The sequence below is a fragment of the Klebsiella sp. KPN54798 genome (assembly GCF_021184225.1).
Lineage (GTDB): Bacteria > Pseudomonadota > Gammaproteobacteria > Enterobacterales > Enterobacteriaceae > Klebsiella > Klebsiella pneumoniae.
This window is the reverse complement of record NZ_CP089234.1, coordinates 1,313,250-1,426,264: the sequence shown is the minus strand read 5'-3', so window position 1 is coordinate 1,426,264 and position 113,015 is coordinate 1,313,250. Positions and strand designations below refer to the sequence as shown.

The 113,015-nt window shown below is 57.0% G+C and carries 108 protein-coding genes, 5 tRNA genes, 1 other RNA gene and 4 pseudogenes (2 of these 118 cut by a window edge); 42 read left to right on the top strand and 76 right to left on the bottom strand.

Annotated elements, in window-relative coordinates; genetic code table 11:
• Positions 1-951 carry the 5' portion of a glutamate--tRNA ligase gene (gene gltX, locus LPQ25_RS07080; protein WP_004145598.1) on the bottom strand. It extends 468 nt beyond the left edge of the window, so only the first 951 of its 1,419 coding nucleotides appear in the window; its start codon is at positions 949-951; its stop codon lies off the left edge, out of view.
• 258 nt (positions 952-1,209) lie between these two features.
• On the opposite strand from gltX, the gene LPQ25_RS07075 reads away from it, so the two are divergent.
• From LPQ25_RS07075 to LPQ25_RS07055, 5 genes are all read left to right on the top strand, one after another.
• Positions 1,210-1,285, top strand: a tRNA-Val gene (locus LPQ25_RS07075).
• 45 nt (positions 1,286-1,330) lie between these two features.
• Positions 1,331-1,406, top strand: a tRNA-Val gene (locus LPQ25_RS07070).
• Between the two features lie 46 nt (positions 1,407-1,452).
• A tRNA-Val gene (locus LPQ25_RS07065) sits at positions 1,453-1,528 on the top strand.
• A gap of 4 nt (positions 1,529-1,532) precedes the next feature.
• Positions 1,533-1,608 (top strand) — tRNA-Lys (locus tag LPQ25_RS07060).
• A gap of 22 nt (positions 1,609-1,630) precedes the next feature.
• Positions 1,631-1,766, top strand: a non-coding RNA gene (locus tag LPQ25_RS07055) — RtT sRNA.
• Between the two features lie 84 nt (positions 1,767-1,850).
• Here LPQ25_RS07055 and LPQ25_RS07050 read toward each other — a convergent pair.
• Complete coding sequence (locus tag LPQ25_RS07050) at positions 1,851-2,777, bottom strand: LysR family transcriptional regulator (RefSeq protein ID WP_002913438.1); 927 nt, start codon at positions 2,775-2,777, stop codon at positions 1,851-1,853.
• Between the two features lie 88 nt (positions 2,778-2,865).
• Between LPQ25_RS07050 and LPQ25_RS07045 the strand changes: the two are divergent.
• A pseudogene (locus LPQ25_RS07045) lies at positions 2,866-3,863 on the top strand (bile acid:sodium symporter family protein).
• Here LPQ25_RS07045 and LPQ25_RS07040 read toward each other — a convergent pair.
• From LPQ25_RS07040 to zipA, 3 genes are all read right to left on the bottom strand, one after another.
• On the bottom strand, positions 3,860-4,078 hold the full coding sequence (locus LPQ25_RS07040; protein ID WP_002913440.1) for a DUF3820 family protein: 219 nt from the start codon (positions 4,076-4,078) through the stop codon (positions 3,860-3,862). The pseudogene LPQ25_RS07045 and the gene LPQ25_RS07040 overlap by 4 nt on opposite strands.
• A 1-nt stretch (position 4,079) precedes the next feature.
• A complete protein-coding gene (gene ligA, locus LPQ25_RS07035) occupies positions 4,080-6,095 on the bottom strand; it encodes an NAD-dependent DNA ligase LigA (protein ID WP_014907142.1) in 2,016 nt (671 codons plus the stop codon).
• A 69-nt stretch (positions 6,096-6,164) separates the two neighbouring features.
• A complete protein-coding gene (zipA, locus tag LPQ25_RS07030) occupies positions 6,165-7,226 on the bottom strand; it encodes a cell division protein ZipA (protein ID WP_014907141.1) in 1,062 nt (353 codons plus the stop codon).
• 230 nt (positions 7,227-7,456) lie between these two features.
• On the opposite strand from zipA, the gene cysZ reads away from it, so the two are divergent.
• From cysZ to crr, 5 genes are all read left to right on the top strand, one after another.
• The gene (gene cysZ / locus LPQ25_RS07025; RefSeq protein WP_004174922.1) at positions 7,457-8,218 is read left to right on the top strand and encodes a sulfate transporter CysZ; all 762 of its coding nucleotides are present in this window, start codon (positions 7,457-7,459) and stop codon (positions 8,216-8,218) included.
• A 177-nt stretch (positions 8,219-8,395) separates the two neighbouring features.
• Positions 8,396-9,367, top strand: a complete 972-nt coding sequence (gene cysK / locus LPQ25_RS07020) for a cysteine synthase A (RefSeq protein WP_002913498.1) — start codon at positions 8,396-8,398, stop codon at positions 9,365-9,367.
• 380 nt (positions 9,368-9,747) lie between these two features.
• Positions 9,748-10,005, top strand: coding sequence for a phosphocarrier protein Hpr (gene ptsH, locus LPQ25_RS07015; protein ID WP_002913505.1), 258 nt, complete (start codon positions 9,748-9,750; stop codon positions 10,003-10,005).
• Between the two features lie 44 nt (positions 10,006-10,049).
• Positions 10,050-11,777 (top strand): phosphoenolpyruvate-protein phosphotransferase PtsI, encoded by a 1,728-nt coding sequence (ptsI, locus tag LPQ25_RS07010; protein ID WP_002913506.1) that lies wholly within the window; start codon positions 10,050-10,052, stop codon positions 11,775-11,777.
• A 42-nt stretch (positions 11,778-11,819) separates the two neighbouring features.
• Positions 11,820-12,329, top strand: a complete 510-nt coding sequence (gene crr / locus LPQ25_RS07005; protein ID WP_000522253.1) for a PTS glucose transporter subunit IIA — start codon at positions 11,820-11,822, stop codon at positions 12,327-12,329.
• Positions 12,330-12,369: 40 nt separating this feature from the next.
• Here the strand turns inward: crr and LPQ25_RS07000 are convergent, their stop codons facing one another.
• Entirely contained in the window at positions 12,370-12,609 is a 240-nt protein-coding gene (locus tag LPQ25_RS07000; protein WP_014907140.1) for a hypothetical protein, read from the bottom strand.
• Positions 12,606-13,472 carry a pyridoxine/pyridoxal/pyridoxamine kinase gene (pdxK, locus tag LPQ25_RS06995; RefSeq protein ID WP_014907139.1) on the bottom strand — a complete coding sequence of 289 codons (867 nt, stop codon included), beginning with the start codon at positions 13,470-13,472 and terminating at the stop codon, positions 12,606-12,608. The genes LPQ25_RS07000 and pdxK overlap by 4 nt, the downstream gene beginning before the upstream one ends.
• 82 nt (positions 13,473-13,554) lie before the next feature.
• On the opposite strand from pdxK, the gene ptsJ reads away from it, so the two are divergent.
• Both ptsJ and LPQ25_RS06985 read left to right on the top strand, forming a co-directional pair.
• Positions 13,555-14,853, top strand: a complete 1,299-nt coding sequence (gene ptsJ / locus LPQ25_RS06990) for a MocR-like B6 salvage transcription factor PtsJ (RefSeq protein WP_002913617.1) — start codon at positions 13,555-13,557, stop codon at positions 14,851-14,853.
• A gap of 140 nt (positions 14,854-14,993) precedes the next feature.
• Complete coding sequence (locus LPQ25_RS06985) at positions 14,994-15,389, top strand: YybH family protein (RefSeq protein WP_004174913.1); 396 nt, start codon at positions 14,994-14,996, stop codon at positions 15,387-15,389.
• Here LPQ25_RS06985 and cysM read toward each other — a convergent pair.
• The 5 genes from cysM to cysP all read right to left on the bottom strand — a co-directional run bounded on the left by cysM (position 15,386) and on the right by cysP (position 20,224).
• On the bottom strand, positions 15,386-16,297 hold the full coding sequence (gene cysM, locus LPQ25_RS06980; RefSeq protein WP_014907138.1) for a cysteine synthase CysM: 912 nt from the start codon (positions 16,295-16,297) through the stop codon (positions 15,386-15,388). The genes LPQ25_RS06985 and cysM overlap by 4 nt on opposite strands.
• A gap of 118 nt (positions 16,298-16,415) precedes the next feature.
• Entirely contained in the window at positions 16,416-17,510 is a 1,095-nt protein-coding gene (cysA, locus tag LPQ25_RS06975; protein ID WP_002913623.1) for a sulfate/thiosulfate ABC transporter ATP-binding protein CysA, read from the bottom strand.
• The gene (gene cysW, locus LPQ25_RS06970) at positions 17,500-18,375 is read right to left on the bottom strand and encodes a sulfate/thiosulfate ABC transporter permease CysW (protein ID WP_002913625.1); all 876 of its coding nucleotides are present in this window, start codon (positions 18,373-18,375) and stop codon (positions 17,500-17,502) included. Before cysW ends, cysA begins: the two co-directional genes overlap by 11 nt.
• On the bottom strand, positions 18,375-19,208 hold the full coding sequence (gene cysT, locus LPQ25_RS06965; RefSeq protein ID WP_002913626.1) for a sulfate/thiosulfate ABC transporter permease CysT: 834 nt from the start codon (positions 19,206-19,208) through the stop codon (positions 18,375-18,377). The genes cysW and cysT overlap by 1 nt, the downstream gene beginning before the upstream one ends.
• Positions 19,208-20,224 carry a thiosulfate/sulfate ABC transporter substrate-binding protein CysP gene (cysP, locus tag LPQ25_RS06960; RefSeq protein ID WP_002913628.1) on the bottom strand — a complete coding sequence of 339 codons (1,017 nt, stop codon included), beginning with the start codon at positions 20,222-20,224 and terminating at the stop codon, positions 19,208-19,210. Before cysP ends, cysT begins: the two co-directional genes overlap by 1 nt.
• 275 nt (positions 20,225-20,499) lie before the next feature.
• On the opposite strand from cysP, the gene LPQ25_RS27360 reads away from it, so the two are divergent.
• Complete coding sequence (locus LPQ25_RS27360; protein ID WP_349815751.1) at positions 20,500-20,709, top strand: DUF559 domain-containing protein; 210 nt, start codon at positions 20,500-20,502, stop codon at positions 20,707-20,709.
• A gap of 154 nt (positions 20,710-20,863) precedes the next feature.
• Here LPQ25_RS27360 and LPQ25_RS06950 read toward each other — a convergent pair whose 3' ends face one another.
• The 4 genes from LPQ25_RS06950 to LPQ25_RS06935 form a co-directional block, all read right to left on the bottom strand.
• Positions 20,864-21,763, bottom strand: a complete 900-nt coding sequence (locus LPQ25_RS06950; RefSeq protein WP_004145614.1) for a Dyp-type peroxidase — start codon at positions 21,761-21,763, stop codon at positions 20,864-20,866.
• A gap of 94 nt (positions 21,764-21,857) precedes the next feature.
• Positions 21,858-22,433, bottom strand: a complete 576-nt coding sequence (locus LPQ25_RS06945) for an RpoE-regulated lipoprotein (protein ID WP_014907137.1) — start codon at positions 22,431-22,433, stop codon at positions 21,858-21,860.
• Between the two features lie 61 nt (positions 22,434-22,494).
• Positions 22,495-22,944 carry a DUF2919 domain-containing protein gene (locus LPQ25_RS06940; RefSeq protein WP_002913635.1) on the bottom strand — a complete coding sequence of 150 codons (450 nt, stop codon included), beginning with the start codon at positions 22,942-22,944 and terminating at the stop codon, positions 22,495-22,497.
• On the bottom strand, positions 22,931-23,356 hold the full coding sequence (locus LPQ25_RS06935) for a GNAT family acetyltransferase (protein ID WP_002913637.1): 426 nt from the start codon (positions 23,354-23,356) through the stop codon (positions 22,931-22,933). The genes LPQ25_RS06940 and LPQ25_RS06935 overlap by 14 nt, the downstream gene beginning before the upstream one ends.
• Positions 23,357-23,567: 211 nt before the next feature.
• On the opposite strand from LPQ25_RS06935, the gene amiA reads away from it, so the two are divergent.
• Positions 23,568-24,440 (top strand): N-acetylmuramoyl-L-alanine amidase AmiA, encoded by an 873-nt coding sequence (gene amiA, locus LPQ25_RS06930; protein WP_002913639.1) that lies wholly within the window; start codon positions 23,568-23,570, stop codon positions 24,438-24,440.
• On the top strand, positions 24,440-25,339 hold the full coding sequence (gene hemF, locus LPQ25_RS06925; RefSeq protein WP_014907136.1) for an oxygen-dependent coproporphyrinogen oxidase: 900 nt from the start codon (positions 24,440-24,442) through the stop codon (positions 25,337-25,339). The genes amiA and hemF overlap by 1 nt, the downstream gene beginning before the upstream one ends.
• 43 nt (positions 25,340-25,382) lie before the next feature.
• Here the strand turns inward: hemF and eutR are convergent, their stop codons facing one another.
• The 18 genes from eutR to maeB all read right to left on the bottom strand — a co-directional run bounded on the left by eutR (position 25,383) and on the right by maeB (position 42,759).
• On the bottom strand, positions 25,383-26,435 hold the full coding sequence (gene eutR / locus LPQ25_RS06920) for an HTH-type transcriptional regulator EutR (RefSeq protein WP_002913642.1): 1,053 nt from the start codon (positions 26,433-26,435) through the stop codon (positions 25,383-25,385).
• Positions 26,436-26,480: 45 nt separating this feature from the next.
• Positions 26,481-26,966: an ethanolamine utilization microcompartment protein EutK gene (eutK, locus tag LPQ25_RS06915; protein WP_004213215.1), complete on the bottom strand. Its 486-nt coding sequence runs from the start codon at positions 26,964-26,966 to the stop codon at positions 26,481-26,483.
• An 11-nt stretch (positions 26,967-26,977) separates the two neighbouring features.
• Positions 26,978-27,637, bottom strand: coding sequence for an ethanolamine utilization microcompartment protein EutL (gene eutL / locus LPQ25_RS06910; protein WP_004174905.1), 660 nt, complete (start codon positions 27,635-27,637; stop codon positions 26,978-26,980).
• Between the two features lie 9 nt (positions 27,638-27,646).
• Positions 27,647-28,546 (bottom strand): ethanolamine ammonia-lyase subunit EutC, encoded by a 900-nt coding sequence (gene eutC, locus LPQ25_RS06905; RefSeq protein ID WP_004174901.1) that lies wholly within the window; start codon positions 28,544-28,546, stop codon positions 27,647-27,649.
• 20 nt (positions 28,547-28,566) lie between these two features.
• Positions 28,567-29,928: an ethanolamine ammonia-lyase subunit alpha gene (eutB, locus tag LPQ25_RS06900; RefSeq protein WP_004152001.1), complete on the bottom strand. Its 1,362-nt coding sequence runs from the start codon at positions 29,926-29,928 to the stop codon at positions 28,567-28,569.
• Between the two features lie 11 nt (positions 29,929-29,939).
• Positions 29,940-31,343, bottom strand: coding sequence for an ethanolamine ammonia-lyase reactivating factor EutA (gene eutA / locus LPQ25_RS06895; RefSeq protein ID WP_014907135.1), 1,404 nt, complete (start codon positions 31,341-31,343; stop codon positions 29,940-29,942).
• Positions 31,340-32,572, bottom strand: coding sequence for an ethanolamine utilization protein EutH (eutH, locus tag LPQ25_RS06890; RefSeq protein ID WP_004149260.1), 1,233 nt, complete (start codon positions 32,570-32,572; stop codon positions 31,340-31,342). The genes eutA and eutH overlap by 4 nt, the downstream gene beginning before the upstream one ends.
• 199 nt (positions 32,573-32,771) lie before the next feature.
• Positions 32,772-33,959 (bottom strand): ethanolamine utilization ethanol dehydrogenase EutG, encoded by a 1,188-nt coding sequence (gene eutG, locus LPQ25_RS06885; RefSeq protein ID WP_004185054.1) that lies wholly within the window; start codon positions 33,957-33,959, stop codon positions 32,772-32,774.
• A complete protein-coding gene (gene eutJ, locus LPQ25_RS06880) occupies positions 33,949-34,788 on the bottom strand; it encodes an ethanolamine utilization protein EutJ (RefSeq protein ID WP_014907133.1) in 840 nt (279 codons plus the stop codon). Before eutJ ends, eutG begins: the two co-directional genes overlap by 11 nt.
• A gap of 9 nt (positions 34,789-34,797) precedes the next feature.
• A complete protein-coding gene (locus LPQ25_RS06875) occupies positions 34,798-36,201 on the bottom strand; it encodes an aldehyde dehydrogenase family protein (protein WP_004152003.1) in 1,404 nt (467 codons plus the stop codon).
• An 11-nt stretch (positions 36,202-36,212) separates the two neighbouring features.
• Positions 36,213-36,500 (bottom strand): ethanolamine utilization microcompartment protein EutN, encoded by a 288-nt coding sequence (eutN, locus tag LPQ25_RS06870; RefSeq protein ID WP_002913719.1) that lies wholly within the window; start codon positions 36,498-36,500, stop codon positions 36,213-36,215.
• Between the two features lie 128 nt (positions 36,501-36,628).
• Positions 36,629-36,919, bottom strand: coding sequence for an ethanolamine utilization microcompartment protein EutM (eutM, locus tag LPQ25_RS06865; protein WP_000387720.1), 291 nt, complete (start codon positions 36,917-36,919; stop codon positions 36,629-36,631).
• Positions 36,920-36,957: 38 nt separating this feature from the next.
• On the bottom strand, positions 36,958-37,974 hold the full coding sequence (gene pta, locus LPQ25_RS06860; protein WP_004185055.1) for a phosphate acetyltransferase: 1,017 nt from the start codon (positions 37,972-37,974) through the stop codon (positions 36,958-36,960).
• Positions 37,964-38,770 carry an ethanolamine utilization cob(I)yrinic acid a,c-diamide adenosyltransferase EutT gene (gene eutT, locus LPQ25_RS06855; RefSeq protein ID WP_002913723.1) on the bottom strand — a complete coding sequence of 269 codons (807 nt, stop codon included), beginning with the start codon at positions 38,768-38,770 and terminating at the stop codon, positions 37,964-37,966. The genes pta and eutT overlap by 11 nt, the downstream gene beginning before the upstream one ends.
• A complete protein-coding gene (eutQ, locus tag LPQ25_RS06850; protein WP_002913725.1) occupies positions 38,767-39,456 on the bottom strand; it encodes an ethanolamine utilization acetate kinase EutQ in 690 nt (229 codons plus the stop codon). The genes eutT and eutQ overlap by 4 nt, the downstream gene beginning before the upstream one ends.
• Positions 39,434-39,913 carry an ethanolamine utilization acetate kinase EutP gene (gene eutP, locus LPQ25_RS06845; protein WP_014907132.1) on the bottom strand — a complete coding sequence of 160 codons (480 nt, stop codon included), beginning with the start codon at positions 39,911-39,913 and terminating at the stop codon, positions 39,434-39,436. The genes eutQ and eutP overlap by 23 nt, the downstream gene beginning before the upstream one ends.
• Before the next feature lie 12 nt (positions 39,914-39,925).
• Positions 39,926-40,261 carry an ethanolamine utilization microcompartment protein EutS gene (eutS, locus tag LPQ25_RS06840; protein ID WP_002913729.1) on the bottom strand — a complete coding sequence of 112 codons (336 nt, stop codon included), beginning with the start codon at positions 40,259-40,261 and terminating at the stop codon, positions 39,926-39,928.
• 218 nt (positions 40,262-40,479) lie between these two features.
• Positions 40,480-42,759 (bottom strand): NADP-dependent oxaloacetate-decarboxylating malate dehydrogenase, encoded by a 2,280-nt coding sequence (gene maeB / locus LPQ25_RS06835; RefSeq protein ID WP_002913731.1) that lies wholly within the window; start codon positions 42,757-42,759, stop codon positions 40,480-40,482.
• A gap of 294 nt (positions 42,760-43,053) precedes the next feature.
• Between maeB and tal the strand changes: the two genes are divergently transcribed.
• Together tal and tkt are read left to right on the top strand one after the other, a co-directional pair.
• Positions 43,054-44,010, top strand: a complete 957-nt coding sequence (gene tal, locus LPQ25_RS06830) for a transaldolase (RefSeq protein ID WP_004174884.1) — start codon at positions 43,054-43,056, stop codon at positions 44,008-44,010.
• Positions 44,011-44,026: 16 nt separating this feature from the next.
• Entirely contained in the window at positions 44,027-46,021 is a 1,995-nt protein-coding gene (gene tkt / locus LPQ25_RS06825; RefSeq protein WP_014907130.1) for a transketolase, read from the top strand.
• Here tkt and LPQ25_RS06820 read toward each other — a convergent pair.
• The 3 genes from LPQ25_RS06820 to aegA form a co-directional block, all read right to left on the bottom strand.
• Complete coding sequence (locus LPQ25_RS06820) at positions 46,011-47,057, bottom strand: DUF1176 domain-containing protein (protein ID WP_014907129.1); 1,047 nt, start codon at positions 47,055-47,057, stop codon at positions 46,011-46,013. The two genes, tkt and LPQ25_RS06820, sit on opposite strands and share 11 nt — an antisense overlap.
• A 63-nt stretch (positions 47,058-47,120) precedes the next feature.
• Complete coding sequence (gene nudK / locus LPQ25_RS06815; protein ID WP_002913754.1) at positions 47,121-47,717, bottom strand: GDP-mannose pyrophosphatase NudK; 597 nt, start codon at positions 47,715-47,717, stop codon at positions 47,121-47,123.
• 58 nt (positions 47,718-47,775) lie between these two features.
• Entirely contained in the window at positions 47,776-49,758 is a 1,983-nt protein-coding gene (aegA, locus tag LPQ25_RS06810) for a formate-dependent uric acid utilization protein AegA (RefSeq protein ID WP_014907128.1), read from the bottom strand.
• A gap of 372 nt (positions 49,759-50,130) precedes the next feature.
• Here aegA and acrD point away from each other — a divergent pair, with 372 nt between their 5' ends.
• Positions 50,131-53,244, top strand: coding sequence for a multidrug efflux RND transporter permease AcrD (gene acrD / locus LPQ25_RS06805; RefSeq protein WP_004174879.1), 3,114 nt, complete (start codon positions 50,131-50,133; stop codon positions 53,242-53,244).
• 127 nt (positions 53,245-53,371) lie between these two features.
• On the opposite strand, the gene ypfM is transcribed toward acrD, so the two are convergent.
• A complete protein-coding gene (ypfM, locus tag LPQ25_RS06800; RefSeq protein WP_100181659.1) occupies positions 53,372-53,431 on the bottom strand; it encodes a protein YpfM in 60 nt (19 codons plus the stop codon).
• 365 nt (positions 53,432-53,796) lie between these two features.
• On the opposite strand from ypfM, the gene LPQ25_RS06795 reads away from it, so the two are divergent.
• The 3 genes and pseudogenes from LPQ25_RS06795 to LPQ25_RS06785 all read left to right on the top strand — a co-directional run bounded on the left by LPQ25_RS06795 (position 53,797) and on the right by LPQ25_RS06785 (position 55,510).
• Entirely contained in the window at positions 53,797-54,150 is a 354-nt protein-coding gene (locus LPQ25_RS06795) for an ArsC family reductase (RefSeq protein WP_002913764.1), read from the top strand.
• A 3-nt stretch (positions 54,151-54,153) separates the two neighbouring features.
• The gene (dapE, locus tag LPQ25_RS06790; RefSeq protein WP_004890462.1) at positions 54,154-55,281 is read left to right on the top strand and encodes a succinyl-diaminopimelate desuccinylase; all 1,128 of its coding nucleotides are present in this window, start codon (positions 54,154-54,156) and stop codon (positions 55,279-55,281) included.
• A gap of 26 nt (positions 55,282-55,307) precedes the next feature.
• Positions 55,308-55,510 (top strand): annotated as a pseudogene (locus LPQ25_RS06785) (YpfN family protein).
• 48 nt (positions 55,511-55,558) lie between these two features.
• On the opposite strand, the gene ypfH reads toward LPQ25_RS06785, so the two are convergent.
• The 6 genes from ypfH to dapA form a co-directional block, all read right to left on the bottom strand.
• On the bottom strand, positions 55,559-56,254 hold the full coding sequence (gene ypfH, locus LPQ25_RS06780; RefSeq protein ID WP_002913770.1) for an esterase: 696 nt from the start codon (positions 56,252-56,254) through the stop codon (positions 55,559-55,561).
• Positions 56,255-56,330: 76 nt separating this feature from the next.
• The gene (locus tag LPQ25_RS06775; protein ID WP_015875080.1) at positions 56,331-58,334 is read right to left on the bottom strand and encodes a tRNA(Met) cytidine acetyltransferase TmcA; all 2,004 of its coding nucleotides are present in this window, start codon (positions 58,332-58,334) and stop codon (positions 56,331-56,333) included.
• A gap of 9 nt (positions 58,335-58,343) precedes the next feature.
• Positions 58,344-59,219, bottom strand: a complete 876-nt coding sequence (ypfJ, locus tag LPQ25_RS06770; protein WP_002913800.1) for a KPN_02809 family neutral zinc metallopeptidase — start codon at positions 59,217-59,219, stop codon at positions 58,344-58,346.
• A 119-nt stretch (positions 59,220-59,338) separates the two neighbouring features.
• Positions 59,339-60,052 carry a phosphoribosylaminoimidazolesuccinocarboxamide synthase gene (gene purC, locus LPQ25_RS06765; protein WP_002913801.1) on the bottom strand — a complete coding sequence of 238 codons (714 nt, stop codon included), beginning with the start codon at positions 60,050-60,052 and terminating at the stop codon, positions 59,339-59,341.
• A 216-nt stretch (positions 60,053-60,268) separates the two neighbouring features.
• The gene (bamC, locus tag LPQ25_RS06760; protein WP_014907126.1) at positions 60,269-61,303 is read right to left on the bottom strand and encodes an outer membrane protein assembly factor BamC; all 1,035 of its coding nucleotides are present in this window, start codon (positions 61,301-61,303) and stop codon (positions 60,269-60,271) included.
• A 16-nt stretch (positions 61,304-61,319) separates the two neighbouring features.
• Positions 61,320-62,198: a 4-hydroxy-tetrahydrodipicolinate synthase gene (gene dapA, locus LPQ25_RS06755; protein ID WP_002913803.1), complete on the bottom strand. Its 879-nt coding sequence runs from the start codon at positions 62,196-62,198 to the stop codon at positions 61,320-61,322.
• Between the two features lie 153 nt (positions 62,199-62,351).
• Here dapA and LPQ25_RS06750 point away from each other — a divergent pair, with 153 nt between their 5' ends.
• Together LPQ25_RS06750 and bcp are read left to right on the top strand one after the other, a co-directional pair.
• On the top strand, positions 62,352-62,918 hold the full coding sequence (locus tag LPQ25_RS06750) for a glycine cleavage system transcriptional repressor (protein WP_002913804.1): 567 nt from the start codon (positions 62,352-62,354) through the stop codon (positions 62,916-62,918).
• 3 nt (positions 62,919-62,921) lie between these two features.
• A complete protein-coding gene (gene bcp, locus LPQ25_RS06745) occupies positions 62,922-63,392 on the top strand; it encodes a thioredoxin-dependent thiol peroxidase (protein ID WP_002913805.1) in 471 nt (156 codons plus the stop codon).
• Between the two features lie 60 nt (positions 63,393-63,452).
• Here bcp and LPQ25_RS06740 read toward each other — a convergent pair.
• Both LPQ25_RS06740 and LPQ25_RS06735 read right to left on the bottom strand, forming a co-directional pair.
• Positions 63,453-64,513, bottom strand: a pseudogene (locus tag LPQ25_RS06740) (AI-2E family transporter).
• Between the two features lie 54 nt (positions 64,514-64,567).
• Positions 64,568-64,684: a hypothetical protein gene (locus LPQ25_RS06735; RefSeq protein WP_004221267.1), complete on the bottom strand. Its 117-nt coding sequence runs from the start codon at positions 64,682-64,684 to the stop codon at positions 64,568-64,570.
• A gap of 51 nt (positions 64,685-64,735) precedes the next feature.
• Here LPQ25_RS06735 and bepA point away from each other — a divergent pair, with 51 nt between their 5' ends.
• From bepA to LPQ25_RS06720, 3 genes are all read left to right on the top strand, one after another.
• Positions 64,736-66,199, top strand: a complete 1,464-nt coding sequence (gene bepA, locus LPQ25_RS06730) for a beta-barrel assembly-enhancing protease (RefSeq protein ID WP_002913807.1) — start codon at positions 64,736-64,738, stop codon at positions 66,197-66,199.
• Positions 66,200-66,208: 9 nt separating this feature from the next.
• Entirely contained in the window at positions 66,209-66,568 is a 360-nt protein-coding gene (arsC, locus tag LPQ25_RS06725; RefSeq protein ID WP_004174871.1) for an arsenate reductase (glutaredoxin), read from the top strand.
• Between the two features lie 128 nt (positions 66,569-66,696).
• The gene (locus LPQ25_RS06720; RefSeq protein WP_014907125.1) at positions 66,697-67,620 is read left to right on the top strand and encodes an Rpn family recombination-promoting nuclease/putative transposase; all 924 of its coding nucleotides are present in this window, start codon (positions 66,697-66,699) and stop codon (positions 67,618-67,620) included.
• Here LPQ25_RS06720 and LPQ25_RS06715 read toward each other — a convergent pair.
• From LPQ25_RS06715 to bglK, 5 genes are all read right to left on the bottom strand, one after another.
• The gene (locus LPQ25_RS06715; RefSeq protein WP_020947395.1) at positions 67,617-68,318 is read right to left on the bottom strand and encodes a DnaA inactivator Hda; all 702 of its coding nucleotides are present in this window, start codon (positions 68,316-68,318) and stop codon (positions 67,617-67,619) included. The two genes, LPQ25_RS06720 and LPQ25_RS06715, sit on opposite strands and share 4 nt — an antisense overlap.
• Before the next feature lie 98 nt (positions 68,319-68,416).
• A complete protein-coding gene (gene uraA, locus LPQ25_RS06710) occupies positions 68,417-69,703 on the bottom strand; it encodes a uracil permease (RefSeq protein ID WP_002913824.1) in 1,287 nt (428 codons plus the stop codon).
• 95 nt (positions 69,704-69,798) lie between these two features.
• A complete protein-coding gene (gene upp, locus LPQ25_RS06705; protein ID WP_002913827.1) occupies positions 69,799-70,425 on the bottom strand; it encodes a uracil phosphoribosyltransferase in 627 nt (208 codons plus the stop codon).
• Positions 70,426-70,642: 217 nt separating this feature from the next.
• Positions 70,643-72,076: a 6-phospho-beta-glucosidase gene (locus LPQ25_RS06700; protein WP_004174870.1), complete on the bottom strand. Its 1,434-nt coding sequence runs from the start codon at positions 72,074-72,076 to the stop codon at positions 70,643-70,645.
• Between the two features lie 9 nt (positions 72,077-72,085).
• Positions 72,086-72,979, bottom strand: a complete 894-nt coding sequence (gene bglK / locus LPQ25_RS06695) for a beta-glucoside kinase BglK (RefSeq protein WP_002913833.1) — start codon at positions 72,977-72,979, stop codon at positions 72,086-72,088.
• A gap of 263 nt (positions 72,980-73,242) precedes the next feature.
• Here bglK and purM point away from each other — a divergent pair, with 263 nt between their 5' ends.
• The 4 genes from purM (at position 73,243) to ppx (ending at position 78,695) form a co-directional block, all read left to right on the top strand.
• Complete coding sequence (gene purM / locus LPQ25_RS06690; protein ID WP_002913836.1) at positions 73,243-74,280, top strand: phosphoribosylformylglycinamidine cyclo-ligase; 1,038 nt, start codon at positions 73,243-73,245, stop codon at positions 74,278-74,280.
• Positions 74,277-74,918: a phosphoribosylglycinamide formyltransferase gene (gene purN / locus LPQ25_RS06685; RefSeq protein ID WP_004145656.1), complete on the top strand. Its 642-nt coding sequence runs from the start codon at positions 74,277-74,279 to the stop codon at positions 74,916-74,918. Before purM ends, purN begins: the two co-directional genes overlap by 4 nt.
• Before the next feature lie 180 nt (positions 74,919-75,098).
• Positions 75,099-77,159 (top strand): polyphosphate kinase 1, encoded by a 2,061-nt coding sequence (gene ppk1, locus LPQ25_RS06680; RefSeq protein ID WP_002913838.1) that lies wholly within the window; start codon positions 75,099-75,101, stop codon positions 77,157-77,159.
• A gap of 3 nt (positions 77,160-77,162) precedes the next feature.
• Complete coding sequence (gene ppx, locus LPQ25_RS06675; RefSeq protein ID WP_004149289.1) at positions 77,163-78,695, top strand: exopolyphosphatase; 1,533 nt, start codon at positions 77,163-77,165, stop codon at positions 78,693-78,695.
• Between the two features lie 53 nt (positions 78,696-78,748).
• Here the strand turns inward: ppx and LPQ25_RS06670 are convergent, their stop codons facing one another.
• The gene (locus LPQ25_RS06670) at positions 78,749-80,977 is read right to left on the bottom strand and encodes a sensor domain-containing phosphodiesterase (RefSeq protein WP_002913841.1); all 2,229 of its coding nucleotides are present in this window, start codon (positions 80,975-80,977) and stop codon (positions 78,749-78,751) included.
• 370 nt (positions 80,978-81,347) lie between these two features.
• On the opposite strand from LPQ25_RS06670, the gene LPQ25_RS06665 reads away from it, so the two are divergent.
• On the top strand, positions 81,348-81,521 hold the full coding sequence (locus LPQ25_RS06665) for a YfgG family protein (protein WP_004174861.1): 174 nt from the start codon (positions 81,348-81,350) through the stop codon (positions 81,519-81,521).
• Between the two features lie 96 nt (positions 81,522-81,617).
• Here LPQ25_RS06665 and LPQ25_RS06660 read toward each other — a convergent pair whose 3' ends face one another.
• Positions 81,618-82,529 carry a LysR family transcriptional regulator gene (locus LPQ25_RS06660; protein WP_004221278.1) on the bottom strand — a complete coding sequence of 304 codons (912 nt, stop codon included), beginning with the start codon at positions 82,527-82,529 and terminating at the stop codon, positions 81,618-81,620.
• Between the two features lie 73 nt (positions 82,530-82,602).
• On the opposite strand from LPQ25_RS06660, the gene LPQ25_RS06655 reads away from it, so the two are divergent.
• The 3 genes from LPQ25_RS06655 (at position 82,603) to LPQ25_RS06645 (ending at position 87,159) form a co-directional block, all read left to right on the top strand.
• Positions 82,603-83,835, top strand: coding sequence for an MFS transporter (locus tag LPQ25_RS06655; RefSeq protein WP_014907122.1), 1,233 nt, complete (start codon positions 82,603-82,605; stop codon positions 83,833-83,835).
• 293 nt (positions 83,836-84,128) lie between these two features.
• Positions 84,129-85,307 (top strand): anaerobic sulfatase maturase, encoded by a 1,179-nt coding sequence (locus LPQ25_RS06650; protein ID WP_014907121.1) that lies wholly within the window; start codon positions 84,129-84,131, stop codon positions 85,305-85,307.
• Positions 85,291-87,159, top strand: coding sequence for a sulfatase-like hydrolase/transferase (locus LPQ25_RS06645; RefSeq protein WP_009309501.1), 1,869 nt, complete (start codon positions 85,291-85,293; stop codon positions 87,157-87,159). The genes LPQ25_RS06650 and LPQ25_RS06645 overlap by 17 nt, the downstream gene beginning before the upstream one ends.
• A gap of 169 nt (positions 87,160-87,328) precedes the next feature.
• Here LPQ25_RS06645 and LPQ25_RS06640 read toward each other — a convergent pair whose 3' ends face one another.
• Genes LPQ25_RS06640 through LPQ25_RS06620 form a run of 5 tightly spaced genes read right to left on the bottom strand, consistent with a single transcriptional unit; the run spans position 87,329 to position 91,333 of the window.
• On the bottom strand, positions 87,329-87,829 hold the full coding sequence (locus LPQ25_RS06640) for a DUF2514 domain-containing protein (RefSeq protein WP_048336782.1): 501 nt from the start codon (positions 87,827-87,829) through the stop codon (positions 87,329-87,331).
• Positions 87,826-88,305 (bottom strand): TIGR02594 family protein, encoded by a 480-nt coding sequence (locus tag LPQ25_RS06635; RefSeq protein WP_071888828.1) that lies wholly within the window; start codon positions 88,303-88,305, stop codon positions 87,826-87,828. The genes LPQ25_RS06640 and LPQ25_RS06635 overlap by 4 nt, the downstream gene beginning before the upstream one ends.
• Entirely contained in the window at positions 88,302-88,598 is a 297-nt protein-coding gene (locus LPQ25_RS06630) for a phage holin family protein (protein ID WP_048336783.1), read from the bottom strand. The genes LPQ25_RS06635 and LPQ25_RS06630 overlap by 4 nt, the downstream gene beginning before the upstream one ends.
• Entirely contained in the window at positions 88,585-88,992 is a 408-nt protein-coding gene (locus LPQ25_RS06625) for a putative holin (RefSeq protein WP_048336784.1), read from the bottom strand. Before LPQ25_RS06625 ends, LPQ25_RS06630 begins: the two co-directional genes overlap by 14 nt.
• Before the next feature lie 7 nt (positions 88,993-88,999).
• Positions 89,000-91,333: an SGNH/GDSL hydrolase family protein gene (locus LPQ25_RS06620; RefSeq protein ID WP_048336785.1), complete on the bottom strand. Its 2,334-nt coding sequence runs from the start codon at positions 91,331-91,333 to the stop codon at positions 89,000-89,002.
• Positions 91,334-91,484: 151 nt separating this feature from the next.
• Between LPQ25_RS06620 and LPQ25_RS06615 the strand changes: the two genes are divergently transcribed.
• From LPQ25_RS06615 to LPQ25_RS27275, 4 genes and pseudogenes are all read left to right on the top strand, one after another.
• Complete coding sequence (locus LPQ25_RS06615; protein WP_009485391.1) at positions 91,485-91,781, top strand: hypothetical protein; 297 nt, start codon at positions 91,485-91,487, stop codon at positions 91,779-91,781.
• A 128-nt stretch (positions 91,782-91,909) separates the two neighbouring features.
• Complete coding sequence (locus tag LPQ25_RS06610; RefSeq protein WP_071587176.1) at positions 91,910-92,245, top strand: hypothetical protein; 336 nt, start codon at positions 91,910-91,912, stop codon at positions 92,243-92,245.
• Positions 92,169-92,712, top strand: a pseudogene (locus LPQ25_RS27280) (DUF2335 domain-containing protein). Before LPQ25_RS06610 ends, LPQ25_RS27280 begins: the two are co-directional and overlap by 77 nt.
• 91 nt (positions 92,713-92,803) lie before the next feature.
• A complete protein-coding gene (locus LPQ25_RS27275) occupies positions 92,804-92,956 on the top strand; it encodes a transmembrane anchored protein (protein ID WP_071888829.1) in 153 nt (50 codons plus the stop codon).
• A gap of 42 nt (positions 92,957-92,998) precedes the next feature.
• Here LPQ25_RS27275 and LPQ25_RS06600 read toward each other — a convergent pair whose 3' ends face one another.
• The 15 genes from LPQ25_RS06600 to LPQ25_RS06530 form a co-directional block, all read right to left on the bottom strand.
• Positions 92,999-93,295, bottom strand: coding sequence for a hypothetical protein (locus LPQ25_RS06600; RefSeq protein ID WP_048336786.1), 297 nt, complete (start codon positions 93,293-93,295; stop codon positions 92,999-93,001).
• 193 nt (positions 93,296-93,488) lie between these two features.
• Positions 93,489-95,963, bottom strand: a complete 2,475-nt coding sequence (locus tag LPQ25_RS06595; RefSeq protein ID WP_048336787.1) for a phage protein — start codon at positions 95,961-95,963, stop codon at positions 93,489-93,491.
• Positions 95,964-95,966: 3 nt separating this feature from the next.
• Positions 95,967-97,772 (bottom strand): hypothetical protein, encoded by a 1,806-nt coding sequence (locus LPQ25_RS06590; protein ID WP_048336788.1) that lies wholly within the window; start codon positions 97,770-97,772, stop codon positions 95,967-95,969.
• Positions 97,769-100,267, bottom strand: coding sequence for a bacteriophage protein (locus tag LPQ25_RS06585; protein WP_048336789.1), 2,499 nt, complete (start codon positions 100,265-100,267; stop codon positions 97,769-97,771). Before LPQ25_RS06585 ends, LPQ25_RS06590 begins: the two co-directional genes overlap by 4 nt.
• Before the next feature lie 12 nt (positions 100,268-100,279).
• Complete coding sequence (locus LPQ25_RS06580; RefSeq protein WP_004197440.1) at positions 100,280-100,777, bottom strand: hypothetical protein; 498 nt, start codon at positions 100,775-100,777, stop codon at positions 100,280-100,282.
• On the bottom strand, positions 100,770-101,240 hold the full coding sequence (locus LPQ25_RS06575; protein ID WP_048336790.1) for a hypothetical protein: 471 nt from the start codon (positions 101,238-101,240) through the stop codon (positions 100,770-100,772). The genes LPQ25_RS06580 and LPQ25_RS06575 overlap by 8 nt, the downstream gene beginning before the upstream one ends.
• A 1-nt stretch (position 101,241) precedes the next feature.
• Positions 101,242-103,719 (bottom strand): phage tail protein, encoded by a 2,478-nt coding sequence (locus tag LPQ25_RS06570; RefSeq protein ID WP_048336791.1) that lies wholly within the window; start codon positions 103,717-103,719, stop codon positions 101,242-101,244.
• The gene (locus LPQ25_RS06565) at positions 103,719-104,330 is read right to left on the bottom strand and encodes a phage connector family protein (RefSeq protein ID WP_004197381.1); all 612 of its coding nucleotides are present in this window, start codon (positions 104,328-104,330) and stop codon (positions 103,719-103,721) included. Before LPQ25_RS06565 ends, LPQ25_RS06570 begins: the two co-directional genes overlap by 1 nt.
• Positions 104,331-104,378: 48 nt before the next feature.
• Complete coding sequence (locus LPQ25_RS06560) at positions 104,379-104,657, bottom strand: hypothetical protein (protein ID WP_024622837.1); 279 nt, start codon at positions 104,655-104,657, stop codon at positions 104,379-104,381.
• Positions 104,650-105,042 carry a Bbp16 family capsid cement protein gene (locus tag LPQ25_RS06555; protein ID WP_004152466.1) on the bottom strand — a complete coding sequence of 131 codons (393 nt, stop codon included), beginning with the start codon at positions 105,040-105,042 and terminating at the stop codon, positions 104,650-104,652. The genes LPQ25_RS06560 and LPQ25_RS06555 overlap by 8 nt, the downstream gene beginning before the upstream one ends.
• Positions 105,043-105,052: 10 nt before the next feature.
• Positions 105,053-106,060, bottom strand: a complete 1,008-nt coding sequence (locus LPQ25_RS06550) for a major capsid protein (RefSeq protein WP_004197367.1) — start codon at positions 106,058-106,060, stop codon at positions 105,053-105,055.
• Between the two features lie 12 nt (positions 106,061-106,072).
• Positions 106,073-106,750: a peptidase gene (locus tag LPQ25_RS06545; RefSeq protein ID WP_176450166.1), complete on the bottom strand. Its 678-nt coding sequence runs from the start codon at positions 106,748-106,750 to the stop codon at positions 106,073-106,075.
• Between the two features lie 2 nt (positions 106,751-106,752).
• Complete coding sequence (locus LPQ25_RS06540; RefSeq protein WP_004152470.1) at positions 106,753-107,058, bottom strand: Bbp19 family protein; 306 nt, start codon at positions 107,056-107,058, stop codon at positions 106,753-106,755.
• A complete protein-coding gene (locus tag LPQ25_RS06535; RefSeq protein ID WP_004149313.1) occupies positions 107,055-108,734 on the bottom strand; it encodes a portal protein in 1,680 nt (559 codons plus the stop codon). The genes LPQ25_RS06540 and LPQ25_RS06535 overlap by 4 nt, the downstream gene beginning before the upstream one ends.
• Before the next feature lie 3 nt (positions 108,735-108,737).
• A complete protein-coding gene (locus LPQ25_RS06530) occupies positions 108,738-108,941 on the bottom strand; it encodes a hypothetical protein (protein WP_004152472.1) in 204 nt (67 codons plus the stop codon).
• A gap of 421 nt (positions 108,942-109,362) precedes the next feature.
• On the opposite strand from LPQ25_RS06530, the gene LPQ25_RS06525 reads away from it, so the two are divergent.
• From LPQ25_RS06525 to LPQ25_RS06515, 3 genes are all read left to right on the top strand, one after another.
• A tRNA-Arg gene (locus tag LPQ25_RS06525) sits at positions 109,363-109,439 on the top strand.
• 99 nt (positions 109,440-109,538) lie between these two features.
• Entirely contained in the window at positions 109,539-109,784 is a 246-nt protein-coding gene (locus LPQ25_RS06520) for a hypothetical protein (RefSeq protein WP_048336792.1), read from the top strand.
• Between the two features lie 177 nt (positions 109,785-109,961).
• Entirely contained in the window at positions 109,962-110,753 is a 792-nt protein-coding gene (locus tag LPQ25_RS06515; protein WP_053065702.1) for a coiled-coil domain-containing protein, read from the top strand.
• On the opposite strand, the gene LPQ25_RS06510 is transcribed toward LPQ25_RS06515, so the two are convergent.
• The 3 genes in view from LPQ25_RS06510 to LPQ25_RS06500 are tightly spaced (at most 57 nt apart) and all read right to left on the bottom strand, a layout consistent with a single transcriptional unit that may run on beyond the window.
• The gene (locus LPQ25_RS06510) at positions 110,750-112,225 is read right to left on the bottom strand and encodes a hypothetical protein (RefSeq protein WP_048336793.1); all 1,476 of its coding nucleotides are present in this window, start codon (positions 112,223-112,225) and stop codon (positions 110,750-110,752) included. The genes LPQ25_RS06515 and LPQ25_RS06510 overlap by 4 nt on opposite strands.
• The gene (locus LPQ25_RS06505) at positions 112,222-112,806 is read right to left on the bottom strand and encodes a terminase small subunit (protein ID WP_048336794.1); all 585 of its coding nucleotides are present in this window, start codon (positions 112,804-112,806) and stop codon (positions 112,222-112,224) included. Before LPQ25_RS06505 ends, LPQ25_RS06510 begins: the two co-directional genes overlap by 4 nt.
• Positions 112,807-112,863: 57 nt before the next feature.
• Positions 112,864-113,015, bottom strand: the 3' portion of a protein-coding gene (locus LPQ25_RS06500; RefSeq protein ID WP_048336844.1) for a S24/S26 family peptidase. The gene runs 178 nt beyond the window's last position; 152 of the gene's 330 nt are visible here — the last part of the coding sequence; its start codon lies beyond the right edge, outside the window; its stop codon occupies positions 112,864-112,866.

Sequence of the window (113,015 nt, the reverse complement as noted above, 5' to 3'; positions counted from 1 at the left end):
TTCCGCCGGCAGGGTATTGATATAGTGATGGTTTAACCACAGCAGTTTATCGGTGTTAAAGGCACTGGCGGATTTGCTCACCGCGCCCAGCGAGAAGAACTCAATCATCTCTTCGCGAGTGAAAATCTCCTGATCGCCATGAGACCAGCCCAGGCGCACCAGATAGTTGAGTAGCGCTTCCGGCAGGTAGCCGTCGTCGCGGTACTGCATCACGCTCACTGCGCCGTGGCGCTTGGAAAGTTTTTTACCGTCATCGCCGTTGATCATCGACACGTGCGCATAAACCGGCACCGGCGCATTCAGCGCTTTGAGGATATTGATCTGGCGCGGCGTGTTGTTGATATGATCTTCGCCGCGGATCACGTGAGTGATCGCCATATCCCAGTCATCTACCACCACGCAGAAGTTATAGGTCGGGGAACCATCGGTACGGCGAATGATCAGATCGTCCAGTTCCTGGTTGCTGAACTCGATAGGTCCGCGGATCTGATCGTCAAAAATAACCGAACCTTCCTGCGGGTTGGCGAAACGCACGACGCACGGCTCATCGTCAGCATGGTGCTCGTGGCTATGGCGGCAGCGGCCATCGTAACGCGGCTTCTCACCCTTCGCCATCTGCTCTTCGCGCAGCGCTTCCAGACGTTCTTTCGAGCAATAGCATTTGTAAGCGGTACCGGCTTCCAGCATCTCATCGATTACGTTGTTATAACGATCGAAACGTTTGGTCTGGAAATAGGGGCCTTCGTCCCATTGCAGATTCAGCCAGTTCATGCCATCCATGATGGCTTCAATTGCTTCCGGGGTGGAGCGTTCGAGATCGGTGTCTTCAATACGCAGCACAAACTCACCGCCGTGGTTACGGGCAAAAAGCCAGGAATAGAGAGCAGTACGCGCACCGCCAACGTGCAGATAGCCGGTTGGGCTTGGCGCGAAGCGAGTTTTGATTTTCATGAATTGGCCTTACGTTTAATAAAGATGCCGATAGCCGGCAATGTCCGGTGGAAATTATGGGTCAATATTCTAACACCGTGGGCTGATTCCTCAATGTTGTTCCCATCGGAACGTCACGGTTTGCCATTTTTGTTTATAAATCATGCTATGGCGCCGGTTTCGCGATCGCTTTGTTTAATTTTACGACGAACGAACGAATTCTTTAGAAAAGGCGTTGACTCATTTTCAACTCTCCCTATAATGCGACTCCACACAGCGGGGTGATTAGCTCAGCTGGGAGAGCACCTCCCTTACAAGGAGGGGGTCGGCGGTTCGATCCCGTCATCACCCACCACTACTTAACGTAGTCTCCGCCGTGTAGAACAGAAAATTGAGAAGTGGGTGATTAGCTCAGCTGGGAGAGCACCTCCCTTACAAGGAGGGGGTCGGCGGTTCGATCCCGTCATCACCCACCACTTTCTCGCCAGCTGGATTTTCTGTCAAAATGTGAAGTACAGAAGTGGGTGATTAGCTCAGCTGGGAGAGCACCTCCCTTACAAGGAGGGGGTCGGCGGTTCGATCCCGTCATCACCCACCACTTCGGGTCGTTAGCTCAGTTGGTAGAGCAGTTGACTTTTAATCAATTGGTCGCAGGTTCGAATCCTGCACGACCCACCAATGTAAAAAGGCGCCCTAAAGGCGCCTTTTTGCTTTGCGCCGAACTCAACGATTCGAACCTGCAGCAGGTTCGGGTCGAACGCAGTGAGACAACGGAGCCGCTTGCGGCGACGGCCCGAAGGGCGAGGCGAAGCCGAGTCATCCTGCACGACCCACCAATGTAAAAAGGCGCCCTAAAGGCGCCTTTTTGCTATGCGCGGAACATGGCCCTGCCACGAGTCCCTCCGCAGCAATCCCCCCTGTCAGCGCTGATATAGCGGATCTTCAACCCTGGCGGCGGTTAAATTCTCCCCTTCTTCACGCACAATTTCCCATAACGCCTGAGCGGCGGTCGACAGCGAGCGATTTTTCCTGCATGCCAGCATCAGCTGCCGCTCCATCACCGGAGTCAGCCGTTTCACCGTCAGATGGCTCCCCTGCGGTAACGGTAGCGCCAGCGCCGGCAGAACGCTGATGCCAATTCCCGATTCTACCATCGGAAACAGCGTTGCCGGGTGGCCAATCTCCTGGACGATGTTCGCCCGGATAGCCAGTCTGCTGAGGGCCGCATCGATCAGCGGGCGGCTGCCGGACGCATAATCCTGCAGGATTAGCCTTTCATCCTGCAGCGCCTGCCACGGCACTTCTGTCAGGCTGGCAAAAGGATGATCCTCCCGGCAGAGCAGCAAAAATGGTTCCGCCAGAACCACTTCACACTGAAGGTCTGCCGCCGGGCCCGGATCAATCACGATGCCAAAATCCACTTCCCCCTGGCGGATACTCTCCAGCACCCACTGCTGGGGCCGATCGTGCAGCACAAAATCGATATCGGGATAACGACGATTGCTGTGAGCAATACACTGCGGAATAAGGTGGGCGGAAATCGTCTGACTGGCGGCGACCTTGACGGTGCCGCTCAGCTGCTGGCCTACCCGCCCGGCGTCACGCAGGGTAATCGTCAACTCATCAAGCAAACGTTCCAGCCTGCCCGCCAGCTGCTGACCCGCCTCGGTGAGCACCACTTCGCGAGTAGTACGGTCGAGCAGACGGACGCCGGTCTGATGCTCCAGCTCCTTGACGCTATGGCTGACGGCCGACTGACTTAAGCCAATCATCTCCCCTGCCCGGCTGAAGCTTCTGGCCCGGGCGACGGTGACAAATACTTTTAACTGACGCAGAGAGTAATTCATCTTTTTTATTCATGAATAGATGCAATAAATCAATTTTATTTCTCAAATGAAAAAAAGCACAATAGCGCATCTCTTTTCAGGAGCGTTTATGAAACTTTTCCGTATTCTCGATCCGTTTACGGCAACGCTAATCACCGTTGTCCTGCTGGCCTCATTCTTCCCGGCCCGTGGCGCTTTCGTCCCCTTCTTTGAACATCTGACCACCGCCGCCATCGCGCTGCTGTTCTTTATGCATGGCGCTAAACTCTCCCGGGAGGCGATTATCGCCGGCGGCAGCCACTGGCGTTTGCATCTATGGGTGATGTGCAGCACCTTTATTCTCTTCCCGCTACTCGGGGTTCTGTTTGCCTGGTGGGCGCCGGTGAATGTCGATCCGATGCTCTACAGCGGCTTTATCTATCTGTGCATTCTGCCGGCCACCGTGCAATCCGCTATCGCCTTTACTTCGCTGGCCGGGGGCAACGTCGCGGCTGCGGTTTGCTCAGCCTCGGCCTCCAGCCTGCTGGGATCTTTGTTTCCCCGCTACTGGTGGGGGTCCTGATGAACCTTCACGGCGCAGGCGGCAGTCTGGAGCAGGTCGGTAAAATTATGCTGCAGCTGCTGCTGCCTTTCGTGCTCGGTCACTTATCGCGGCCGTGGATTGGCGACTGGGTGGCGAAGCATAAGAAGTGGATTGGTAAGACCGACCAGACCTCGATTCTGCTGGTGGTTTACTCCGCCTTTAGCGAGGCGGTGGTGAATGGCATCTGGCATAAAGTCGGTCTGGGATCGCTGCTGTTTATCGTGGTGGTCAGCCTGGTGCTGCTGGCCATCGTCATCGCGGTCAACGTCTTTGTCGCCCGCCGCTGCGGCTTTAACAAAGCCGATGAGATTACCATCGTCTTCTGCGGTTCGAAAAAGAGCCTGGCCAACGGCATTCCGATGGCCAATATTCTCTTCCCGACCTCCATCCTCGGCATCATGGTGCTGCCGTTGATGATCTTCCACCAAATCCAGCTGATGGTCTGCGCGGTGCTGGCGCGGCGCTACAAGCAGCAAACCGATGCGCGTCTCGCTGAGGAAAAGGCCAACGCGGCCAAAGCCTAACGCGCTTTCTTCAGGGGCTGGACCAGATCGCTCAGCCCCTCAGTTTTAATCAGCAGGGTCAACGCCATCAGCTCGCCAAGATGCCCGGCAGGGAATTGATCCTTACGCGCGAACCACAATAAATACTCTTCCGGGACATCGATTAAGCGACGTCCCTTGTATTTACCGAACGGCATTTCGGTATTGGCTATCTCGACCAGCTGCGCTTTATCCACGTTATTCTCCCAGCAGACGCATCATTTCGGCTTCGTCAATCACCTCGATGCCCAGCTCCTGCGCTTTCGCCAGCTTAGACCCCGCCGCTTCGCCGGCAATCACCAGGTCGGTTTTCTTCGACACGCTGCCTGCCACCTTCGCCCCCAGCGCCACCAGACGCTCTTTGGCGTCATCGCGCGACAGCTGGCTGAGGCTGCCGGTAAGGACCACGGTTTTGCCTGCAAACGGGCTATCAATCTCTTCCGCCTTCACCACCACCGGCGCAGGCCAGCGAACCCCCTCCGCCAGCAGTTGCGCAATGACATCGCGGTTGCTCTCTTCGGCAAAGAAGTTGAAGGTATGGGTAGCGACGACGATGCCGACATCAGGGACTTTCTGTAGCTCCTCAATGGTAGCCTGCTCAAGGGCTTCGAGAGTGCCGAAATGCGCCGCCAGGCCCGCCGCCGTCGCTTCTCCTACCTCGCGAATACCTAAGGCGTAGAGGAAACGTGCGAAGGTCGTCTCTTTGGCTTTCTCGAGGGCGTTGACTACGTTTTGCGCGGACTTCGGCCCCATCCGCTCCAGCCCGGTCAGTTTCCCCGCCGTCAGCCGGAACAGATCCGCCGGGGTATGGACGTACTCTTTCTCCACCAGCTGGTCGATGATCTTGTCGCCCATGCCGTCAACGTCGAGCGCGCGACGGGAGACGAAGTGCTTGAGCGACTCTTTGCGCTGCGCGCCGCAGATCAGGCCGCCCGTACAGCGGGCTACCGCCTCGCCTTCCACCCGTTCAACGTCTGACTGACATACAGGACAGTGGGTCGGGAAGACGACATCCCGGGCATCCGCCGGACGCTCGGAAAGCACCACGTTAACCACCTGCGGGATCACATCGCCTGCCCGGCGAATCACCACCTTGTCGCCGATTTTCAAGCCTAAGCGTTCAATTTCATCGGCATTATGCAGGGTGGCATTGCTCACCAACACGCCGGCAACATGGACCGGCTCCAGACGCGCCACCGGCGTAATCGCCCCGGTGCGGCCCACCTGGAACTCCACGTCCCGGACGAAGGTCATCTGCTCCTGTGCCGGGAACTTAAAGGCCACGGCCCAGCGCGGCGCGCGGGCGACGAAACCCAGCTGTTCCTGCAGCGCCAGCGAATCGACTTTGATCACCACGCCATCAATGTCAAAGCCCAGGTGGGGACGCTCTTCCTCGACTTTACGATAGTAAGTAAGCACTTCCTCGGGGGTATGGCACAGGGTGACGCGATCGCTCACCGGCAGCCCCCATGCTTTGAACTGCAGCAACCGAGCCGAGTGGCTGGCCGGCAGCTCGCCGCCCTCCAGCACGCCCACGCCGTAGCAGAAGAAAGTAAGCGGTCGCTTCGCAGTGATGCGCGGATCGAGCTGGCGCAGCGAACCCGCTGCCGCATTACGCGGGTTAGCAAACACTTTCCCGCCGGTGCGGCGAGCTTCCTCATTGATTTTTTCAAACCCGGCCTGCGGGAGGAACACTTCCCCACGTACCTCAAGGCGTGCAGGAATATTCTCGCCATGCAGCTTGAGGGGGATAGCGCGAATAGTTCGCACATTAGAGGTAATATCTTCGCCGGTGGTGCCGTCGCCGCGGGTTGCCGCCTGCACCAACACGCCGTTTTCATAGAGAATGCTCACCGCGAGGCCGTCGAGCTTAAGCTCGCAGCAGTAGGTAAGATGATCTGTGCTTTTCAGGCGATCCTGTACCCGCTTGTTGAAGGCGAGAAAGCTCTCTTCGTCAAACACGTTATCCAGCGACAGCATCGGCACTTCATGGCGGATCTGGCTAAAGGCGGTGAGTGGCGCCGCCCCCACCCTCTGAGTTGGCGAATCCGGGGTAATCAGCTCCGGGTGCTGGCTCTCCAGCTCGCGCAGCTTGCGCATCAGGCGGTCATATTCCGCATCCGGCACTTCCGGCGCGTCCATAACGTGGTACAGATATTCATGATGGCGAAGCGTGGTTCGCAGTTCAGTCAGTTGTTGTTCGATTGGTTCCATATCACACCATCAATGATAAAAAACCCCCGACAGGCGGGGGTTGAGAAGGAATTGAGTTAACGCGGAACGTCAGGCGTTCGCGTCTTTCACTTCGCGAATACGATCCTGGTATTCACGCAGTTTTTGCGGCGTCATCATGCGACGCTGATCGTCAAGCACCACGCCGCCCACTTCGTCAGCGATATACTGCGCAGACTGCAGCATCAGCTTGAAGTTCTGCAATTCATCGCCGTAAGAAGGGACCTGCATAAAGATAGTCACCCCAGGGGTCATCATATCCGCCATGCTGTCCGGATTGAAGGTTCCCGGTTTCACCATGTTGGCCAGACTGAACAACACCGGACCGCTGCCGTCCGGACTTAGGTGGCGGTGGAAAATATTCATTTCACCAAACTTAAAGCCGGCCTGCTGGATACTGTTGATCAGCACTTCACCGTTAAGCTGGGCGCCATGATGCGCGGCGACATTCATCACAATGACCGTCTCTTTGCGCTCTTTCGGCTGCGGCGCGGCGGGCTGCTGCGGCTCTACCGGCTGCGGTTCCGCGACGGCGGGCTGCGACGCGGCAACAGGCTGTGGCGCAGGCTGCTGCGGGGCGGCTGGCTGCGGCTGAGCGACGGTCGGCGTCACCGGTTGCGGCGCGACAGGCTGCTGCACAACAGGCTGCGGCTGGTGTTGCGGTTGTACGGGCGGCTGCGCAGGTTGCGGCTGTTGCCAGCCAGGCTGCGGAGCCGCATGCGGCGCAGGCTGTTGCTGCGGTGGAACCGGGGCCTGGCGCGGCGGCTGCGGCGGCTGGCGAACCGGTTCTTCAGGACGCCCAGGCTGCTGCATCTGGCGCTCGTAAGGCGGCTGGTACTGGTGCTGCGGCGCCTGACGAGGGGCTTCATGCTCCCCATGCGCGCCGTGCGGGGCGTGAGTCACCGGATGAACGCGGACTTCTCCTACGCCTTCAACATTATCATCAAAGTCGTCGTTTTCCGACTCATCGTCGCGCGACTTCATACGTTTCAGTGGGCGATCGCGAAACATCGAAGAACGTTCTTTACGGCTGGTCCAGAAACCATGTACCAGTAAAGCGATTATGGCGATCGCGCCAACAATGATTAATATCAGACGCAAATCCTGCATCATTATATTCTCTGTTGTTCTAACACCTTGCCACCACGGCAAACATTTACTCACTAAGAGTATTTGCCGATTACCTCAAGTGCAAGTGCGTCGGTCGCTTTCACCACATAAAGATGAACTAAATCGTGCTTTTTGCTGTTTTTTCGAACATTTCCTAACTGGTTATTGTCTGACGACCCGATAAAATAAGCGAGCATTCACACCGGATGTTAAAAAAGGAGCAATGCCTGGCTATGGTTTCATCATCCGCACCGACCCCGCGCAGCGGCGTTTATTATTTTTCGCAGGGCTGGAAACTCATCGGGCTGCCGGGCATACGGCGTTATGTCTTCCTGCCTTTACTGGTTAACGTGCTGCTGATGGGCGCTGCCTTCTGGTGGCTGTTTACCCGTCTCGGCAGCTGGATCCCCTCGCTGATGAGCCATGTGCCGGACTGGCTGCAGTGGCTAAACTACCTGCTGTGGCCGGTGGTAGTGCTCTCAATCCTGCTGGTGTTTGGCTACTTCTTTTCGACGATCGCCAACTGGATAGCCGCGCCGTTCAGCGGCCTGCTGGCGGAACAGCTGGAAGCGCGCCTGACCGGCGCTACCCCGCCGGACGTCGGCGTCTTTGGCATCATGAAAGATATTCCGCGGATTATGAAGCGTGAGTGGCAGAAGCTGGCCTGGTATCTGCCGCGCGCCATCGTGCTGTTGCTGCTCTACTTTATTCCCGGCGTTGGCCAGACGGTAGCCCCGGTACTCTGGTTCCTGTTCAGCGCATGGATGCTGGCGATTCAATACTGTGATTATCCCTTTGATAATCACAAGGTTCCCTTCAAAACCATGCGCGAAGCGCTGCGCAGTCGCAAAGTGATGAATATGCAGTTTGGGGCGCTCACCAGCCTGTTCACAATGATCCCGGTGTTAAACCTGGTGATCCTCCCGGTGGCTATCTGCGGCGCCACCGCCATGTGGGTCGATTGCTATCGCGATAGACACGCCAGCTGGAAATAGCGGTAACACCTTCACTTGGGGGGCGGCAAAGACCGCTCCCTTATATCGCGCTTATTCCTTCTTGCTTATCATTATTTCCCTTCCGCATATAGATATGCTAAATCCTTACTTCCGCATATTCTTTAAGCGGGTATGCTGATGCCGTACCCCCAAATTTCATACAGTTAAGGACGGGCCATGAGTAAGATTTTTGAAGACAACTCCCTGACTATCGGTCATACGCCGCTGGTACGACTGAACCGCATCGGTAATGGCCGTATCCTGGCAAAGGTAGAATCTCGTAACCCGAGCTTTAGCGTAAAATGCCGTATCGGCGCCAATATGATCTGGGATGCTGAAAAGCGCGGCGTTCTGAAACCTGGCGTGGAACTGGTCGAGCCGACCAGCGGCAACACCGGTATCGCCCTCGCCTACGTGGCGGCGGCCCGCGGCTACAAACTGACGCTAACCATGCCGGAAACCATGAGCATCGAGCGTCGTAAGCTGCTGAAAGCCCTGGGCGCCAACCTGGTGCTGACCGAAGGCGCCAAAGGCATGAAAGGCGCTATCCAGAAAGCGGAAGAGATTGTCGCCAGCAACCCGGAACAATTCCTGCTACTGCAGCAGTTCAGCAACCCGGCTAACCCGGAAATCCACGAGAAGACTACCGGCCCGGAAATCTGGGAAGATACCGATGGTCAGGTGGATGTGTTTATCTCCGGCGTAGGTACCGGCGGAACGCTGACCGGCGTCAGCCGCTATATCAAAAACACCAAAGGTAAAAAAGATCTGATCACCGTCGCCGTTGAACCGACCGATTCCCCGGTGATCGCCCAGGCGCTGGCGGGGGAAGAGCTCAAGCCGGGTCCGCACAAAATTCAGGGTATCGGCGCCGGCTTCATTCCTGGCAACTTGGATCTGAAGCTGGTCGACAAAGTGATCGGCATTACCAACGAGGAAGCTATCTCCACGGCGCGCCGCCTGATGGAAGAAGAAGGCATCCTGGCGGGTATCTCTTCCGGGGCCGCCGTTGCCGCCGCGCTGAAGCTGCAGGAAGATGAGGCCTTTACCAATAAGAATATTGTGGTTATCCTGCCTTCCTCAGGTGAGCGTTATTTAAGCACCGCGCTGTTCGCCGATCTCTTCACTGAGAAAGAGCTGCAACAGTAGTGCCAGCTTGTAAATAATGTGTAAAAAAGCACCTTTCCGGGTGCTTTTTTGTGGCACACGTCATAGTTTTACCCCTCCTGGCATTGATTCACCTCGTAGGGTCTGGTATTTAACCAGCACATTTATTTTGATGCGCGAAATTATTCAGAAGAGGATTTCCGCCAGCTGAATCGATTTTATGATTTGGTTCAAGTCTTCCTTTCGCGGCATAATGTTTAATGACGTGCTAGACGTCAATGGCCCGCAGGTCTTCGCAGCGCCAGGCGCTGCCGACGCCAAGGCCGGAAACGTAACGCCGGCGCTAACAATACAGGCTAAAGTCGAGTCGTTAGACTAGACTTTAGGTCCACAACACTAAACCTATAAGTTGGGGAAATATAATGTTCCAGCAAGAAGTTACCATTACCGCTCCGAACGGTCTGCACACCCGCCCTGCTGCTCAGTTTGTTAAAGAAGCTAAAGGCTTCACTTCTGAGATCACTGTAACCTCCAACGGCAAAAGCGCCAGCGCCAAAAGCCTGTTCAAACTGCAGACTCTGGGCCTGACCCAGGGCACCGTAGTGACCCTCTCCGCTGAAGGCGAAGATGAGCAGAAAGCTGTTGAGCATCTGGTTAAACTGATGGCTGAACTCGAGTAAGTTCACGGGTTCTTTTTCATATCAGTCACAAGTAAGGTAGGGTTATGATTTCAGGCATTTTAGCATCCCCGGGTATCGCCTTCGGCAAAGCATTGCTGCTGAAGGAAGATGAAATTGTCATCGACCGGAAGAAAATTTCTGCCGATAAGGTTGATCAGGAAGTCGAACGTTTCCTGAGCGGCCGCGCCAAGGCCTCCGCCCAGCTGGAGGTCATCAAAACCAAAGCTGGTGAAACTTTCGGTGAAGAAAAAGAAGCCATCTTCGAAGGGCATATTATGCTGCTGGAAGATGAGGAGCTTGAGCAGGAAATCATAGCCCTGATTAAAGATAAGCACATGACTGCCGACGCGGCAGCCAATGAAGTTATCGACGGTCAGGCCACTGCCCTGGAAGAGCTGGATGATGAATACCTGAAAGAACGTGCGGCTGACGTACGTGATATCGGTAAGCGCCTGCTGCGCAACATCCTTGGTCTGGCAATCATCGATCTGAGTGCGATTCAGGATGAAGTCATCCTCGTCGCCGCCGATCTGACCCCGTCTGAAACCGCACAGCTGAACCTGAAAAAAGTGCTGGGTTTCATCACCGATGCGGGCGGTCGTACCTCCCACACCTCTATCATGGCGCGTTCCCTGGAATTGCCGGCCATCGTGGGCACCGGCAGCATCACGGCGCAGGTGAAAAACGGCGACTATCTGATTCTCGACGCGGTGAACAACCAGGTTCTGATCAACCCGTCTAACGAGCAAATTGAAGCGCTGCGTAGTCTGCAGGCTCAGGTTGCGGAAGAAAAAGCCGAACTGGCGAAACTGAAAGATCTGCCGGCGATTACCCTCGACGGCCATCAGGTTGAAGTCTGCGCCAACATTGGTACCGTTCGCGATGTCGAAGGTGCTGAGCGCAACGGCGCCGAAGGCGTAGGTCTGTATCGTACCGAATTCCTGTTCATGGACCGTGACGCGCTGCCAACTGAAGAAGAACAGTTTGCGGCTTATAAAGCGGTGGCTGAGGCCTGTGGCTCTCAGGCCGTTATCGTCCGTACCATGGATATCGGCGGCGACAAAGAGCTGCCGTACATGAACTTCCCGAAAGAAGAGAACCCGTTCCTCGGCTGGCGTGCCGTGCGTATTGCGATGGATCGTAAAGAGATCCTGCGCGACCAGGTTCGCGCCATCCTGCGTGCCTCCGCTTTCGGTAAGCTGCGCATTATGTTCCCGATGATCATCTCTGTTGAAGAAGTGCGTGCGCTGAAGAAAGAGATCGAAATCTACAAACAGGAACTGCGTGACGAAGGTAAAGCATTTGACGAATCCATTGAGATCGGCGTGATGGTGGAAACACCGGCTGCGGCGACCATTGCTCGTCATCTGGCCAAAGAAGTTGATTTCTTTAGTATCGGCACCAATGATTTAACGCAATATACTCTGGCAGTTGACCGTGGTAATGATATGATTTCACATCTTTACCAGCCGATGTCACCGTCTGTACTGAATCTGATTAAGCAAGTTATTGATGCTTCTCACGCTGAAGGTAAATGGACTGGCATGTGCGGTGAGCTTGCGGGCGATGAACGTGCTACACTTCTGTTGCTGGGTATGGGGCTGGACGAATTCTCTATGAGCGCCATTTCCATCCCGCGCATCAAGAAGATTATTCGTAATACGAACTTCGAAGATGCGAAAGTATTAGCAGAGCAGGCTCTTGCTCAACCGACAACGGACGAGTTAATGACGCTGGTTAACAAGTTCATTGAAGAAAAAACAATCTGCTAATCCACGAGATGCGCGGCCCAAATTACTGCTTAGGAGAAGATCATGGGTTTGTTTGATAAATTGAAATCTCTGGTTTCTGATGACAAGAAAGACACCGGAACTATTGAGATTGTTGCTCCCCTCTCCGGTGAGATCGTCAACATTGAAGACGTGCCGGATGTGGTTTTTGCGGAAAAAATTGTGGGCGATGGGATTGCCATCAAACCGACTGGCAACAAAATGGTCGCGCCGGTAGACGGTACCATTGGTAAAATTTTCGAAACCAACCACGCGTTCTCTATTGAATCTGATAGCGGCATTGAGCTGTTCGTTCACTTCGGTATTGATACCGTTGAACTGAAAGGCGAAGGCTTCAAGCGTATCGCTGAAGAAGGTCAGCGCGTGAAAGTCGGCGATCCGGTTATCGAATTTGATCTGCCGCTGCTGGAAGAGAAAGCCAAGTCGACTCTGACGCCGGTGGTTATCTCCAACATGGACGAGATCAAAGAGCTGATCAAACTGTCCGGTAGCGTGACCGTGGGTGAAACCCCGGTAATTCGCATCAAGAAGTAATGCTTGCTGCATAAAAATGGCGCCGAAAGGCGCCATTTTTTTATACCGCGCAGGTTAGCGGTCGATAGCACTTCTCGCGGGACAAGACGCGCAATCCCTCCGGGGTGCTCTCCAGAATTCGCCGCTCGCTGTCAGCGACCAGCAGTTCGCACTGATATCCACCGGCCAGGCCGAACAGCGACCGCGCCACGCAGGCATCCTCCAGCGCCGCCTCACCTGTCGTATCAAAATGACCAACAATGCGTCCCTGCTGGCGGATCACTAACCGATAGCTTTTCATCTGCTTTGCTCCAGCGGCGGTAGGATCAATTCGTCACACCCCTGGGCGGCAGTCCAGTTCATCACCTCCAGCACGCGCTGGGCAGCAGCCTGCGTCGCTGCCCCCAGCGCCAGGCCGGAAAGCAACCCGCTCACCAGCTCCGCGCAGAACAGATCGCCGGTTCCTTTTAAGTCTGTCTCCACCCGCGGGTGAACCACCACTTCCACTGCATCGGCCGTCACCACCAGCACATTGATCCTCGAATCGGCCTCTCCCGGCGCGCTGGTGATCACCACCCATTTGAGGGTGTCCGACAGCAGGCTTCGCGCCGCGGCGACCGCCTCCTGCCGATCGCGACAGCGCTGGCCGCTCAGCGTCTCCAGTTCGAACAGATTGGGGGTGATCCCTTGCGCCAGCGGCAGCAGGTGCTGACGATAGGCGTCCGGGATCTCAGCCTTGACATAGATGCCGCTGTCGACATCGCCGATGACCGGATCCACGAGAATGCACAACCCGGGATGGCGGGCCCGTACGCGCGTCAGCCACTGCGCCAGGCGTTCGATTTGCACTGCGCTGCCCATATAGCCGGTGGTGACCGCACGCAGTTCGCGCAGCGCGTCGCGCTCCTCCAGCGCCTGCAGATACCCGACAAACCACTCTTCCGGAATAATGCCGCCATAGAACGTCTCATAATGGGGCGTATTACTGAACAGCACCGTCGGCACCGCCAGCACGCGCAGACCATGCTGTTTAATCGCCGGAACCGCGATGCTGTTGCCGACGCTGCCATAGACTACCTGCGACTGCACGGCGACGATATCCACTTCCGACGCCCGGCTTTTGTCGTGAAAGAGCACTGATTGTATATCATCCTGCTGGCCCATCTTTTCTCCCCCCGCTGGACAGCGGGTCACGCACTGATTATGATTCGTCCTATGCTAAATTCCATTTTGTCATAGGTCAATAATGTTAGCCGGAAAAACCGCCAGCGAAATCTTCGATAATATCCGCCATCTGGTGCAGAGCGGCGGGTTGCAGCCCGGAGAGGTTCTGCCGCCGGTACGTGAACTCGCCAGCCAGCTTGCAGTGAATCGCAACACTGTCGCCGCCGCCTATAAACGGCTGGTGACCTCCGGGCTGGCCGTCAGTCAGGGACGCAACGGTACAGCCATTAAAGCGCGGGACACACTGCCGGCGCTGGAGGGAGGTGACCCAACGACCCCGCTGAACGATATCTCCAGCGGCAATCCGGATCCAGCCAGACTGCCTGATTTACCCCGCTATCTGGGCCAGATTGCCCGCACGCCCCGCCTGTATGGCGATGCGCCCATTGAGCCGCGGCTTGGCCAATGGGCCGAGGCGTGGTTTGCCAGAGAGATAGCCGTTCCCTTTGCGGTGAATCTCGCCAGCGGGGCGATAGACGCCCTGGAGCGCCTGCTGTGCGCCCTGCTGCTCCCCGGCGACGGCGTTGTGGTGGAAGATCCCTGTTTTCTCAGCAGCATCAATATGGTGCGTTACGCCGGTTTTACCCCCTGCCCGGTGGCGGTGGATGCCGAAGGGATGGATCCTGACGGCCTGGAGGAGGCGTTACGCAACGGCGCACGGGCGGTGATCTTAACCCCGCGCGCGCATAATCCTACCGGCTGTAGCCTGACGGAAACCCGGGCGCATGCCCTGCGGGAGGTGCTAGCCCGCTATCCGCAGGTACTGGCGATTGTTGATGACCATTTTGCCCTGCTGTCGGCCACGCCATGGCACTCCCCTCTTCCTGCAAGCACCCAACGCTGGGCGCTGGTGCGCTCAATGTCAAAAACCCTCGGACCAGACCTGCGGCTGGCCTTTATCGCCAGCGATGCCGCTACTTCAGCGGCGCTGCGCCTGCGGCTTAACGCCGGCAGCCAGTGGGTCAGCCATCTGCTGCAGGACCTGACGCTGGCCTGCCTGACCGACGAGGCGTTTATCGCCTCGATGACGGAGACTCGTCGTCACTATCGCCAGCAGAATGAGAAACTGGCGGCGGCGCTGGCCCGGCACGGCTTCAGCCATGCTACGCCAGGGGATGGCCTCAATTTCTGGCTGCCGCTGCCAGCGGCGAGCCAGCCCTACGCCTTACGCCTGGCCCGCGCCGGCTGGCTGGTCCGGGAGGGAGAGGTGTTTGGCATCCGTACGCCCTCCCACGGGCTACGCCTGTCGCTGGGCCGTCTGAGTGACGCTGAGATTTCCCGCCTGGCGGCCGATATTGCGCAGGCCTTAGACGCCCCCTGACGCAGGCAGTCCACCGAACGTATCGGGGAGTGATGGCAGCTGCCGACAAATTAATGAAAAATAAACGACAGCAGGCTAGTCTTACCTGCATGCCCTGATCGCCGAGGCGGACAAATCGCTCACAACAAGGAGCACCAGAGATGCATCACGCTGACCCGGCACTGAAAGCGGTCATTGAAGCCTGCGATCGCGCTATCTCGCAGGAAGATTACGATACCCTGATGAGTTATTACGCAGAAGACGCCGCGCTGGTCGTCAAACCGGGCATGGTGGTCAGAGGGAAAGAGAATATCCGCAAAGCCTTTATCGCCATTGCCGACTATTTCCAGCACCGACTGGTGGTGACTCAAGGGAAAATGGAGGTTATTGAAGGCGGCGGCAATGCGCTGGTGATTATGGAGACCCGGCTGGATATCCCGACGGCGGACGGGATATCCCAGGTCACGCGACGCGCCACCTATGTCTTTCAGAAGCAGGGCGAACGCTGGCTGTGCACCGTCGATAACTCCTACGGCACCGACCTGCTTGATGATTAAATGCCCGCCCCCTGGCTAAAGTGTTCTTCGCCGAACACGCCGGTGGAAAGGTAACGATCGCCGCGATCGCAGACAATCGCCACCACCACCGCGCCAGGATTTTCGCGGGCTATGCGTAACGCGCCCGCTACCGCGCCGCCCGAACTGACGCCGCAGAAAATGCCTTCCCGCACCGCCAGCTGACGCATGGTGTTCTCGGCATCCTGCTGATGAATATCCAGCACCGTATCCACCAGCGAAGCGTTAAAGATCCCCGGCATATACTCTGCCGGCCAGCGGCGGATCCCGGGAATACTGCTCCCCTCTTCCGGCTGCAGGCCAACAATGGTCACCGGTTTACTCTGTTCACGCAGAAAACGTGACACGCCGGTAATGGTGCCAGTGGTCCCCATACTGGAGACAAAGTGGGTGATACGCCCCGCGGTCTGCTGCCAGATTTCCGGGCCGGTGGTGGTGTAGTGGGCGTAGGGGTTATCCGGGTTGTTAAACTGATCGAGCAGTTTGCCTTCGCCGCGCTGGGCCATCTCCAGAGCCAGGTCGCGGGCACCCTCCATCCCCTGCTCTTTGCTGACCAGGATAAGCTCGGCGCCGTAAGCGCGCATCGCGGCCCGACGCTCCTGGCTCATGTTGTCGGGCATCAGCAGCTTCATCCGGTAGCCTTTCAGCGCGGCGATCATCGCCAGCGCAATACCGGTGTTGCCGCTGGTCGCTTCGATCAGCACGTCTCCGGACTGAATTTCGCCGCGCTTTTCCGCTTCAACGATCATTGACAGCGCGGCGCGATCTTTCACCGAGCCGGCCGGATTATTGCCTTCGAGTTTGACCCAGACTTCGCTGCCGTTGTCCGGTCCCAGACGCTGAAGTTTGACCAGAGGGGTATTGCCGATGGTTTGTTCGAGTGTATTCACGATTTTTACTCAATAAAAAAGCCGGGCGGCGCTTCGCTTACCCGGCCTGGCAGACGCGTGATAATTCCAGACCGGGTAAGCAGAGCCTCACCCGGCAAAAGCACATGGATTTAAGCTATCAGGCCGACTCCGCCAGAGCAAGCTCGCCGCGCGGCTCGATACGCTCGGTACCGTTGTACAAACGCGCGTTTTGCAGCCCGACGAACAGCCGTTCGCCGCGGGACGGCGCCTCGTCGCCCGTTAACACCACGCTCAGCGGTTCGTCATACCACCCCAGAGGCTGGACGACTAATTGGGTGTAGTGCCCTTTCGGACTGGCCTCCAGGACCTGCACCGGCAGCGGCGAATCCAGGCTGGTCCGCCGGCTGATGTCCACTTCCCATGGGCGCAGGAACAGGTCCACTGGCCCCTGGTATGCCGGGGTATAGCCTAACGGCCAGCGGTGGGCGCCGACGTGGAACTGTCCACCGCGGATGACCCCCTGCAGGCGGTTCACTTCCCCCATAAACTCCAGCACGAAACGGGTAGACGGCTCACGCCATACGCGCTCCGGGGCATCGGCCTGTTCGATGTTGCCCTGGCTCATTACCACCACCCGGTCGGCAACTTCCATCGCCTCTTCCTGATCGTGGGTGACGAACACGCTGGTGAATTTCAGCTCTTCATGCAGCTGACGCAGCCAGCGGCGCAGCTCTTTACGCACCTGCGCATCCAGCGCACCGAAAGGTTCATCCAGCAGCAAAATTTGCGGCTCCACCGCCAGGGCGCGCGCCAGCGCCACGCGCTGCTTCTGGCCTCCGGACAGCTGCGCCGGATAGCGATCCGCCAGATGGGCCAGCTGCACCATCTCCAGCAGTTTGGTCACCTTGGCTTTAATCGCCGCCGCATTGGGGCGTTCGCGGCGCGGCAGCACGGTCAGGCCAAAGGCGATGTTATCGAACACCGTCATATGGCGGAACAGCGCATAGTGCTGGAAAACGAAGCCCACTTTACGGTCGCGAGCGTGCATCCGGCTGACGTCGGTACCGTGGAAGCGGATATGACCGCTGGTCTGATGCTCCAGACCGGCGATAATTCGCAGCAGGGTGGTTTTTCCGGAGCCCGAGGGCCCCAGCAGCGCAACCATTTGTCCGGAAGGGATATCCAACGAGATATCATTCAGCACCTGGGTGCGACCAAACGATTTCTTAATATTGGCAATCTCAATGCTCATGATTTCCCTCCTGTTGCGCGCGTTCTTTCTGATTGGCCAGACGCCATTGCAACATACTCTTTAAAAACAGGGTCAGAATAGCCATTAACGTCAGCAGGGCAGCGGCGGTAAACGAGCCGACGGTGTTGTAATCCTGCTCCAGTAGTTCAATTTGCAGCGGCAGCGACAGCGTTTCGCCGCGGATCGAGCCGGAAACCACCGACACCGCGCCAAATTCGCCGATGGCGCGGGCGTTGGTCAGCACCACGCCGTACAGCAGCGCCCAGCGAATATTGGGCAACGTCACCCGGCGGAACATCTGCCAACCGGACGCGCCCAGCAGCACCGCGGCCTCATCTTCATGACTGCCCTGACTCATCATCACCGGCACCAGCTCACGCACCACAAACGGACAGGTAACAAAGATGGTCGCCAGCACCATGCCCGGCCAGGCGAACATGATTTGCAGATTATGCGCGTCAAGCCAGCCGCCCAGCGGACCGTTAGAGCCGTAAAACAGCAGATACACCAGACCGGCCACCACCGGCGAGACGGCGAACGGGATATCCAGCAACGTCAGCAGCAGCTGGCGCCCCGGAAAGGTAAAACGTGTCACCAGCCAGGCCAGCAAGGTACCGAACACCAGGTTCACCGGTACGGTAATCAACGCAATCATCACCGTCAGCCAGATGGCATGCAGCATGTCCGGGTTCGCCAGGTTTTCCAGCACCGGCATCAATCCTTTGCTGAAGGCCTGGATAAAGATGTAGAGCATCGGCACCACAAGGATGAAGGCGGAGACCAGCATCCCGACGCCAATCAGAAACCATTTTCCCCAGTTGATACGGGGCGCGTCGTAGCGTTTCAATTGAGTAACTTCCGCCATTAGTGACCTACCACGCGTCGACCAAAGCGACTCTGCAGGGTATTGATGGAAAACAGCAGCAGCAGTGAGGCGGCCAGGATCACCGAGGCGATGGCGCTCGCCGCCGGATAGTCAAACTCCTGCAGACGAATAAAGATCATCAGCGACGTCACTTCCGTCTTCCACGCGATGTTACCGGCGATAAAAATCACCGCGCCGAATTCGCCGAGGCTGCGGGTAAACGACAGAGCAATGCCCGCCAGCAGCGCCGGCGACAGCTCCGGCAGCACTACCTTGCGGAAACTCTGCCAGCGCGTGGCGCCCAGCGTTTCCGCCGCTTCCTCATACTCGGGCCCCAACTCTTCCAGCACCGGCTGCACGGTGCGTACCACAAACGGGATGCTGGTGAAGGCCATCGCCACGGCGATACCGAGCCAGGTATAGGTGACTTTAATATCGAACTTCGCCAGCCATTCCCCGTAAATACCGTTCACCGAAAACAGCGAGGCCAGGGTCAGACCGGCTACCGCCGTCGGCAGCGCAAACGGCAGGTCCATTAAGGCATCCAGCAGCGTGCGGCCCGGAAAACGATAGCGGGTCAGGATCCAGGCCATCAGCAGACCAAAGACGCCGTTAAAAATCGAGGCCACAAACGCCGACAGCAGCGTCACCTTATAGGCGGCCACCACCTGCGGGTTGGTGATCACATCCCAGTACTGCGCCCAACTCATCTGCGCCAGCTGCATCACCAACGCGCTGAGCGGTAATAACAAAATCAGACAGACAAACAGCAGGCTGGTGCCAAGGCTCAGGGTAAAGCCCGGCAGCACGCGCTTGGACGACACAGCAAACATTACTTACGCCCCGCCGCCAGCAGTTTGTCCAGTTCGCCGCCGCTGGCGAAATGGGTTTTCATCACCTCAGGCCAGGAGCCAAACTTATCTTCCACGCGGAACAGCTCGGTCTGCGGGAATTTATCCTTCAGAGCATCCATCACTTTCGGGTTGTTTACCCGATAGTAGTAGTCGGTAATGATAGTTTGCGCCTGTGGCGTATAGAGCCAGTTCAGGTAGGCTTTCGCCGCCTTTTCCGTGCCATTGGCTTTGACGTTTTTATCGACCCAGGCTACCGGGAACTCCGCCAGAATGTTGGTTTTCGGGATAACCACTTCAAATCCCTGCGCCTCATACTGCTTGCGAATATTGTTCACTTCCGATTCGAAGCTAATCAGCACATCGCCGAGGCCGCGCTCGGCGAAGGTGGTGGTCGCTCCGCGCCCGCCGGTGTCAAAGACTTCGACGTTCTTGAGAAACTGAGTCATAAACTGTTCGGTTTTAGCTTTATCGCCGCCATCGGCTTTATCCGCCGCGCCCCATGCCGCCAGGTAGGTGTATCGGGCGTTACCCGAGGTTTTCGGGTTCGGGAAGATCAGCTTGACGTCAGAGCGAACCAGATCGTTCCAGTCATGAATGTTTTTCGGATTGCCTTTACGCACCAGGAAACCCATCGTCGAATAGAACGGTGAGCTGTTGTTCGGCAGACGGCTTTGCCAGTCGGCCGGGATCAGGTTGCCTTTGTCATGCAGGATCTGCACGTCCGTCACCTGGTTGTAGGTGACCACGTCCGCCTTCAGGCCCTGCAAAATAGCCAGTGCCTGCTTGGATGAACCGGCATGCGACTGCTTGATGGTCAGCTTGTCCCCGCCATTGTCTTTCGCCCACTGCTGCTCAAAAGGCGGGTTAAGGGCGGCAAACAGCTCGCGGGAGACATCATAGGAGCTGTTCAGCAGCTCCGTCGCCTGCGCCTGCGCCACCAGCAGCATGGAAGCCGCCAGCGCCAGATATCCTTTTTTCAGTGATTTAACGGCCATTGCGCACCCTTATCAACGTTGAACATTTTCTGATGATCATCATATTTATAACGGGTACGAAAGGAGTAACGGTTTTATATACCGTTTGGCGATTTGGAAGTCGAAAAGGGAATAAGCAACTGGCAAAGCATAGCTGAAAGCGGCTCGCAGATTAGACGGGTCATTGTGACAAACGGCAGCCAGGCGTGCACTGTGTTTATATGAAAAACATATAGATATTTGCTCGTCAGCTCAGACGTAGCTTAACGCCCGCAGAACGTCGACCAGGGTACTGACTGCGCAACCGCCGTTTTGCTAGCGACACGTTTCGCCGTCAGCACCCCGTTGGCCCCTATATTCTCGATTTCGCCTGCTGCGCAATACGGCTGGCGATTGGACTGGACGGCGGCCAACACGATGACGCCGCACCCGCTGGCAACAGAGCGAGGGATGGCGAGTTTTACGCTTCTGGAATAATAAGTTTGAAGAGCATGGTGATGCGGTGATGGAGGGGATACTTGAAGCGCCTGAGTCGCCGATGCCCTCACCCCTCCCCTCTGACTGAGGGAGAGGGAGTAAAAGAATCCGCACGCAGATCCCATAGCCGCACCTTACCGTCCCCTCTCCCCTTTGGGGAGAGGGTTAGGGGGAGGGGAAAAATTACAGCGCCTGGATACGCTCCAGCGACGGGGCGAAGTAATACCCGCCGGTCACCGGTTTGGTGAAGCGCAGCATCGCGTCGCGTTTACCGTCGGTATCGCCAAACATGCTCAGCAGCTGCTGCTCGATGTTATACAGGCGCGCGCAGTAGGCGCAGAAATAGAGGCCATGGGTGCCGCTGGCGGTGCCGTACGGCAGGCTCTGACGGACGATTTTCAACCCTTTGCCATCTTCTTTTAAGTCCACGCGGCTCAGGTGCGACGTGACCGGACGTTCATCGCCATCGATCTCTTCGTTAGCGTCTTTAGTACGGCCGATCATCATCTCCTGATCCGGCACGCTCATGCGGTTCAGCTGTTTGAGATTATGCTCCCAGCGCTGGACGAACACGTAGCTGCCGCCCGCATCCACGCCGTCTTTAATGACCGCCACTTCGCGGCGGGTTTCTTCCCCCGCCGGGTTTTCGGTGCCATCGACGAAGCCGCTGAGGTCACGCTCTTCCACCCAGCGGAAGCCGTGGATCTCTTCTTTCACGTCGATAGCGTCGCCAAAGGCGGCCAGCGCGGCCTGCGCCACCGAGAAGTTAACTTCATGACGGGCGGATAAAATATGAATCAGCAGGTCATACTGGGTGGACGGCGCCAGCCCTTTGCCATAGACCGGGAAATCTTTTAACTCATCCGCCCCTTCGCCGCCGCTCAGCTGACGCCAGACGTTATTGCCGAACGCCACCACCGCACCGAGTTTGGCGTCGGGGAATTTAGCCTGGAAGGTGGCCACGTTATCGACAAAAATTTTGCTCGCTTCGCGCAGGGCGTTAACGTCCCCTTTGAGATTGGCTTCAATCCAAATCGCCGCGCGGCAATGTTCCGGCAAAATGCCGCTCTGAACCTGAGACATCGCTCCTCCTGAAATGATGCAACCACAACGCTGTCGCGTTGCTAACGCGCCATTGTAACCGTTTTTCAGAGCTGTCGTGTCTCTTCAGATCAATTTAGCGACGCCAGATAATCTTGCTGACCTTCCAGTTTTTCAGCGTATCGTCGGAGGGCATCAGCTCGTCCGGACCGCTCCAGTGGCCAGTGAAGGCATAGCTGATATGCTGGCTCCCCTCGGCCTGACACTCGACGACCGCCCCGTTGTCATGGCTGCCTTTCTGGCAGTTGCCGAAGGCTTTGCTGTACAGGTCGCTAAACGGTGTGCCGATTTTCACGCCGCTGGCGGTTTTGATATCCGCATCACGCACGTCAATCCGGCTGATAGCACCGTTGTCGCCATTGATGGTCAGCGCCACGCTGTTGTTTTTCAGCGCTTCAAAGCAGTGGACGATATTGCCCTTATCGGTCTTCATTCCGCTGCGTAAACGGTAGTCGCTGCCCAGCGCATCGCTAATCGCCTGTTCATTGAGCGGCGTGGAAGCCGTCAGTTTACCCACTCCCTGCTCGGTCACCTCGGTGGAAGCGCCAAACCAGTTCCACGGATAGGCCGCCGACCAGTTGACTGCGCTCATCGTGGAGCAGCCGGTCAGCGCCAGCGGAAGCGCACAGAGCATTACACGTAGCGATTTCATATCTCAATCCTTTCTGAGTCATTCAACGCATGTTGGAGTTCACGATCGGCAAAAAGTGCCATTAAAAGGTGGTCTGGTGAAAACAGGCGCCCAGGCGACGGCTGGTTAACAGCCACCACAGGGCATAGCCATCCGCGACCAGCAGCGCAATGGTCAACGAGGAGGGAGATTCGCCGCTCAGCCATAGCATCGGCTGCCACAGCAACAGCAGCACTTGCGATAGCACCAGCAGCCAGCGCATCGCCCGCCACAGGCGCGGCAGGCGCTGACGATAGCCGCTAAGCAGAAAGGCCAGCACCGCCGGCACGCCTGGCAGTAAACCAAGCCAGAAGCGCTCGTGATCGGGATAGAACAGATTAAGAATCGCGTCGCCCTGCTGGCGCGATGCGCCGGCCATCAAAAACAGCACCCACGTGCGGGCCTGCAACAACAGCACGCACCAGAAAAGCAAAGGCAGGCGCAGACGGCCATGGGCATCAAAATCGGCGGGGATAAACTCAGTATTCTTCATCTTCGATCAGGCGCTTGCCCAGGGTCAGGACATCGGCGTACTCATAGCCCAACCGCTCGTACATTCCCTGCACCACATCATTGTCTTCACGGACCATAATGTTGATTTTCGGGCAGCCGCGGGCAATCAGCTTTTTCTCCAGACGGTTGAGCAGCGCGTTCGCGATACCCCGGCCGCGATATTCCGGATGGACGCCGAGATAATAGGCCGATCCGCGATGACCGTCATATCCGCCCATCACCGTGCCGACCACTTCGCCATTCACTTCCGCCACCAGAAACAGGCTGACGTCGTGATTCAGCTTGCGCTCAATATCCATCTCCGGATCGTTCCACGGGCGCAGCAGATCGCAGCGCTCCCACAGCGTCACAACCTCTTCGAAATCCTGCTGGCGAAAAACGCGAATCTCCATGGTATTCCCCACCATTGACGGTTAAAAACAGTGATTATGGCGCGAATATAACTGATAGCCAATATCAGGCGAAATCAGCGACAAAAAATGGCATAATATGACTTTGTCATGTATTGAAATGAAAAGTAAAACAATTCTTATTTTGAATGGTCGTAACGGCAAACGCGATACGATATAACATTGGACATCACTTGTTTACAATTCAGGCCGAATGAGCACTTTTAAACCCTTAAAAATACTTGCTTCGCGCCGTCAGGTGCTGAAAGCCGGGCTGGCTGCGATGACGCTGAGCGGCGTCGCCTCACAGGTCAGCGCAAAAGAACAGCCACTGAAAACGTCAAATGGACATAGCAAACCCGCCGCCAAAAAGGCCGGGGGTCGCCGGATTGTAATGTTAGATCCGGGCCACGGCGGCATCGATACCGGCGCTATCGGCCATAACGGCTCGAAAGAGAAGCATGTGGTGTTGGCGATCGCTAAGAACGTGCGCAGCATTTTGCGCAGCAACGGCATCGACGCCCGCCTGACCCGCACCGGGGATACCTTTATCCCGCTGTACGACCGCGTGGAGATCGCCCATCAGCACGGCGCCGATCTGTTTATGTCAATCCACGCCGATGGTTTTACCAACCCGAGCGCCGCCGGCGCCTCGGTGTTCGCCCTGTCAAACCGCGGCGCCAGTAGCGCCATGGCGAAATACCTCTCCGATCGCGAAAACCGCGCCGATGAGGTCGCCGGTAAGAAAGCGACGGATAAAGACCATCTGCTGCAGCAGGTACTGTTCGATCTGGTGCAGACCGACACCATCAAAAACAGCCTGACGCTGGGCTCGCATATCCTGAAAAAGATCAAGCCGGTACATAAGCTGCACAGCCGCAATACCGAGCAGGCGGCGTTCGTGGTGCTGAAGTCACCATCCATACCGTCCGTGCTGGTGGAAACCTCGTTTATCACCAACCCGAACGAGGAGAAACTGCTCGGCACCACCGCCTTCCGGCAGAAAATCGCCACCGCGATTGCCAACGGCATTATCAGCTATTTCCACTGGTTCGATAACCAGAAAGCCCATTCGAAGAGACGTTAATGAAACCCGATGCCGCGCAGGTAAAAACTTTTCTGCTCCAGCTCCAGGACAACCTCTGTCAGCAGCTGAGCGCCGTGGATGGCGCGCCGTTTATTGAAGATGCCTGGCAGCGGGAAGGCGGTGGCGGCGGACGCAGCCGGGTGCTGCGCGAAGGCCGGGTGTTCGAGCAGGCGGGGGTCAACTTTTCCCACGTCCATGGCGACGCCATGCCTGCCTCCGCCACCGCGCACCGCCCGGAGCTGGCCGGACGCAGTTTTGAAGCCATGGGCGTCTCGCTGGTGGTTCATCCGCTGAACCCCTACGTGCCCACCAGCCATGCCAACGTGCGGTTCTTTATTGCCGAAAAGCCTGGCGCCGACCCGGTGTGGTGGTTCGGCGGCGGCTTTGATTTAACCCCTTACTACGGCTTTGAAGAGGATGCCGTCCACTGGCATCGTACCGCCCGCGATCTGTGTCTGCCGTTCGGCGAGGAAGTCTATCCGCGTTATAAAAAATGGTGCGATGATTACTTCTATCTCAAGCACCGCCAGGAGCAGCGCGGCATCGGCGGTCTGTTCTTTGACGACCTGAACACCCCGGATTTTGACCACTGCTTCGCCTTTATGCAGGCGGTCGGGAACGGCTATGCTGACGCCTATTTACCTATCGTCGAACGCCGGAAAGCCACGCCGTACAGCGAACGCGAGCGCCACTTTCAACTCTACCGTCGCGGCCGCTATGTCGAGTTCAATCTGGTCTGGGACCGCGGCACCCTGTTCGGTCTGCAGACCGGCGGGCGTACGGAGTCGATTCTGATGTCGATGCCGCCGCTGGTGCGCTGGGAATATGATTATCAGCCCGAGCCCGGCAGCCCCGAGGCGGCGCTGAGCGAGTTTATTCAGGTGCGCGACTGGCTGTAACGGCCGGATGGCGGCTGGCCACCCGGTAGCGGAGTCTCTTCCCTCACACCCACTGGCGCAGGCGATGGTGCAGCGTCATCGACGGTTTCTCAGCAAACAGCTGCTGATAGTCGGTGGCGAACTGCCCCAAATGCCAGAATCCCCACTGCATGGCCGCCTCCTTGACCGTCTCGCGCTCTGACCAGGGGCTTATCAGCTCCCGACGCACGGCGTTCAGGCGGATCCGTTTGAGCCAGGCGTTAGGACCAATCCCCAGTATCGCATGGAAGGCGTTCTGCAAGGTGCGACGGCTGACGTACAGCTGCTGGCACAGATCGAGAACGGTTAACGGCTCCGCGCTGTTTTCCAGCACATATTCGCGCGCCTGCGCCAGCAGGCGGCGGTAGCTCTGGTGGCTGACGCTCTCTGCACTTACCATCGGCTGCGCTTCTTCCAGCATCGTGCCCATCGCCAGCAACAGATTATCCCGCAGGACTTTACGCACGGCCGGCTGATGAAGGGTATCCGGATGCTCGCTAAAGGTGGCCAGCGCCTGCTGGACAAACCCCCACAGCGCGGCCTTATGCGGCTCGCGGACCGCCAGCGCTGACTGGTTGCGTAGCATATGTAGCACCCGTTCCGGGTGGTGCAGGAAACTGGCGTGACGCGCAATCACCTCCTGCGAAATCACTACTCCGAGAATGGTGTAATCATCCGGCGTGCTGAGCTCGAACTCCGTACCGCCGGGACGGGTGGCGATTTCTGCCCGGCCCAGACACTGCGAGCCGATAAAACCTTGTTCACCCCGGGTCGCCGGAATGCCAAACCAGAAGGAGTTCGGCCAGACCAGGCAGGACTGGCGCAGCGCCAGCCCGGTATATTCGCGGAAGACCTGGATCTCATCGAGCAGGATTTCGGTAAATTCGCCGCGAAACTGCCCCGGATGCAGCTGATCGTAGATCTGTTGCCAGGCGGTAATGGTCAGGGCGTGCTCATACACATCGGTTGTGTGTCGTTGATGAATATTGTCAATTTCAACCTGAGGCGTCAGCCTGGTGTCTTCCGGCAACGCCTCGCAACAGAGATGGTGCAAATTTGCAGAACGACGCTTTTTCATAATCGTTAAAGCCGGGGGCAAGCCGCTCCCGGCACCTCCGACAGGTTATGGATTTTTGAGACGATAGCGGCTACTGCGTTTTCGTAGCGTCCCTGCGGAAAAGAGCTGCTCCAGCGCCTGGCGGGCCTTATCCAGCGGCCAGGCAAAATGCGCGGCGACCTCGCCGGCCGTCATGCCCTGACGAACTGAAGCCAGCAGCGTCAGTAAGGCTTCCGATGAAGCCGGGTCAGCAGGCGGCATGGGCGCTGGCGGCGGTGGCTGAAAACCGCCGATCAGCCGCTGGGTATCCTCTTCCGGGCGACCAATTTCCCGACGGCTGATCACGCAGCCGGTCCGCCGGGCAGCGGCGGACCCGGCATCCAGCGCGGCGCGGCAGGCCGCCAGGTCGCCCTCCACCACCAGCGTTAACCTGCCCGGGTCGAGCACTTCATGACTGAGCAGGCGCACATTGGCCGCCTTAAGCATGGCATCCGCAGCGTCTATAGCCGCGACCATGCCCTCCACTTCGAGCAATCCCAGCGCATTGATCATCGCTCCCTCCATTACGCACGCTGTACAGGATGACGGGCAATATCGAGAACGGCATCGGTAAAGGCATTGCAGGCGGCTTTACAGGCGGCCTGGCTTCCCGTCAAAAAGGCGGCCGAATAGTTGGTTTCCGATGGCGGCGGGACGTAGGTCACCAGCTGAACGTCGGCCGACTTCATCGCCGCATCGATACCAAACGTCGCCTCCAGCGGCGGCGCCACCAGATAAGCGATCGGATCGCCCAACGCGATGCCAGCGGCCGATGAAAGATAAGAGCCGGTACGCGACACCACGTGCGCCAGAAAGGCGGTATCTTGCGCGTCGTTAGCCCACTGGAATGCCGCCCCACCTTCAATATGCGCCATCATGGCATCCAGCCCGGCGCGAACTTCCGCCGGGTTCGGGCCGCCAAGCATGATCAGTACTTCGCCGGCGGTAGGCGACGGACCATGGGCCGCACCGGCGTAGAGGGAGCGGCCATAGACCACCTCCACCATCGCCTGCTTTGTCGCTTCGTCGGCGGCAATATACGTCACATCGTCAGAATCTGCCGTGATGAGTCCGAGGCTACGTATATGCGACGGTAATTTAAGCTCGCGCGCGAAACCGTCATTCACCGAGGCAATCACGCGCATCGCGGTGACCGAGGGTCGAATCAAATCTAATGCTGGCATGATGCCTCCTTAACGGCTCATGTTGATGCCGGAGGCTTTCTGCTCCAGCATGCGTTTGGCTAAATCCACGATCACCGCGGCGGCTTCTACCGGCGGGGTGCCGCCCTGGTGGATATTGGAGATACAGGTTCGGTCGGCCTCGACGGTGGTCGCCACCCGCGGGGAGTACACCGCGTAGCAGGAGAGGCTCTCCGACTGGCCGAGCCCCGGGCGCTCGCCAACCAGCAGGATCACCACCTTCGCGCCGAGGATCTCGCCGATCTGATCTTCAATCTTGACGCGGCCATAGCGCACGAAGAACGGCGTCCCGACCTTCAGACCCGCCTGTTTCAGGCCGGCAAGCAGCGGCGGCAGGATCTCTTCGTAGTTGGCGGTGATGGCATCCGTCGACAGGCCATCGGACACCACCACCTGCACATCCGGATCCATCACGCACTGCGCCTTCAGCGCATCAATCGCTTCCGGACTGAGGCGACGGCCCATATCCGGACGCGTCAGGTAGAGGTTCTTATCGCTAATCTCGGAACGCACTTCCAGCAGCCCCTGCGCTTTCACCCACGCTTCCGGCACCTCTTTGAGCACCGTGTCTTTCGAGCGCGAGTGATCGGCCAGGAAGCGCAGCAGCGCCTGAGTGCGCGGACGCGGGCCGGCGCGGCCGGTGCAAACGCGCGCCGCGGTACTGCGTTTTAGTTCGGTCAGTACTTCGGCGCGGTGCGGATGTTGTACGCCAATCCAGGCTTTCGCTTCCGCTGAGCCCAGGTCCAGCGCGCAGCTTTCCACCACCGCTTCGCTGGCGCAGGCGGCATGGCAGGCCGGCGTCGACGCTGCGGGGGCCTGCGGCTGCGACTGTGGTTGTCCCATTGACGCCATTACGCTGCGTACAATGTCTTCAATCTGTTTTTGATCCATGATGTGTCATCCCCGCGTCATCAGAAGAACAGTGACGGATCGCCCGCCCGTTTGGTCAGGCGACCATTTGCCATAATGCCCATCGTTTCCAGCCAGCGTTCAAACTCCGGCGACGGCCGCAGGCCCAGCAGCTGGCGCACGGTCGCGGTATCGTGGAAGGCGGTGGTCTGGTAGTTGAGCATGATGTCGTCGCCGAGCGGCATGCCCATGATGTAGTTGCAGCCTGCGGTCGCCAGCAGGATCATCAGGTTTTCGTTGAGATTCTGGTCGGCATCGGCATGGTTGGTATAGCAGCAGTCGCAGCCCATTGAGATGCCGCTCAGCTTGCCCATAAAGTGGTCTTCCAGTCCGGCGCGAATGATTTGCCGGTCGTTATAGAGATACTCCGGCCCGATAAAGCCCACCACGGTGTTGACGAGGAACGGATCGTAGTGCCGCGCCAGGCCATAGTTACGCGCTTCCATGGTCACCTGATCGGCGCCGAAGTTAGCGCCCGCGGAAAGCGCCGAGCCCTGCCCGGTTTCAAAGTAAAGACAGTTCTCCCCGGCGATGCGGTTAAACTCCGCCCCCACCGCCCGCGCTTCATCGAGCATCGCCAGCTCGACGCCGAACTCTTTAAGCCCTTTTTCACTGCCGCAGATGCTCTGGAAGATAAGCCCCCCCGGCGCGCCGCGGCGGATGGCTTCAATCTGGGTGGTGACGTGCGCCAGCACGCAGCCCTGGGTCGGGATGTTAAACTTGTCGATCACCCCGTACACCGTATCCAGCACCCGGCTCAGGTTCTCCACGTCGTCAGTGACCGGGTTGACGCCAATCACCGCGTCGCCCGCGCCGAAGGAGAGCCCTTCATAGATTTGCGCGGCAATACTCTGCACATCGTCGCGGGTATCGTTCGGCTGCAGGCGGCAGCTAAAGGTCCCCGGCAGACCGATGGTGGTATTGGCTTTTTTGATCACCGGCATTTTTTTACCGCCGTAGATCAGATCGGCGTTGGAGCAGATCTTGGCCACCGCAGCCACCACCTCGGAGGTCAGCCCTTTGCGGACAAAGGCGATATCGTCGCTGGTGACCTCGTCGTTGAGCACGTATTCCCGCAGGTCGCTGATGGTCCAGTGTTTAATCCGCTGATAGGCGGTTTCGTTCACGTCATCCTGGATCAGGCGCGTAACGCAGTCCTCCTCATACGGGATCACCGGGTTATTACGGATATCGGCCACCGTCATATCGGAGAGCACCTGCTTGGCGGCCACGCGCTGCTGCGAACTCTCCGCCGCTACCCCCGCCAGCACATCCCCCGAACGCAGTTCGTTGGCTTTCGCCAGCACCTCTTTTACATCCTTAAACTGATAAACATTGCCGAACAATGTGGTCTTTAGTTTCATAAGTCGTTCCCTCAGGAAGGAAATGCGAGTGATTTCACCGTCACCGGCACAACCGATCCGCCAAAAAGAGGCGTACCAATGTCGATATAGTCTCCCGCCCGGATGCTCACCTCATCGATGACCGCCAGCGGAAGGTGTGGAAGCTGTGGCCGCAGCAGCATGCCCAGCGCTTTGCCAAAATCCTGCTCGGCCACCAGCAGCAGCGGACGGGGATTGGGAAAGCGGGCGACAAACGCCAGCAGGGCGTCAATTACAGTCAGTAAGGTGGCGTAGCGCACCGGAAGTGAAGCGGGAAGCGCCAGCACGTAAGCGTCCGCCTCGGGGGCCAGATCGAGCTGCGTCAGCGCCTGGAGCCAGGCGTTCGGCAGATCGGCGGCATCCTGCGGGATAGCCACCGGCAGATTGCGCAGCGGCAATGGAACCCCCTCCAGCCAGATGGTGCTCCCGGACAGGGACAGGGTATGCGCCCCGGCGCCAATCACCGTGGCGCGCACGGTTTGCGTCGGAAACTGCACGTTCATCTCACGCAGGCGCGGATGCTCATGCAGGGCCGTGGCCAGCAGCGGCCCGATATCGGAAAAACAGAAAGGATCGGCGGGCTGATGGCGGTAGCACTCCCCCACTCCGCCGGAAAGGGTAATCACCTCCGGCTGAATACCCGCAGGCAGTACTTCGGTTTGCATCAGCCCCTGCGCCAGCGGTGAGAGGGTGCCGTCGATCACCTCGACGATCAGCTCCGCCATCCGGCGCGCCACCTGCGCCAGCTGCCCGGCGGTCAGCGCCAGGGCGTTAGTGCCGGCGCCAAACAGCGCATCGACAATCCGCTGCCCCGGCGGGTGCGCGTGGACCACGCGCCCCTGAGCGTCGGTTTCCAGCAGGCGGCCGCCGACGTTGAGGCAGGCGGTGGCGCTGACGTTTCCGGCGTCAAACAGGGCATAGTTCGAGGTACCGCCGCCAATATCGATATTGAGCACCCGGCACATCCGCTGCCGGGACAGGGTCTGCGCCCCGGCGCCGTGTCCGGCAATGACCGACTCCAGATGCGGCCCGGCGCTGGCGACGACAAAATCGCCCAGCGACTGCGAGAGCGCCATCACCGCCGGGCGGGCATTGCGGGTTTTCGCGCTTTCGCCGGTGATGATGATCGCCCCGGAATCCACCGCTTGTGGAGCGATCCCTGCGGCCCGGTACTGAGCCAGAATCAGCGCCTCAAGCTCGGCCTCTTTCAATTCTCCCTTTTTATCAACCGGCGTAAAGAAGACCGGGCTTTGCCAGCTAATGTCGCGTTTGATGAATTCATAACGCGGCACCTGGGAAACCGCCGCGCGGTTCACCAGCTCGAGGCGCGAGAAGATCACCTGCGTGGTGGTGGTGCCGATATCAATACCGACGCTCAACAGCTGGCGCGTGTTCACGAGTGCGCCTCCGCTTCGTTGTTGGCAGGCGCCGGTACGTTTTCATCTTTTGGCACCAGCAGCATCGCCACGCCAATCGCGGTAACGCCGCCGACCAGCTTGCCGACAATCATCGGAAAGATCATGGCGTTCATATTGGCCGCCGCAAAACCGAGATGGTCGCCGAGGGCGAACGCCGCTGACACCGAGAAGGCGCAGTTGATCACTTTCCCGCGGGTATCCATCTGCTTCATCATGCCGAACATCGGGATATTGTTCGCCAGGGTAGCGACCATGCCGCCGGCAGCCATATTGTTGATTTTTAGCAGATTACCAACGCGCATCAGCGGTTTTTCAAACCAGCGGGTCAGCAGGAGCACCATCGGGTAAGCGCCGAGCAGCACGCAGGAGATAGAGCCAATGACTTCGATGGCGCGCATCACCTCGCCGGGCTGGTCGCCAGGCGCCATAAAGATCGGATCGAGCCCCGGGATCAGCTCCCAGCCGAGCAGGAACTTGATCACCGCCGCCGCCAGGCCGATGGTGATCAGCGCCACGAGGAATTTGGCGAAGATCTGGAAGCCGTTGATCATTTTTTCCGGAATAAACTTCAGCCCCAGCGCCACCAGCACGGCGACGATGATCACCGGGATCATATTCATCAGGATCAGCGCGAAGGTAAACTCTACCGGCTGGCCGTTGATCTCCACCCCGGAATACATCGCCACCAGACCGCCGGCGATACAGCCGATGGGAATGGTGACAATGCCCGCCAGCACGCCGAGCGCCAGCCAGCGGCGATCGGTTGGTTCGATAATGCCGAGCGCCACCGGAATGGAGAACACAATGGTCGGCCCCATCATAGAGCCGAGGATCAGGCCTGAGTACATCCAGGCCGCCACGTCGCCGCCCGCGAGTTCTTTAGCGAGGAAGAAACCGCCCATGTCGCACGCCAGCAGCGTGCCGGCGAACATCGACGGGTTGGCGCCGAGCATCTCATACAGCGGAATAATCACCGGACCAAGCAGATGAGCCAGCACTGGCGCCAGGGCGGTCATCCCGACCATCGCCAGGCCCAGCGCGCCCATCGCCATAAACCCTTCTTCAAACTGACCGCCGGATCCCTCAATGCTTTTCCCCAGTTTGCCGAGAAAGCGCGCCGAGCCGCCGAACTGCGACAGGATCCTGTCCACGGCGGCAATCAGCATAAAGAACATCATGATGTACATGATGATTTCGTTAATTCCCATAGCCCTTACTCCCTGTCATTTATGATTTGTAGATACTGTGAATACCGGGACATTAGCCGCACTCAGGCGACTTTCCCGGGCCGCGGCGTGAACGCCTTACCCGGGCTACGGCATAGCAGACGGCTGTGATCCTGTAGCCCGGCTAAGCGCAGCGCGAGCCGGGAAAGCCACAGCCACACGCCTCCGGGAAAATCGGCATTTATTGCGCCGCCGCGTACAGCTCGATAATCTGCTCCCGGCTGGCGGTGCGTGGATTGGTGCGCAAACAGATGTCCTCCTGCGCCGCTTGCGCCCAGGCGGCGTAGTGCGCGGACGTCGCGCCAGCCTCCGTCAGCCGCATCGTCAGACCGACCTCGGCGATCAGCTCGCGCACGGCGGCGATAGCCTCGCGGTCATCGGTTTTCTTGCCGGTTAACGCCCGGCCGATCTGGCTGAAGCGCGCCCGGCGCACCATGCGGTTAAACTCCATCACCGTTGGCAGCAGCATGGCGTTGGCCAGACCGTGCGGAATATGCAGCGCCGCCCCCGGCTGATGCGCCATGGCATGGCATAGCCCCAGCCCGGCGCTGGAAAACGCCATCCCCGCCATGCAGGAAGCCAGCAGCATGTTCTCCCGCGCCGCCAGATCCTGACCGCAGCCCACCGCTTTCGGCAGCGCCTCGCCGATCATGGCTATCGCCCCCATCGCCAGACTGTCGGTAAACGGCGTGGCGTGGCGGGCGCTGTAGGCCTCGACGGCGTGGGTCAGCGCATCAATCCCGGTCATTGCCGTGATATGCGGCGGGACGCCTTCGGTCAGCGCGGCGTCGAGGATCGCCACATCCGGCATCAGCGAGGCATGCGCCAGCACCTGTTTGCGTCCACTCACCGCATCGATAATCACCGTTACATTGGTGGTTTCAGACCCGGTGCCAGCGGTGGTCGGCACCGCGATCAGCGGCAGACGTGGACGCAACTCGCTGTGCTCCGTCATCTCCCCCAGCGTCTGCTCAGGATTGGCGACCAGCAGCGCCACCGCCTTCGCCGCATCCAGTACCGATCCACCGCCAAAGGCCACCACGCCGTCGCAGCGCGCGTCCCGCAGCTGGGCGACGGCGGCGCAGACATCGGTGACGCAGGGTTCGCCGGCGGGACAGGGCCAGAGAGTCATAGCAATCCCTTTCATCGCCAGGCTACGCTCCAGCCCGGCGGTCATTCCCGCCTGATGGAGAAAACTGTCAACCATGACAAACAGATGCCTAAGGCCCCGGGACTGCGCTTGCGGACCGCAGGCCGCCAGCGCGCCGACGCCGTGCAGCGTCACCGGCGGAACGTTGAAGCTTTTCATTTGCTGAAGATTCAGCGTATCAAAGGCATGGAACAGCGCCGTCTGCAGTTCAGCTTGCATACATCCCCTCCGCTTTTTCCCTCCCGCTGTTGGCGATTGCCAGCGGGGTCATAAACAGGCTGTGCTGCGGCAAATGCACCGGTAATGCCGGGAAGCGCTGACGAAACAGCTCATGCACGCCCGGCTGCATACAGGCGCCGCCTGCCAGCCACAAATCGACAATCCCTTGTCCGGCAATATGTCGGGCGACAATTTCGGCCATCTTCTCGTACACCGGCTTAACCACCGGCCAGATCTCCCCGGCGTGGCTGCGCTTGTACTGCTCCGCCTCCTCAAGCCCGATGCCGCGATTCCCGGCCAGAGTCAGGGAGATATGGTGGCCGCCGGTGGCTTCATCCGCCGAATACGTCACCCTGCCCTGTTTAACGATGGCGATCCCGGTGGTGCCGCCGCCGATATCCACCACCCCGGCGTTATCGAGCTGCAGCAGATCCGCCACCGCGGTAGGCTCATCCAGCACATGACTGATCTCCAGCCCGGCGGACTCCAGGACATTGATCGAAATGCGCGGATCGGTGCCGGGCGGAAACGAGGTCGCCGCATGGGTGAAGCGGCAGCCCAGCTGCTGCTCGAGAGTCGCAAGATGTCGGCGCACGAGGGTGACGGCGCCGAAGAAGTCCCAGACGATGCCGTCGCGCACCACATCGGCCCAGTCAAGACATACCGCAACCGGCTGGCCATCGCGGTCGACCACCATCGACACCACGTCGCAGGTGCCCAAATCGATGCCCAGCCACAGCGGCGACTCGCTGGCGGCGGGCGCCTGGTTACACAGGGCAGCGGCTTTTTGCAGTCTCGGCGAAAGCCAGCGTTTTTCGTCGTGCGCCATGTTCATCCCTTATACGATTCGAAACGCATCCACCAGTACGCAGCGACGCAGACGAACGAAGGTCCGCGCGCTGGTCACCCCTTCCCCGGTTGGGGTGGTGATGGTCATGGTGGTCCAGCCCTCACCGCCCAGCCCAAGCCCGGCGATGCACGGCCCGTTTTTGACGAAGATGCTGGTGTCGATGGCATTCGCCATCTGGTTCATGTTGTCGATATTGCGCGAGTGCATCGCCGCCGTATGGTGGCAGCCACCTTCCAGTTGCACCGCCAGGGCGATGGCCTCTTCAACGTTCGCCACCCGCACCACCGGCAGCACCGGCATCATCAGTTCAGTCACCGCAAACGGATGGCTGGCGGGGGTTTCCACGAACAGCAGACGGGTTTGCGCCGGCACCTGCAGGCCAATCGCCGCGGCGATTTTGCCCGCGTCGCGACCGACCCAGTCGCGGCTGACCGTGCCTTTGCCGCGCTCGTCAATATTTTTCAGCAGCAGCGGCTGGAGCTGTTCGGCCTGCGCCGCCGTGAGTTTCACCGCCTGCTGGCCTTCCATCAGGCGCATCAGTTCGTCGGCAACGCTATCGACCACGATCAGTACCTTCTCGTCGGCGCAGATAATGTTGTTATCAAAAGAGGCGCCTTTGACGATCGCCTGCGCGGCGCGCGGTAGATCGGCAGTCTCATCCACCACCACCGGCGGGTTGCCGGCCCCGGCGGCGATCAGGCGTTTGTTGGTATGTTTGCGCGCCGCCTCGACCACCGCTTCGCCGCCGGTCACCACCAGCAGGCCGATGCCAGGGTACTTAAACAGCCGCTGGGCGGTGTCGATATCCGGGTTCGCCACGGTCACCAGCAGGTTGGCCGGGCCGCCGGCGGCCACTACCGCCTGGTTAAGCAGGGTAATTGCCCTTTGCGAGACCTTTTTCGCCGCCGGATGGGGGGCGAAGACCACGCTGTTGCCGGCGGCTATCAGGCTAATGGCGTTGTTGATCACCGTCGCCGCCGGATTGGTGGACGGCGTCACCGAGGCCACCACGCCCCAGGGCGCATTTTCAATCAGCGTCAGGCCGTTATCGCCGGTGAGCACCTGCGGAGTCAGACACTCCACGCCCGGCGTGCCGCGCGCCTGCGCCACGTTTTTGGCAAACTTATCTTCAACGCGTCCCATGCCGGTCTCCGTCACCGCAAGCTCCGCCAGTTCACGGGCATACTTTTCACCCGCCTCACGAATGGCCTGAATCACCTGCTGACGCATCGCCACCCGCTTTAATCCCTGCTGGGCCACCGTTGCCGCCGCGACAGCGTCATCCAGTGAGGCAAAAACGCCCATATCATGAACGGTGCCGGCAGGCTGGCTGCTGTCTTTCATTTTCAGCAGTACCGCTTTCACTACCTGTTCAATGTCCTGTTGATTCATGATTTTTCACCCTACTTATGGAAGAGCACCTGACCATCGGCCGCAGCCTCATCCACGATACCAATCACGCACAGATCGACCGGAGAGGCGCCGTGTGCGTGCGCCTGTCGCGCCGAGCTGCCGCTGACCAGCAGTACCCACTCTCCGCATCCCGCGCCGATGCTGTCGATGGCGACCGCACATTGCCCGTCGGGCTCGCCGCGGGCATTGAGCATCTCCACCATCAGCAGTTTGTCGTGGGCCAGACCTTCATGGCGTACGGTGCAGACCACATATCCGGTTACCACAGCCAGCTTCATGTCCGTCTCCGCGTGTGATGTGCAGGCCGGAAAAGCGCAACGCCATCCGGCATTCATGCCTTTTCATGGCCGGATAGCGACGCGCTGGCGTCTTATCCGGCCAGAACTTTCCGGCACCCCCTCCCCCGTTAGATGTTGCTGTCGCCCTTGAAGCTAATCGGGAAGACCTCTTCCAGATCGCCATGCGGACGCGGGATGACATGTACAGAGACCAGCTCACCGATACGCTGAGCCGCCGCCGCCCCGGCATCCGTCGCGGCTTTGCACGCCGCGACATCGCCGCGCACCATGGCGGTCACCAGGCCCCCGCCGATCTGTTTCACTCCCACCAGCTTGACGCGGGCCGCTTTGACCATGGCGTCGGAGGCCTCAATCAGTGCAACCAGGCCCCGGGTTTCAATCATTCCTAATGCTTCCATTGTGTTTTCCTCTCATAAGGGGTCCTGAAGGGGACCATTCATTCAACCAGCGTGGACGAGTCGGGGATCCGGCTTGCGTCCGTCTGGCGCGGTACCGACGCCACCAGCGCCAGTTCGATAATTTCCTCTACGCTACAGCCTCGCGAGAGGTCGTGAAGCGGGGCGGCCAGGCCCTGGATCAGCGGCCCGATGGCGCGATATCCGCCCAGCCGCTGGGCGATTTTGTAGCCGATGTTGCCCGCCTCCAGCGACGGGAAGACCAGCACATTGGCCCGGCCCTGCAGCGGGCTGCCGGGCGCTTTGTGCGCAGCGACGTCCGGTACAAAGGCGGCGTCAAACTGCAGCTCGCCATCGACCATCAGCTGCGGCGCCCGCTGACGCACGATCTCCGTGGCCTGCTGGACGTTAGCCACACAGGGATGCCGGGCGCTGCCGTGTGTCGAGAAGGACAGCATTGCCACCCGCGGCGCTTCGCCAGCGATCGCTTGCCAGGTCTCGGCGCTGGCAATCGCGATATCCGCCAGCTGCGCCGCGGTCGGCTGCGGCACCACGCTGCAGTCGGCAAACCCCAGCGGCTGGCCGGCATACTGCGGCAGCATCAGAAACAGCGAAGAGAGCGTTTTACACCCCGGCTGCAGGCCGATAAGGCGCAGACCAGCGCGCAGCACGCTGGCGGTTGACGAGAGATTTCCGGCGATACACACCTCGGCCTGCCCGGCGCTGACCATCGCCGCGGCGAACATCAGCGGGTCGGCCAGCTTGTCGACCGCGTCAGCGGGCGCTTTATCGCCGGCGCGCGCCTGCCAGGCGGCGGCAAACGCCTCGCGCATCGCCAGGTTGCTGTGCGGATCGATGACCTGCACCCCGGTCAGCGGCAGACGTTCGCCAAGGGCGAACTGCCGCAGCGCGAAGGGGCTGGCGACGAGGATCGGATGCGCCAGGCCCTGCTGCTGCAGATAATGCGCCGCCTTCAACACGCGGACGTCCAGCGCATCCGGGAACACCACCCTGGCGGGGGCGCGCAGCGCCAGTTTGCGACACTGGTCAATGATCATCTTCACCTCCCAGCTGCTGCAGTTGGCTGAGCGCCGGCGGCGCGTCCGTCACGCCCAGGATCATCATCACGTAGACCGCGCTGGAGAGGCGGTTGAGCGCCTGTAGAATATCGGCACGCTGGACCGCAAATTGCGGCGTAATAAACACCTGCGCCGCGGTCACCTCCGCCTCGCGCACTTTGCCGCGCAGCAAATTAAGCAGCGCGACATCGCGCCCATGGCGGGCCTCCGGCACCAGGTGATCGTGACCCAGGTAACGCAGCGGCTGATGGGACAGACGATGCAGCTGCGCCTCGCTGAATCCGGCTATCGACTGCGCCGCCAGCGGTTCCTCCAGCGCATCGGCGCGCATGATGTTGCCCAGCCGCGAACGGATATCCGTCAGCCACGGCTGCCAGGGCTCCGCCAGTTCAATTTGCAGCCACACCGTCAGGGCGATGGTGCTGTCCAGCACCGCGCGGAAGGCCAGCCGCGGATCGTTTTTCGCCACCAGGGTATCGGCCGTCAGATGAGTTAAGGTGTCCGGCTTTTTGCCCACCGGCTGGTGACAAAGCTCGCAGCAGGCCTGGGGCGGATGGTCGCTGCTGGTCAGGACATGCACCGGCTGCGGCGTCTGTTCGTCATCCTCGACAAACAGGCGCCCCTGGCGGTCGAGAAATTTGACCCGCAGATGCCGACTTTCCAGCAGTTCCCTCGCCGAGGGCGTCAGGCGGGCATCGGCAGGAAGATGGATTTCACCGCCTTCGCTGAGCGTATGATTCGCTCTGAGCCACGCTTCGGTAATGAAATCGTTCATAGCGATTGCCAGTTTGCCGGCCAGGCGACGTACAGGAAGCGCACCGTCGACGGGGTACCGAATTCGATGCTGGAGCCTTTCGGGATGAACATGACGTCCCCCGCTTTGGCGACCAGCGTTTCCCCCTGATGGCGCACATGCAGCTCGCCCTCCAGCACCATATCGATTTCGTCGTAGTTCAGCGTCCACGGGAAGAAGGCGTTCTCCCACTGCATAAATCCGGCCGCCATGCTGCTGCCATCCTGGTCAGTCACCAGGTCCGTTAAGCCAACGCAGTGCGGCTGGGCGCCGTCGAAGCGGCCAAACTTCACGCTGCTGCCGTCGATCACTTTGATGCCGCCTTTGCCGGTCACGGAGTCAAATCCCGGCTGCATCGCCTCCTGCTCCAGGGACTGCTTCTCCTTCATCACCTTTTCCATCAGCTGCGCCACCAGGCTTTCGGTAAACTGGCCTTCCGGCAGCTGCGCCAGGATGGTTTCGCGGATCCGCTGGCTTTCCGTTTTGTCGCTGTCCGCCGCTGTCGCCGCCGGCGCGGCGCCATCGTCTTCGGTGATAGTGAATCCCAGCAGCTCGGCGACTTCGCGCGCTTCCGGGGTGATAATGCTGGCGCGCAGAACTACTGACATCGCCTGTTCGCCGCGCGCGTGGGCGGCACGAATATCGTTAGCGGTAATGAGTTTCTTCACCTGGCCCTTCCTCCTTTTGGCTGAGCTCACTCAAGTAATTTTCCAGCGGCGCAACGCTTTGCGGATCGCAACCGTTGAGGGCGAAAACCGGCGCCTGAAACCCCATCCGGTCCAGCAGCTGCCGCACCGCGGCGACGTTGGCATCCGGCAGATCCGTTTTGCTGATCGCCACGATAAGGTGCTTTCGGCTGCCAATATCCAGCAACCCGGGTGGCAGGCGACTTTCGGTATCATTGGCCGCATGGACATAAATCAGGGTGTCCACATCCTGCAAGGTGGTAATTAAGGCGTGATACCAGCGCGGATGGCTGAAATATTCCCCGGGTGTATCGATGTCGCCACGATCGTTAAATTCCAGCGCCTGCGTTTTTCTGGCGAGGGAATAATTCCCCTGCAGGGCATTAAATAACGTGGTTTTTCCTGCACCGACGGCGCCGACAATGGCAATACGCTTCATGGTCGCTCTCAATTAACTTTTCGTTAATTCGCACAAGGTATAATTTAATAAGCGGCCTAATCCGCCGATGGTCTGCAGAAGCGCCTCTTCCACCGCGCCGACCGAGCCGTAGATCACCAGCGCGCCGCTAAACCGGTCGAGAAAACCGATGTGCACGTCGGCGGCCTTCATCGCCAGATCGCCGGCGATCATCGCCGTTTCTCCCGGCGTCAGCGTCATAATGCCGATCGCGCCGGATTCGGGTACGCCGATCTTTTTCGCCAGCTCCGCTCCCGGGTGGGCAATCAGATGCGCCAGTGTGACCTGTTTGCCTGGTACGAATTCCTGAATAATGCGTTCTTTATCCATGACTGATTGCCCCCTGAAATCTGTCCTCATGGTGACGACATTTCAGCGCGGCAAATAACAAATTTCGGCAAGTGGGGTTAAAAGGTGAAGTGGATCACTCAGGAGAGAAAATAATATTGCGGCGGAATTAAAAAGGCAGGCTCAGCGTTTTTTACTCACCGGCCTGCCTGATATTGCGCGCGGAAACGGATCCGCGCGTTAACGGGGGAAATAGAAAATTACAGCGGTTCGGTTTGCGCTTCAACAACCGCCAGCGCCACCATATTAACGATCCGGCGTACGGAGGCGATCGGCGTCAGAATATGCACCGGCTTCGCCACCCCCATCAGCACCGGCCCGACGGTCACCCCTTCCGAACTGGAGACGCGCAGCAGGTTATAGCTGATCCGGGCGGCTTCCATATTCGGCATCACCAGAATATTGGCCGCCCCCTTCAGCGGGCTGTCCGGCATGCGATCGTTGCGGATGCTTTCCACCAGCGCGGCGTCGCCATGCATTTCGCCATCGATCATCAGCTCCGGGGCGCGCGCCTTCACCAGCTCCAGGGTTTTACGCATTTTACTGGCTGACGGACAGTCGGCAGAGCCAAAGTTGGAGTGCGACAGCAACGCCACGCGCGGTTCAATACCAAAGCGTCGCACGCTTTCCGCCGCCATCAGGGTGATCTCCGCCAGCTCTTCCGGCGACGGATCGTGATTGACATAGGTATCGGCGATAAAGGTGTTGCCGCTCGGCAGCAGCAGCGCATTCATCGCCCCGGCGGTGCTGACGCCGTCGCGATAGCCAAACAGCGGCTGCACCACGCGGTAGTGATCGTGGTACTCGCCAATAGTCCCGCAGATCATCGCATCCGCTTCACCGCGATGAACCATGATGGCGCCAATCACCGTGGTGTTGCTAATCACCGCCCGCTGCGCCTGCTCCTGGGTAATGCCGCGGCGCTTCATCAGCTGGTAGTACTCGCTCCAGTACTCTTTAAACCGCGGGTCGGATTCATTATTGACGATCTCAAAGTCAACGCCGGCCTTGATCTGCAGGCCCAGCTTCTGGATGCGCATTTCAATCACGCTCGGGCGCCCCACCAGAATCGGTTTGGCCAGTCCCAGAGACACCAGCTCCTGGGTGGCGTGCAGCACCCGAGTCTCCTCCCCTTCCGCCAGCACCACGCGCTTCGGCTCTTTGCGCGCCTGAGAGAAGATAGGCTTCATAAACAGGTTGGTTTTATAGACGAACTCGCTCAGCTTCTCGATATAGGCGTCAAAATCAGCGATGGGGCGCGTTGCCACGCCGGAATCCATCGCCGCCTTCGCCACCGCAGGGGCTATCTTGACGATCAGCCGCGGGTCGAACGGTTTCGGAATGATGTACTCCGGACCAAAGCTTAAATCCTGATCGCCGTAGGCGGAGGCCACCACTTCGCTCTGCTCGGCATGGGCCAGCTCGGCAATCGCATGCACCGCCGCCAGCTTCATCTCTTCGTTGATCGCCGTCGCGCCGACGTCCAGCGCGCCGCGGAAGATGAACGGGAAGCAGAGCACGTTGTTGACCTGGTTAGGGTAGTCGGAGCGGCCGGTACAGATGATGGCGTCATCGCGGACCTGCTTCGCCAGCGGCGGCAGGATTTCCGGCTCCGGGTTGGCCAGGGCGAGGATCAGCGGCGCCCGCGCCATCTTCTTCACCATCTCCTGAGTCAGCACTTTCGGACCGGAGCAGCCGAGGAAAATGTCGGCGCCGTCGATCACGTCATCGAGGGTGCGTTTGCCGTCGTCTTCCACCGCATAGGCCGCTTTGGTTTCCGCCATGTTCGGCTCACGGTCTTTATAGATAACGCCTTTCGAATCGCAGACCACGATGTTGTGCTTTTGCATCCCCAGCGCCACCAGCAGATTCATACAGGCGATCGCCGCCGCGCCCGCGCCGGAGACCACCATCCGCACGTCGGACAGATTCTTCTCGACGACGCGCAGACCGTTGAGGATCGCCGCGGTGCTGATGATCGCCGTGCCGTGCTGATCGTCATGGAAGACCGGGATATTCATCCGCTCGCGCAGCTGCTGCTCGATGTAGAAACACTCCGGCGCTTTAATATCTTCCAGGTTGATACCGCCGAAGGTTGGTTCGAGGGCGGCGACGACGTTAATGAATTTGTCCGGATCCAGCTCATCGACTTCGATATCAAACACATCGATACCGGCAAATTTCTTAAACAGGACGCCTTTGCCCTCCATTACCGGCTTACCGGCCAGCGCGCCGATGTTGCCGAGCCCCAGCACCGCGGTGCCGTTGGAGACGACCGCCACCAGGTTGCCGCGGGCAGTGTATTTGTAGGCGGCCAGCGGATCTTTTTCGATTTCCAGGCAGGGGGCTGCGACGCCCGGCGAGTAGGCCAGCGCCAGATCGCGCTGGGTGGCGAGAGGTTTGGTCGGCGAGACCTGGATTTTTCCGGGAACCGGAAATTCGTGGAAGTCGAGGGCGCTCTGTTTTAACTGCTCATCCATTTTCTATTCCTTTCTTTCACGTATCGTTCGTAGGGGAAAAGCGTGATGACCATCCTGTCGTTCACCTTTCAGTGGCAGACAGTATCCCTCCTGGCGGGGCGATAAACTTTGAACACCGCCAAACTCTGGCCATCGTTATGATTTTGTTGTTATCAATTTATAGCGGTTATGTTACCCGGAATCGCCGCCAATAATAGCCCTGTCTGCTATGCTTTTTGGTTATGTACCTCATCAATGTTTATACCGTATACCGGCAAGCACTCATGTAACACCTTGTTCCAGGAGGACTTATCCATGAATCAGTTAGACAGCATCAAGCAGTTCACCACGGTGGTCGCCGACAGCGGAGACATCGAATCCATCCGCCACTACCATCCGGAAGACGCCACCACCAACCCCTCTCTGCTGCTGAAGGCCGCCGGCCTGGCGTCCTATAGCGGCCTCATCGACGACGCTATCGCCTGGGCCAAAAAACAGGGTGGCGGCCGCGAAGCGCAGGTGGCTCACGCCTGCGATAAGCTGGCGGTCAATTTTGGCGCGGAGATCCTCAAAAGCATTCCCGGGCGGGTCTCCACTGAGGTGGACGCCCGGCTCTCCTTCAACCGCGAGAAAAGTATCGAGAAGGCTCGCCACCTGGTGGCGCTGTATCAGGAGATGGGCATTGATAAGTCGCGGATCCTGATCAAGCTGGCATCCACCTGGGAGGGGATCCGCGCCGCGGAGGTGCTGGAGAAAGAGGGGATCCACTGCAACCTGACGCTGCTGTTTTCCTTCGCCCAGGCCCGGGCCTGCGCCGAGGCCGGGGTTTATCTCATCTCCCCGTTCGTTGGGCGTATTTATGACTGGTATCAGGCGCGCAAACCGCTGGAGCCTTACGTGGTGGAGGAAGATCCGGGGGTGAAATCGGTGCGCAATATCTATGACTATTTCAAACAGCATAAATACAACACCATCGTGATGGGCGCCAGCTTCCGCCGCACCGAGCAGATCCTGGCGCTGGTCGGCTGCGACCGGTTGACCATCGCCCCGCCTTTATTAAAAGAGCTGCAGGCCAGCGATACCCCGGTGGTGCGCAAACTGATCCCTGCCAGCCAGATCCTGCCGCGTCCGGTGCCGCTCAGTGAAGCGGAGTTCCGCTGGGAACATAATCAGGATCCGATGGCGGTCGAAAAGCTAGCGGAGGGGATCCGCCTGTTCGCCGTCGATCAGCGCAAACTGGAAGATCTGCTTGCCGCCAAACTGTCACTTTAGTCTCACGGAGAAAAATATGTCCCGAAGAGAGCTTGCCAACGCCATCCGCGCCCTGAGTATGGACGCCGTGCAGAAAGCCAACTCCGGCCATCCCGGTGCGCCGATGGGGATGGCTGATATTGCCGAAGTGCTGTGGAACGATTTTCTCAAGCACAATCCGCAGAACCCTGACTGGGTGGACCGCGACCGCTTTATCTTGTCCAACGGCCACGCGTCGATGCTGCTCTACAGTCTGCTGCACCTGACCGGCTACGATCTGCCGCTGTCTGAACTGAAGCAGTTCCGTCAGCTGCACTCTAAAACGCCCGGCCACCCGGAGCATGGCTATCCCCCTGGGGTGGAAACCACCACCGGCCCGCTGGGCCAGGGGCTGGCGAACGCCGTTGGGATGGCCATCGCCGAACGGACGCTGGCGGCGCAGTTTAATCGCCCCGGCCATGAGATCATTGACCATCACACCTGGGTGTTCATGGGCGATGGCTGTTTGATGGAGGGGATCTCCCATGAGGCCTGTTCGCTGGCCGGCACGCTCGGACTGGGCAAGCTGATCGGTTTTTACGATCACAACGGCATCTCCATCGACGGCAAAACCGAAGGCTGGTTTTCCGATGATACGGCGGAACGCTTCCGCGCCTATCACTGGCACGTCATAGGCGATATCGACGGCCACGATCCGCAGGCTATCAAACAGGCGATAACGGAAGCGCAGGCGGTGAAAGATAAACCGTCACTGATTATCTGCCGGACCATCATCGGCTTCGGTTCGCCCAACAAAGCCGGCTCAGAGGAGTCTCACGGGGCGGCGCTGGGCGAAAAAGAGGTAGCGCTGGCCCGCCAGCAGCTTGGCTGGAAATATCCTCCGTTCGAGATCCCGAAAGAGATCTACGCGGGCTGGGATGCGCGTCCGCGCGGGGAAAAAGCGGAGCACGCCTGGAACGAGAAATTCGCCGCCTACCAGCAGCAGTTCCCGGAGCTGGCCGCTGAGCTGACCCGACGTATGAATGGCGCCCTGCCGGAAGACTTTGCCGCGATCGCCCGCGACTACGTGGCGAAACTGCAGGCCGAGCCGGCGAAAATCGCCAGCCGCAAGGCTTCGCAAAACGCGCTGAACGCCTACGGCCCGCACCTCCCGGAACTGCTGGGCGGTTCTGCGGATCTTGCGCCGAGTAACCTGACCATCTGGTCTGGATCGACATCGATTAAAGAAGATCCTGCGGGCAATTATATCCACTACGGGGTGCGCGAGTTTGGCATGACCGCGGTGGCCAACGGCATTGCCCTGCACGGGGGCTTTATTCCTTATACCTCGACCTTCCTGATGTTTGTGGAGTACGCCCGCAACGCCGCGCGCATGGCAGCCCTGATGAAGGCCCGGCAGATCATGGTCTATACCCATGACTCGATCGGTCTTGGGGAAGACGGGCCGACGCACCAGGCGGTGGAACAGCTGGCCAGTCTGCGGCTGACGCCCAACTTCAGCACCTGGCGCCCCTGCGACCAGGTGGAGACCGCCGTCGCCTGGCAGGCGGCTATCGCGCGACAGGGCGGGCCGACGGCGCTGATCCTGTCGCGACAAAACCTGGCGCAGATGCCGCGTACCCCGGAACAGGTGCAGGATATCGCCCGGGGTGGCTACGTGCTTAAGGATGCCGGCGGCAAGCCCGACCTGATCCTCATCGCCACCGGCTCGGAAGTGGAGATCACCGTCCTGGCCGCGGAAAAACTGTTGGCCAAAGGGGTAAATGTGCGGGTCGTCTCGCTCCCTTCCACTGATGTGTTTGACGCCCAGGATGAGGCCTGGCGCGAATCCGTGCTGCCATCGGACGTCAGCGCCCGGGTGGCGGTCGAAGCCGGGATAGCGGACTACTGGTATAAATATGTCGGCTTAAAAGGCAAGATCGTCGGCATGACCGGCTATGGCGAATCCGCCCCGGCAGAGCAGTTGTTCCCGTTCTTTGGCTTTACGGTCGACCATATCGTCGCCACCGCCGAACAGGTGCTTAACGGGTGATCCACAGCGTGGGCCAGGCATCTGGCCCCTGCCAGTTGTCGCACGTCGGCTGCTGCGCGTAGCGGGAGAGGCTGAACCGCTGGCCGTCAAAACGCCAGCGGGTTTGGATCCCGCAATCGCCGGCCCCGCGGCCTTTATCCAGGGTCACCAGCTCATGGCGGCGGTCATCATAGCTGGCGTTGATCATCTCAATCTCACGCGGCGCCTCGCCCGGCGGCTGGAATGGCAACGTTAGCCGCACCTGACGGGCGACATAGGGGCGCTGGCGGGAGACCAGCCAGGCCAGCCAGACGGTGTTGTAGGCGCCGGATTCGCAGCTGGTCATCAGCAGCACTTTGTCATCCGTCAGCGCAGTAACGCGAATTTCACGGCGGAAGGGATCGAGGGAGCAGTGGCTGTTGGTCATCCGCTCATTACCGTAGTCCATCAGATCGTTGAGCTCCTCACGCCCCAGCGGCGACTGCGCCGTTTCCGCGCTCGCCACCGCGCGTAGCGCCGGCGCCGGCGGTACGCTGAGCGGCGGCTCTTCCCCTTTGCCGACCCAGGCCGTTTCGCTACCTACCCGCTTTTGCCGATCGTCGATAAAAAACAGAGCCGCTTTCAACCCCTGCAGGGAGATGGTCTGCAGGCCATTGGCCAGCGAGAGCGCTTTACCCTCCTGAACCTGCTGGAGAAACGCATCGATCGTCACGCTGTCGGCGGTTTTAATGAGCTTATCTTCAATGTGCCAGCGCTTGTCGGTCAGGGACAGCGGTTTACCATCCAGCAGCAGGCGCGGCGCTATCGGCGCGAGCGTCGCCACTGGATTGCCGGTGCCGCCCAGCTCGATACGCAGACTGGCGTCAGTGACTGCCCCAGCGCTGCGGCTGAGGGTCATCACCAGGCCATGATGCAGCCCCACGTTACGGGTGACGCAGAAATTTTGGTTGTTACAGGTGACCAGCCAGTCGTTGAAGCGCTGCTGCGTCGGTGCCGACCATGCCTGCGAGCAAGGCAGCACCGCCAGAAAAAGGAAAAAGATGACGCGAAAAAGCATGAACCGCCCGACCCCAGATAAACCCGACCACGGCGCCTATCCTGGACAACGGCAGCGGGTTACTCAATCGGATTTGTCAGAGTTCCCCGACATCAGGCCGGAGGTTTGCAGATATTGCAGCAGAATGACCGCCTTACCGTCGCGGATCTCCCCGTCAGCGACCATCTGCAGCGCCTGGCTAAAAGGCAGCTCCAGCACCTCGATGGCTTCATCATCCACCCCGCCGCCGCTGGTGGTTCGCTGCGCGTCGCTGTACTCGGCGATAAAGAAATGCACTACCTCGGTGACGCCCCCTGGCGACATAAACAGCTCAAACAGCTTTCTCACCTCGCCCACTTCGTAGCCGGTCTCTTCCACCGCCTCTTTACGAATGCAGGCTTCCGGCTCGTCGTTGTCCAGCAGCCCGGCGCAGGTTTCAATCAGCATGCCGTCATGATTGCCATTGACCCAGGTGGCGACACGGAACTGACGCACCAGGACCACCGTCTGCTTATGGCGGTTATACAGCAGCACGGTGGCGCCATTGCCGCGATCGTAGACCTCGCGCTTGTGGCGCACAACGCTGCCGTCCGCCCGCGTCAGCTCATAGGTCATATTGCGTAGTACGAACCAGTTCTCAGAGAGGATTTTATCTTTAATGACGTGAATATTGAGTGACATACCGACCCCACAGCGTAAAAGGACGCCCTCATACTACGCTGCGGAGCCGGGTTTGTCGTCAGTGAAGCGGCGTCGTTTTCCGCGCCAGATAGTCCAGGATCCCCTGCGCCGCGTGACGGCCTTCCGCCATCGCCGTCACTACAAGGTCTGCGCCGCGCACGGCATCGCCGCCGGCAAAGATCTTCTCCTGACTGGTCTGATAACGGTAACGGCTCTCCACTCCGGCTTTAATACGCCCCTGGCTGTCCAGCGCCACCCCCGCCGCCTCCAGCCAGGGCATGCGGTGCGGGTGGAAGCCAAAGGCCATGATCACCGCATCTGCCGGCATAACAAACTCGCTGCCGGGGATCGGCGTCGGACGGCGTCTTCCCCCGGCGTCCGGAGCGCCCAGCTCGGTGCGCAAAAAGCGAACCCCGTTAACCCGCCCGTTCTCGTCCAGCTCAAGCGTCACCGGCTGGACGTTAAACTCAAAGAGCGCCCCCTCTTCGCGGGCGTTTTTGACCTCTTTTTTCGAGCCCGGCATGTTGGCTTCATCTCGCCGATAGGCGCAGGTCACCTGGCGGGCGCCGTGGCGCAGCGCGGTGCGCACGCAGTCCATCGCCGTATCGCCGCCGCCCAGCACCACCACGTTCAGCCCGGCGGTGTTGACATAAGGCTCTTGCGCCGATGCCGCCAGCCCCATCACCTGTTTGGTGTTGGCGATGAGGAACGGCAGCGCATCGTAGACCCCGGGGGCCTCTTCGTTCGGCAGCCCCGCCTTCATGGAGCGATAGGTTCCGGCGCCGACGAACACCGCGTCATACTCGGCCAGCAGTGTCGCCATGGAGATATCTTTCCCCACCTCGCAATTGAGCTCAAAGCGGATACCCATCTCGCTGAAGATCGCCCGCCGCCGGGCCAATAGCGATTTATCCAGCTTGAACGCCGGAATGCCGAAGGTCAGCAGACCGCCAATCTCCGGATGACGGTCGAAGACCACCGGCTGGACGCCGTGGCGCACCAGCATATCGGCGCAGGCCAGCCCGGCCGGCCCGGCGCCGATAATCGCCACCCGCTTGCCGCTCGGCTTAACCTGCGAAAGGTCCGGACGCCAGCCGCTGGCCAGCGCCTGGTCGGAAATATAGCGCTCAATATTGCCGATGGTGACTGCCCCGCTTTCATCGCGCAGGGTGCAGGCGCCTTCACACAGCCGGCCCTGGGGACAGACGCGGCCGGTGATCTCCGGCAGGCAGTTGGTCTGATGGGAAAGCGCGACCGCGGCGGCGATATTCCCCGCTTTAACCAGCTCAATCCACTGCGGGATATGGTTATGCAGCGGGCAGGTCCATTCGCAAATACTGTGCTCCCCACACGTGAGACAGCGGGCGGCCTGCTGCTGCGCCTGCTGCGGGGTGAACGGCTGATAGATCTCCTCAAAGTGGCTCTTACGCACCTCCGCCGCCAGCTTATCCGGCTCCCCGCGCGGGGGCGTCATCGCCATTTGCCTGACCTTCGCGCCAGCATTGGGCTGGCTGCAGAGCGGCGTAGCGCGCTGCCACGGCTGCACCTCCTGGCATGCCGAGCGCAGTCGCCGCTGCTTCGCCAGGGTGATCAACGTCTCATCGTCGGCGAGGGTCAGCGCCTGCGCGGGACAGTTTTCCACACAGGCCGGCCCCGCCTCGCGGCCCTGGCATAGATCGCACTTGTGCGCGCTGGCTTTCACCAGGCCTGCGGCCTGCGGCGTCACCACCACCTGCATCACCCCGAACGGGCAGGCCACCATGCAGGATTTACAGCCAATGCATTTCTCCTGACGGACCTGAACGCTGTCGCCGGACTGGGCGATGGCGTCGTTGGGACAACTGCGGACGCAGGGGGCGTCCTCGCAGTGGCGGCAGGTGATGGCGTTACGCTGGCCCTCCGCTTTGATCACGGTGATACGTGGCAAAAAGCGCTGCGGGGTCAGCACGTGTTGCTCCTCGTTATGCGCCATCACGCAGGCCACTTCGCAGGCCTGGCAGCCGATGCACTTTCGGCTATCGCTCAAAATAAAGTGGTTCATGGCTTCCTTTTGTCTTCTTGGTGAATAACCCCTCAATGCGCATGCCTATTTATTACCCGACAAGATGACGCCGGAACAATGTCCAATTGCCCAGGATAAACTTTTTCTGGAGAGAATCCGTTTTGGATCAATTTTTTTGACTTAAATGAAATGAGGTTTCACACCGGCAAGGGATAATGCGCCGGTCTGCGGTGACGAAGCAGACTCGCTACCTGCTGGCAGGAAAGCTCGAGGTTTCTTTACGATACGGCAAAAGCAACATGATAAATTACACTATCTCCTTAATTTCTCCACGATTGCCGGAGAGGCTGGCGCTAAAGTGGCACAGGCTGTGCAATAACAAGAAAATGTGCATATGAGGTTTTTATTCTGATGGCGAATTTCTTTATCGATCGCCCCATTTTTGCATGGGTGCTGGCAATCCTGTTATGCCTGACGGGCACCCTTGCCATTTTGTCGCTGCCGGTTGAACAGTATCCCGACCTCGCCCCGCCGAATGTGCGGATCACCGCCAACTATCCCGGCGCCTCCGCGCAAACCCTAGAGAATACCGTCACTCAGGTTATCGAACAGAATATGACCGGCCTCGATAACCTGATGTATATGTCCTCCCAGAGCAGCGCCACCGGCCAGGCGACGATCACCCTCAGCTTTACCGCCGGTACCGACCCGGATGAAGCCGTGCAGCAGGTTCAGAACCAGCTACAGTCGGCGATGCGTAAGCTGCCGCAGGCGGTGCAAAACCAGGGGGTGACGGTGCGCAAGACCGGTGATACCAATATCCTGACGCTCGCCTTCGTCTCCACTGACGGCAGTATGGATAAACAAGATATCGCCGACTACGTCGCCAGTAACATCCAGGACCCGCTCAGCCGCGTCAACGGCGTGGGGGATATCGACGCCTACGGTTCGCAATACTCAATGCGCATCTGGCTCGACCCGGCGAAGCTCAACAGCTACCAGATGACCACCAAGGATGTTACCGACGCCATCAGTTCGCAGAACGCCCAGATTGCCGTCGGCCAGCTTGGCGGGACGCCTTCGGTCGATAAGCAAGCGCTGAACGCCACCATCAACTCGCAATCTCTGCTGCAAACCCCGGAGCAGTTCCGCAATATCACTCTGCGCGTCAATCAGGATGGTTCAGAGGTGACGCTGGGCGATGTCGCCACCGTCGAGATGGGGGCGGAGAAGTACGACTATCTTAGCCGCTACAACCGCCAGCCGGCCTCAGGCCTCGGGATCAAGCTGGCTTCCGGCGCCAACGAAATGGCCACCGCGGAGCGCGTGATCAATCGCCTCAATGAGCTGGCGCAGTTTTTCCCCCACGGTCTGGAATATAAGGTCGCCTACGAGACCACCTCCTTCGTGAAGGCTTCCATCACCGACGTGGTGAAAACCCTGCTGGAGGCGATCCTGCTGGTCTTCCTCGTGATGTATCTGTTCCTGCAGAACTTCCGCGCCACCCTGATCCCGACCATCGCCGTGCCGGTGGTGCTGATGGGCACTTTCGCGGTGCTGTATGCCTGTGGCTACAGCATCAACACCCTGACGATGTTCGCGATGGTGTTGGCGATCGGCCTGCTGGTGGATGACGCCATCGTGGTGGTGGAGAACGTCGAGCGCATCATGAGCGAGGAGGGCCTGTCGCCACGCGAGGCGACCCGCAAATCGATGGGACAAATTCAGGGCGCGCTGGTGGGGATCGCGATGGTGCTGTCGGCGGTATTTGTGCCGATGGCCTTCTTCGGCGGCACCACCGGCGCCATCTATCGCCAGTTCTCAATCACTATCGTCGCGGCGATGGTCCTCTCGGTGCTGGTGGCCATGATCCTCACCCCTGCCCTTTGCGCCACGCTGCTTAAGCCGGTTAAGCCAGGTGAATCCCATGAAAGAAAAGGCTTCTTCGGCTGGTTCAACCGCACCTTCAACCGCAGCGCCAGCCGCTACGAAACCTTCGTCGGCAAAATACTGCACCGCTCGCTGCGCTGGATGCTGATCTACGTCCTCCTGCTCGGCGGGATGGTGTTCCTGTTTCTGCATTTGCCGACCTCGTTCCTGCCGCTGGAGGATCGCGGGATGTTCACCACCTCGGTCCAGTTGCCGAGCGGCAGCACCCAGCAGCAGACGCTGAAGGTGGTGCAGAAGGCGGAAGATTACTTCCTCAATAACGAGAAGCAGAACGTTGAGTCGGTGTTCGCTACCGTTGGCTCCGGCCCCGGCGGCAATGGGCAGAACGTGGCCCGCATGTTCGTTCGTCTCAAAGACTGGGACCAGCGCGACCCGCAAACCGGCACCTCCTTTGCCATTATTGAACGCGCCACCAAAGCGTTTAATCAGATTAACGAAGCGCGGGTTATCGCCAGCAGCCCGCCGGCGATCAGCGGCCTCGGCAGTTCGGCAGGCTTCGATATGGAGCTGGAGGATCATGCCGGGAAGGGGCACGATGCGCTGATGGCGGCGCGCGATACGCTGCTTGAGCTGGCCGGGAAAAATCCGCTGTTGACCCGCGTCCGGCATAACGGGCTCGATGACAGTCCGCAGCTGCAGGTCGATATCGATCAGCGTAAAGCGCAGGCGCTTGGCGTCTCCATTGACGACATCAACGATACGCTGCAAACCGCGTGGGGGTCGAGCTACGTCAACGACTTTATGGATCGCGGCCGGGTAAAGAAAGTCTACGTCCAGGCGGCGGCGAAATACCGGATGCTGCCTGACGATATCAATCTTTGGTACGTGCGCAACAGCAGCGGCACGATGGTGCCATTCTCGGCCTTCGCCACCTCGCGCTGGGAGACCGGCTCGCCGCGGTTGGAGCGCTACAATGGCTACTCAGCGGTGGAGATCGTCGGTGAGGCGGCGCCGGGTATCAGTACCGGTACCGCGATGGACATGATGGAGAAGCTGGCCGCGCAGTTACCCACCGGCTTTGGCCTCGAATGGACCGCCATGTCCTACCAGGAACGCCTCTCTGGCGCTCAGGCGCCGGCCCTGTACGCGATTTCTCTGCTGGTGGTGTTCCTGTGCCTGGCGGCGCTGTACGAGAGCTGGTCGGTGCCGTTCTCGGTGATGCTGGTGGTGCCGCTGGGGGTGATTGGCGCCCTGCTGGCGACCTGGATGCGCGGTCTGGAGAATGACGTGTACTTCCAGGTGGGTCTGTTGACAGTGATCGGCCTGTCGGCGAAAAACGCCATTCTGATCGTCGAGTTCGCCAATGAGCTCAACGAGAAGGGCCAGGATCTGCTCAGCGCCACGCTGTCAGCTTGCCGTCAGCGCCTGCGCCCCATCCTGATGACCTCGCTGGCGTTCATCTTCGGCGTGCTGCCGATGGCGACCAGCACCGGCGCCGGTTCCGGCAGCCAGCATGCGGTCGGCACCGGAGTGATGGGCGGGATGATCTCCGCCACCGTGCTGGCGATCTTTTTCGTGCCGCTGTTCTTTGTGCTGGTGCGTCGCCGTTTTCCGCTAAAGGAGCGTCCGCAATAAACCGACGAGCTTCGGCGGCGAGGCGTAATAACAGAAAAGGCGACCACGGTGGTCGCCTTCTTTATGTGTTCAGAACCCTAGCGCGCTTATTTACTTCGCGTTATTCCCCTGCTCACATTGCGGAAATTTATTTACGAAGCATGCCTTCAATAAAGTCTTTCCAGTTCCCCAGTTCATGTTCAATCATAATAGCCTCTCTTATTATTATGGTCGATTCTATATAACTTCATTACCGATGGGAAGTTGTGCTCCCCTATTGCTCTGATTGTCTTATGGACCGCTGACAGAGATAAAACCTCTGGTTGTCGCTACTATGCCGCTTCGTATGTAAACATAATGTGACGTAGAGCAACCTCAGACAACATTTTTGCAATAATGTTAAAGCCCTCACATCATGCCCACAGGTGGCCAACATTTAACCACCCGATATATCGAATGAGATCCCCGGTAAAAAGTTATATTTATTCATCTGAATCACGTATTATTTCAGTAAGACTTATATATTCGGAAATATCTGAGTTAACCGCTTAATTGAATGTAAAAGGTTTATCTATGCTCACCATGTACGGAATTAAAAACTGCGATACCATTAAAAAAGCCCGCCGCTGGCTGGAAGCGCATCAGATTGAGTATCGCTTCCATGATTACCGCGCCGATGGCCTTGAGCGCGCGCAACTGGATACCTTTATTGCCGAGCTGGGCTGGCAGGCGCTGCTGAACACCCGTGGCACCACCTGGCGCAAACTCGACGAGTCGCTGCGCAATAGCATCGATAATGCCGACGCCGCTGCCGCATTGATGCTGGAAATGCCGGCAATTATCAAACGCCCATTGCTCTGCGCGCCCGGTCGTCCTATGCTGCTGGGTTTTAGTGAAGCAAGTTATCAGCAGTTTAACGAGGTATAGTCTATGTCTTGCCCGGTCATTGAGCTGGCTCAGCAGCTTATTCGCCGCCCTTCCCTTAGCCCCGATGATGCGGGATGCCAGGCGTTAATGATTGAACGCCTGCGTGCGATCGGCTTTACCATTGAACCGATGGATTTCGGCGATACGCAGAATTTCTGGGCCTGGCGCGGCCACGGCGAGACGCTGGCCTTCGCCGGCCACACCGACGTAGTCCCGGCAGGCGACGCCGACCGCTGGATCAATCCCCCGTTCGAACCGACCATCCGCGACGGGATGCTGTTTGGCCGCGGAGCGGCGGATATGAAAGGCTCGCTGGCGGCGATGGTGGTTGCCGCAGAGCGTTTTGTCGCGCAGTACCCGAACCACAGGGGCCGACTGGCGTTTTTGATCACCTCTGATGAAGAGGCCAGCGCCAAAAACGGCACCGTCAAAGTGGTGGAGACGCTGATGGCGCGTAACGAGCGTCTGGACTATTGTCTGGTCGGCGAACCTTCCAGTACCGAAGTGGTCGGCGATGTGGTGAAAAACGGCCGCCGCGGCTCGCTGACCTGCAACCTGACTATTCACGGCGTGCAGGGGCATGTCGCCTATCCGCACCTTGCCGATAACCCTGTCCACCGCGCGGCGCCGATGCTGGCGGAACTGGTCAATATCGAATGGGATAAAGGCAATGAGTTCTTCCCGCCGACCAGCATGCAGATCGCCAACGTGCAGTCCGGCACCGGCAGCAATAACGTGATCCCCGGCGATATGTTCGTCCAGTTCAACTTCCGCTTCAGTACGGAGCTGACGGACGAGATGATCAAATCCCGGGTGATCGCCCTGCTGGAAAAATACCAGCTGCGTTACAGCGTGGAGTGGTGGCTCTCCGGCCAGCCGTTCCTCACCGGACGGGGCAAGCTGGTGGATGCGGTCGTCAACGCGATTGAGCACTATAATGAGATCAAACCGCAGCTGTTAACCAACGGCGGCACCTCAGACGGACGGTTTATCGCGCGCATGGGGGCGCAGGTGGTTGAGCTGGGCCCCGTAAACGCAACGATTCACAAAATTAATGAATGTGTGAACGCCGCCGACCTGCAGCTGCTGGCGCGGATGTATCAACGCGTCATGGAACAGCTGGTCGCCTGACGAATTGACGTAAAGAGGAAGCGCGCATGGAATGGCTTATTAAACACTGGTGGATTCTGGTGCTGGTCTTTTTGGTGGGGTAATTATCAACGTGATTAAAGATCTGAATCGCGTTGACCACAAAAAATTCCTCAACAACAAACCCGATCTGCCGCCGCACCGTGATTTTAACGATAAATGGGACGATGACGACGACTGGCCGAAGCACGACCAGTCGAAGAAACCGTAAATTTGCCTTTATCGCGGTACCGCCCGCCTGTAACCCCGCTCTCCGGGGTTACAGCATTTCGATGATATCATCCCCTTTTGGCGTACTGCCGCTCAGCGCCTCATCAAAATAGTGCTTCGGCACGGTATAACGCAGACGCTCGATCGCCAACTGCATACTGCGATCGTCAATGGCATGCCCGAGATCGTCGACAATATCTAAGGTCACGTCGCCGCCCGCCTGCTGTAACGCCTCCTCGGCCGACACCGCCCACGCCAGGTCGATAACCCGATCTTCACCACCGTGGATCAGGTGAATGGTGGTGGCCGTCGTTGCCGTCTCCGGCAGCGTCGCATAGCGGCCATTAAAGGCGATGACCCGCGAAGCCAGATCCGGCGCCGCTTTGATACTCTCCAGCGACATAATCGCCCCCTGAGAGAAACCGATCAGCGCGGTGGCCAGTGGACTGACGCCGCTCTTTTCCTGCCAGTAGCGTACAATTTCAATAAAGGTCGGCATAATGGCGTCGATGCGCTGCTGACGATTCTCTTCCGTCACCCCCTGCAGTGAAAACCACTGCCGACCGTTGGGGCCGCAAGGTTCCACCCCGCCAATGCTGACGATCAGCGCATCAGGAAACTGCGGCGCGAACCAGCTGCCGATTTGCCCCATGGAGACCGGGTTATCCCCTACGCCATGAAACAGCAGCAACAGCTGTTGCGCAGGCGTCGCAGGACTTTGAACAATAAAATGATCGTGTTTCATGGCTGTCTCCTTAGTGTTTGCGGGCAGTGTACGCCGCTCGCCAGATATGACCATGCCATTTAACTGAATGAGTTAGTTAAAAAAATTGCAGATGCGCCACCTGCTGACGCAGCGCATCAGCGCGCGCTGCATCAAGGGAGCGCAAGGCGTCAGCGGCCTCCCGACGCCATCTCGCCTGCAAGGCTTTTCGCCCCGTCAGCTGCAGCACGGCGCAGAGTGCGGCCTCCTCTTTGCCCTGCAGTCGTCCCCGCAGGGCCGGCAACGGCATGTCGGCCTGCATCAGTAGGCGGTTGAGGCAACCCAGCGCCGCGGCCAGCGGGCGGTGGGCGAAGGCAAAGCTCGCCGCTTCCAGCCAGTCCTCATCACTAAGCATAGCGTCTGCGACGGCCGGCAGCGGCGCGGATTCCTCTCGCCACGGGCGAAGCCAGTATTCATCGCGCTGCAGCCGCTGCGCCTCCCGCTGCGCCAGCTGGCGCCCTGCCGCGGTCAACGGATAGAGGGCCATCGCCGTATAGCAGCCGCTGCTGGCCTCGCGATGGGTACCCAGCCGTACGAGGGTAAACCCGCAGCGTTGCCAGAAGCGCCACAGCTCAGCGGTATAGCCGAAGCTGACGGAGAGATAGTCATAGCCAGCGGCATCGGCGGCGATATCGGCGATCATCTTCCGCCCAAGGCCTTCCCGCTGGCGGGTGGGATGGACAGCGATCCGACTGACCCGCAGCCCGCGCAGCGTCGCCGCCAGGGGACTGCCGCCGTGCGCCGCCAGCGACTGGGCGACCAGATTCCCGCGCGGCCGGCGAAAACCCGCCCATACCGCCCGGCTCAGTTCGCGAGAAAGTCCCCCCTCGGCCACCAGCCACAGGGCGCCCGCTACCGCGCCGCCGGCGCGAGCGCAGCGGAAAGCCTGGCCCGGAGCATCCATCATGCGCCGCAGATCGAGCGGGGAAGTTCGGTAATGCGCCCCGGACAATAGCTGGTACATCGCCTCCGGTAGCGCTGGCTGCGTTTGCCAGCAGGACTGATTGACCGCCTCCAGGGCTAGCTCCCCCATCGGCGCGTCGCGAAATGCCTCATCGTTAAAGATAAGCAACTGACTGATGGCTGACTCCAGCGGACAGCCCGCCGCCCAGCGGATCGGGGCGCTCAGGGTGAACGATTGCAGATGGGGCAGACTGGCGCAAAATTTCAGCAGGAACCCGCGACCGGTGCCCTCGTACCCTTGCACCGTCGTGGTGAGTAGCGTGCGGGGAAAACGGCTCACCAGTTGCCGGAGAAGCGGAGCCGGGATAGCCGCGGCCTCATCGACTATCAGCCACGCCGCCTTTTCTTTCGACGCCAGCAGCGCATCGGGCGCCATAAAGCGCAACGTCTCCCCGGCAAAGCTGGCCAGCACCTCGACAGCGCTACGCGTTGGGGCGGTGACGATGGCCTCGCCCCCAAGCTGGCGCAGGAGCATACCCGCCAGCGCGGACTTCCCCCGTCCACGCTCCGCCGTCACCGCCGCGATACCGGGCGGCAGGCGTATCAGTTGCTCAAGGATTGCCGCCTGCTCGGCCTGCGGGCGGCCATCGGCGGGATGCCAGTCGGGACGCGGGGCGGCCAGCGGGAAACGTGGCCGGTCCGACTGCCGCCAGAGCAACACCTCCGGATCGGCGATAAACTGCCGACAGCAGCGGTGAACAAAGTTAGGGGTAACGATAGGGTCAGGCGTATCGCTCCAGCGCAGAGAGTCCTCATCCGCCCGGGTCGGCCAGTCGGCGAAGGGGGGCGTCAGCAGCACCAGCCAGCTTCCCGCCCGCAGCGTGCCGCTCAGGGCCGCCATGGCGGCCACATCAAACCCGCGCCGGGCATCGAAAAAGGCGTGCATCACTTCCCGCCCCAGCAGCGTTTTCAGCGCGCCAGGCGCCACGCAGGGCGCAGAACCCGGCTCGGGGCCAACCCACAGGCCATCGCCGCCGAGCCTCTCCCGTAGCGCCTGCGCCTGCTGCAGCGTCCAGCTCTCATCGCCGCTGAGCACCAGCAGGCGACGGATCCCCTCCCGCGCCATTTGCGCGGTGAGGTTAAGCAGCGCGTCCATCATGGGGGACGATTACAGCGCGCTGCCGAAGGTATTGCACTGCGCCGGATCGCCGCTATCGAAACCGCGTTTGAACCAGGTGTAGCGCTGTTTCGAGGTGCCGTGGGTAAAACTGTCCGGCACCACGCGTCCCTGGCTCTGCTGCTGTAGACGATCGTCGCCGATGGCCTCGGCGGCGTTCAGCGCCTCCTGCAGATCGCCAGTTTCCAGAATATCCTGCTGCTGCATATTATGACCCCAGACGCCGGCGAAGCAGTCTGCCTGCAGCTCCATCTTAACCGACAGGCGGTTGGCTTCGGCCTGCGTGGCATGCTGCTGTTGCTGGCGGACCTTCGGCTCAATGCCCAGCAGTTTTTGTACGTGATGACCCACTTCATGAGCAATGACGTACCCCTGGGCAAAGTCGCCGTCGGCGCCCAGTTTATTTTTCATCTCATCGTAGAATGACAGGTCGATATAGACCGTACTGTCGGCAGGACAATAGAAGGGGCCCATCACCGACTGACCGGTGCCGCAGCCGGTACGGGTCGCGCCGCGGTAGAGCACCAGCTTTGGCTGCGGGTACTGGCGGCCCATCTTTTCAAAGATCGGCCCCCAGGTATCTTCGGTGGTAGCCAGAATGACGGAAGTAAACTTCGCCGCTTCATCGTCTTTCGGACTGATGGAGCGCTGCGTGGAGGTCTGCTGCTGCGGCATCGGTTCGCCGGTCAACATGCCGGTCAAATCCACGCCGTAGTAGCCCGCCACCAGCACAATAATCAGCAGTACAATGCCGCCCTTCCCGCTCGGCAGACGGAAGCCGCCGCCCCCGCCGCCGCCAAACGGCGAGCCTGATTGTCCACGTCGATCTTCAACATTGTCGCTTTCGCGACGCCCTTGCCAGCGCATAAGCACCTCATTCCCTGTTATGTATCAATAGCAGAGATCGTAGGCGGTTCAGCGCAGGATTACCACAGGAAACAGCAAGAGACGCCAGAAGATGAGGCCATCTTCTGGCGGCGGGCGGGTTAGTCGAGCTTAACGCCCAGGCGGTGAGCCACTTCTTCGTAGGCTTCGATCAGGCCGCCAAGGCTCTGGCGGAAGCGGTCTTTGTCCATTTTATCGAGGGTGTTTTTATCCCACAGGCGGCTGCCGTCCGGCGAAAACTCGTCGCCCAGCACCACTTCGCCTTTGAACAGACCAAACTCCAGCTTAAAGTCCACCAGAATCAGACCGGCGTCATCGAACAGTTTTTTCAGCACGTCGTTGGCTTTGTAGGTCAGCTCGCGCATCCGCGCCAGATTCTCTTTACTCACCCAGCCGAAGGTTTCGCAGTAGGAGTCGTTGACCATCGGATCGTGCATAGCATCGTTTTTCAGGAACAGGTCGAACAGCGGCGGATTCAGCTCGATACCTTCTTCAATGCCTAAACGTTTTACCAGCGAGCCTGCCGCACGGTTACGCACCACGCACTCTACCGGCACCATATCCAGTTTTTTCACCAGACATTCGGTATCGGAGAGCAGCGCTTCCATCTGGGTAGGGATGCCCGCTTCTGCCAGTTTACTCATAATGAAATGGTTGAATTTGTTGTTCACCATGCCTTTACGATCGAACTGCTCGATGCGCGCGCCATCACCTGCTGACGTATCGTTACGGAATTCCAGTACCAGCAGGTCCGGATTATCGGTGCTGTATACTGTCTTCGCCTTACCACGATACAACTCAGCTTGCTTTTTCATCTTTCACTACTCCAGTGATATTGAGCCAAAAAATGACGTGTCGGTCTTACATAACATCCTGCAACGGGCGTTGGAGCGGATGCTGTACGCTTGCGGGGCGAACTGCAGTCAGGCGACTGGAGCAGCCTTAACGCGGCGATTTACAGAATTATATGGCCACGCACACGTTTGCGTCACTATACATGAAAAAGGGCCGGATTGCTCCAGCCCTTTTGATTACTTGTTAAATGCGGCCTGGAATACGGCTACCAGGGCGTCATTTTGCGACTGCGTCAGGGTGTGGCCTTTCGGGTCGATAAACTGCAGGCTACTGCGGTTATCGAGGTCGCCGACCTGCAGTTTGTAGTCGCCGGAGACCAGCTGCGGGTCACGTGCGCCCAGCTCCTGCCAGCTGCTGTCAGACAGCGGCTTATAGGTCAGCGCCATGCTGCCCTGAGAGCGCGTGCTGTCGGTCACTTTCATCCCCACTTTCTCGAGGGCGCCCGGCAGACGCTGCCACACCAGGTTAAACGGCGCGCGAACAACGAGCATCGGCAGGCCGGTATCGTCGGCGGCGCTCTGCACGTCGAAGGTGGCCCCCGCGCTGCGCTGTGCGGCGTTCTGGGCGCTGGTGGCATTCATGTCAAGGCCTTCCGAAATGACGTTCAGCATAGCGGTGCTGTAGCGCTGCAGAGACGCCGGATCGGCAACCGGTTTACCCGCCTGCTCCAGATTCACCAGCTTAACGACCACCGCTTGCTGATAACCCTGCGGTTTGACGGAGATTTGATAACGACCGCGATACTGCTGATCTTCATCAAGACGGTTCCACTCAACCCAGTCGGTGTTCAGCGTCTGGCTCGCATCATCGCGCTTGGCGATAACGTAGTTCTTCGCCTGAAGAATACTGGTGACCTGTGCCCACAGCGAACCGCTGCGGCCGTTCTCGACCATCAGCATCGCGGTATCGCCGTTAAACTGGGTCCGCGCACCGCTCACCAGCGCCAGCGGCTGCGCCGGCGGACGAATGTCCAGCGCTTTACCGACCGCGCCGGTGCTGTTAGCCACCGGAATATTGTAATCACCCACCTGAATCGGCAGGATCATCCCCGCCGGCGCGTGAAGTTCGCTCAACGGTGATGCCTGTAAATAGGCCTCATCACCGCTCACCTGACGCTTATAGCGTGAGTCAGAACTACAGGCCGCGAGGAGTAGAACCAGCGAAACACCCGCAACCTTCGCCAGGCGCGACTTCTGTACTGAGTAAGCCATCAAATCTCCCTAAACTTTACAGCAAACCGGCATGCTTCAGCGCGGCAGTGACGGCTTCACGACCATGATCGGTGATAGGCGTCATCGGCAAGCGCAGCGTATCGGTCGCCACAAGACCCAACGCCTTGCATCCCCATTTCACCGGGATAGGATTGGGTTCGACAAATAATTTTGTATGCAGTGGCATCAGACGCTGGTTAATCGCACGAGCTTCGGCAAATTGACCCGCCAGCGCCAGACGGCACATGTCGGCCATTTCGCGCGCCGCCACGTTGGCCGTAACAGAAATCACGCCTACGCCGCCGAGCTGCATGAAGTCCATACCGGTCGCATCGTCACCGCTCAGCAGAATAAAGTCGTCTGAAACCAGCTCTTTGATCTGGTGAACGCGACTTAAGTTCCCTGTTGCTTCCTTAATACCGACAATATTTTTAATTTCCGCCAGACGGCCAACGGTTTCCGGCAGCATATCGCAACCGGTACGGGACGGCACATTATACAGAATTTGCGGCAGGTCAGTATGCTCGGCGATAGCTTTAAAGTGCTGGAACAGGCCTTCCTGGGTCGGACGGTTATAATAAGGAGTGACCGTCAGGCAGCCAACAACACCGCTATCGTTAAAACGTTTGGTCAGGCTAATCGCCTCTGCGGTTGCATTGGCTCCCGTTCCAGCGATAACCGGAATACGCCCGTCGGCCAGCTCCAGCGTCATCATCACCACGTCGCCATGCTCTTCATGGCTCAGCGTTGCGGATTCACCGGTAGTCCCTACCGAAACGATCGCCGAGGTTCCGTTGGCGACATGGTAATCAATCAGTTTTTTCAGGCTTGTCCGGCAGACATTACCGTTTTCATCCATCGGCGTGACAAGCGCTACAATACTTCCCGTGAACATGGGCCATCCTCAGAGCAGAAGTGCGACAAGATTCTCAATGTTACGTTTGGAGCTGTAATAAAAGCAAGAGACCCGACGCCATCAGGGATGTTGTATGGCGGTTTTTTTTATGCTTTCCTAATGTTACCTCACCTTTTTAAAGGAAGAACAGGTTTGACAGCCTCATTACAACACTATCTGGTTATTACCGCCCTGGGGGCTGACCGTCCCGGCATCGTGAATACGATCACTCGCCACGTCAGCAGCTGCGGTTGTAATATCGAAGACAGCCGGCTGGCCATGCTCGGTGATGAGTTTACGTTTATCATGCTGCTTTCCGGGTCGTGGAATGCGATTAACCTGATCGAATCAACTCTGCCGCTGAAAGGCGCGGAGCTGGAGCTGTTGATCGTGATGAAACGCACCACTGCGCGCCCGCCGCAGGCCATGCCAAACACCGTTTGGGTCCAGGTTGAGGTGCCGGACTCACCGCATATCATCGAGCGCTTTACTGCCCTGTGCGATACATGGAATATGAATATTGCGGAGCTGGTGTCCCGCACGCAGCCGGGAGACGGCGATTCCGCGCAGCTTTTTATCCAGATAACTGCCCACAGTCCTGCGACGCAAAATGCAGCAAATATCGAACAAGCGTTCAAAGCCCTATGTACAGAACTGAACGCACAAGGCAGTATTAACATCGTTAATTATTCACAGCATGATGAACAGGATGGAGTTTAACCCATGACCCCACTGAAAGCCGGTGATATCGCACCGAAATTTAGCTTACCGGACCAGGACGGCGAGGAAGTAAATTTAACCGACTTCCAGGGACAACGTGTCCTGGTTTATTTTTACCCGAAAGCCATGACCCCGGGCTGCACCGTCCAGGCGTGCGGCTTGCGCGATAATATGGACGACCTGAAAAAAGCCGGCGTTGAAGTGCTGGGCATCAGCACCGATAAACCGGAAAAACTCTCCCGTTTCGCCGAAAAAGAGCTGCTGAACTTTACGCTGCTGTCTGATGAAAACCATCAGGTTTGCGAGCAGTTTGGCGTCTGGGGCGAAAAATCCTTTATGGGGAAAACCTACGACGGGATCCACCGGATTAGTTTCCTCATTGATGCCGATGGCAAAATCGAACACGTCTTTGATGATTTTAAAACCAGCAATCACCACGACGTGGTGCTGAACTGGCTGAAAGAAAACGCCTGATGCAAAGCAAGACGCCGGGAGAGGAAGCCCTCGCCCGGCGTCTTTTTTATTCTCATTGCCTTAGTCGTCGACCGCCAAACCATCCGGCCAGGCATGCACCACTGCTTTAATCAGCGTGGCCAGAGGAATGGCGAAGAAGACGCCCCAGAATCCCCACAGTCCGCCAAAGATCACCACCGACAGGATAATCACCAGCGGGTGTAAATTGACCGCTTCCGAGAACAGCACCGGAACCAGCAGGTTACCGTCCAGCCCTGAATAATCAGATAGACCGCAAACAGGCTCCAGAACTCGGTGCCAGCGCCAAACTGAAACAGCGCCACCCCCACCACCGGAATGGTCACCACAAACGCGCCGATATAGGGGATCAGCACCGAGAAGCCCACCAGCACCGCCAGCAGCAGCGAATAGTTGAGGCCAAAGAGAATAAAGCCTATCCAGGTGGCGACGCTGACGACAATCATCTCCAGCACCTTGCCGCGAATGTAGTTGGTGATCTGCTGGTTCATCTCTTTCCACACCTGCCCGGCAAGCCCGCGATTGCGCGGCAGAACGCGGCGCACCGCGTTGAGCATCTGCTCTTTATCCTTCAGCAGGAAGAAGACCATCAGCGGCACCAGCACCAGATAGACCGCCAGGGTGAGTAACCCCACCAGCGAGGCCAGAGAGTACTTAACCACCGAGTCGCCCACCGTCAGCATCCGGGTGCGCATATTTTCCGCCATCGCATCGATAATGCCGGCATCCATTAACGCCGGATAGCGCCGCGGCAGCGTGGCGGCGAAATCAGAGAGCTTATTTAGCATGCCCGGCATATCGCGGATGAGGTAGATCCCTTGCTGCCAGGCTACCGGCAGCACCACAAAGGCCAGCAACAGCAGGATGCCCACAAAGAGGATCAGCACCAGCGAGGTGGCCCAGGTGCGCGACAGACCGATGCGCTCCAGACGAACGGTCGGCCACTCCAGCAGATAGGCCAGCACGATAGCCACCAGCAACGGGGCCAGCAGGCCGCTGAAAAAGAACATAATGCCGAAACCGGCAAGCAAAATAACCAGCAGCGCTATCGCCTCAGGGTCGCTGAATCGACGGCGGTACCACTGCATTAACATCTCAAGCATAAAACCTTCCCTGAAGGGCCAAGCGGCGACAATCCGGGGAATTGTATCGAAATGTCACAAAAAAGACTTCGCTTTTTGATGCGCCGCAGTCAAACCGTTCTCCGCCATGAAGAACATATTTTCAAGGCGGCCAACGCCAGCTAAACTCGCTGGGATGCGGCCAGGGAACATTACGCCGCACAATCGGTCAAACTGGCACACCCACATTACAGGACAGAGGTTATGTTCAGGCAGTTGAAGAAAACGCTGGTGGCGACCGCGATCGCGTCGCTGACGCTGGGTTCGATAGGTCCTGCTTTTGCTGACTCCGCAGATACCCTGCCGGACATGGGAACCTCCGCAGGAAGCACGCTGTCAATCGGTCAGGAAATGCAGATGGGGGATTACTACGTCCGCCAACTGCGCGGTAGCGCGCCGCTGATCAACGACCCTCTGCTGGTGCAATATATCAACGGGCTGGGTATGCGTCTGGTGGCTCACGCCAACTCGGTGCGTACCCCGTTCCACTTCTATTTGATTAATAACGACCAGATCAACGCCTTCGCCTTCTTCGGCGGCAATGTGGTCCTCCACTCCGCCCTGTTCCGCTACTCTGATAACGAGAGCGAACTGGCCTCTGTCATGGCGCACGAAATCTCCCACGTGACGCAGCGCCATCTCGCCCGCGCGATGGAAGATCAGAAGCGCAACGCGCCGCTGACCTGGGTCGGCGCGCTGGGTTCAATTTTGCTGGCGATGGCCAGCCCGCAGGCCGGAATGGCGGCCCTGACCGGGACGCTGGCCGGTACTCAGCAGGGTATGATCAGCTTCACCCGCCAGAACGAAGAAGAGGCCGACCGGATTGGCATTCAGGTTCTGCAGCGCTCGGGTTTCGACCCACAGGCCATGCCGATGTTTATGGGTAAACTGCTTGACGAGTCGCGCTACTCGACGCGACCGCCGGAAATGTTGCTCACCCACCCCCTGCCGGAAAGCCGACTGGCCGATGCCCGTAACCGCGCCAACCAGATGCGCCCGGTGGTGGTACAGTCCTCGGCGGACTTCTATCTGGCGAAGGCGCGTACCCTCGGGATGTACACCAACGGCGACAACAAGCTGGGCACCGATCTGCTGAACGCCTGGGATAAAGGCAATATCCGCCAACAGCATGCCGCCCAGTATGGTCGCGCTCTGCTGGCGATGGAAAGCAATAACTTTGACCAGGCACGCAAAACGCTGCAGCCGCTGCTCAACGCCGACCCGCAAAATGCCTGGTATCTCGATCTGGCCACCGATATCGACCTCGGACAGAAGAAAACCAGTGACGCCATCAATCGCCTTAAAAACGCCCGCGAGCTGCGTACTAATCCGGTGCTGCAGCTGAACCTGGCCAACGCCCTGCTGCAGGGCGGGCAGCCCGGGGAAGCGGCGACCATTCTGAACCGGTATACCTTTACCTATAAAGAGGATGGCAACGGCTGGGACCTGCTGGCCCAGGCGGAAGGCGCGCTGGGCAATCGCGATCAGGAGCTGGCGGCGCGGGCTGAAAGCATGGCGCTGGTCGGCCAGCTGGAGCAGGCGATTTCCCTGCTCAGCAGCGCCAGCTCGCAGGTGAAACTGGGTAGCCTGCAGCAGGCACGTTACGATGCCCGTATCGATCAGCTACGCGATCTGCAGGCTCGCTTCCGTCCCTATCAAAAAATGTAAGGAGACCCCATGACCGACGCGGTAAAAATTTACCATAACCCACGCTGCTCCAAGAGCCGCGAAACGCTGAGCCTGCTGCAGAGTCGCGGCATCGATCCTGAGGTGGTGCTTTATCTTGAGACGCCACCGGATGCCGGGACGCTGCGCCAGCTGCTGCAGCTGCTGGGTATGGAGAGCCCCCGCGAGCTCATGCGCCAGAAAGAGGAGCTGTATAAATCGCTCAATCTGGCCGACCCGGCTCTCAGCAACGCGGCGCTGATACAGGCGATGGTCGACAATCCGAAACTCATCGAGCGCCCTATCGTCGTCAGCCGCGGCCAGGCGCGTATTGGCCGCCCGCCGGAACAGGTTCTTGAGATCGTAAGCTAACTCACCCGCGCCGCGCTTGCGCGGCGCTTTTTTTTACGTGGGCGATTCCAGATCTTTCACGCCAATATCTCCCGCCCGACGGACGGTGCTACTGTTCATCCATCGCTCAATCCACTGGACGGATGAACATGAAAAAGCCGACCTCCACGCCCCATGACGCCGTGTTTAAGACCTACCTCTCCCATCCCGATACCGCCCGTGATTTCCTGCAACTGTATCTGCCCGAGACGCTGCTTAAAGTGTGCGATCTGCGTACGCTGCATCTCGAGTCCGGGCATTTTGTCGAAGACGATCTGCGTCCCTTTTACGCCGACATTTTGTATTCCCTGAAAACCACGGCGGGCGACGGTTATATTTATGCGCTTATCGAACACCAGAGCACGCCCGACCGGCATATGGCCTTTCGTCTGATGCGCTACGCCATCGCCGCCATGCAGCGCCATCTCGATGCCGGCCACGATCGCCTGCCGCTGGTGATCCCTGTTCTCTTCTACCACGGTCTGGTGAGCCCCTATCCGTTCTCTCTGCGCTGGCTCGATGAATTCGTCGCTCCGGAGCTGGCCGGCCACCTTTATCACGGGGCGTTTCCGCTGGCGGACATAACCGTCATTCCGGATGACGAGATTGCCACCCACCAGCGCATGGCAACGCTGGAGTTACTGCAAAAACATATTCGACAACGCGATCTGGCGCAGCTCCTCGACAAGCTGAGCGAATTATTATTGACTGGACTGGCGACGGAATCGCAGGTACAAGCCCTGATGCACTATCTGGTACAGGCAGGCAACACGCGCGAGCCGATTAAATTCATTCGCGAGCTGGCGTTACGAACGCCGCAGCATAAGGAGACGTTGATGACGATTGCGGAATATCTGGAACAACAGGGGCTGGAGCGGGGCCTGGCGCAGGGGCGACAGGAAGGCCGTCAGGAAGGACGGAAAGAAGAGGCGCAGCGCATCGCTGTCGCTATGCTGCACAGCGGCCTTCCGCGCGACCTGGTCGCCCGGTTGACCGGGCTGACGGAGCAGGAGCTGACTCCCCTGGCGGACTAAAGCTTAAGGATCTCTTTCACGAAGGGGATCGTCAGCTTGCGCTGAGCGGTAATCGAGGCATGATCCAGCTGATCGAGGGTCATAAACAGCGAACGCATCTCGCGATCCAGCCGCTTCAGCAGGAAGCGGCACACATCTTCCGGCATCTCGAAGCCGCGCAGTCTGGCGCGCAGCTGCAGCGCCTGCAGTTTGTCTTCATCCGACAGCGGCTGCAGCTTATAGATCTGCCCCCAGTCCAGCCGTGAGGCCAGATCCGGCAGGCCAAGATTCAGCTGCCGCGGCGGCCGATCGCCGGTGATCAGCAGCCGGGTTTTGCCTGATTCCAGGATCCGGTTATAGAGATTAAAGATGGCCATCTCCCAGGGCTCATCGCCGGCGACGCACTCGATGTTATCGATGCACACCAGCGCCAGCTGTTCCATCCCCTCCAGCACCTCGGGCACAAACCACGTCCGTTTATCCAGCGGCACGTAGCCTACCGCATCCCCGCGCTGGGAAAGCTCCGCGCAGGCGGCGTGTAACAGGTGGCTACGACCTGCCCCTTCACGTGACCAGATATAAATGTACCCGCTGTGTTCCTGGCGCAGTACGTTCTGGAGGGCGGCAAGTAGGGAAGGATTATCACCCGGCCAGAAACTCGCGAAGGTTTCGTCGTCAGGAAGATACAGTGGCAAAGAGAGCTGTGCCGGTGCGTTCAGATGGACCTCAACATAGGCTTACAGAAAAACGCGAAGAGTTTACCACAGATTTAGGTCAGGAGAGAACCGGGCGGGATCGCCGCCCGGTCAGGCGATCGTTATTTAAACTCTTCGCTATCCGCCGCGTCGAGGACCACCTCTTCCGGACGCAGGACGCTGATAAGCTTGAAAATCAGGCTGAGGGCGATGCCCACGATAGTCGCCAGCGCCATCCCTTTCAGCTCGGCGGCGCCAATGTGCACTTTAGCGCCGCTAACGCCGATGATCAGGATCACGGAGGTGAGGATCAGATTCTGCGCTTTACTGTAATCCACCTTCGATTCAATCAGTACGCGGATCCCCGAGGCGCCAATCACCCCGTACAGCAGCAGGGAAACGCCGCCCATCACCGGCACCGGGATGATCTGGATAGCCGCCGCCAGTTTGCCGACGCAGGAGAGCAGAATCGCAATGATCGCCGCGCCGCCGATTACCCAGGTGCTGTAGACCCGGGTAATCGCCATCACGCCGATATTTTCACCGTAGGTAGTGTTGGGCGTCGAACCGAAGAAGCCGGAAACGATCGTCGACAGGCCGTTGGCAAACATCGAACGATGCAGGCCCGGGTCGCGGATCAGATCGCGCTTAACGATATTAGCGGTCACCACCAGATGCCCCACGTGCTCGGCAATCACCACCAGCGCGGCGGGCAGTATGGTGAAGATAGCAAACCACTCAAAGCGCGGAGTGTAGAAAGTCGGCAGCGCGAACCAGTGGGCCTCGGCGATCGGGGTGGTATCGACCACGCCCATCACAAACGACAGCGCATAGCCCACCAGCACGCCGATCAGGATCGGAATAATCGCCAGGAAGCCGCGGAACAGCACGGATCCGAACACCGTCACCGCCAGGGTCACCATCGAGATAATAATGGTTTTACTGTCCGGTGACTGGCCGTCGGCCGGCAGCAGCCCGGCCATATTAGCCGCCACGCCCGCCAGTTCGAGGCCGATAACCGCCACGATGGCGCCCATCGCCGCCGGCGGGAACATCACATCCAGCCAGCCGGTACCGGCTTTTTTGACAATAAAGGAGACGAGGCAGAACAGCACGCCGCACATAATAAAGCCGCCCAGCGCCACTTCGTAGCCCAGCGGCAACAGCAGCAGCACCGGGGAGATAAAAGCGAAGCTTGATCCCAGATAAGCGGGAATTTTGCCTTTACAGATAAAGAGGTACAACAGCGTACCGATGCCGTTGAACAGCAGGACGGTGGCCGGGTTAATGTGGAACAGAATAGGCACCAGTACCGTTGCGCCAAACATGGCGAACAGATGTTGCAAACTAAGCGGGATTGTCTGTAAAAGCGGCGGTCTTTCACTCACCCCGATGGCACGGCGCGTCATAGTGTATTCCTCTGAGAGTCGTCTGTTATTTGCTGTGGATTACTTTTATTCAAAAAAAAGCCGACTCTCAAAGTCGGCTTTTTTCGCGGTATATTTTATTTCGTTCCAAAAATCTTGTCGCCGGCATCGCCGAGACCGGGAATGATATACCCGTGCTCGTTCAGTCCCTTATCGACAGAGGCGGTGTACAGCTCAACGTCCGGGTGGGCTTTCTCCAGCGCGGCAATCCCTTCCGGCGCCGCCACCAGCACCAGCACCTTGATGCTGGTGCAGCCGGCGTTTTTCAGCAGATCGATAGTGGCGATCATCGACCCACCGGTGGCCAGCATCGGGTCAACGACCAGCGCCATACGTTCATCGATGTTAGACACCAGTTTCTGGAAGTAAGGCACCGGCTCGAGGGTTTCTTCATTGCGATAGATACCGACCACGCTGATACGCGCGCTTGGCACGTGCTCCAGCACCCCTTCCATCATGCCGAGGCCAGCGCGCAGGATAGGCACAACGGTAATTTTCTTGCCCTTGATCTGCTCGACTTCCACCGGACCGTTCCAGCCTTCAATAGTGACTTTCTCAGTCTCCAGATCGGCGGTGGCTTCATAAGTCAGTAAGCTGCCCACTTCTGAGGCGAGTTCACGGAAGCGTTTGGTGCTGATGTCGTGCTCGCGCATCAGGCCTAGCTTGTGTTTGACGAGTGGGTGTTTGACTTCCACAATCTTCATTCTCTTTCTCCTCTGAGGGGCAGCCACAAAAAAAATCGCGGGATTATACCGCTTTTTGCGGATTGTGCCATACCCATCTTGCTTGACGTATATCAAGCAAAGTGATTTAGAGACAAAAAAACCGGAGGCGAGGCTCCGGCTTGGGTGCGGGGTGCAGTCCATACGCTTACGCGGGCCTACGTGTATTGTAGGTCGGTTAAGCGTTAGCGCCACCCGACTACGACAGGTTCTCCCCGTTGCTGGCAATTACCTGCTGATACCAGGCAAAGGACTTTTTCCGGCTGCGTGCCAACGTGCCATTGCCTTCATTATCTTTATCGACATAAATAAAGCCGTAGCGTTTTTTCATTTCCCCCGTGCCGGCGGAAACCAGATCGATACAGCCCCAGGGGGTGTAGCCCATCAGATCGACGCCATCCTCGACCACCGCCTTTTTCATCTCCGCGATATGGGCGGAGAGATAATCGATGCGATACTGGTCATTGACGCTGCCGTCCGCTTCGCGGACATCAATCGCGCCAAAGCCGTTTTCGACAATAAACAGCGGCAGCTGGTAGTGATCCCAGAACCAGTTCAGCGAATAGCGCAGACCGACCGGGTCAATCTGCCAGCCCCAGTCCGACTTTTTGACGTACGGGTTGGAGACCAGGCTGGTGGTTTCATCATAATCAAGCAAGGGGTTGTCTTCGGTGGCTTTGGTAGCGAACGACATATAGTAGCTAAAGCCAATGTAGTCGACACAGCCCTCGGTTAACGCCTGACGATCGGCTTCGGTGATATCCAGAGTAAAGCCGCGGCGGGCAAAATAGTTGAGCAGATGCTGCGGATAGCGACCGCGCACGTGGACGTCGGTAAACCAGTAACGGCGGTGCATGGCGTTCATCGCCATCATCATATCGTCCGGGGCGCAGGTCAGCGGATAGATGGGGCACATAGCGATCATGCAGCCAATCTGCAGCGCCGGGTTGATCTCGCGCGCCGCTTTCACCGCCAGGGCGCTGGCCACCAGCTCATAGTGCGCGGCCTGGTACATCACCGGTTCCCGGTCTTCATCCGGCAAATATTTCAAACCGGAGTTGGTGAAGGGGGCAAAGTCCTCATGGAAGTTGGCCTGGTTGTTGATCTCGTTAAAGGTCATCCAGTACTTCACTTTATGTTGATAGCGGGTGAAGACGACCCTGGCAAAGCGCACGAAAAAGTCGATTAGCTTGCGGTTGCGCCAGCCGCCGTACTCGGTGACCAGGTGATAAGGCATTTCAAAATGCGACAGCGTAATGACTGGCTCAATGCCGTGTTTCAGGCATTCGTCGAACAGATCATCATAAAACTGCAGGCCAGCCTCGTTGGGCTCCAGCTCATCGCCCTGCGGGAAAATACGCGTCCAGGCAATCGAGGTGCGAAAACATTTGAAGCCCATCTCGGCAAACAGCGCCAGGTCTTGTGGATAACGATGATAAAAATCGATCGCCTCATGGTTCGGGTAGTTTTTCCCGGCCACCACGCCGTCGGTAATTTCCCGCGGCACGCCGTGGGCGCCGGCGGTCATCACATCCGCCACGCTGATCCCCTTGCCGCCCTCCTGCCAGCCGCCCTCTAACTGATGCGCTGCGACCGCGCCGCCCCACAGAAAACCTGCTTTAAATCCGGACATAGTCTCTCCCTAATGTCGATCGTCGTCTGGCGAACGATACAGCTGATTAAAATGGTAAACCGCGCCAATCAGGCCGGCATCGTTACCGTGACTGACGGTATCGAGATAGTCGGCAATGCCGAACCAGGCCAGATGCTGGCGCAGTAGCGTCAGAAATCCTGGGCGTTCCACAACGCCGCCACCGATAAAAATGGTCTGCGGATCGAAGATATGGACGAGGTTATAAAGGCCATGGCCCAGGCCATTGAAGAACTCGGCGACCAGACGCTGACAAACCGGGTCGCCGGCGTCATAGCGGTCGAAAATCAGTTCGCCTGTCACGCTATCCAGCGGCGCGCCAATATGTTGCGCATAGCGATGGCGCAGCACCCGCAGAGTGCAGTTCTCATTCATCGAATAGCGACGAGGATCGCGTCCGCCGGGACGGTCGGTAAGCATGTAGCCGAATTCGCCGGCACGAAAACGCGCCCCGTTGATCAGCTGGTGTTGGCAGAAAATCGCCCCACCGATGCCAGTACCGATAGTGAGCACCAGAAAATTGGCCATCTCCGCCGCTTTGCCCTGCCAGCGCTCGGCCAGCAGCACACAGTTGGCGTCGTTTTCCACCGAGACCGGCAGCCCGGTTCGCGTCTCGAGCCACGATTTCATGGCGAAGTTATCAAATCGACGGATAGCGCCGCCCATGGTGATAAGACCGCTGTGCGGATCGATATAGCCCGGCGCGCTGATGGCTATTCCTTCACACGACGGATGGGCCGCCAGCCACGACAGCATTGCCTGTAAGATCCGATCGCCATCGCTGTCATTGATTGACTGCCTGGCGGTTTCCAGCAGCCTGCCGTCGCGGGCCATCACGCCCATCTTTAACGCGGTGCCACCGATATCAAATGCCGCAATCTTCATTCATCCCTCTCCTGACCCGCGTCAATCACCGACAAAATGCGTGGCAAACCAACAAGGAAACCGGTTTCAGTCGTATAATGAGGATTCCTTTACGTAGAGGCAAGCACCAGACTGTACCCGGTTTCATTTTCGTGAGCAGTATCAAATTTAACCATTCATCAGCGGTTTTACGTCAACTGTAAAGCAGGCTCGCAAACGTTTGCTTTCCCTGTTAGAATTGCGCCGATTTTTCTTGCTTACCGCAAACGCGTGGAGACTTCGCAGTGACCGATAAAACCTCTCTCAGCTATAAAGATGCCGGCGTGGATATTGATGCAGGCAACGCTCTCGTCGACCGTATTAAGGGCGTGGTGAAGAAAACCCGTCGCCCGGAAGTGATGGGGGGACTGGGCGGATTCGGCGCGCTGTGCGCACTGCCGCAGAAATACCGCGAGCCGGTACTGGTCTCCGGCACCGACGGCGTCGGTACCAAGCTGCGTCTGGCAATGGATCTGAAGCGTCACGACACCATCGGTATCGACCTGGTCGCCATGTGCGTGAACGACCTGGTGGTTCAGGGCGCTGAGCCGCTGTTTTTCCTGGATTATTACGCCACCGGTAAACTGGACGTCGATACCGCAGCCAGCGTCATCAACGGCATCGCCGAAGGCTGCCTGCAGTCCGGTTGCGCGCTGGTCGGTGGTGAAACCGCAGAGATGCCCGGGATGTACCACGGCGAAGATTACGACGTGGCGGGTTTCTGCGTCGGGGTAGTGGAAAAATCAGAAATCATCGACGGCAGCAAAGTGACCGATGGCGACGTGCTGGTGGCGCTGGCGTCCAGCGGCCCGCACTCTAACGGCTATTCGCTGGTGCGTAAGATCATTGAGGTTAGCGGCGTTGACCCACAAACTACCGACCTTGACGGTAAACCGCTGGCCGACCATCTGCTGGCGCCAACCCGCATCTATGTGAAATCGGTGCTTGATCTGATCGCCAGCGTTGACGTCCACGCTATTGCCCACCTGACCGGCGGCGGCTTCTGGGAAAACATTCCGCGCGTGCTGCCGGATAACACCCAGGCGATCATCGATGAGTCCTCCTGGCAGTGGCCATCCGTCTTCAACTGGCTGCAAACCGCCGGTAACGTCAGCCAGCATGAAATGTACCGTACCTTTAACTGCGGCGTAGGGATGATTATCGCCCTGCCGGCAGCGGAAGCGGACAAAGCGATTGCCCTGCTGAATGACAAAGGTGAAAACGCGTGGAAAATCGGGTATATCAAAGCCTCCGATTCCGAACAGCGTGTGGTCATTGCATGAAAAACATCGTGGTGCTGATTTCCGGTAGCGGCAGCAATTTGCAGGCGATCATCGACGCCTGCGGCCGGAAACAGATAAACGGCACCCTGCGTGCGGTATTCAGTAACAAGGCTGATGCGTTCGGCCTTGAGCGCGCGCGCCTGGCCGGCATCCCGGCCCATGCGCTGGCGCAAAGTCAGTTTGCCGACCGGGAAGCGTTCGATCGTCAGCTGATGCATGAAATCGACGCCTACGCCCCGGATCTGGTGGTGCTGGCAGGCTATATGCGTATCCTTAGCCCGGCGTTCGTCAGCCACTATCAGGGACGTCTGCTGAACATCCATCCCTCGCTACTGCCGAAGTATCCTGGCCTGCATACTCATCGTCAGGTGCTGGAGAACGGTGACGAGGAGCACGGTACCTCGGTGCACTTCGTCACCGATGAGCTGGACGGTGGGCCGGTTATCCTGCAGGCCAAGGTGCCGGTCTTCGCTGGCGACAGCGAGGAGGAAATCACGGCGCGGGTTCAGGCCCAGGAACATGCCATTTATCCGCTGGTCATCAGCTGGTTCGTCGATGGACGTCTGCGCATGGCAGGCAACCACGCCTGGCTGGATGAGCGACAGCTTCCCCCGCAGGGCTATGCCGCCGACGAATGAACAACCAGCCCCGCATGTGCACATCGCGGGGCTTTTTTTTAATTAAAAGTGTTTACTAATCAAACATCTCACAGAAATAATTCTTCTTACTGTCATATTGTTGTGACACAGTAAATCGCTACGCAGAAAAATTCGTCATAATAGTCTACGTCCTGTGAGTAAAACGGAGTGTGAGCGGTAATGGGCCAGGAAAAGCTATACATCGAAAAAGAACTCAGCTGGTTGTCTTTTAACGAACGCGTGCTGCAGGAAGCGGCGGACAAGAGTAACCCGCTGATTGAGCGCATGCGCTTCTTAGGGATTTACTCCAACAACCTGGATGAGTTTTACAAAGTGCGCTTCGCTGAGCTGAAGCGCCGGATTATTATCAGTGAAGAACAAGGCAGTACCGCCCATTCTCGCCACCTGTTAGGCAAAATTCAGGCCCGCGTTCTGAAGGCCGATCAGGAATTCGATAGTCTGTATAATGAACTGTTGCTGGAGATGGCGCGTAACCAGATCTTCCTGATCAACGAGCGCCAGCTGTCCGTCAATCAGCAGGCCTGGCTGCGCAACTACTTCAAGCAGTATTTACGCCAGCATATCTCGCCGATCCTGATCAACCGCGAAACGGACCTCGTGCAGTTCCTGAAAGATGATTACACCTATCTGGCGGTGGAGATTATCCGCGGGGAAAACATCAACTATGCTCTGCTGGAAATACCATCGGATAAAGTGCCGCGCTTCGTGAACCTGCCGCCGGAAGCGCCGCGTCGCCGCAAGCCAATGATCCTCCTGGATAACATCCTGCGCTATTGCCTGGACGATATTTTTAAAGGCTTCTTTGATTACGATGCGCTGAACGCCTACTCGATGAAGATGACCCGTGACGCCGAGTACGATCTGGTGCATGAGATGGAGTCGAGCCTGATGGAGCTGATGTCCTCCAGCCTCAAGCAGCGCCTGACCGCCGAGCCGGTTCGCTTCGTCTACCAGCGCGATATGCCGGATGCGATGGTCGAAATGCTGCGCGATAAGCTCTCCATTTCCAACTACGACTCAATGCTGCCGGGCGGCCGCTATCACAACTTTAAAGACTTTATCGGCTTCCCGAACGTCGGTAAGGCCAATCTGGTCAATAAGCCCATGCCGCGCCTGCGTCATCTGTGGTTTGATAAATTCCGCAACGGCTTCGACGCCATTCGCGAACGCGACGTGCTGCTCTACTATCCCTATCACACCTTTGAGCACGTGCTGGAGCTGCTGCGTCAGGCCTCCTTCGACCCCAGCGTATTGGCGATCAAAATCAACATTTACCGCGTGGCCAAGGATTCGCGCATTATTGACGCGATGATCCACGCCGCCCACAACGGTAAGAAAGTCACCGTAGTGGTGGAGCTGCAGGCGCGCTTCGATGAAGAGGCTAACATTCACTGGGCGAAACGCCTGACGGAAGCGGGAGTCCACGTTATCTTCTCTGCGCCAGGTCTGAAGATCCACGCCAAGCTGTTCCTTATCTCGCGTAAAGAAGGCGATGAGGTGGTGCGCTACGCCCACATCGGCACCGGTAACTTTAACGAGAAGACGGCGCGGATCTACACCGACTATTCGCTGTTAACCGCCGATGCGCGCATTACCAATGAAGTCCGCCGGGTGTTTAACTTTATCGAGAACCCCTATCGTCCGGTTAGCTTCGACTACCTGTTGGTGTCGCCGCAGAACTCGCGTCGTCTGCTGTATGAGATGATCGATCGCGAGATCGCCAATGCGCAAAACGGGCAACCGTCCGGGATTACGCTGAAGCTGAACAACCTGGTGGATAAAGGTCTGGTGGACCGACTGTATGCCGCCTCCAGCTCCGGCGTGCCGGTTAATCTGCTGATCCGCGGCATGTGCTCGCTGATCCCGGGTCTGGAAGGTATCAGCGAAAATATCCGCGTCATCAGTATTGTGGACCGTTTCCTCGAGCACGACCGGGTCTACTGTTTTGAAAACGGTGGCGATAAACAGGTCTGGCTCTCCTCTGCCGACTGGATGACGCGTAACATCGATTATCGCATCGAAGTTGCCGCTCCGCTGCTCGATCCGCGTCTGAAGCAGCGGGTGCTGGATATTTTTGATATCCTGTTCAACGATACGGTAAAAGCGCGCTATCTTGATAAAGAACTGAGTAACCGCTATGTGCCGCGCGGCAATCGCCGTAAAGTGCGCGCGCAAATGGCGATTTACGATTATCTCAAATCACTCGAACAACCCGACTAACCTATGCCAATAAACGATAACACCCCTCGGCCGCAGGAGTTCGCTGCGGTTGACCTTGGTTCGAACAGTTTTCATATGGTGATCGCCCGTGTCGTCGACGGCGCCATGCAGATCATCGGACGCCTGAAACAGCGCGTACATCTGGCCGATGGCCTCGATGAAAACTCGGTGTTGAGCGAAGAAGCCATGACCCGTGGGCTGAACTGCCTGTCGCTGTTTGCCGAACGCCTGCAGGGGTTCTCCCCCTCCAGCGTCTGTATCGTCGGGACGCATACGCTGCGTCAGGCGACCAACGCGGCGGAGTTTCTTAAACGCGCGGAAAAAGTGATCCCCTACCCGATCGAGATCATCTCCGGTAATGAAGAAGCGCGCCTGATTTTTATGGGCGTTGAGCACACGCAGCCGGAGCGCGGCCGCAAGCTGGTGATTGATATCGGCGGCGGTTCAACCGAGCTGGTCATTGGCGAAGATTTTGAGCCCCGCCTGGTGGAAAGCCGCCGCATGGGCTGCGTGAGCTTCTCGCAGGCCTATTTCCCTGGCGGCGTTATCAATAAAGAAAACTTCCAGCGCGCGCGCCTGGCGGCGGTGCAGAAGCTGGAGACGCTGGCCTGGCAGTTCCGTATTCAGGGATGGACCGTGGCGCTGGGCGCCTCCGGCACCATTAAAGCCGCCCAGGAAGTGCTGGTGGCGATGGGCGAGAAGGACGGATTTATTACGCCGGAACGCCTCGAAATGCTGGTCAGTGAGCTGCTGAAGCATAAAAACTTCGACGCGCTCAGTCTGCCTGGTCTTTCTGAAGATCGTAAAGCGGTCTTTGCCCCGGGGCTGGCGATTCTGTGCGGCGTGTTTGACGCGCTGGCCATCAAAGAACTTCGTCTGTCCGATGGCGCCCTGCGTGAAGGCGTGCTGTACGAAATGGAAGGCCGCTTCCGCCACCAGGATATTCGTAGCCGCACGGCACAGAGTCTGGCAAATCAGTACAACATCGATCGCGAACAGGCGCGCCGGGTACTGGAAACTACCACCCAGATGCTGGAGCAGTGGCAGGAGCAGAATCCCAAGCTGGCCAATCCGCACCTCGCGGCGCTGTTGAAATGGGCGGTGATGCTCCATGAGGTAGGGCTGAATATCAACCACAGCGGCATGCATCGTCACTCGGCCTACATTCTCCAAAATAGCGACCTGCCGGGCTTCAATCAGGAGCAGCAGATGCTGATGGCCACCCTCGTACGCTATCATCGCAAAGCGATCAAGCTCGACGATCTGCCGCGCTTTACGCTATTCAGGAAAAAGCAGTTTCTCCCGCTAATTCAGCTACTGCGCCTGGGCGTACTGCTGAATAACCAGCGTCAGGCTACCACTACGCCGCCGACGCTGCGCCTGCAGACGGAAGCTCACCACTGGACGCTGACGTTTCCGCACAACTGGTTTAGCCAGAATGCGCTGGTGCTGCTGGATCTGGAAAAAGAGCAACAGTACTGGGAAGGCGTGCCGGAATGGATGCTGAAGATTGCTGAAGAAGAGCCAGACGCCTGATCGTATCTCTGGCAATCAACCGAGCCGGGCGCTTACGCCCGGATTTTTGCTGTTCAGCCGGTCATCTCCTCCGCCAACTGCGTCAGAGGTACCGGTACCCCGATATCATAGCCCTGCATATAATCGATCCCCAGCGTGATGACCGCCTGACGTATTTCCGGCGACTCCACATATTCGGCCACCACCTGCATGTTCTTCATACGCGCCAGACGACAAATAGAGTCCACGACCTGGTAATCAAGACTGCTGGCAAGCAGATTGCGAATAAAACTGCCGTCGATTTTAAGAATGTCGACGTTCATTGTTTTTAACCGGGCGTAGCTGGCGTAGCCGGTACCAAAATCATCGATCGCCACCCGGCAGCCCAGCGCCCGCAGATGCTCTAAAGTCTGGCAGACCAGCTCGGGATTGCTGAGCGCGTAGTTCTCGGTCAGCTCGAAAATAATCTGCCATGGCTCAATGTTGTAGGCCTGCAGCAGCGCTTCGACCTCCTGAGGAAACTGGCTGCGGCTCAGCGACACCGGAGAAAGATTGATCGCCAGCCGCAGACCGGGCAGCGCCCGCCGGTTGGCGTCCATAAAGGCCAGCGTATGCTCAATAACCCACTGGTCCACCCGCGTGGACAGCCCAAACTCGTGCGCCACCGGCAAGAACTCGTTTGGCCCCGTTAGCTCACCCGACTCCCCTTCCATCCTCACCAGCACTTCATGATAGCGATCGCCGCGAATGCCCTGGATAGGCTGCGCCATCAGGACAAAATGGTCATGTTCCAGCGCTTTGAGAATGCGGTTCATCATCACGACTTTATCTTTCAGATCCTGCTGAACATGGCCCGCGCCGCGGCGCTGTAAATTTTCCGGATGGCCGCTGGCTAACGACATGTCGGCAATGGTGTTCAACTCGCCAAGCAGTAAATACAGATGCTTGACCGGCGAGCGAACGTTGCAATAGCTCATGCCGATCCGCGGCTGCAGGGGGACCCCGTCCCAGTGGAAACGGAACTGTCGCAGGGAGCGGTCAATTAAGTGAATGCGCGCCTGGTGCCCTTCGCTATTGAGACGGAACACTAAATCGTGACCGGCAAGATGATATACCGCTTCGTTGGGCTGCAGCAGCGTTCTCAGGTGGTTCGCCAGCATTTGCTTATACTGGATTCGCAAAAGTACCCCATAGTGGCGCCCCAGCAGTTCAAGCTCAGGAATGCGCAGAAAACAGAGCGTCGACCAGCTCGTGCCGTTGAGCGCCCGGCTCAGCGCCCGCAAGTTCGGCATATGAACCACCGGGTCGAGGAAGGCCATCTGCCGGACGCGAGCGTAGATCAGCCGCTGCTGTGTCGCCAACATCGCCGTATAGGCGACAATAAACGAGAATACCAGATAGCTTGATGAGGTGATCGCCAACTGGGTGTTATAGCTTGGGTAAATTGGTAAGTAACGGTAATGAAAATGGATCACGGCAATCAGCACCGGCGTCCAGATCAGTGAGATAAAGCGATAGCCAAAACGCATGGCACCCCAGAGCATCACCGGCATCAGCAATGACAACGTATAATTCGTACTAAATATGGTGCTGCTATCATTAAGCGGCATCAATAATAGCCACAGTAGCAGAATTAATACCGTCGCCCAGCAAATAATTTCAATTTTTTTTATTTTTGGATCAATTTGTAAGCGAACCTGAGAAATAAAGCCGCGTAAATGAAAAGGATTACGAATGACCCGTAACACAAAATAACACAGCGGCATGCCGGTCAGGCACCCTACCATTAGCGCCTGAAAGGTGATTAATGAACGTAAACTAAATGGCGTAACGCCGGTCATTTCCGTTGTGCGCGGATGAAGTCCAAGATATTCGGCAATCTGTGACAAAATCAGAAAAATGACCGAAGGGAGCAGCATTTGCCAGAACAGACGATGCGGCATCAGTCGGACGTTGCCGTGTGAGACCTGCTGACGCTGGGGGACAAAAATGCGGTAGCCGCCCCAGCAGAGCACGCAGGGGATAAGGAAATGGAACAGTACACCGATGGACTGCTCAAACATCATGCCGTGGGCCAGAGTTAACAGCAGGCCAATAATAATGCCAGGGATCGCCGCCCAACCAAAAAACATCATCAGGCTGAGCACCAGCGCCAGGGGAAGATAATACAAAAATACCATATGACCATTGAGCATGGTGTAGGTATTCGCCCATCTGGCGACCGGTAATAACAGCGCAGGCAGAACGAGCGGTAAAGCCCACCACTTGTCGCGATATTGTTGATAGTATTTTAATAAATTCATAGGTGCTCTACAGAGTGCCTCTGCTCCCGCGAGGCATATTCAGGCAGGCATCCAACCACCCATGCTGACCGCGTAAATAATAACGATACGGTAACGTCCGCTGATTTTAGTGGCCAAGAGAAGGAGACTATTGATATAAATCAACAAATGCTGACGCCAACATTAATAAATCTTATTTTTCCCGACATTTCACGGCTAATAAAGTGAGCATGTAAATACGACGATTATCTTATATAACATTAATTAATGTTTTCACTGCCGCACTTTTACATCTGCATCAATTGACCCCATCTCGTTCCTGTGCCTTAATACCCCCATCGCCCATCTTCGGGTATACTTCAAGGATCCTTTTGTGAGTCAGGCACCCAGTATGCGTAAACGACATCGATTTAACCGTCGCATGACCCGTATCGTACTGCTTATCAGCTTTCTCTTCTTCTTTGGACGCTTTGTCTACTCCTCCATCGGCGCCTGGTACCATCATCAGGATAAAAAAGCGTCGCAGGAGTCATCGCTCACCGTCGAGCCCTCCCCCCGCGAGTAATCCTTTGATTCTAATACTGCAAGCGCCACACTCCGCAGGCAGAGCCGCTCGCTGCTGAAGTACTGTCTTTGATGCGGTAATTTTGCCGTCGGCGATTTATAAGCGCACGGTATGCAGCAGGCGCAGCATTTCAGCGATACCTTTTGTCACAATTTTGTCCTGACGCATGACTACCGCCAGCTGTCGATATAGCCGCGGCGCCAGCGAGTGTACGCGTAATCCGTCGCGATCCTCCACCCGCTCCACCGCCATGCGGGGCACGATGCTGTAGCCCAGCCCTGCCCGCACCATGCGCTTAATCGCCTCGATGCTCCCCAACTGCATTACCGGCGTCACCGCCAGTCCCGCCGAGCGGAACCAGCGGTCAATCAGATCCCGCGTGCCGCTACCCGCCTCGAAGGCAATGAGCGGCTGCGCCTGCAGCTCGGCGGGAGTATAAACCGCCGGCATCTCCGTCTCGCGGCTGGCATAGATGGTCACGAACTCCTCATCTAACATCGCAGTCACCGCCAGACTGCGCCCCTGCACGGGCAGCGTGACCAGCCCGAGATCGAGCCGGTTTTCTTCCACCGCGCGGACGATATCCAGCGTGTTGCCGGTGGTCACCCCCACCGTCAGCAGCGGGTGCTGCTGACGAAGATGCTGCAGCAGCGGTGGAAGAAGATGAATGCAGGCCGTCGCGCCGGTCCCCAGCGTCAACGATCCATTAACCTCCTGACTGAATGCGCTGACCGACTGCACCGCGCTATTCACCGCCCGATCGATCTGCTCGCTGTGGGCCAGCAATGCCATTCCCGCCGCCGTCGCCTTGATCCCACGTCCGGTTCGCTCCAGCAGCCTGGTCTGTAAAAACTGCTCCAGCTGACGTACCTGCAGGCTGACGGCAGGTTGGGAGATCCCCAGCGCGTCGGCGGCGGCAGAAAAGCTGCCGCGCTGTACGACCAGCCGGAAGGTCGCCAGATTTCCCAGGTTCAGTGTTGTCATAAAAGTTTCTCTTATACCGCGCATAAGGTAGCCGCTCTGCCAGAACAATAGCCTGCCGGGTATGCTCAGGACAACTGTCTTAACGGAATGAAAAACCATGGAAATAAACGCTATTCCCCGACGCCTTGCCTTCACCGCGGGCGGTCAGCAACTCATCAACTGGGGGATCTCTTTTTATATGCCCGGCACCTTTGCCGGGGCTATTGCCGCCGACAAAGGATGGTCCTTGCCGCAGATCTATCTCGGCCTTACGCTTGCGATGCTGATGATGGCCGCTGTCTCCCCGTTCGTTGCCAGGCTGCTGGCTCGCTTTGGCGGAAGACTGGTGGTCACCAGCGGTACCTTACTGATAGCCGCCAGCTGCGCCATGATGGCCTGGCGCCCTTCGCTGGCCGGCTGGTACGGCGCCTGGCTGCTGACCGGCATCGGCATGCGGCTCTCACTGTATGATGCGCTGTTCGCCGCAGTGGTGAATCTGTACGGTCAGCAGGCGCGGAAAACTATCTCTCATATCACTCTCGCTGGCGGTCTGGCCTCTGCCCTCTTCTGGCCGCTGGGCGAGGCGTTATTAACCATCATGCCCTGGCAGAATGCCCTGCGGATCTATGCGCTGTTTGGCCTGCTGAGCGCATGGCTGAGTTATCAACTGCCTCGCCAGCGGCTCAGTTCAGCGGCGAAATCACCAGCCTCGCCAGCGACAGCAGAGGGCGACCGGCGTAACGGGGCGCGTTACGCGATCTTTATTGCGCTGATCACCTTCATCTCTAACGGTACCTCTACCCATCTGCCGGAGTTTATCAGCCACTTTGGTCTGCCGGTTGCCGTCGGTATGCTGTGGGGATTCGGCCAGACCGGCGCCCGGCTGGGGGAAGTGCTGGCCGGTCCCCGGGTCACCTCACTCACGCTAACGCGTTTTACTGCGCTCGCCATGCCGCTCTGTTTTCTCCTTGGATTGAGCAGCACGACCTTTGCCGGATGCGCAGCCGGGTTTGTGCTGGGCTATGGCGCGATTAACGGGCTGGTGACGATTGTCAAAGCGACGCTGCCGCTGGCGCTGTTTAGCGCAGAAAGCTACGCCAGCCGCACGGGTCTCCTGCTGATCCCCGGGCAACTGATGGCAGCTGTTTCACCCTTTGCCTACGCATGGCTGAACCACCGGCTGGGCATTATCGGCGGAATGTGGGTGTCCACCGGGTTAACGTTGATCGTTGCCGGACTGGCGCTGGCGATTGTGCGCGAGGCGGGTAAGGCGCAGGATGAACGTAATGTAGAATATCCGGCAGCGGCCGTTGACCAACCGATAGCCAAAAACAACCTTGCTGAAGAGTAAACGTGGATCACTACGCCCTTGATAATTTACGCCTGCCCTTATAGCCATATGGCAGGCATTATTCATATTATAAATTTTTAATGAAAATACATTCACCAAATCAATGATGAAATTTTTAAGAGAATAGCAGGGCATGCTGTCACCTGCGAAAAATAACGATACCGCCTGTATTTTTCGCTTGCATAATGATCCAAAAAATAAAGCCAGTCGCCATCGGTAACATTAGCCACACCTCCGGTAACACAATTAGCCTTACTCTCTTCCTCATCGAAACCGTTCGAGCATAGCAAAGAATGAGCGCTAATTTTAATACCGTAGCAAAACCCGGCGGCAATCGATGCAATCTGGCCTGTCGGTATTGTTTCTATCTGGAAAACGAGGTTCCGCGTCCAGGGTATGCCACCATGGACGACCTCACGCTGGAAGCATACATTCACAACACCATTTCATCGACCCCCTCGCAAAACGTCGAGTTTTGCTGGCAGGGCGGTGAGCCTACCTTATGCGGGCTGGATTTTTTTGCAAAGGTGGTCGAGCTCCAGCAGCGTTACCGTGGTAACAAAATCATCGCCAACAGCCTGCAAACCAACGGCATCTTGCTGAACGATAAATGGGCTCGTTTTTTGCGTCGTCATGGATTTCTGGTCGGATTATCCATTGATGGCCCTGCGTCACTCCACGACACCTGGCGTACGACGGGCTGCGGAAAACCCACCTGGGAAAAAGTTGTGCAGGCCATACGCTGCCTGCAGCAGCATGACGTTCCGGTGAATGCCATGGTGGTGGTCAGCCGCCAGTCTGCAAGCCAGGGGAAAAGTCTCTATCGCTGCCTGAGCCGCGAGCTAAACCTTCACCATCTCCAGTTTATTCCTCTCGTTGACTCCCCTGCTCCCTGGTCAGTTACCCCTGAGGGCTGGGGCAAATTTTTGTGCAGTGTTTTCGACGACTGGCTGGAAAACGATGTTGGCAGGGTGTTTATCCAGTACTTTGATAATCTGCTCGGCGTATGGGCCGGCCAGCCCGCCACGCTCTGCACCATGCAGCCTGTCTGTGGGCAGAGTTTACTGGTGGAGCAAAACGGCGATGTCTACAGCTGCGATCACTTTGTCTCAGCGGAATATAAGCTGGGTAATCTGAAGCAAGATGCTATGGCAGCGATGGCGAGCTCGCCATTTCAGCAACAGTTCGGGAAGCAAAAGGGCCAACTCTCTGCCCGCTGTCAGGGCTGCCACTGGCGCTTTGCCTGCCATGGAGGATGCCCTAAACACCGTTTTACCATCCATGACGACGAAGCACAGAATTACCTGTGCAGCGGCTATTTAACCTTTTTCGGCCATATCACGCCCTATATGAACGTCATGAGAAGGCTTTTATTAAATTGCCAGCCGCCCGCGCTCATTATGAGTCTTACCCCGGAGATTCGGCAAAATATATTACAATTAACGGAGTCTGAAGATGAAAGAACCAAATAAAATAGATGGAAATCGCCGCGATCTCCTCAAAGGTCTGGGGATTGCCGCTGTCGTGAGCCTGTTACCAGAGACGGGAAACGCCGCGCAAAATAATGCCGCCCCGAAAGCGGCATGGGATATTCCTTTCACCGGCGAAATCCCTGACACACTGCCCGAAGGCTACAATATTTTACTCATAACCTGCGATCAGGAACGTTATTTCGAGCGGTATCCCTTTCCGGTGCCGGGCCGGGAACGCCTGATGAAAACGGGTATCACTTTTACCAATCATCAGAACACGGCCAACGTTTGTACGCCATCGCGCTCTGTCATGTACACCGGGCTCCATATGCCGCACACCCGGATGTTTGATAATCTTGGCTTCCCCTGGATGAATTACGATCTGGACCCGGAATTACGTACCGTGGGCCATATGATGCGTGAACTGGGTTATTACACGGCGTATAAAGGTAAATGGCATCTTACCCGGGAGATCGATCAGCCGGTCGCTGGTAAATCGGTAGAAGAAATGGACCTGGGCGAGATCCCGACGCCGCGACTGCATGAAATTATGGAAAAGTATGGTTTCTCTGATTATCACGGCATTGGCGATGTCATCGGGAAAAGTAAGGGCGGCTATTTCTTTGATTCAGTCACCACGGGGCAGACCATTAGTTGGCTACGTAACACCGGCCGCCCGCTGAATGATGAAAATAAGCCCTGGTTCGCGGCAGTAAACCTGGTTAACCCCCACGATGTCATGTTTATCGACACCGATGAGCATGGTGAGCAGGTGCAGTGGAAAGGGCCAATGGATAAAGAAAACCACACCCTGCTGCCAACCCAACCCCCGCACAACCAAATCTATCAGCAAAGCTGGCCAGACTATCCGCTGCCTGCAAACCGCCACCAGCCGCTCGATGAGCCTGGCAGACCTGCCGCCCATAAAGAGTACCAGAATGCCAGGGCGGTGATGGAGGGACAGTTCCCCGATGAAGACCGGCGCTGGCGCAAATTACTGGATTATTATTTCAACTGTATTCGCGATAATGACCAGCATCTTGAGGCGATTCTCAATGAGCTGGATAACCTGCAGCTGACGCAAAATACGATTATCGTCTTTACCGCCGACCATGGGGAACTCGGTGGCTCCCACCAGATGCATGGTAAAGGTTCCTCGGTGTACAAAGAGCAGATCCATGTGCCGATGATCATTCGCCATCCGGCGTATCCGGGAAATATCCGCTGCAACAGTTTGACCAATCATCTGGATTTAGTACCGACCCTGATTGGTCTGACTGGACGCGATCGGTCGCTGCGAGAGAAAGTCCTGGAGGGCAGAAAAGGCCGGGATATGAGCCCATTACTGGCGCATCCTGAGCAAGCGGGCTTAAATGCGCTGCGTCCGGGTTCGCTTTATTGTTACGGCATGATCCTGTATATGGATGCGCAATACACGGCAAAATTCAGAAAGCTGGCTGGAGAAAAACTCCCGCACGATCAATTTAAAAAAGCGATCGCGTCACTCCATCCTGATTTTTCCCATCGCTCAGGGATCCGTATGATCAACGATGGACACTATAAATTTGCCCGCTACTTTTCGCTCAAGCAGCATCATATTCCTGCTACCCTGGCCGAGCTGCTGGAGAATAATGATGTTGAACTTTTCGATCTGGTTAACGACCCCGAAGAAAATCATAACCTCGCCCGGGAGCCAGAGAAATACCGGGATCTGTTAATGACTATGAACGATAAACTCAATCAGCTCACTGCCGCTGAGATTGGCGAAGATGATGGCAGCTATATGCCCCCGTTTGAAGGAAGCCAGTGGGATCTGACGGCGGCCCAGATGCATCAATATATGCGCGATTAGCGCTTGCCGTCAGGTGGGAGACCTTAAAACCCTCTGTAAACACAGAGGGTTTCGTTTCATTCAGCTAACGCCGGGGATTATTCCCACTCAATTATTTACAGGCATCGTAACCAATTGACTGAAAACAACATTTTTAAAAACAAAATCCAAGATACCGTTTTATATACCGTCACCGGGAAATTGTGCCCCGCTTCGTCAGTTCGTCATATTGCCTTTCGCAGACCCTTCCGGCTTCAGCTGCCCGGTCAGCGTATTCTGCCAATTGCCGGTTTCGTTCGAGAGATTTTTCGAGCACGTCGGCAAGCAAAACTCCGGTGTCTGCGGCTGACGTCCCAGCGCCGACAGTGGCGTTATACTGCCTGAGCTGCTCACGGATGGCAACGAGCTGCTGCTGCAGCCGGCCAGCGCGAGCGGCAGCATCAAGAGCATCATTGCGCGCCTGGTCGATCCTCTGCTGCGCTTCTCGTTCATTGGTTGCTTTCTCCTGTTCGTCATGTTGACGGGCTTTCTCATCTTCTGCTTTGCGGTCAGCCTTCGCCTGCGCATACCCGGCGTCGTACTGTCTGTCACCGTGAATATTCCAGACTACAACGCCGCCGGCCACCAGAGCAGCAAGCATCGACACGATAAGCAACTGTTTCCAGTATGCTTTCACGAATGCCGTGATCATGATTCATTTACCGACGCGGAACCGGTCATTAACGGTAATTCTCTACCATCCTTCGCCACATTAACCGGCCAACGGTATCCGGTAACCCTTTCCCTGGAAAATGAACGAATGTTAATTGCATCAGACTGGTTCCCGCCAAGAACCATCAGGTCGCCATTTTTTTTCTTACCGACAACAAATCCGACATGGCCTCCGCCGTCACGGCTGAATACCACCACACAACCATAAGCTGGTTCTCTAATCTGAACCCCCCAGTTGAGATAGGATTTTGCAGATTCGAAGCGTGTTGATTTAATTCCACTTCGTTCGAGCATTGCACCTACGAATGCGGCGCACCATGGCGTTTCATCATCTTTAATCCCACCACGCTTAATGTCTTTCCAGAATTGAATAATCAGTGGGTTATGACGTGGTCCTTTAATTTCCACCTGGCCAATATGTTTACGTGCTTCTGTAATCCAGGGTAACTCACTCATGATGACCTCGATATTTTGAATATTTGCACGACGTTGCCGCGCGTCTTCAGCACCGCGGCGAACATCACAGCATTGATAACGACCTCAGAAAGATCTGCGGTCATAGGGAAGTGGTACAGGTATGAGTACGCGGTGCGCAGCGGGATACTGGCCGCCGCCACGATGAGGAAATAGGCTATCCACCCGCCCCAGCGGCGGTGGCGCGATCCGTTGCGCTGGAAGAACATCACCCGTAGCGCTATCCCGGCGCCGCTGATGGAATCAGCGATAAGCAGCAGATCATGACCTGTCATCGTCTTTTCCTCCCGGGATTAAATCGCGCGGATTATCAGAGCGGTGATACAGCCATATCCCGACCCGCACCGCGACAATTGCCGCAACGAACGCGCCGGCAGAGTACACAATGCCCCGCTCGAACGAGTCCTGTGTGATGGTGGGGATCATGCTCGCAACGCCGATCAGAATTGATGCTGTGGGTTTGTAGAAGAGAAGTCCGCAGAGAAAACTCAGAATCGATAGCAGAACTCGGCGCCTGACAGGGTACTCAACTGCGGAGGTAACGAAAATTACCGCCCCAGCGAGCGAGCCAAGAGCCACTTCTGGCGGAACTCCGGCGACAACAGCTGCCATAGAACTGAAACTCAGCATCTGTGTCAGAGAGTCGCCAGTTAAAGAAGATGCTGACATATATGCCTCACACTTTAACTATGCTTGAAATATTTACATCGATAGGTGTTAACCCATCGGTTTCAATAAGTACTGAGTTTGTTTTATTGGTAGCAGTAAAAGTGAGGCTGGTAGCAGTCTCAAGTTCTCCCTGCGTAATAATGTAGCCTAAGCCAGATGCAGCACCTCTGATATAAACATCGCCTGTTGATGAGTTATTTCTAACCCATGTAACCTTGTAATTATTACCAACAGTCAAATATTCTATGTTTATATACACACGCGCTTTTGTAGTTGCTGGAGTAACAGTGATATGTCTTCCGTCGACAGTTAATGTTCCATCGTAGCCAGATGGGATACCGACGTTTAGCGGGCTGTAATAATCATCAAGTTGCACCTGTGACTGATTTATAAAATCGATATCAGAAGGCATAAGACCAACCCCAAACCAGCACCTGTCAATGTGAACATACTCGCCTACAGTGCTGCCTGGGATAAGACGAATCTGCAGGGTGGTAATGGTTTTAGGTAATAATGCGTGGCAGACAACCCACATCCAGCCGTTTTCTGCCTCATTGGCTTTAGTCCTCGATGTAACAGCAGTCATTCCTGTCCCAGATATCTGAAGACGACCTGCGTTTGTAGAAAGACCAGAGTTTTTCCAGATACGAGCAGCAAAGGTCACCCATTGCCCTTTAAAGGCAAAAAGATAATCACTGAGATCACAATAAAAAAGAGGAGAAGATGTGTTCAAAACTTCAGCTTTTACACTGAACGCAAAAGAATCTCGTCGGGAAAGATCTCGAGAAACAGCTACTGAGTTCACTGCCCATGAGACTGGTAAAGACGAAAGCCAGGAGTTAAATGCCGGGTTTGGCGCAAGGTTCGGGCGCAACGGTCCTGTATACGTCTCAATAACTTTATCAAACTGGAATGCAGGATTGTCGTTCAGCGCCTCTATTGCCACCCCTGCCCACACGTCCATGCCAGCTGCATTAGGATGGATAAAGTCGGTATACAGGCTTTCTGGGACACCCAACTCAATGAACTTTGAATAGACATCAATGATACCAAGTCCCTGCACCGCGGCGACCTTAGCCCAGGCGCTAACAGCTCGCGCTGAATGGTCTGGAAAATCACGCCGCGGGTTCTGTGCCGTAACAATAACAGGAGCACCTGGATTATCTTGCTTCACAGCAAGAACACCCTCTGTAAATCCTGCCTGAATTGTCAACTCAGGAACGGTTGTCCCTTCATTGTGACCATAGTTTAAAATGACCAGGTCATAAGTTCGACCGGAGTTATAGATTTGCGAGCGCATCGCTCCCTGGTAATAACGCTCTGTAGAACCAGGAACAGACACGTTATCAATATAAATTGATCTGCCTGTTGTACCTGTACTCATTACGATTTCGGGATCCCATCCAGAGCCATCAACAAATAAGCGATAGCGTACACTATGAGTGGGATATTTAGATGCAACCCATGTTGACCATTTATAAACCCACTCGAAATCTGAGTTCCCCGTCGAATCACCAAGAATAATAATATAAGCATCTGCCTGCGCGCTTCGCACCTTCTGCCACAATGGAGCTACATGAGGCAATGCTTTCGTTAAGTCTAAATATTCTGACACTGTATTACCCTCATGATGACCGATATAAATAGAACCAGTTGGTTTAGCCAATTCAATAAGCACATCCGCAGCACTGCCACTTTCAGGCAAAACCATAAGTGGATCGCCATTATTATCCATGGCAACTATTTTGTTTTTTCGAAAATCCTTAGCAGGAAGTATTGATATTGCGCTTTCAGGCACTCTCATTGTTCTTTTAAACAAATCATCTGAATGGCCTATCGCAGCTGCGTTTAGAGTATCTGTATATTTTTTTGTTGCAGCATCCTGATCCTGAGATGGGTCACGTAGGTTACGAATACGATTGTTGAGTGCGTCGTAATAGTTAGCGAGCCATGACGGCTTCCTGAGAGATAGCCCAGACCACCACCCGTATGCCTGCTGAACAAGCATGGTTAGTTTATCGAGAGCATCTTCATGGATCTCCGGGAAAAAGCCACCCTGGTTCCTGATGCTGGCTTCCTGCGTAACCGGAGTGCTGCGCTCGATAGAGATTTTGTAACCAGCTGGCAGCGCCGATGTCAGCACCACCTTACCCCCGTTGTAGCGGTTCACGCCGGTAACCGTGTAATCGGTGCCGAGCGTCAGCGTCAAGATGTTTTCGGAGGTATCCAGCGTCTGCACCAGCACGTGGCTTTTATCCAAGATGCGGAACGTGAAATCGTATTGGGTAGTGGCGCCGTTACCGGTGTACTCGTTACGGCTTACCTGCGTTGAAACTGTCATAGTCTGCTCCAGTGGTCAGCGCTGGCGCGCGTGTATAGAAGCATTCTATTACCCATCAAACCATATATGAATAAAACAGATCAAAACGAGCAAAAACATTACCATTAAGGTAAATAAAAACCTTCTGGAAAACCCTGTTACCTTTTGATATATGTATATATATACAGTATTTATCGGAGTAATCCTAATGCCAGAGCGGTACCAGTATCCTGTCGACGAAGGTTTTGCAGATCGTATTCACACCCCGGAAGGGGTCAGATCCCTGGTTGTAAAATCACAGCTGATGGAGTTGCTCAGGGAAATGGAGCGAGACGGCCACGATGTCAGCGGTGCGGCGGCGGAACTGGTGGCACTGGTTAACTATGTGACAAGTTCGCAGTTGTCGATGCGGGAGCTGCAAACACACCTGGATTTCTGCGCAATGCAGTTGCGGCAGCAACTCAGATAGGGATTGATAGCCAGGAAGCACATTTAAAATAATTCTTGACGGACTTCATGGGTGGCTTAAGATTACCGTATTGGTAACTCAACCATGTGTTGAGTATCCGCTTGCATTAACGTTTGTTAGAGGTATGTATGAGCAGAAGATATAGCAAAGAGCTGGCTTTAGAGTCAGGGAGCCCTTTGGGTATCGCTCCTCGCTCTGACTACTCCGGTTTTGTGAAAAGAGACTCATCAACCGGCAAGTTCCTCGAACAAGATATGCGGGTGGTCGGTGATGACTTACGTAGGTCCGCAACGACCATTTATAAAAAGTACATCATAAAAGATGGGAAAAGAGTTGATGCCCCTCAAGGAAAGATGTTTGCCGTAACTCTACATAAGGAAGGTCTTGATGCTGCCGGAACACCAAAATCAAGTTCCCCAAGATACGACAAATACGCCAGACTTTACTGGCAAACAAAGCGATAACCCGAATTTGAAGAAGTCGAGGAAGATCTAAGTAAAGAGATCATTGAACATCCGGATGCTTTTTCGCGTGTGCTCGACAGGCCTGAAATTCAAGAAATCGTTGTTGCTCACCACGCATTTCAAGGCCCGCTACCTCCTCCATATCTTTTACGTGGGTATCAGGAAATCTTACCTGATGCCCCGAGCGTATCTTTCAACTAACGGAGAGAGAATTTGCTCACAGGCATAAGATGGAGGAAAAAGCACTTGATGGCGCCATCAACAGGGATAAAAGAGGACAGCACTACGGTCTAGGCGCTACAATCTTTACCGTCGGTTGTGCCACCGTCTTAGGCCTGACCGGGCATGAAGTGTTGGCAGGAACGGTCATCGGCATAGTAGTTGCAGTAGCTTGTATTTTTGTTCTCAGGCAAAAACCAATCATCAAAAAGAAGCCAGAGAATAACGAAAAACCTGATGAAGAATAGCCCGGGCCACGGTCTTTTTGATGGATGAAATATCAGCCAAGCGCTACAATCATAAAGCCACGGTTCAGTGGTCTACACATGGTAAGTGAAAATGAAAAAAGCATTAGCAGTGCTGTTTGTTCTGTTGTCTATGGGTTCAGCTACACAAGCTTTCGCTGGTAACTGCCAGCATCCTGATGATACTGCAGCTGATGGCTCACGCTGTGGCGGCCGTTCTGCTGACTCCCGCCCCGGCGGTCAGTGATAATTAAGGCCGCGAAAGCGGCCTGTTTGTTGGAGTGACATGTCACGCTCTCTTTCTGAATGATAGCCATTCGAATAATGAAGACATACCCCCACAGGCGATAGCAAAGATTAGACCACCAAAGAAAAGTAGACCAGCCTGCCACCACTCCCAGCGCCATACGTCCATGGCTCCAACCATTCCCACGATAGATCCAACCAGTGGTATATAGCTGACGATGAATGCAATCGGTGCCGCTATTATCCAGTGCAAGCCCCACCAAGATTCAAGTCCTGCCATGATTGCGGCTAACTGGAAAAGCCCCACCACGATGTAAACGATAAAGCCAATAGCTTGCATGTAGTCACCTATTTATTCAGAAAAAATTAGAGGTTTACCTTGAATAAGGCTCGCCACAAGAATTATTCCCTGCACAACAAAAATAAACCAGCAGATAGCCTGCGCTGGGGACTAAGGAAATATTTGTATCGGTCAGCAAATAACAACCAACCAGAAACTATCACAGACAAAATAATTAAAAACAAGGATCCCCTTATTCCGGCGTTACGTCCTGCGGTCGCCACCAGTATGTCTGGTTGAACTGTTTCTTGGATCTCTGCTCTACCTTGCGCAGATATCCAGGAGAAAAGTATTCCTGAAGCTGGTTAAATATCATATGGTCAAGCGCAGCTTTTGCATACCAAAGATTGGCACCGGGGATAAGGCCCTTGCCGAGTTTAACCAGATCACCACCTGTCTGTTCCGGCTTTCCTTCAACGGCATTAAGCGGGATGCCCTGCGCCAGCTTAACCACGTCATCAACCAGACCAGCCACAGGCCCCAGCATTGACGCCAGCGCGCCACCACCGTAGCGCGTATGGTCAGAAAGCAGGAAGTCACCATAGAGGCCAAGACCACCACCTTTCAGCAGCGCGCCGAGCCAGAATTTACCAGCATCCTTCCCGACCATCTCTCGGGGATTCCTCCCGGATGCCATGTCGTTTAGCTGCTGAGACAGCGCGCCGAGCATCGTGGTGCTGGCGAGGAATGCGGCGATATAAGCGGCCCGGCCGCCAGCGGAAGGCATGCCCATTGCACGCGTCCAGTGCCGCAGCACAACAGAGATCGGAAACGATTTGAATAGGAAAACCGAGCGGGTTAACTCGCCTTTCCATGTTCCGCGCTGCAGGCCACCACCAGTAAAAAGCTGCTCACGCGCGCCAGGCGTAATCACCGCCATGTCGACTTCTTCAGATACTGCGGCCAGCAGCCGGCGCATGGCCTCAAACCTTACTCGTTCCGGGAGCCCTAAGTGCATTACAGCAGCATCAGGGATCCGCATAATGCTTTCCGGAGTGAGCATGGTCGTATTGCCGTTACCCCAGTCCTCCTGTTGCGCCAGCTTCCATACACTGAAGTCCTGCTCGGTGATTCCTTTGCTTTTCAGTATGCGAAAATCGCTGTCGTCAAGGCTCCGCAGATCAGGGGCCCTGCTGACCACTTCCCCAAGGCTTCCCATCATCGTCACGCCGTAGGCACGTTTGTGCGCATCCGTCCATGCTGTCAGGCCGCTAGCGCGCATCACCGCCGTTGCCGCCCAGCGGGAAACCGACGGTCCCATATTGTCCATCGCCCAGCGGTTAACGCTGCCGAGCAACGATTCCATAGCCAGCCCAGCGCGACGGGCGCGGGCAAGCTCCATGCGGTTCGCCGGGTTCATGGCCTCAAGCTGGTTCATAAATAGTCGGTTCATCGGGATGTTCGCTACCTTCGCCGACATATACATCGTGCCCAGGTCAGAGAATGAAGCCAGCAGCGCGGAACCAAGTCGGCTCGCCACCATCCAGTTTCGGATGTTGTCCGACCATCGTGCGATGTGCGGATTAGCGATCGGCTGCGTCTTCCCGGCGATAAAGTTGTAAAGGTTCTCGGTACTGTTGGCCAAGCGCTTAATCCTGCCAGTGCGCTCAGGGTTGGCAGTGGCCTGTTCAGCCGTAACCTCGTCCAGGATAGAGCGGAAAACGTGATCGGGGTTCGGGCCGTATGTTTCAACCAGCGCGATATCTTTGCTGATACCTTCAAGGTGCCCGACCATTACTTCCCACAGAGAGCGATCGCCATATTCTCGCTGATACTCAAGGTAGGAGTCTGCGTCTTTGAAGTGGATCTGACGGGATGCATTACCGCGATTAGAGCGCGCGCCGGAAATGCGCATGCCGGTATCGCTTAATTTGTTCAGCCCGCCGGTGGCGATGGTGTTGTATGCCTCGCCCAGGAAGGTTGTCAACTCAGCATCGCTCATCAGCTGGCCGTCATCTTTGATGTAGTACTTGCGATCCAGTTTGTCGATGACGTCGCTAACCCACTTATCCTGCGGAACCCTGCCGACTTTCTCCATCGAGTGGTGCTGAGGGATGCCCCAGTTTTCCAGGTAGCCTATATCACCACCAGCGTCATTGAATCGCTGGCGAAGCAATTCAGTAACGCCAGCCCATGCTTTTGCGCCCTTCTTAGCCCTGACGTTGCCAGTGTCCTGCCCGCGCATCTCGTAAACCAGATCGCGCACGCTGGCCTCGTCCTCAAACAGGTGGAAGAATCTCGGGTCTACCGCTTCAAATGCTTCCTGAATCTGGCTTAGTGCATAGTCGCGTGTGGCTTTGCCGCGTGATTCTACCGACAGGAAATTTGATTTCCCGTCAGCGTGAAAGGCGATGGTCCGGTTAAGCGCCTCAAGCTTGCCGTCTTTCCCCTGGTAGGTCTTTATGAAGGCGTCGAGCCGCTGCCTGGCTGCGATGGTGAGTGCCACGCGGCGCTTCTTCAGCGCAGCTTCGTTAGTGAGTTCGTTCGCTGCTAACTGCCCGGCTCGGCGCAGCCGTTCGGCGTCAGTCATCGCCCGCCACGAAGCCGGATCATTGCGGGCCAGTTGCCGCATGTTCCGGTAAATACGGTCTTCAATATTCTTGATTTCCTGCTGCGTGAGTCGGCGGCTTGCGGCCTGCTGCACGGCGTTAATACATTCCTGACGCATAATTTATCCTCTTAAGAAACACGCAACAGCGACATCAAAAAGTCTGGAGTCCCGCACTGCCTGCTCATTTTCACGTGCAGCATCATCAAGCACCTCACGCGCGCTTCTGGACTGTGGATTGCCGTCATCATCAAGAACGGTGATCATCATATCTGGCGATAATGCCAGTGACTCTTCAGCAGCCATCACATCAATGTCCTGCTGATTCTCTGCCATTCTTGGCGATGGCGTGGTTTCTATGTCCCGGAGAGCCGCGTTAGGCTCCAGCGGTGCGACTTCATCGGCGGAGCGCACTTCTGCCGTGCGGAAAAATGAAAGAGCCTGAGCATCAAGCTCTACCTCTGCTTGCTGCCTGCGGGCGATCTCTGCTCTTGCCTCGAAGAATTCACCACCGGGCTCATGCGGGGCCAGTGCGTTACGAGAGAATTCCAGCCTCCCCTGTGCTTCACTGATCCGCTGATCGACATCTCTCAGCCTTGCCTGCTTATCGGCTCGGGCACGGGACAGCGCTTTGCCGCTTCCCGCGGGTTGCTCTGCCAGTATCTGGTTACGCTGCTCAGTGAGGTTAGTGATAATGCGTTCGCTGTTGGCTATTTCTGACTGGTAAACCTTGCGGTCGCCACGCGGAAGAATTTGCGCAGCCTGATCCTCAAGCGTCCGCATTTCAATAGCTCTGGATGTTGCACCCTCATCTGCCTGAGAAAGCATCTCATCCAGTGCCTGCGATATAATGCTGCGCCGTGCCGGTATGCTGGTGAATGCCGCCGGCTCAACAATGCTCGCCACATCAACCGATCGGCCTGCACTGACATCCTGCATCGCCTGCCGTAGTGCCTGGGCATGCGCATCGCGTGACAGCACATTAACCGGAATCCCTGGAGCGATATCAAACTCAGCATGATGAGCAGCATTGGCCGCCAGAGCTGCATCGACGTCGGCAGGCATAAAATCAGGCGGGCGAACATTTTCCCCACGCGAGTTTACGAACCGGCCTACACCGCCGAATGCCAGTCCGAGAACTGCATCGATCGCCATCGCCTGCTTATCGAAAACGTCATACTGCGAGGCCATATCCTCATAGCCATTATTGCGCAGAATGGAGGCGGTGCTGCCGCGCATAGCCATACCAAAGGCGACGTTCGTGCCTGCCGCATAAGCGATATCAGGCGCAGCTCGCACAACGGTACCAGCAGCATTCCCAAGCGCCGATCGTGATAACTGAGCGCCGACACCTTCAGCCAGTGCGCCACCAGCACGCAGGCCGATGCTCATCGGTATGACTGTACCGGCACCAGCTGTAAGGCCGTGTACCAGCGCCACTTCCTGGGCGGTGCTGTAATCTACGCCTTCGCCGCGCAGTCGCTCAAACTCGGAGAACCCCTGCAAGCTGGTCACAGCAGCAGCGGCGCCAGCAGGACCGGCTGCCAGCGTACTTACTACTGCCTGCGATCCCATATCGAAAAGACCATACAGCACCTGTCCGGCGGTGCCGGTAGTGGCGGCATCCGGCGTCAGGCGTTTAACCTGTGATGCAGCAAGCTCTCTCTGTCGGGCGATGTATTCAGGTGACGTGTCACGAAACGATGTATTGTCATTAACAAACTGAGCGATGGGTGATACAACGGCATCAACACCAGCCCACAAAAGCTGGTCAGGCTTTGCAACAAGGCCGGAATAAAGACCTGATGCGGCACCGCTGACTGATCCATCGAAAAACCCAACATCGTTTTTAGGGCTGCCTACTGGGTTTGATGCGGCCTGGTCCAGCTGCTGATTCTGGTTTACCGGGTTAAGTCCGAAGTAACTCATTGAGGGATATCTCCAGAGAAGCGCTGACGCTGCTGCGTGAGATCGATAACTACCGGTGTTCCGTCCTGTTTCAGAAGGTATCCGGTACCAAGTTTCACGAGATACTGGCTGTCGCCGTAGCTTTGCAGGCCGTACTGCCCAGGCGGAGCCTTAACGCCAGCACCGGTAACCTGCGTTTCCCATGCCTGATTAACCTCTTTATCGAACTGCTCAGAAGACATGCCCCACGGCAGCAGGACATTACCCATGCCGTTATAGTCATGCACGCCGCCAGTAGCGACGTTTATCGCCTGCTCCCAGACGTCAGAATCCAGCTCGCCAGAGAGATCGCCCTTCTGCGCCATTACTCCGGCGTAGTAGTCTTTCGCAACGTCATACGCCATAGATGCGCCCTGTGCGTCACCGGCAAATGCATCTTTAACGGTATTGCTGAACTCGAGCCGCATATCGTTTTCTTTCGGCATGGTAATGCCTTTGGCTTCTTTCGATCCTTTGCGTGCTGCGGCACCAGCCAGAATGGTTTGCGATGCGGTAGAGGGCGACACAGACACGTCAGGATTGAACCAGTTTTTCTCAGCAACCACGCCGCCAGGCTTGTCCATAAGAATTCCGGCAACAGCAGCAGACGGCGCATTCGCGCTGATTTGCTGAAGTGCTGCCATGTACGGCTTACCGCCGCCGGTGCTTTTGTGGATCGTGTCGAGATACGCAGATTGTTGCGAAACCGGGGCGTCTCGGAAGAATTTACCGATCTGGCTCTCCTCTTCTTTGGAAAAGAAAGTCAACGGTGTTCCGTATGCTCTAGCCAACTCAGAAACCTGAGAAGCACGCAGCCCAATGCTCTGACCGAAATTATTTTGGTTGGACATATCAATTGGTTTGGTTTGTCCAGAGGAAAGTGAGAACTGAATTGGATCCGCCTTACGCTGCTTAATAACTTCATCAGCAGCAGCCTGAACATGGTCGAATGCTGCTGCGCGCCCTGCCAGCCCTTCTCCATTACCAACTTGATTCTTTAGATCACTGACATATTGCTGAATGGATGCCGTCGGCATTGTGCGAAAAGATCCGATATACTGCCCGGCAACGCGCAGGTTTTCGAAATCGTTAAAACGCTGTGTCCCCTCCCGGTAACCGAAAGCGTTAATGAAGTCGCCCTGTGAAGGCGGATTATCGAACTGGATCCCCTTCAGATAAGCGGCGGTTGCATCCTGTACCTGATCAACAAGTTGGGCCTTGAACTGCGTACGAGCCTGGTTCCGCAGCTCCATAGACTGGCGTAAATATGCCGCCTGCTGCTGCGGGCTTGCGGCGTCGAAAGCTTGATTCCCTGAATATCGCTTAGGCGATTCCAGAGTAGTAAGACCAAGCGCGGCAGAAACGCCAGTGTTCAGTTGATCCTCGCTATATGGCTGTTTCCCGTTCTCGTGCTGGATGATGCCAGCGCAGAGCTGACGCAGGGTATTAATGTCGCTCATATTAAGCTGGTCATTTGGCGTGACATTCAGCTTTTTGCATAATGCGGCAATGTACGCTTCTGTGTTATTGCCATCGCTGGCCGGCGCCCAACGATTAACGATCTCGCTCACGGTGTCGTATCCCTGGCGCTGGTACGACAGCAGGTTTTTACCCAGCGCTCGGATCCCATGCTCGGGCGTCACGAATTTCGCAAAACGCCCATCACTACCCGCCTGGCCATCCCACGAATTGGAACCGGCTTCGATGTTCCCCGGATTATTATTTCGCAGCCCTCTGGCGGCTGACGAATTACCATGCGCCGTAACACGTGGCGCACCCTCATTGTCTCCAGGCTCACCATTCTGCTGCATGAACTGAATATACTGTTGCGATGCTGCAGTACTCAGCGCGCTATCTGCCGCCTGCTCTTTCAGCTTTTCTTTTTCCGCTACAACCTGTTCCTGGCTCCATCCATGAGCGGCGGCGTACTGATCGATCGCATCAAACCCCATTTTTACCGTATTAACAAACGCTGCATCATCACCATAGAGCCCCTGCGACTGGGTTACCACGTTTTGCTTAATAGCGGAGAACTGCTGATCCTGAAACTGCTGGAACTGGCCAACCTCATACCGGCGGGCCTGGTTGTGAAATGACTGCATCGACTGCTGCAATTGAAAAGATAACTGCTGACGGGCTTCGCCATCCGGCACGGTACCCAGCAAGTCCTGAGCTTTCTGCTGCATGTTCTGCATGACGACATCGCTTTGCCCTAGCGCAGCTTTTCCCTGCTTCGTTATCAGACCATTGTCAGGATTGTTGAACTGGTCATCACCGAACTGATTAAACTGCAGCAGAGCATCCTGGCTAAGCGCTACATCAGCCTTGCGCTTTGCATCAGCCATCATATTGATCGACGTATCAGCAGCCTGCTGGATGCCCTGCACCAGCGGATTTTCCGGGACACGAAGATTACTCGTCATCACCGGCGCTGTTTGCGTCTGGCTCTGGCGTTGATATTGCGGAACGGTTGGCATAGTCAGCTCCTTTTACTTAGCGGAAAGCGGCTTCCAGGTACCGCCCAGCGTCTTGTATGCATTAAGACCGGTCAGCGTGGAGTTGAGCAGTGTTGAACCTGCGCCAAGCATTCCGGACTGCTTATCAATTTTCCCTTGCGCTCGGCTGGTATCAGCCTGGAACTGCAGCCCGGCGGCCTGTCGCTGGCCGTTGTTGATGGTGGTCAGCGCGTCGAGCGTGCCCTGCTGCATGGTTTCAGTTGTCAGGTCCAATGCGTTACCGCTCGTCAGGTCGGCGCCGTTAGCAGCCAGTGCATTGGTTTGCTGTCCGGCAACCCGCCGGGCCTGCTGCCGCTGCTGGTATGCCTGGTCATTAGCTGTATTAATAGTGTCGCGGGCGGCCTGCTCCTGAGCGTCGGCGTTAGCGTTCGCCAGCGCGGCGTTAGCGCGGCCTGTCTGGATCTGGCTGTAAGCGCTGAGACCGCCAGAGACGGCGGAAACTGCCAGCGCTGCGGTACCGACATCACACATGGTCGATCTCCTTCGTAAAGTGGTGAAATGGCATGCCCTTTAATCCGTATGGCTCAGGGTCAGCAAGAGTGAACCCCATCCAGTGAAGCCAGGATTTTGCTGCGTGGTTACGCGCATCTACGTAATTTTCAAGCACGCGATATCCGCGTGACATGTCACGAAGAACCGGGCGGCAATGGCGGAGGAATGTCAGCGGCTGATGCTCAATATGGTCGGTGCTAACCAGCCACGGAATACCTCGTCCGGTGATGATCGATGCAGGAGATATACCGAAGATGGTTACCACCTGGCCGTTAATCATCCCTGCAGCGGCTACCGAAGCGCTTTTCATGGCGCGATTAATGACTTCCTCCGGAGTCATCCCAGCGGCAGCCATAAACTCATCGTGGTCTGCCTGGCGGACATGCGGGAGAATGGCGCAGATATGCTCGTCAGTAACGCTGACTATCTCAACTTTCCGCATATCAGCCCCCTACCGTTACGCGCGGTATAATGGCCAGAATGCCAAGCGGCAGCGGATCGGAATGGCTGATTACAACCCGCCCGTTACGCTCCCAGTTTGCATCGAGGTTCATATCGATGATGCCCGTCTTTAGCCCTACCGGGTCGTCGTAGAATTCCCACTCACGCTGGGTATACTCCAGCAAGTGAGCATCATCTGTTCCGGCCCAAACCGAGCGCCCGCTGTTGAGCATTACGCAAAGCTGATTGATGAGTTTGGTCTTATCCAGCAGCGTAGACTGCCCTGCAACGTTCACGTCCAGCGTTTCGATAACCGCGGCTACCGGCAAACCGATATGCACCACTGACGAGTGGTTTTCGATCGTCACTTCGCCGCCTGATACAACCTGCTGAGGTTCAACGTTACCGTCGGCAAGAATGCTAACCGTCTGCCCCTCGAGGTGAGACAGTCCCGCAAATGTCCGACGTGCTATCGACCATGTTGATTGCGCAGTGTTACGCAGCGCTGTCGGCACATCACGGTTTGCTAATACGGTAGCCACTGTTGATGAGATAACACCAGCAATGCTCAAACGCATCGACTTGCTGACACCGCCTTCGGTGTAGGGAATATGAATCTCGTAATCAGTGCTCGATGAGTCGAAGATTGCAGAGCTGCATGTTAGCGTGAATTCATCCTGGTAGGTCCAGCCACCGGTGGAACTGATCGTCATTGTGCGTGAAGAGTCGGTGTTTTCTCCGCTGTAAGACAGGCCAGAATCCACGAAAAATGCATCCTGCTGTTCTGTAAACTGCCTGGTGTTCAGTCGTTCAATATAACGAACTGTCGATCCATTCACCGTACGGCGAATAAGCGCATAGACCGCATCTTCCTGCCCTTCGCTAATACTGCAGATCGATTCGACATAGCCATTAGTCATCGGGTGCGGATGCCAGGCATATACCTGCTGCTCACGGAGATAAGTCAGCCCAAGAAGCATGCCATCACTCCTCGCACACCATGCAACGCTGAACGGCTGTACAGACAAGGCCCAGTCCCTGATGCTGTAACCGTTAAACAGATGACTGGCAAGGAGGGTCAGATCACTGGATTGATAGCTGTCCTGGTCAAATGAGTAAAACAGGTCACGGATGATGGAGCCCTTCTGCTGAACGTACAGTGCAACGCTACCAACGTTGATTGGTGCCAGATCGCTGCTACCGTTGAACGACTGACCGGACATCGCAAAGCCACCAGTTCCCGTCAGGTTACCGTTGCTGTCGCCTGTCACCTTGAACTCTCCTCCGCTGGTCAGCACGATAAGCTGACCGACATCGAGAAGGTGCAGGATTTTGTTCAGCTGGCGACCGGCGTAGTTATAGGTGATCGCATCGTCGTCAACCTTCGGGTTGCTGCGATAGAAGTTGTGATAATCACCGGTACGGCTACACCATATAGTTTGAGGAAATGCCCGGCTGCCGCCGAAAATCAGCCGCTGCTGGTAATAGGTAACTGTACCCGGGTAGCCGTCAGTATCGTTCCAGGCGTAATGCGCCCATTTGTAAGTGGCGAAGGTGCTACCCACCACTTGCGCCGGCAGCTCGATCTCACCATCCTGACGTGGTACAACGTCGGCCGTTGCAGTTAGTCCATCTCCGGCGACGGCGGTAATACGGCACACGCCAAAACCACTATGCAGATAACGCCACAGCACACCGTTACGGCCACCAAGACCCCAGCCATCCCAGGAATCTCCCGTTGTATGGGTAGGAGCAACAGTGCCGGTTGTGCCATTAGAACCGCCGTCAACACAGCGATAAAAGTTCTCCTGATATCGGCACTCGTCACCGATCCCGATGTCTTTATCGGTTTCCCACCGACCAACACTATCTACCGCTTTCTGTTCCATGTAGAACAGTTTTCCCACGTGCTGGCTTTTGAAAATCGGGCTGTTGGCAGTCAACGTTACGGATCCAGTTCGGCCTGAGGCGTACACAGTTACCGAGTCGTCTGTGTTCAGGTCCTGGAATGGCCCGCTGGTTGTTGTCACTGCGGCGGTGCGCCAGTCAGCCTCTCCGTAACGGCGGATCTCAAGCGGCGGATAATCGTTGTGGCACACTGTCATCACATCGGCAGACTGCGTAAATTTCAGCTCAGAGATGACGCTCACCGGCCATGGGGTAGCCACTTCAACAGGGCTGCCGCCGTCCGTAACCAGCGCGCCGTTAGACCAGACACGGAAATAGTGATCACCGAGCTCGAGCGCATAGGTTTGCGATACGCTGAACTGGAACGGTATTAGCCGGCAGTAACGGTCTGCATATTTCGCGCTCCCCAGGAACCGGAACCCGGGACGATTTTCAATGCCGCCTGACTGCCGGACGATGAAATTGCGGCAGCGGCGCAATGACGTCTGGTATTTTTCAAGATCGATTCGACCATACAGTGAAGGCGATATCTCGCCGCCGGCAAGCGACGGTTGCACCAGTGAATAGGCCATCAGCAGATCCTCGCACTGGCAAGGTCAGACATCGCCTGCTGCGGTTCATGTGCCTCATCAAGAGAGCGTTGCATGGCCGCCGTAAGCACCTGCTGATAATTGGCCATTGCCTGCTGACCGAGACTGGCATTTGCCGCGATCGGCATGGCTATCTCTGCCGCCATACGCCACGAAAGCGCATCAGCGAACAGGGCATCAAACATCGTCGGATCAGTGATGCTTTTCACGTATAGCAGTACCGCCTGAGACTCATTGGTATGAATGACGCGGCCAGTGCCATCTTCATTGCTGCCAACTTCAAAAACAGGCTTATCCTGCAGAACGATATGAGACCCAGTGAACCACTTCGGTAATATGGCAGCTATGCGCGCACAGTCGGTAGGGTACTGATACCGGAACAACCATCCCGGCGCAGGGTCGCCAAGGTCAGCCAGGACAACGCGCGACATGGCAAAGTTCCAGTCGTTGTCTGCCAGAACTGCGTCGCGCATGGACTCGTAAAACAGGTTGCAGGTATATGCCTCTTTGGTCTTTTCGGTGAGGCTGTTAATCGTCCGGCTGTTGCCTATACGTGCCAGCGCGATATTACAGATATTGATCACTGATGCCATATCATCCACCAACTAAAAAGGGGCTTTCGCCCCTTTGGTTATGAGGGCTTACACCCCGAGTTCTTTTCGCCTTTCGGCGATCTTCGCCTTCAGAGTTTCCGCTTTGGTATTGAAATGCGGCGCTTCGCCGAACATTTCTTCATACTGTTTGCGCAAATCGTCGAGCTCGGTTAACTCTTCTGCACTGGCCGGGACAATCTTTTCGCTCAGGCTGGCATCAACGGAAACCAGATTACTTCCCGGCTCACCGTCGTAGGTAACGATGTCACCCGGCTCATGCAGGCGGCCATTGATGAATGACCGCTTAGCGACTTTGTACTCAGGCATTGGTTTGCACGCCTCCGGTGATACCGGCAGTGACTTTGCCGGTGGTCGGCGCAGTACCAGTCACCGTATAGTTCAGACGAATGTAGCGTTCCATCTTCATCGGCAACGTGATAACCGGCGACTTATAGCCCAGCACCAGAGACGCCAGAGGGATCGTCATGGACAGCACGTCCGCAGCGGAACTGAATGCAGAGTTGTCATCGGTTTGCACCGTCACAGTCAGGCTGGTAAGGTTATTGAAACCTTCAACCACCTGGATAAGCAGCGGGATATCGCCATATTTACCGACATCTTTATTGCTGCCGGTATCAATGACGTTGGTCGAAGCAGCCGTGGCCGTAATGGCCTGAGCTGCGGAAAAAAGCGCTTGCTGGTCGAGCAGCATGATCCCCCCCTTACGCCGTTACGGCTGATTCAGTATTCAGGATGGCGTCAGCGCGACGGATCGGAATACCCAGGAAAGAAACGATTTTCTTACCGGCATATTCGTCGATCGTCAGGTTAACGTTTTTCGCATTCATAGCCTGCTTGTGCAGCCAGGCATGGATGGTCTTGTTGCAGTAGATGACCTCTTTACCATCGCCCAGCATTGCGACATCACGCGCGTAGTACGCATCAACCATCATGCTGATGAGGTCGGCGCCGGTTGCAGCATCTTTGGTCAAGGTGGTGACATCGATGTTGCAGATGCGCGAGATCGAACGCCAGTCACGGACTGACAGGCCGAGATGCCATTTGAACTCATCACGGTAAGCCAGGAACTGACCGCCGTTCGCATCGCTGACCAGGTCATTACCCAGATCCTGATGCTGGAACCCGGCGACCATACCTTCCGGATAGATCATGTGCGCGGTGTTCTCACCCCAGGACATGAACCAGATGGAGGTATTGGTAGAACCACTACCACCGGCGCTGAATACGTTCTCCGCGCTGGCCGCTTTGGAAGTGCTCAGAGTGTTGAAGCGCGGAGCCAGGCCCATGAACGCTTCCGGCTCAGCATCGGTATTGCCGTAGAAGGTGTAGCGGGAAACCTTGTTGTTAAAGCCCTGCAGCTTGCCCATGTTCTCGGACACGCGGAACGAGTCCGCATTACCGGAGCGATCGGCCAGGTCTTTGTCCACAAAGCCAAGGTCGTACAGCATACCGGTAGTGTCAGTCACCGGAACGGTCTGGGTTTTGGTAGGCTGCACGCCCTGGTTGTAACGGCGCCACACCGGCTCGGGAATACCGGCACGAATGGTGGTTTTGTGCTTGGAACCGTCATTACACGGCACGTAAATCGCATCGGTAATGACATCGTTGCTTTTCGCCAGCTGCTCGACGATTTTAGCGATCCGCCCGTTCTTGTCGGTACGGCTGTACACGTCAAGAAGAGAAGGCAGCGTCTGACCAATTAAAGCCATGATTACACCTCACTATTTTTTGCTTGGATAAAACGCTTCGACCAGATCGTTTTTCGGCGATCCGTTACCCTGGCCAGTGACGAAACTGTCTTCACTCATCAACTTGCCTACCTTTGCGAACGCCCGAACCATTTCCGGGTGATTACCCAGGCCGGTCGAGTCAAGGAATTCGCGGAACTCTTTCGATGCGAAGGTATCCAGCGCCTTCTGCGCGTGTCCGACGGATACCGTTAATTTGTCGCCACCGATTTCTTTGTCAGCCTTCGTGTCAGCTGCCCACTGTTCAACCTGCTGCCCCCACGACTCAGCCTGGCGGTTCTGGATTTGCTCCTGCAGTTGTGGCCACAGTCCAGCCAACTTCTGCGCCTGGTCATTAGAAAGACCAAGCTCGCGCGCCACGGGCTCAAACAACTCAACAGCTTTTGAGTCCAGCTCAGTGCCTTCAGGTGCCGTTAGTTCATATTTTTCTGGAACCGATGGTTCAGCAGAAGGAGCTGGCTTATCGCCAGTCGGCTCAGGTTTATCACCATCAGCTGGCGAAGGTTCTGGATCTACTGCTGGTTGTTGCGCTGCTTCAGATTGCTCAGCCGCAGGAGTCGGGGATGGTTCGGATGCTGCTGGAGCTGCTCCACCATCTGCAGGCTGCTCATTGCACAAACGCCGATACATCAGACGCTCAAATAAATTCATCGCTATTCCTCGCTGGCCTCTTTGGCCATTGCCAGATACTGATCGGGACACGCTTCCATCACGTCGGAAAAGACTTTCAGTCCCGTGTTACGTTTTCCTTCGGCGAAGGCTGCCGAGAGCGCCTCACCGGTATAAGTCGTACGCCACACTCCAGCCTGCTCAATCAGGCGCCAGATGAAACGGCGGCCGTGTTCTGTCTCGCAGATGAGGCGCAGGTCATTAAGTTCGTTCTCGCGCCGTAACTGCTGCCTTTTGAGCTCATCTGCTGCCAGTTCTTCACGCTCTTCTTCGCTCAGGTAATCAGTCATTGCGTCACCGCCGGCTGCTGAGCAGCATCAGAGAGGGTTTTTAACAGGCTAGGGTCAGCGGTGTTGGTATCGCTCAGGGTCTTAGCGGTTGCGCCAGCTTGCTGGGCCATAGCCATCATCTGCTGCTGTTGTTCCATTTGAGCGCGCTGTTCGCGCGTGGCTTGCACCTCATCATCAGAGTTAACGATCGTGGCCGGGACGCCGAGCATATTTCCGTACTCGTCAATCGTCTGGTCGATATTGAGTTTGTCGAGCGCCGCAGGATTGGCTTTTGCAAGATTCCCAACAAAGCCAACAAAGCGCTCAACGCTGCTGATCCCTATGGATTTCTGGGCCTGTGCCAAAATGGAGACATATTCAACTTTCAGAGGAGTGCCCTGCAGTTCTTCCGGTGGCTCAGGAAAGAGGTTGCGGCGCGCCATGATGTTGAATGTGCGATCAACGAAAGGATCAAGGAATTCATCATTAAGTCGCTCCAGTACTGGACCAAGCTGCAGGAGTTTCTCATCCTGCATTGCGGCCACAGCCTCCACTGGCATGCTCCTGGTGTTGATGGTGCTGAACAGGTTAAACAGGTCAGAGAAGAAGCAGGCTTCAATCATTTGGCGGTCATCAGCAATGCTGCCGAGCATGTCATTAAGCTGAGGGCTGACGGCGTAAGCCGGACGCACTAGCTTGGTAGCGTCAACCTCATCAACATAAGTAACGCCGCCAGGGGCAAGGTTGATCAGCTTATTTTTAAGACCTGTCGGGGCCACCATTGGCGGGTTAACAAGCTTATCGATCGCGTTAGCTTTGCGAATTTGCTCCAACTGCAGCGCCTTACCAGTACCGAGCGCCATCATTCCCGGGCAGTTACTCCCGTAAACGTCTTCCCCGTTAATCTCCCAGCGCGGTGAAAGGATCGGCGGCTCATCAAAACCAGCCTCACGAAGGAGCTTGTCACCGTCTCCGGACAACTCGAAATACACCGATTTGAATGCCTTGTTGCGGGAGTTCAGCTTGCCATTCACACGATCGATATTGGGCTCTGTCAGATGGACCACATCGAACCATGCTTCATAGTTCGCGTTATCCCAGGCGCCGCGCACGGCGTTACTGACGTTGTCCAGGCCAAACTGCATAACAATCTGGCGGGCAGTCATGGAGAAAACGCGATACGTGGTATCGACTGACAAACGATGCGAGTTTGACAGGTAGTAACTTCCGATCGGCAGAGGATGAGTACGAATCACATCTTCGTCGTCTTCGAGAACCGCCATAGCCGCGGTACCAAAAACACCAAGGTGCCGGTAGATAATCGGCAGGGACTGGTAGACGTTAGAGCGGTTCATGACGTCGTTCATCCTGGTCATGACCACATCAAGCCAGCGTTTTACCGGTCCATATTGCATCATCTCCGGATCCGGCGTTGCCAGCTTAAACCATGGGCGGGTTGGGCTGGTGATACCTGACAGCATGCCTGATTGCAGAGTGCGGGCAGCTTTAGAGGCGGTAGGGTCAACGATGCGGGTATTACGCTTGCTGCCGTTGTTTCTCTCCGTCGTAAGAAAGCGCGTGCTGCGCGGATCGATAAATTCCGCCAGTTCGCGCCAGTGCTCCTCAAAGCTGGTGCGCTCATTTTTGAGCTGCCCCAGGTGTTTGAGGTAATGCTGTTTCGGAGAGAGTTCGGCCATGGATTACGCCCCGAGCAGGGTCTTACCCTGAGTGCCGCCAGAAGGCTGCGTTACACCCTGGCTCGACGTCAGGATTGTTGATTTCTGCCCACCCGCTGCGGCACGGCGGCGACGATCACTATCAGCGGCGTTCTGTACAGCAGAATCGGAAACCTGCGGCGCCGCCTGAACCTGCGGAGAACTCACTTTCGGCTTGCTGATGCACATTTTGCTGCGCTCCATACGCGTTTAAATTATTACCAATTTAACCACATATTATTTATTTGTCGTAGTGTATTGACCTTTTGACGATAAATTATTACCTTTTTGGTAAACACAACATGAAAGCGCACCCCATTCCCTTCCATTGGTGGCTTTGTCGTTACTCAGATGGCGGAGTGCGCTTCCAGGTGTGAAAGCATCCGGCGTATGGCACATGCGTCGATAGCGGTCCGGGGGCTCCTTGGTACATGGCCCAGCGGGTAGCCGGAATGTGCAAGCCATGCCCTGCATGCACGACAGCGACTCACCATCGTGGCGGTACGGTGTGACACCTCGGAAGAGACGAGGATGCAACGATGAGAGCATTGGCGGAAGCAACGCCTCCCTCGCCGGGTGGTCCACTGTGGTAATCAGTGCTCTCTTCGTTGTGGCATTAGCTCAGTCGGATAGAGCAACCGCCTTCTAAGCGGTTGGTCGCAGGTTCGAATCCTGCATGCTGCGCCAGAATCACGCTTCATGACCGTGATACCCGTAGTTACAGTGCAAGTTTGGCGGTGGCAGTTATTCCCTTTCTGACCACCGCCCTTTTTACCGGAGAAAAGTATGAATATTGACCTCGGATATTTCCAAAACGTGTTCTTCAACGTGGCCTCTGACTTTCAGATTACTTCTGAATGCATGCGTGAACCGAGTGTTTTGTACAGACCGACACTTAGTCAGGATGGAGATAAATGGCTTGCGATATATGGCGACCTGCCAACCGGAGTTGTCGGCGTAGGTAGCACCCCAGAAGAAGCCATGCGGGAATTCAACAAAGCATGGTTAGCGCCGGCAACAAAAGCCGCCTAATGCGGCTTTACACCATGACGCCATTGCGATGACTTCATGCTGTAAACCCTGTGACACCCAGCCAAGGACGGCACTTTCCATCATCCCTGTTTCGCCCGGTTCGTCCGGGCATTTTTTTGCCTGGTGACTGAGAGCTACCATAACGGTATACTCCCATAAAAAACATATGGGATTACCATGTTAGAATCACTTAAAGAATTCACGACATCGACATTCAACACAGCAATGAATCGCGTTAAGAACCCTGCATTCGGTGCTTTCGCAATTTCATGGTGCGCATTTAACTGGAAGCAAATACTTTATTTGTTTTTTGCTGATAACGGAATTTATTACAAAATAGAATATATTTCTCAAAATAGCAGTTGGTGGAGCGTAATTATTTTACCTGCATTCTCGTCACTTGTTTTATGTGTTGGTTTACCATGGGTTAATAATGCTATAACGAAATGGCAAAGCAAGCCTCTTGACAATGCAGATTCAATTGAGAATTTCAAGCAGGCGCGCATGATTCAACGCTCCACGCGATTGCAGCGCCTGAAGGCCAAGCATGACGTGACTTACGACAGAGTTAAAACTGGCGCTGAAAAAGATATCCAATCAATGAAAGAACAAATAACTGAATCTCAGGCAAGAATGGGCGAGCTTACCAGTGAACGAGACGAGTTACGTAAAAAAATAAATTTTTTAAATAAAGAAATTCAAAACCTTAAATCAAATATTGAGGACGCAAATTCAATTATCACTGAGAAGAATGAGCGCATTAGCCAGCTTGAAAACTCAAGAGAATCTTTATTGGCACAATTTAATCTTGACAATGCATCACAACGCACTCCGCTTGCAACGGCTCGAATATCTCCAACAGGTAGCAATATCGATATCTTAAATAGAAAAATTGACTCTTTATCAAGAAATGGCTACGACTTAAATAAAGAGCTTGCGATAAAAAATTCGGAAAACAAAAAAAATTAGGCCCACGGGTCATACTCGCTGATCACGTTGGGCTGCTTTCCGCCGGCAGCAGGGAAATCTGAACGCTTTGCCACTGGATAGGCGAATGTCAGAAGCAGCGCATCGCCCTTGCCCGGCGACCGGCCCAAACGCTCTTTGATATCTTCCTTCGGTTCCATGACGATCTTGCCGTCCACCCTCACCTTGTACTCTGCCGCGGACAGGTCGTCCGCCGTCTCCTGGTCATCCAGCGCGCCGCCGAGCTTGAGCCACGTCTTACAGGCGTTGAACATCTCACCGCGCTTATTCAGCATCTGTGGGTCTGACGATGCGCCGCCGAACGGCACAAGCTGCCAGGTGCGACCCCAGCCGTCACCGATGGACTTCAGCCCGGTACCGTAGCCGAAGTCGATAAACACCGCGTCAGCCTGGTACTGATCCTCAAAATCAGCGATACGCTTCGCCATAATCAGATCGTCGGTGGTCTTGTTGCCGGTCCACAGTACTTTGCTGTGCAGCCCCTGGCGGAGATAAATCACTGCGTCATCCACGCCGGAATATGCCGGGTCGACGCCGATTATCCGCGGGGCGTGCGCCACCTGCGCAGCGGTCACAACGCGCTTCATCGCCTCGTCTGTCAGACCGGTAGGGATGAACTGCAGCTCTGATGCATCAGGGAAGATCCCGCGCACGCGGACCTTCACAAAGTCGCTGTCCTCGCCGTAGTCGTCCACCCATTTCTGCAGCTGCTGCTTGTTGGTGCCTTCGACGGTGCGGCTGTCGATCTGCGCGCACTTCCAGCGGTGCTTGTATTTGCGGAAGCACTCCCGGAATCGCCCGGTGTTGCGCGTTGGGTTACCGAACGCTACCCAGATAATTTCTGTGTCCTCGTCCGTCAGCGCGCCCTCGGCAACCTCCCACACCAGATCGGCAATATTGGAGGCCTCATCGAATACGACGATGATGCGCTTACGCTCGTTGTGGAGGCCGGCGAACGCTTCGGTATTGTGCTCAGACCAGGGAATAGCATCGGCGCGCCAGCGTTTGTCGTGGCCTGGATCGTTGCTGTACATCGCCGTAGCGGTGCAGGTGAACCATTCTTTCGTGATAGCCAGGTTCGACCATTTGATGATTTCCGGCCAGGTCTTCGTGCGCAGCTGGTTGTCGGTGTTAGCGGTCACCACCACCTTGCAGTCCTCGCACGTCGACATGCCCCAGTTAATCAGCATCGAGATGAAAGCAGATTTACCGATACCGTGACCGGATGCGCGGGCCAGCATCAGCGGCTGATGACGCGTCGCGGGGTTCTGCAGGTGATCGCGAATCTCGCGGAATGCATCAGCCTGCCACTGTCGCGGCCCGGAGGCGTGTGCCAGTTCGGTGCCATCCTCACCCCACGGGAACGCATACAGCGCATAGCCAAGCGGGTCATGGGTGAAGCTGGCGATATCGTCGATCAGCTGTTCTTCCGGGGATAAAGCGGCGTCTGTCACTGGTCACCACCCTGACGCTCTTTCAGGCGGCGCCGGGCGGCGGCCATGCGGTCGGCAATGGTGACGTTCACGTTAACTTCCATGCGCTCTTTGAATGCCATCACGTCAACATGCTTACCAATCAGCTCGAGGTTTTTCACCTTGTCTGGCCATTTGATTTTCTTGAGGATGGTCTCTATCGAGGTCTCATCCATGTTCATGATGGTTGAGGACAGGTCAAACCCGCTTAGCGTGGTTCGCCAGATTTTCGGCCACTCGCGGATAGGCTTCAGGCTTCCGTCATCGTTCAGGATATCCAGCACATCCATCTGGTCGATTTCCACCAGGCGCAGCAGCACGTAATCGGCGCTGACGCGCAGGCGCTTGTTGCGCTCATCCATGAGCTCAGCGATTCGTTTCTGGATACGCTCATCACGCATCATCGTGCTGGCTTTGACGTGGGCAGACTTTGGGGAGAACCCGGCATTGATGGCCGCCTGTGTCTGATTTTCAGGGCATTTAACATACTCCTGGGCGTAGGCTTCCTGCATCACCGTCAACGGTTTGTACTGAGTTGATTTGCGCTTCGGATCCTTTGGCATGGTAAACACCCCGAAAATAATTACCTTTTAGGTAATAATACCATGCCACCAGCGATGTTACATGATCGGAATATCATCATCACTCACCCACCCGGCCCGGTTTATCAGGTAGGTAACGACACCCCGCACTTCAACATCGTCCAGGGCTTCCCCTTCCAGCGCCTCACCATCATCAGTGATCAGCGCCTGCCCACGGACGACAGCGAATT

Bases quoted from the DNA above. Each gene is read 5' to 3' on its own strand.
- pdxK (WP_014907139.1), bottom strand. From the start codon at position 13,472: ATGGGCCAGCAGGATGATATACAATCAGTGCTCTTTCACGACAAAAGC.
- eutH (WP_004149260.1), bottom strand. From the start codon at position 32,572: ATGGGAATTAACGAAATCATCATGTACATCATGATGTTCTTTATGCTG.
- cysA (WP_002913623.1), bottom strand. From the start codon at position 17,510: ATGAGCATTGAGATTGCCAATATTAAGAAATCGTTTGGTCGCACCCAG.
- LPQ25_RS06585 (WP_048336789.1), bottom strand. From the start codon at position 100,267: ATGCCAACCGTTCCGCAATATCAACGCCAGAGCCAGACGCAAACAGCG.
- LPQ25_RS06530 (WP_004152472.1), bottom strand. From the start codon at position 108,941: ATGTGCATCAGCAAGCCGAAAGTGAGTTCTCCGCAGGTTCAGGCGGCG.
- LPQ25_RS06570 (WP_048336791.1), bottom strand. From the start codon at position 103,719: ATGGCCTATTCACTGGTGCAACCGTCGCTTGCCGGCGGCGAGATATCG.
- dapE (WP_004890462.1), top strand. From the start codon at position 54,154: ATGTCTTGCCCGGTCATTGAGCTGGCTCAGCAGCTTATTCGCCGCCCT.
- upp (WP_002913827.1), bottom strand. From the start codon at position 70,425: ATGAAGATTGTGGAAGTCAAACACCCACTCGTCAAACACAAGCTAGGC.
- ptsH (WP_002913505.1), top strand. From the start codon at position 9,748: ATGTTCCAGCAAGAAGTTACCATTACCGCTCCGAACGGTCTGCACACC.
- dapA (WP_002913803.1), bottom strand. From the start codon at position 62,198: ATGTTCACGGGAAGTATTGTAGCGCTTGTCACGCCGATGGATGAAAAC.
- cysP (WP_002913628.1), bottom strand. From the start codon at position 20,224: ATGGCCGTTAAATCACTGAAAAAAGGATATCTGGCGCTGGCGGCTTCC.
- LPQ25_RS06645 (WP_009309501.1), top strand. From the start codon at position 85,291: ATGAAAGAACCAAATAAAATAGATGGAAATCGCCGCGATCTCCTCAAA.
- cysT (WP_002913626.1), bottom strand. From the start codon at position 19,208: ATGTTTGCTGTGTCGTCCAAGCGCGTGCTGCCGGGCTTTACCCTGAGC.
- ypfJ (WP_002913800.1), bottom strand. From the start codon at position 59,219: ATGCGCTGGCAAGGGCGTCGCGAAAGCGACAATGTTGAAGATCGACGT.
- LPQ25_RS06640 (WP_048336782.1), bottom strand. From the start codon at position 87,829: ATGATCACGGCATTCGTGAAAGCATACTGGAAACAGTTGCTTATCGTG.
- bcp (WP_002913805.1), top strand. From the start codon at position 62,922: ATGACCCCACTGAAAGCCGGTGATATCGCACCGAAATTTAGCTTACCG.
- LPQ25_RS06565 (WP_004197381.1), bottom strand. From the start codon at position 104,330: ATGGCATCAGTGATCAATATCTGTAATATCGCGCTGGCACGTATAGGC.
- LPQ25_RS06625 (WP_048336784.1), bottom strand. From the start codon at position 88,992: ATGTCAGCATCTTCTTTAACTGGCGACTCTCTGACACAGATGCTGAGT.
- LPQ25_RS06555 (WP_004152466.1), bottom strand. From the start codon at position 105,042: ATGCTGCTCGACCAGCAAGCGCTTTTTTCCGCAGCTCAGGCCATTACG.
- LPQ25_RS06720 (WP_014907125.1), top strand. From the start codon at position 66,697: ATGAAAAAGCCGACCTCCACGCCCCATGACGCCGTGTTTAAGACCTAC.
- ptsI (WP_002913506.1), top strand. From the start codon at position 10,050: ATGATTTCAGGCATTTTAGCATCCCCGGGTATCGCCTTCGGCAAAGCA.
- zipA (WP_014907141.1), bottom strand. From the start codon at position 7,226: ATGATGCAGGATTTGCGTCTGATATTAATCATTGTTGGCGCGATCGCC.
- bglK (WP_002913833.1), bottom strand. From the start codon at position 72,979: ATGAAGATTGCGGCATTTGATATCGGTGGCACCGCGTTAAAGATGGGC.
- LPQ25_RS06600 (WP_048336786.1), bottom strand. From the start codon at position 93,295: ATGCAAGCTATTGGCTTTATCGTTTACATCGTGGTGGGGCTTTTCCAG.
- LPQ25_RS06700 (WP_004174870.1), bottom strand. From the start codon at position 72,076: ATGTCCGGATTTAAAGCAGGTTTTCTGTGGGGCGGCGCGGTCGCAGCG.
- LPQ25_RS06935 (WP_002913637.1), bottom strand. From the start codon at position 23,356: ATGGAGATTCGCGTTTTTCGCCAGCAGGATTTCGAAGAGGTTGTGACG.
- LPQ25_RS06520 (WP_048336792.1), top strand. From the start codon at position 109,539: ATGAATATTGACCTCGGATATTTCCAAAACGTGTTCTTCAACGTGGCC.
- ligA (WP_014907142.1), bottom strand. From the start codon at position 6,095: ATGGAACCAATCGAACAACAACTGACTGAACTGCGAACCACGCTTCGC.
- maeB (WP_002913731.1), bottom strand. From the start codon at position 42,759: ATGGATGAGCAGTTAAAACAGAGCGCCCTCGACTTCCACGAATTTCCG.
- nudK (WP_002913754.1), bottom strand. From the start codon at position 47,717: ATGTCACTCAATATTCACGTCATTAAAGATAAAATCCTCTCTGAGAAC.
- LPQ25_RS06545 (WP_176450166.1), bottom strand. From the start codon at position 106,750: ATGAATTTATTTGAGCGTCTGATGTATCGGCGTTTGTGCAATGAGCAG.
- LPQ25_RS06665 (WP_004174861.1), top strand. From the start codon at position 81,348: ATGCGTAAACGACATCGATTTAACCGTCGCATGACCCGTATCGTACTG.
- LPQ25_RS06575 (WP_048336790.1), bottom strand. From the start codon at position 101,240: ATGCGGAAAGTTGAGATAGTCAGCGTTACTGACGAGCATATCTGCGCC.
- LPQ25_RS06615 (WP_009485391.1), top strand. From the start codon at position 91,485: ATGTATATATATACAGTATTTATCGGAGTAATCCTAATGCCAGAGCGG.
- arsC (WP_004174871.1), top strand. From the start codon at position 66,209: ATGACCGACGCGGTAAAAATTTACCATAACCCACGCTGCTCCAAGAGC.
- eutK (WP_004213215.1), bottom strand. From the start codon at position 26,966: ATGATCAATGCGCTGGGATTGCTCGAAGTGGAGGGCATGGTCGCGGCT.
- LPQ25_RS06610 (WP_071587176.1), top strand. From the start codon at position 91,910: ATGAGCAGAAGATATAGCAAAGAGCTGGCTTTAGAGTCAGGGAGCCCT.
- LPQ25_RS06950 (WP_004145614.1), bottom strand. From the start codon at position 21,763: ATGTCTCAGGTTCAGAGCGGCATTTTGCCGGAACATTGCCGCGCGGCG.
- LPQ25_RS06820 (WP_014907129.1), bottom strand. From the start codon at position 47,057: ATGCTTTTTCGCGTCATCTTTTTCCTTTTTCTGGCGGTGCTGCCTTGC.
- LPQ25_RS06775 (WP_015875080.1), bottom strand. From the start codon at position 58,334: ATGATGGACGCGCTGCTTAACCTCACCGCGCAAATGGCGCGGGAGGGG.
- eutT (WP_002913723.1), bottom strand. From the start codon at position 38,770: ATGAACGATTTCATTACCGAAGCGTGGCTCAGAGCGAATCATACGCTC.
- acrD (WP_004174879.1), top strand. From the start codon at position 50,131: ATGGCGAATTTCTTTATCGATCGCCCCATTTTTGCATGGGTGCTGGCA.
- ppk1 (WP_002913838.1), top strand. From the start codon at position 75,099: ATGGGCCAGGAAAAGCTATACATCGAAAAAGAACTCAGCTGGTTGTCT.
- eutC (WP_004174901.1), bottom strand. From the start codon at position 28,546: ATGGATCAAAAACAGATTGAAGACATTGTACGCAGCGTAATGGCGTCA.
- bepA (WP_002913807.1), top strand. From the start codon at position 64,736: ATGTTCAGGCAGTTGAAGAAAACGCTGGTGGCGACCGCGATCGCGTCG.
- ypfH (WP_002913770.1), bottom strand. From the start codon at position 56,254: ATGAAACACGATCATTTTATTGTTCAAAGTCCTGCGACGCCTGCGCAA.
- bamC (WP_014907126.1), bottom strand. From the start codon at position 61,303: ATGGCTTACTCAGTACAGAAGTCGCGCCTGGCGAAGGTTGCGGGTGTT.
- purC (WP_002913801.1), bottom strand. From the start codon at position 60,052: ATGAAAAAGCAAGCTGAGTTGTATCGTGGTAAGGCGAAGACAGTATAC.
- LPQ25_RS06735 (WP_004221267.1), bottom strand. From the start codon at position 64,684: ATGTTCCCTGGCCGCATCCCAGCGAGTTTAGCTGGCGTTGGCCGCCTT.
- LPQ25_RS27275 (WP_071888829.1), top strand. From the start codon at position 92,804: ATGAAAAAAGCATTAGCAGTGCTGTTTGTTCTGTTGTCTATGGGTTCA.
- ppx (WP_004149289.1), top strand. From the start codon at position 77,163: ATGCCAATAAACGATAACACCCCTCGGCCGCAGGAGTTCGCTGCGGTT.
- LPQ25_RS06540 (WP_004152470.1), bottom strand. From the start codon at position 107,058: ATGACTGATTACCTGAGCGAAGAAGAGCGTGAAGAACTGGCAGCAGAT.
- LPQ25_RS06535 (WP_004149313.1), bottom strand. From the start codon at position 108,734: ATGGCCGAACTCTCTCCGAAACAGCATTACCTCAAACACCTGGGGCAG.
- LPQ25_RS06630 (WP_048336783.1), bottom strand. From the start codon at position 88,598: ATGACAGGTCATGATCTGCTGCTTATCGCTGATTCCATCAGCGGCGCC.
- aegA (WP_014907128.1), bottom strand. From the start codon at position 49,758: ATGAACCACTTTATTTTGAGCGATAGCCGAAAGTGCATCGGCTGCCAG.
- LPQ25_RS07050 (WP_002913438.1), bottom strand. From the start codon at position 2,777: ATGAATTACTCTCTGCGTCAGTTAAAAGTATTTGTCACCGTCGCCCGG.
- LPQ25_RS06945 (WP_014907137.1), bottom strand. From the start codon at position 22,433: ATGAAATCGCTACGTGTAATGCTCTGTGCGCTTCCGCTGGCGCTGACC.
- amiA (WP_002913639.1), top strand. From the start codon at position 23,568: ATGAGCACTTTTAAACCCTTAAAAATACTTGCTTCGCGCCGTCAGGTG.
- eutL (WP_004174905.1), bottom strand. From the start codon at position 27,637: ATGCCAGCATTAGATTTGATTCGACCCTCGGTCACCGCGATGCGCGTG.
- eutS (WP_002913729.1), bottom strand. From the start codon at position 40,261: ATGGATAAAGAACGCATTATTCAGGAATTCGTACCAGGCAAACAGGTC.
- eutJ (WP_014907133.1), bottom strand. From the start codon at position 34,788: ATGGCGCACGACGAAAAACGCTGGCTTTCGCCGAGACTGCAAAAAGCC.
- eutB (WP_004152001.1), bottom strand. From the start codon at position 29,928: ATGAAACTAAAGACCACATTGTTCGGCAATGTTTATCAGTTTAAGGAT.
- eutR (WP_002913642.1), bottom strand. From the start codon at position 26,435: ATGAAAAAGCGTCGTTCTGCAAATTTGCACCATCTCTGTTGCGAGGCG.
- eutN (WP_002913719.1), bottom strand. From the start codon at position 36,500: ATGAAGCTGGCTGTGGTAACCGGATATGTGGTCTGCACCGTACGCCAT.
- crr (WP_000522253.1), top strand. From the start codon at position 11,820: ATGGGTTTGTTTGATAAATTGAAATCTCTGGTTTCTGATGACAAGAAA.
- hemF (WP_014907136.1), top strand. From the start codon at position 24,440: ATGAAACCCGATGCCGCGCAGGTAAAAACTTTTCTGCTCCAGCTCCAG.
- LPQ25_RS06505 (WP_048336794.1), bottom strand. From the start codon at position 112,806: ATGCCAAAGGATCCGAAGCGCAAATCAACTCAGTACAAACCGTTGACG.
- tkt (WP_014907130.1), top strand. From the start codon at position 44,027: ATGTCCCGAAGAGAGCTTGCCAACGCCATCCGCGCCCTGAGTATGGAC.
- cysW (WP_002913625.1), bottom strand. From the start codon at position 18,375: ATGGCGGAAGTTACTCAATTGAAACGCTACGACGCGCCCCGTATCAAC.
- cysZ (WP_004174922.1), top strand. From the start codon at position 7,457: ATGGTTTCATCATCCGCACCGACCCCGCGCAGCGGCGTTTATTATTTT.
- LPQ25_RS06940 (WP_002913635.1), bottom strand. From the start codon at position 22,944: ATGAAGAATACTGAGTTTATCCCCGCCGATTTTGATGCCCATGGCCGT.
- LPQ25_RS06635 (WP_071888828.1), bottom strand. From the start codon at position 88,305: ATGAGTGAGTTACCCTGGATTACAGAAGCACGTAAACATATTGGCCAG.
- eutP (WP_014907132.1), bottom strand. From the start codon at position 39,913: ATGAAGCGTATTGCCATTGTCGGCGCCGTCGGTGCAGGAAAAACCACG.
- LPQ25_RS06560 (WP_024622837.1), bottom strand. From the start codon at position 104,657: ATGCCTGAGTACAAAGTCGCTAAGCGGTCATTCATCAATGGCCGCCTG.
- LPQ25_RS06660 (WP_004221278.1), bottom strand. From the start codon at position 82,529: ATGCGCGGTATAAGAGAAACTTTTATGACAACACTGAACCTGGGAAAT.
- tal (WP_004174884.1), top strand. From the start codon at position 43,054: ATGAATCAGTTAGACAGCATCAAGCAGTTCACCACGGTGGTCGCCGAC.
- pta (WP_004185055.1), bottom strand. From the start codon at position 37,974: ATGATCATTGACCAGTGTCGCAAACTGGCGCTGCGCGCCCCCGCCAGG.
- LPQ25_RS06580 (WP_004197440.1), bottom strand. From the start codon at position 100,777: ATGTGTGATGTCGGTACCGCAGCGCTGGCAGTTTCCGCCGTCTCTGGC.
- eutM (WP_000387720.1), bottom strand. From the start codon at position 36,919: ATGGAAGCATTAGGAATGATTGAAACCCGGGGCCTGGTTGCACTGATT.
- uraA (WP_002913824.1), bottom strand. From the start codon at position 69,703: ATGACGCGCCGTGCCATCGGGGTGAGTGAAAGACCGCCGCTTTTACAG.
- LPQ25_RS06670 (WP_002913841.1), bottom strand. From the start codon at position 80,977: ATGAATTTATTAAAATACTATCAACAATATCGCGACAAGTGGTGGGCT.
- cysK (WP_002913498.1), top strand. From the start codon at position 8,396: ATGAGTAAGATTTTTGAAGACAACTCCCTGACTATCGGTCATACGCCG.
- eutG (WP_004185054.1), bottom strand. From the start codon at position 33,959: ATGCAAGCTGAACTGCAGACGGCGCTGTTCCATGCCTTTGATACGCTG.
- LPQ25_RS06550 (WP_004197367.1), bottom strand. From the start codon at position 106,060: ATGGCTTTAATTGGTCAGACGCTGCCTTCTCTTCTTGACGTGTACAGC.
- purN (WP_004145656.1), top strand. From the start codon at position 74,277: ATGAAAAACATCGTGGTGCTGATTTCCGGTAGCGGCAGCAATTTGCAG.
- LPQ25_RS06620 (WP_048336785.1), bottom strand. From the start codon at position 91,333: ATGACAGTTTCAACGCAGGTAAGCCGTAACGAGTACACCGGTAACGGC.
- LPQ25_RS06650 (WP_014907121.1), top strand. From the start codon at position 84,129: ATGAGCGCTAATTTTAATACCGTAGCAAAACCCGGCGGCAATCGATGC.
- LPQ25_RS06595 (WP_048336787.1), bottom strand. From the start codon at position 95,963: ATGCGTCAGGAATGTATTAACGCCGTGCAGCAGGCCGCAAGCCGCCGA.
- LPQ25_RS06590 (WP_048336788.1), bottom strand. From the start codon at position 97,772: ATGAGTTACTTCGGACTTAACCCGGTAAACCAGAATCAGCAGCTGGAC.
- LPQ25_RS06515 (WP_053065702.1), top strand. From the start codon at position 109,962: ATGTTAGAATCACTTAAAGAATTCACGACATCGACATTCAACACAGCA.
- LPQ25_RS06875 (WP_004152003.1), bottom strand. From the start codon at position 36,201: ATGAATCAACAGGACATTGAACAGGTAGTGAAAGCGGTACTGCTGAAA.
- ptsJ (WP_002913617.1), top strand. From the start codon at position 13,555: ATGTTAGCCGGAAAAACCGCCAGCGAAATCTTCGATAATATCCGCCAT.
- LPQ25_RS07000 (WP_014907140.1), bottom strand. From the start codon at position 12,609: ATGAAAAGCTATCGGTTAGTGATCCGCCAGCAGGGACGCATTGTTGGT.
- LPQ25_RS06795 (WP_002913764.1), top strand. From the start codon at position 53,797: ATGCTCACCATGTACGGAATTAAAAACTGCGATACCATTAAAAAAGCC.
- LPQ25_RS06985 (WP_004174913.1), top strand. From the start codon at position 14,994: ATGCATCACGCTGACCCGGCACTGAAAGCGGTCATTGAAGCCTGCGAT.
- LPQ25_RS06655 (WP_014907122.1), top strand. From the start codon at position 82,603: ATGGAAATAAACGCTATTCCCCGACGCCTTGCCTTCACCGCGGGCGGT.